111 protein-coding genes (1 of these 111 running past the window's edge) are annotated in these 115343 nt (G+C 34.0%); 95 read left to right on the top strand and 16 right to left on the bottom strand.

Annotation, left to right across the window (positions count from 1 at the left end; all coding sequences use genetic code 11):
• From recG to rpsP, 8 genes are all read left to right on the top strand, one after another.
• On the top strand, positions 1-1961 hold the 3' portion of the coding sequence (gene recG, locus JC2156_RS03715) for an ATP-dependent DNA helicase RecG (RefSeq protein ID WP_006845506.1). It extends 70 nt beyond the left edge of the window; the window shows 1961 of its 2031 coding nt (coding positions 71-2031); its start codon lies beyond the left edge, outside the window; it ends in the stop codon at positions 1959-1961.
• A gap of 56 nt (positions 1962-2017) precedes the next feature.
• Positions 2018-3061: a phosphate acyltransferase PlsX gene (plsX, locus tag JC2156_RS03710; protein ID WP_006845505.1), complete on the top strand. Its 1044-nt coding sequence runs from the start codon at positions 2018-2020 to the stop codon at positions 3059-3061.
• Positions 3062-3077: 16 nt separating this feature from the next.
• Entirely contained in the window at positions 3078-3329 is a 252-nt protein-coding gene (gene acpP / locus JC2156_RS03705) for an acyl carrier protein (RefSeq protein ID WP_006845504.1), read from the top strand.
• Between the two features lie 101 nt (positions 3330-3430).
• Positions 3431-4126 carry a ribonuclease III gene (gene rnc, locus JC2156_RS03700; protein WP_006845503.1) on the top strand — a complete coding sequence of 232 codons (696 nt, stop codon included), beginning with the start codon at positions 3431-3433 and terminating at the stop codon, positions 4124-4126.
• A gap of 24 nt (positions 4127-4150) precedes the next feature.
• The gene (ftsY, locus tag JC2156_RS03695; protein ID WP_006845502.1) at positions 4151-5656 is read left to right on the top strand and encodes a signal recognition particle-docking protein FtsY; all 1506 of its coding nucleotides are present in this window, start codon (positions 4151-4153) and stop codon (positions 5654-5656) included.
• A 1-nt stretch (position 5657) separates the two neighbouring features.
• Positions 5658-5999, top strand: a complete 342-nt coding sequence (locus tag JC2156_RS03690; protein ID WP_006845501.1) for a putative DNA-binding protein — start codon at positions 5658-5660, stop codon at positions 5997-5999.
• A 5-nt stretch (positions 6000-6004) separates the two neighbouring features.
• On the top strand, positions 6005-7480 hold the full coding sequence (ffh, locus tag JC2156_RS03685) for a signal recognition particle protein (RefSeq protein WP_006845500.1): 1476 nt from the start codon (positions 6005-6007) through the stop codon (positions 7478-7480).
• 92 nt (positions 7481-7572) lie between these two features.
• A complete protein-coding gene (gene rpsP, locus JC2156_RS03680; RefSeq protein WP_006845499.1) occupies positions 7573-7845 on the top strand; it encodes a 30S ribosomal protein S16 in 273 nt (90 codons plus the stop codon).
• A gap of 344 nt (positions 7846-8189) precedes the next feature.
• Here rpsP and JC2156_RS03675 read toward each other — a convergent pair whose 3' ends face one another.
• Both JC2156_RS03675 and JC2156_RS03670 read right to left on the bottom strand, forming a co-directional pair.
• Entirely contained in the window at positions 8190-9587 is a 1398-nt protein-coding gene (locus JC2156_RS03675; protein WP_006845497.1) for a DHA2 family efflux MFS transporter permease subunit, read from the bottom strand.
• Complete coding sequence (locus JC2156_RS03670; protein ID WP_006845496.1) at positions 9584-10027, bottom strand: MarR family winged helix-turn-helix transcriptional regulator; 444 nt, start codon at positions 10025-10027, stop codon at positions 9584-9586. The genes JC2156_RS03675 and JC2156_RS03670 overlap by 4 nt, the downstream gene beginning before the upstream one ends.
• Positions 10028-10216: 189 nt before the next feature.
• Here JC2156_RS03670 and JC2156_RS03665 point away from each other — a divergent pair, with 189 nt between their 5' ends.
• From JC2156_RS03665 to trmD, 3 genes are read left to right on the top strand one after another with little or no spacing between them, the layout of a single operon-like run.
• On the top strand, positions 10217-10540 hold the full coding sequence (locus JC2156_RS03665) for a DUF7671 family protein (RefSeq protein ID WP_006845495.1): 324 nt from the start codon (positions 10217-10219) through the stop codon (positions 10538-10540).
• Between the two features lie 50 nt (positions 10541-10590).
• A complete protein-coding gene (gene rimM, locus JC2156_RS03660) occupies positions 10591-11109 on the top strand; it encodes a ribosome maturation factor RimM (protein ID WP_006845494.1) in 519 nt (172 codons plus the stop codon).
• Entirely contained in the window at positions 11099-11839 is a 741-nt protein-coding gene (gene trmD / locus JC2156_RS03655; protein WP_006845493.1) for a tRNA (guanosine(37)-N1)-methyltransferase TrmD, read from the top strand. The genes rimM and trmD overlap by 11 nt, the downstream gene beginning before the upstream one ends.
• 59 nt (positions 11840-11898) lie before the next feature.
• Here the strand turns inward: trmD and JC2156_RS08850 are convergent, their stop codons facing one another.
• Positions 11899-12051: a hypothetical protein gene (locus tag JC2156_RS08850; RefSeq protein ID WP_006845492.1), complete on the bottom strand. Its 153-nt coding sequence runs from the start codon at positions 12049-12051 to the stop codon at positions 11899-11901.
• A 111-nt stretch (positions 12052-12162) separates the two neighbouring features.
• On the opposite strand from JC2156_RS08850, the gene JC2156_RS03650 reads away from it, so the two are divergent.
• The 8 genes from JC2156_RS03650 (at position 12163) to JC2156_RS03615 (ending at position 23763) form a co-directional block, all read left to right on the top strand.
• On the top strand, positions 12163-12819 hold the full coding sequence (locus JC2156_RS03650; RefSeq protein WP_006845491.1) for a histidine phosphatase family protein: 657 nt from the start codon (positions 12163-12165) through the stop codon (positions 12817-12819).
• Between the two features lie 129 nt (positions 12820-12948).
• Positions 12949-14733 carry an excinuclease ABC subunit UvrC gene (uvrC, locus tag JC2156_RS03645; protein WP_006845490.1) on the top strand — a complete coding sequence of 595 codons (1785 nt, stop codon included), beginning with the start codon at positions 12949-12951 and terminating at the stop codon, positions 14731-14733.
• A gap of 162 nt (positions 14734-14895) precedes the next feature.
• Complete coding sequence (gene obgE / locus JC2156_RS03640; protein WP_006845489.1) at positions 14896-16206, top strand: GTPase ObgE; 1311 nt, start codon at positions 14896-14898, stop codon at positions 16204-16206.
• Positions 16207-16227: 21 nt separating this feature from the next.
• Entirely contained in the window at positions 16228-16899 is a 672-nt protein-coding gene (locus tag JC2156_RS03635) for a YigZ family protein (protein WP_006845488.1), read from the top strand.
• 142 nt (positions 16900-17041) lie between these two features.
• A complete protein-coding gene (gene parE / locus JC2156_RS03630; RefSeq protein WP_006845487.1) occupies positions 17042-19153 on the top strand; it encodes a DNA topoisomerase IV subunit B in 2112 nt (703 codons plus the stop codon).
• A 21-nt stretch (positions 19154-19174) separates the two neighbouring features.
• A complete protein-coding gene (parC, locus tag JC2156_RS03625; protein ID WP_006845486.1) occupies positions 19175-21646 on the top strand; it encodes a DNA topoisomerase IV subunit A in 2472 nt (823 codons plus the stop codon).
• 67 nt (positions 21647-21713) lie between these two features.
• The gene (locus JC2156_RS03620; protein ID WP_006845485.1) at positions 21714-22622 is read left to right on the top strand and encodes a manganese-dependent inorganic pyrophosphatase; all 909 of its coding nucleotides are present in this window, start codon (positions 21714-21716) and stop codon (positions 22620-22622) included.
• A gap of 130 nt (positions 22623-22752) precedes the next feature.
• Complete coding sequence (locus JC2156_RS03615) at positions 22753-23763, top strand: diacylglycerol/lipid kinase family protein (protein ID WP_155815915.1); 1011 nt, start codon at positions 22753-22755, stop codon at positions 23761-23763.
• Positions 23764-23894: 131 nt separating this feature from the next.
• On the opposite strand, the gene rnjA is transcribed toward JC2156_RS03615, so the two are convergent.
• From rnjA to JC2156_RS03600, 3 genes are all read right to left on the bottom strand, one after another.
• A complete protein-coding gene (gene rnjA / locus JC2156_RS03610) occupies positions 23895-25574 on the bottom strand; it encodes a ribonuclease J1 (RefSeq protein WP_006845483.1) in 1680 nt (559 codons plus the stop codon).
• Position 25575: 1 nt separating this feature from the next.
• Positions 25576-25794, bottom strand: coding sequence for a DNA-directed RNA polymerase subunit epsilon (locus JC2156_RS03605; protein WP_006845482.1), 219 nt, complete (start codon positions 25792-25794; stop codon positions 25576-25578).
• A 225-nt stretch (positions 25795-26019) separates the two neighbouring features.
• Positions 26020-26769, bottom strand: a complete 750-nt coding sequence (locus JC2156_RS03600; protein ID WP_006845481.1) for a M15 family metallopeptidase — start codon at positions 26767-26769, stop codon at positions 26020-26022.
• Positions 26770-26905: 136 nt separating this feature from the next.
• Here JC2156_RS03600 and JC2156_RS03595 point away from each other — a divergent pair, with 136 nt between their 5' ends.
• The 41 genes from JC2156_RS03595 to JC2156_RS03400 all read left to right on the top strand — a co-directional run bounded on the left by JC2156_RS03595 (position 26906) and on the right by JC2156_RS03400 (position 67327).
• Positions 26906-27400, top strand: coding sequence for a hypothetical protein (locus tag JC2156_RS03595; RefSeq protein ID WP_006845480.1), 495 nt, complete (start codon positions 26906-26908; stop codon positions 27398-27400).
• 65 nt (positions 27401-27465) lie between these two features.
• Entirely contained in the window at positions 27466-28077 is a 612-nt protein-coding gene (locus JC2156_RS03590) for a peptide deformylase (RefSeq protein ID WP_006845479.1), read from the top strand.
• A 6-nt stretch (positions 28078-28083) separates the two neighbouring features.
• Entirely contained in the window at positions 28084-28368 is a 285-nt protein-coding gene (locus tag JC2156_RS03585) for a UPF0223 family protein (protein ID WP_006845478.1), read from the top strand.
• Entirely contained in the window at positions 28369-29166 is a 798-nt protein-coding gene (locus JC2156_RS03580; protein ID WP_006845477.1) for an inositol monophosphatase family protein, read from the top strand. It begins immediately after the preceding gene.
• 89 nt (positions 29167-29255) lie between these two features.
• Positions 29256-31097 carry a translational GTPase TypA gene (gene typA, locus JC2156_RS03575; protein ID WP_006845476.1) on the top strand — a complete coding sequence of 614 codons (1842 nt, stop codon included), beginning with the start codon at positions 29256-29258 and terminating at the stop codon, positions 31095-31097.
• A 273-nt stretch (positions 31098-31370) separates the two neighbouring features.
• Complete coding sequence (locus JC2156_RS03570; RefSeq protein ID WP_238530584.1) at positions 31371-32507, top strand: FtsW/RodA/SpoVE family cell cycle protein; 1137 nt, start codon at positions 31371-31373, stop codon at positions 32505-32507.
• Between the two features lie 2 nt (positions 32508-32509).
• The gene (locus tag JC2156_RS03565; RefSeq protein ID WP_006845474.1) at positions 32510-32821 is read left to right on the top strand and encodes a YlbG family protein; all 312 of its coding nucleotides are present in this window, start codon (positions 32510-32512) and stop codon (positions 32819-32821) included.
• A 12-nt stretch (positions 32822-32833) separates the two neighbouring features.
• Positions 32834-33385 carry a 16S rRNA (guanine(966)-N(2))-methyltransferase RsmD gene (rsmD, locus tag JC2156_RS03560; RefSeq protein ID WP_006845473.1) on the top strand — a complete coding sequence of 184 codons (552 nt, stop codon included), beginning with the start codon at positions 32834-32836 and terminating at the stop codon, positions 33383-33385.
• Positions 33386-33388: 3 nt separating this feature from the next.
• The gene (gene coaD / locus JC2156_RS03555; RefSeq protein ID WP_006845472.1) at positions 33389-33880 is read left to right on the top strand and encodes a pantetheine-phosphate adenylyltransferase; all 492 of its coding nucleotides are present in this window, start codon (positions 33389-33391) and stop codon (positions 33878-33880) included.
• Positions 33881-33888: 8 nt separating this feature from the next.
• The gene (locus JC2156_RS03550) at positions 33889-34959 is read left to right on the top strand and encodes a SepM family pheromone-processing serine protease (RefSeq protein WP_006845471.1); all 1071 of its coding nucleotides are present in this window, start codon (positions 33889-33891) and stop codon (positions 34957-34959) included.
• The gene (locus JC2156_RS03545) at positions 34959-35960 is read left to right on the top strand and encodes a nucleoid-associated protein (protein WP_006845470.1); all 1002 of its coding nucleotides are present in this window, start codon (positions 34959-34961) and stop codon (positions 35958-35960) included. The genes JC2156_RS03550 and JC2156_RS03545 overlap by 1 nt, the downstream gene beginning before the upstream one ends.
• Before the next feature lie 218 nt (positions 35961-36178).
• Positions 36179-36958, top strand: a complete 780-nt coding sequence (locus JC2156_RS03540) for a transporter substrate-binding domain-containing protein (RefSeq protein ID WP_006845469.1) — start codon at positions 36179-36181, stop codon at positions 36956-36958.
• 23 nt (positions 36959-36981) lie between these two features.
• Positions 36982-37680 carry an amino acid ABC transporter permease gene (locus JC2156_RS03535; RefSeq protein WP_006845468.1) on the top strand — a complete coding sequence of 233 codons (699 nt, stop codon included), beginning with the start codon at positions 36982-36984 and terminating at the stop codon, positions 37678-37680.
• A 48-nt stretch (positions 37681-37728) separates the two neighbouring features.
• Positions 37729-39057 carry a dihydrolipoyl dehydrogenase family protein gene (locus JC2156_RS03530; protein WP_006845467.1) on the top strand — a complete coding sequence of 443 codons (1329 nt, stop codon included), beginning with the start codon at positions 37729-37731 and terminating at the stop codon, positions 39055-39057.
• Positions 39058-39281: 224 nt separating this feature from the next.
• Positions 39282-40289, top strand: a complete 1008-nt coding sequence (gene yidC, locus JC2156_RS03525) for a membrane protein insertase YidC (RefSeq protein ID WP_006845466.1) — start codon at positions 39282-39284, stop codon at positions 40287-40289.
• Positions 40290-40504: 215 nt separating this feature from the next.
• Positions 40505-41485: a GMP reductase gene (locus JC2156_RS03520; protein WP_006845465.1), complete on the top strand. Its 981-nt coding sequence runs from the start codon at positions 40505-40507 to the stop codon at positions 41483-41485.
• 516 nt (positions 41486-42001) lie between these two features.
• Positions 42002-44194, top strand: a complete 2193-nt coding sequence (locus JC2156_RS03515) for a type IA DNA topoisomerase (protein WP_006845464.1) — start codon at positions 42002-42004, stop codon at positions 44192-44194.
• 156 nt (positions 44195-44350) lie between these two features.
• On the top strand, positions 44351-45370 hold the full coding sequence (locus tag JC2156_RS03510) for a zinc-binding alcohol dehydrogenase family protein (protein ID WP_006845463.1): 1020 nt from the start codon (positions 44351-44353) through the stop codon (positions 45368-45370).
• Positions 45371-45598: 228 nt separating this feature from the next.
• Positions 45599-47068, top strand: coding sequence for an MATE family efflux transporter (locus JC2156_RS03505; protein WP_006845462.1), 1470 nt, complete (start codon positions 45599-45601; stop codon positions 47066-47068).
• A 27-nt stretch (positions 47069-47095) separates the two neighbouring features.
• On the top strand, positions 47096-47992 hold the full coding sequence (locus tag JC2156_RS03500) for an ABC transporter ATP-binding protein (RefSeq protein WP_006845461.1): 897 nt from the start codon (positions 47096-47098) through the stop codon (positions 47990-47992).
• Complete coding sequence (locus JC2156_RS03495; RefSeq protein WP_006845460.1) at positions 47989-49239, top strand: ABC transporter permease; 1251 nt, start codon at positions 47989-47991, stop codon at positions 49237-49239. The genes JC2156_RS03500 and JC2156_RS03495 overlap by 4 nt, the downstream gene beginning before the upstream one ends.
• 235 nt (positions 49240-49474) lie before the next feature.
• Entirely contained in the window at positions 49475-52159 is a 2685-nt protein-coding gene (gene polA, locus JC2156_RS03490) for a DNA polymerase I (protein ID WP_006845459.1), read from the top strand.
• Positions 52146-52967 (top strand): bifunctional hydroxymethylpyrimidine kinase/phosphomethylpyrimidine kinase, encoded by an 822-nt coding sequence (locus JC2156_RS03485; protein WP_006845458.1) that lies wholly within the window; start codon positions 52146-52148, stop codon positions 52965-52967. Before polA ends, JC2156_RS03485 begins: the two co-directional genes overlap by 14 nt.
• Complete coding sequence (locus JC2156_RS03480; RefSeq protein ID WP_006845457.1) at positions 52960-53493, top strand: ECF transporter S component; 534 nt, start codon at positions 52960-52962, stop codon at positions 53491-53493. The genes JC2156_RS03485 and JC2156_RS03480 overlap by 8 nt, the downstream gene beginning before the upstream one ends.
• A gap of 23 nt (positions 53494-53516) precedes the next feature.
• Entirely contained in the window at positions 53517-54761 is a 1245-nt protein-coding gene (locus JC2156_RS03475) for an MFS transporter (protein ID WP_006845456.1), read from the top strand.
• 25 nt (positions 54762-54786) lie between these two features.
• Positions 54787-54930 (top strand): hypothetical protein, encoded by a 144-nt coding sequence (locus JC2156_RS08985; protein WP_006845455.1) that lies wholly within the window; start codon positions 54787-54789, stop codon positions 54928-54930.
• 37 nt (positions 54931-54967) lie between these two features.
• Positions 54968-56245 carry a tetratricopeptide repeat protein gene (locus JC2156_RS03470; RefSeq protein ID WP_006845454.1) on the top strand — a complete coding sequence of 426 codons (1278 nt, stop codon included), beginning with the start codon at positions 54968-54970 and terminating at the stop codon, positions 56243-56245.
• 61 nt (positions 56246-56306) lie between these two features.
• Complete coding sequence (locus JC2156_RS03465; protein WP_006845453.1) at positions 56307-56999, top strand: hypothetical protein; 693 nt, start codon at positions 56307-56309, stop codon at positions 56997-56999.
• Between the two features lie 122 nt (positions 57000-57121).
• On the top strand, positions 57122-57547 hold the full coding sequence (ndk, locus tag JC2156_RS03460; RefSeq protein ID WP_006845452.1) for a nucleoside-diphosphate kinase: 426 nt from the start codon (positions 57122-57124) through the stop codon (positions 57545-57547).
• A gap of 299 nt (positions 57548-57846) precedes the next feature.
• Positions 57847-58533 (top strand): tRNA (adenine(22)-N(1))-methyltransferase, encoded by a 687-nt coding sequence (locus tag JC2156_RS03455; protein WP_006845451.1) that lies wholly within the window; start codon positions 57847-57849, stop codon positions 58531-58533.
• Position 58534: 1 nt separating this feature from the next.
• Positions 58535-59335, top strand: coding sequence for a Nif3-like dinuclear metal center hexameric protein (locus JC2156_RS03450; RefSeq protein ID WP_006845450.1), 801 nt, complete (start codon positions 58535-58537; stop codon positions 59333-59335).
• Between the two features lie 28 nt (positions 59336-59363).
• The gene (gene pepT, locus JC2156_RS03445; protein ID WP_006845449.1) at positions 59364-60608 is read left to right on the top strand and encodes a peptidase T; all 1245 of its coding nucleotides are present in this window, start codon (positions 59364-59366) and stop codon (positions 60606-60608) included.
• 8 nt (positions 60609-60616) lie between these two features.
• Positions 60617-61255 (top strand): hypothetical protein, encoded by a 639-nt coding sequence (locus tag JC2156_RS03440; RefSeq protein WP_006845448.1) that lies wholly within the window; start codon positions 60617-60619, stop codon positions 61253-61255.
• A gap of 306 nt (positions 61256-61561) precedes the next feature.
• The gene (gene rpmG, locus JC2156_RS03435) at positions 61562-61711 is read left to right on the top strand and encodes a 50S ribosomal protein L33 (RefSeq protein WP_006845447.1); all 150 of its coding nucleotides are present in this window, start codon (positions 61562-61564) and stop codon (positions 61709-61711) included.
• A gap of 2 nt (positions 61712-61713) precedes the next feature.
• A complete protein-coding gene (gene rpsN, locus JC2156_RS03430; RefSeq protein ID WP_006845446.1) occupies positions 61714-61983 on the top strand; it encodes a 30S ribosomal protein S14 in 270 nt (89 codons plus the stop codon).
• Between the two features lie 266 nt (positions 61984-62249).
• A complete protein-coding gene (locus JC2156_RS03425) occupies positions 62250-62861 on the top strand; it encodes a 5' nucleotidase, NT5C type (protein ID WP_006845445.1) in 612 nt (203 codons plus the stop codon).
• Between the two features lie 19 nt (positions 62862-62880).
• Positions 62881-63762 carry a class II fructose-1,6-bisphosphate aldolase gene (gene fba / locus JC2156_RS03420; protein WP_006845444.1) on the top strand — a complete coding sequence of 294 codons (882 nt, stop codon included), beginning with the start codon at positions 62881-62883 and terminating at the stop codon, positions 63760-63762.
• Positions 63763-64014: 252 nt separating this feature from the next.
• Positions 64015-64731, top strand: coding sequence for an ABC transporter ATP-binding protein (locus JC2156_RS03415; RefSeq protein WP_006845443.1), 717 nt, complete (start codon positions 64015-64017; stop codon positions 64729-64731).
• The gene (locus JC2156_RS03410) at positions 64731-65822 is read left to right on the top strand and encodes an ABC transporter permease (protein ID WP_006845442.1); all 1092 of its coding nucleotides are present in this window, start codon (positions 64731-64733) and stop codon (positions 65820-65822) included. Before JC2156_RS03415 ends, JC2156_RS03410 begins: the two co-directional genes overlap by 1 nt.
• A gap of 26 nt (positions 65823-65848) precedes the next feature.
• Complete coding sequence (locus JC2156_RS03405) at positions 65849-66472, top strand: TetR/AcrR family transcriptional regulator (protein WP_006845441.1); 624 nt, start codon at positions 65849-65851, stop codon at positions 66470-66472.
• A gap of 165 nt (positions 66473-66637) precedes the next feature.
• Positions 66638-67327 carry a dihydrofolate reductase family protein gene (locus JC2156_RS03400; protein ID WP_006845440.1) on the top strand — a complete coding sequence of 230 codons (690 nt, stop codon included), beginning with the start codon at positions 66638-66640 and terminating at the stop codon, positions 67325-67327.
• A gap of 61 nt (positions 67328-67388) precedes the next feature.
• On the opposite strand, the gene lepA is transcribed toward JC2156_RS03400, so the two are convergent.
• Positions 67389-69164, bottom strand: coding sequence for a translation elongation factor 4 (gene lepA / locus JC2156_RS03395; RefSeq protein ID WP_006845439.1), 1776 nt, complete (start codon positions 69162-69164; stop codon positions 67389-67391).
• 252 nt (positions 69165-69416) lie between these two features.
• Between lepA and JC2156_RS03390 the strand changes: the two genes are divergently transcribed.
• The 3 genes from JC2156_RS03390 to JC2156_RS03380 all read left to right on the top strand — a co-directional run bounded on the left by JC2156_RS03390 (position 69417) and on the right by JC2156_RS03380 (position 73931).
• The gene (locus JC2156_RS03390) at positions 69417-70772 is read left to right on the top strand and encodes an MFS transporter (RefSeq protein WP_006845438.1); all 1356 of its coding nucleotides are present in this window, start codon (positions 69417-69419) and stop codon (positions 70770-70772) included.
• A gap of 306 nt (positions 70773-71078) precedes the next feature.
• A complete protein-coding gene (locus JC2156_RS03385) occupies positions 71079-72581 on the top strand; it encodes a YfcC family protein (RefSeq protein ID WP_006845437.1) in 1503 nt (500 codons plus the stop codon).
• Between the two features lie 12 nt (positions 72582-72593).
• Positions 72594-73931 carry a M20 family metallopeptidase gene (locus JC2156_RS03380; protein ID WP_006845436.1) on the top strand — a complete coding sequence of 446 codons (1338 nt, stop codon included), beginning with the start codon at positions 72594-72596 and terminating at the stop codon, positions 73929-73931.
• Positions 73932-74319: 388 nt separating this feature from the next.
• Here JC2156_RS03380 and JC2156_RS03375 read toward each other — a convergent pair whose 3' ends face one another.
• Positions 74320-74994, bottom strand: coding sequence for a Crp/Fnr family transcriptional regulator (locus JC2156_RS03375; RefSeq protein WP_006845435.1), 675 nt, complete (start codon positions 74992-74994; stop codon positions 74320-74322).
• 431 nt (positions 74995-75425) lie between these two features.
• Between JC2156_RS03375 and JC2156_RS03370 the strand changes: the two genes are divergently transcribed.
• The 3 genes from JC2156_RS03370 to JC2156_RS03360 are packed head-to-tail and all read left to right on the top strand — an operon-like array spanning position 75426 to position 78197.
• Positions 75426-75857, top strand: coding sequence for a CopY/TcrY family copper transport repressor (locus JC2156_RS03370; protein WP_006845434.1), 432 nt, complete (start codon positions 75426-75428; stop codon positions 75855-75857).
• Between the two features lie 29 nt (positions 75858-75886).
• On the top strand, positions 75887-76258 hold the full coding sequence (locus tag JC2156_RS03365) for a cupredoxin domain-containing protein (RefSeq protein WP_006845433.1): 372 nt from the start codon (positions 75887-75889) through the stop codon (positions 76256-76258).
• Positions 76259-76277: 19 nt separating this feature from the next.
• Complete coding sequence (locus tag JC2156_RS03360; RefSeq protein ID WP_013989082.1) at positions 76278-78197, top strand: copper-translocating P-type ATPase; 1920 nt, start codon at positions 76278-76280, stop codon at positions 78195-78197.
• A gap of 162 nt (positions 78198-78359) precedes the next feature.
• Here the strand turns inward: JC2156_RS03360 and JC2156_RS03355 are convergent, their stop codons facing one another.
• Positions 78360-79622 carry a solute carrier family 23 protein gene (locus tag JC2156_RS03355; protein WP_006845431.1) on the bottom strand — a complete coding sequence of 421 codons (1263 nt, stop codon included), beginning with the start codon at positions 79620-79622 and terminating at the stop codon, positions 78360-78362.
• A gap of 950 nt (positions 79623-80572) precedes the next feature.
• Between JC2156_RS03355 and JC2156_RS03350 the strand changes: the two genes are divergently transcribed.
• The 17 genes from JC2156_RS03350 to spxB all read left to right on the top strand — a co-directional run bounded on the left by JC2156_RS03350 (position 80573) and on the right by spxB (position 100707).
• Entirely contained in the window at positions 80573-82054 is a 1482-nt protein-coding gene (locus JC2156_RS03350) for a glycosyltransferase (protein ID WP_006845430.1), read from the top strand.
• On the top strand, positions 82044-83363 hold the full coding sequence (locus JC2156_RS03345) for a glycosyltransferase family protein (protein WP_006845429.1): 1320 nt from the start codon (positions 82044-82046) through the stop codon (positions 83361-83363). The genes JC2156_RS03350 and JC2156_RS03345 overlap by 11 nt, the downstream gene beginning before the upstream one ends.
• A 28-nt stretch (positions 83364-83391) precedes the next feature.
• The gene (locus JC2156_RS03340) at positions 83392-83592 is read left to right on the top strand and encodes a hypothetical protein (RefSeq protein WP_006845428.1); all 201 of its coding nucleotides are present in this window, start codon (positions 83392-83394) and stop codon (positions 83590-83592) included.
• A gap of 12 nt (positions 83593-83604) precedes the next feature.
• Positions 83605-85968 carry a preprotein translocase subunit SecA gene (gene secA, locus JC2156_RS03335; RefSeq protein ID WP_006845427.1) on the top strand — a complete coding sequence of 788 codons (2364 nt, stop codon included), beginning with the start codon at positions 83605-83607 and terminating at the stop codon, positions 85966-85968.
• Positions 85969-86042: 74 nt separating this feature from the next.
• On the top strand, positions 86043-87221 hold the full coding sequence (locus JC2156_RS03330) for a preprotein translocase subunit SecY (RefSeq protein ID WP_081482759.1): 1179 nt from the start codon (positions 86043-86045) through the stop codon (positions 87219-87221).
• 2 nt (positions 87222-87223) lie between these two features.
• Positions 87224-88450 carry an accessory Sec system glycosyltransferase Asp1 gene (asp1, locus tag JC2156_RS03325; protein ID WP_006845425.1) on the top strand — a complete coding sequence of 409 codons (1227 nt, stop codon included), beginning with the start codon at positions 87224-87226 and terminating at the stop codon, positions 88448-88450.
• Positions 88447-88812: an accessory Sec system glycosyltransferase Asp1 gene (gene asp1, locus JC2156_RS09120; RefSeq protein ID WP_006845424.1), complete on the top strand. Its 366-nt coding sequence runs from the start codon at positions 88447-88449 to the stop codon at positions 88810-88812. Before asp1 (JC2156_RS03325) ends, asp1 (JC2156_RS09120) begins: the two co-directional genes overlap by 4 nt.
• Positions 88805-90391, top strand: coding sequence for an accessory Sec system protein Asp2 (asp2, locus tag JC2156_RS03315; protein ID WP_006845423.1), 1587 nt, complete (start codon positions 88805-88807; stop codon positions 90389-90391). Before asp1 (JC2156_RS09120) ends, asp2 begins: the two co-directional genes overlap by 8 nt.
• The gene (gene asp3, locus JC2156_RS03310; protein WP_006845422.1) at positions 90384-91148 is read left to right on the top strand and encodes an accessory Sec system protein Asp3; all 765 of its coding nucleotides are present in this window, start codon (positions 90384-90386) and stop codon (positions 91146-91148) included. The genes asp2 and asp3 overlap by 8 nt, the downstream gene beginning before the upstream one ends.
• Positions 91149-91166: 18 nt before the next feature.
• Complete coding sequence (locus tag JC2156_RS03305) at positions 91167-92243, top strand: glycosyltransferase (protein WP_006845421.1); 1077 nt, start codon at positions 91167-91169, stop codon at positions 92241-92243.
• Positions 92240-93304 carry a glycosyltransferase gene (locus JC2156_RS03300; protein WP_006845420.1) on the top strand — a complete coding sequence of 355 codons (1065 nt, stop codon included), beginning with the start codon at positions 92240-92242 and terminating at the stop codon, positions 93302-93304. Before JC2156_RS03305 ends, JC2156_RS03300 begins: the two co-directional genes overlap by 4 nt.
• Before the next feature lie 12 nt (positions 93305-93316).
• The gene (locus JC2156_RS03295; protein ID WP_006845419.1) at positions 93317-95944 is read left to right on the top strand and encodes a KxYKxGKxW signal peptide domain-containing protein; all 2628 of its coding nucleotides are present in this window, start codon (positions 93317-93319) and stop codon (positions 95942-95944) included.
• The gene (locus JC2156_RS09130) at positions 95941-96441 is read left to right on the top strand and encodes a hypothetical protein (RefSeq protein WP_006845418.1); all 501 of its coding nucleotides are present in this window, start codon (positions 95941-95943) and stop codon (positions 96439-96441) included. The genes JC2156_RS03295 and JC2156_RS09130 overlap by 4 nt, the downstream gene beginning before the upstream one ends.
• A gap of 219 nt (positions 96442-96660) precedes the next feature.
• Complete coding sequence (locus JC2156_RS03290; RefSeq protein WP_006845417.1) at positions 96661-97359, top strand: Crp/Fnr family transcriptional regulator; 699 nt, start codon at positions 96661-96663, stop codon at positions 97357-97359.
• A 245-nt stretch (positions 97360-97604) separates the two neighbouring features.
• The gene (locus tag JC2156_RS03285; RefSeq protein ID WP_006845416.1) at positions 97605-98141 is read left to right on the top strand and encodes a phenolic acid decarboxylase; all 537 of its coding nucleotides are present in this window, start codon (positions 97605-97607) and stop codon (positions 98139-98141) included.
• A 1-nt stretch (position 98142) separates the two neighbouring features.
• Positions 98143-98691, top strand: a complete 549-nt coding sequence (locus JC2156_RS03280; RefSeq protein ID WP_006845415.1) for a PadR family transcriptional regulator — start codon at positions 98143-98145, stop codon at positions 98689-98691.
• A gap of 216 nt (positions 98692-98907) precedes the next feature.
• Positions 98908-100707: a pyruvate oxidase gene (gene spxB, locus JC2156_RS03275; protein ID WP_006845414.1), complete on the top strand. Its 1800-nt coding sequence runs from the start codon at positions 98908-98910 to the stop codon at positions 100705-100707.
• 103 nt (positions 100708-100810) lie between these two features.
• On the opposite strand, the gene JC2156_RS03270 is transcribed toward spxB, so the two are convergent.
• Positions 100811-101641, bottom strand: coding sequence for an AraC family transcriptional regulator (locus tag JC2156_RS03270; protein WP_006845413.1), 831 nt, complete (start codon positions 101639-101641; stop codon positions 100811-100813).
• A gap of 113 nt (positions 101642-101754) precedes the next feature.
• Here JC2156_RS03270 and JC2156_RS03265 point away from each other — a divergent pair, with 113 nt between their 5' ends.
• The 12 genes from JC2156_RS03265 to JC2156_RS08840 all read left to right on the top strand — a co-directional run bounded on the left by JC2156_RS03265 (position 101755) and on the right by JC2156_RS08840 (position 109862).
• Positions 101755-103053, top strand: a complete 1299-nt coding sequence (locus JC2156_RS03265) for an MFS transporter (RefSeq protein ID WP_006845412.1) — start codon at positions 101755-101757, stop codon at positions 103051-103053.
• A 1-nt stretch (position 103054) separates the two neighbouring features.
• Positions 103055-104152 carry a zinc-dependent alcohol dehydrogenase gene (locus tag JC2156_RS03260; RefSeq protein WP_006845411.1) on the top strand — a complete coding sequence of 366 codons (1098 nt, stop codon included), beginning with the start codon at positions 103055-103057 and terminating at the stop codon, positions 104150-104152.
• A gap of 3 nt (positions 104153-104155) precedes the next feature.
• Positions 104156-104602, top strand: coding sequence for an HIT family protein (locus tag JC2156_RS03255; protein WP_006845410.1), 447 nt, complete (start codon positions 104156-104158; stop codon positions 104600-104602).
• Complete coding sequence (locus JC2156_RS03250; protein WP_006845409.1) at positions 104599-105297, top strand: D-lyxose/D-mannose family sugar isomerase; 699 nt, start codon at positions 104599-104601, stop codon at positions 105295-105297. Before JC2156_RS03255 ends, JC2156_RS03250 begins: the two co-directional genes overlap by 4 nt.
• Positions 105298-106464: 1167 nt before the next feature.
• Positions 106465-106713 (top strand): type II toxin-antitoxin system PemI/MazE family antitoxin, encoded by a 249-nt coding sequence (gene mazE, locus JC2156_RS03245; protein WP_006845408.1) that lies wholly within the window; start codon positions 106465-106467, stop codon positions 106711-106713.
• Positions 106707-107048, top strand: a complete 342-nt coding sequence (locus JC2156_RS03240; RefSeq protein ID WP_006845407.1) for a type II toxin-antitoxin system PemK/MazF family toxin — start codon at positions 106707-106709, stop codon at positions 107046-107048. The genes mazE and JC2156_RS03240 overlap by 7 nt, the downstream gene beginning before the upstream one ends.
• A 129-nt stretch (positions 107049-107177) precedes the next feature.
• The gene (locus JC2156_RS08730) at positions 107178-107348 is read left to right on the top strand and encodes a type II toxin-antitoxin system HicA family toxin (protein ID WP_081482758.1); all 171 of its coding nucleotides are present in this window, start codon (positions 107178-107180) and stop codon (positions 107346-107348) included.
• A 27-nt stretch (positions 107349-107375) separates the two neighbouring features.
• A complete protein-coding gene (locus tag JC2156_RS03235; protein WP_006845406.1) occupies positions 107376-107783 on the top strand; it encodes a type II toxin-antitoxin system HicB family antitoxin in 408 nt (135 codons plus the stop codon).
• A gap of 293 nt (positions 107784-108076) precedes the next feature.
• On the top strand, positions 108077-108241 hold the full coding sequence (locus JC2156_RS08845) for a hypothetical protein (RefSeq protein WP_006845405.1): 165 nt from the start codon (positions 108077-108079) through the stop codon (positions 108239-108241).
• A 176-nt stretch (positions 108242-108417) separates the two neighbouring features.
• Positions 108418-109341 (top strand): hypothetical protein, encoded by a 924-nt coding sequence (locus tag JC2156_RS03230; RefSeq protein ID WP_006845404.1) that lies wholly within the window; start codon positions 108418-108420, stop codon positions 109339-109341.
• 58 nt (positions 109342-109399) lie between these two features.
• A complete protein-coding gene (locus JC2156_RS03225) occupies positions 109400-109747 on the top strand; it encodes a hypothetical protein (RefSeq protein WP_006845403.1) in 348 nt (115 codons plus the stop codon).
• Positions 109713-109862 (top strand): hypothetical protein, encoded by a 150-nt coding sequence (locus JC2156_RS08840; RefSeq protein WP_155815912.1) that lies wholly within the window; start codon positions 109713-109715, stop codon positions 109860-109862. Before JC2156_RS03225 ends, JC2156_RS08840 begins: the two co-directional genes overlap by 35 nt.
• A gap of 115 nt (positions 109863-109977) precedes the next feature.
• Here the strand turns inward: JC2156_RS08840 and JC2156_RS09085 are convergent, their stop codons facing one another.
• From JC2156_RS09085 to JC2156_RS03205, 6 genes are all read right to left on the bottom strand, one after another.
• Entirely contained in the window at positions 109978-111318 is a 1341-nt protein-coding gene (locus tag JC2156_RS09085) for a glycoside hydrolase domain-containing protein (RefSeq protein ID WP_006845401.1), read from the bottom strand.
• Between the two features lie 93 nt (positions 111319-111411).
• A complete protein-coding gene (locus JC2156_RS09080) occupies positions 111412-112092 on the bottom strand; it encodes a hypothetical protein (RefSeq protein WP_006845400.1) in 681 nt (226 codons plus the stop codon).
• A 21-nt stretch (positions 112093-112113) separates the two neighbouring features.
• Positions 112114-112434, bottom strand: coding sequence for a LysM peptidoglycan-binding domain-containing protein (locus JC2156_RS08720; RefSeq protein WP_162097973.1), 321 nt, complete (start codon positions 112432-112434; stop codon positions 112114-112116).
• A gap of 182 nt (positions 112435-112616) precedes the next feature.
• Positions 112617-112856 carry a GH25 family lysozyme gene (locus JC2156_RS08550; RefSeq protein ID WP_006845399.1) on the bottom strand — a complete coding sequence of 80 codons (240 nt, stop codon included), beginning with the start codon at positions 112854-112856 and terminating at the stop codon, positions 112617-112619.
• A gap of 10 nt (positions 112857-112866) precedes the next feature.
• The gene (locus JC2156_RS03210) at positions 112867-113229 is read right to left on the bottom strand and encodes a hypothetical protein (RefSeq protein WP_013989058.1); all 363 of its coding nucleotides are present in this window, start codon (positions 113227-113229) and stop codon (positions 112867-112869) included.
• A 30-nt stretch (positions 113230-113259) separates the two neighbouring features.
• Entirely contained in the window at positions 113260-113862 is a 603-nt protein-coding gene (locus JC2156_RS03205; RefSeq protein WP_006845398.1) for a hypothetical protein, read from the bottom strand.
• Positions 113863-115343: the final 1481 nt, after the last annotated feature.

The following is a 115343-nucleotide window of genomic DNA, read 5'->3' as shown; positions in this document are numbered from 1 at the left end:
TAGGAATTTTTACGATTGAAGACCTTTTAAGCCATTTTCCCTTACGCTATAGTGATCTGGCCACCAAACTACCCTCCGAAGTAGGGAGTGGGGAAAAAGTAACATTCAAAGGTCTTGTTTCTTCTGAACCGGTCTTATCCCGTTATGGATATCGAAAAACACGCATAAATTTCAGACTGCTTGTCGAAAACGAAAATATTGTAGTAACATTCTTTAATCAACCTTGGGTGCAGGAAAAGTTAAAGTTAGGTGAAGAGGTTGCTATATATGGGACCTATGAACAAAGGCGCCAAACCCTGATGGGAATTAAAATTTTAGCCAAAGATAGTATGGATGAACTACAAGCTACTTATCCTGCTTCAAAAGAAGTTACTCAAAAAACATTGAAAGCGCTGATTGAGCAAGCACTTGGTAAATATAAAGAACTCTTTGTAGATTTAATTCCCGAGCCTATTCGATTCCGTTACCGCCTATTACCACGAATGGAAATGCTGTTTGGAATGCATGTACCAAAAAATGCAATTGAGGCTCATGCTGCTCGTCGAACGGCATCTTTTGAAGAGTTTTTTTTATTTCAAATGCGCTTACAATTATTAAAAATGACAGACCAAAGTTATCATGGACGATCTATTGAGTTTAATAATAATAAATTAAAAGCCTTTATTCAGACATTGCCTTTTGAACTAACAGCTGCTCAAAAAAAAGTGGTGAACGAAATTGTGGCTGACCTACGTCGACCTAAGCATATGAATCGTTTGCTGCAAGGAGATGTAGGGTCTGGTAAAACGGTGGTGGCTGCCTTAGCTATGTACGCAGCTGTATCAGCTGGTATGCAGGCAGCATTAATGGCTCCCACTGAAATTTTAGCTCAGCAACATGCCAAAACTTTGAGCCAATTCTTTGATGTAAATGATGTTCGCATCGAAATATTGACTGGATCAATGAAAGCTGGTCCGCGAAGGCAGATATTAGCTGATTTAGCAAATGGGGATATTGATATTTTAATTGGAACGCATGCTTTAATACAAACGGATATTGCTTTTCACAATCTTGGCCTGGCTGTCATTGACGAGCAGCATCGATTCGGAGTAAAGCAGCGTGCAAAATTGCGTGAAATTGGAATGAATCCCGATATTTTAGCGATGACTGCAACTCCTATTCCTCGTACATTAGCTATTACGGCTTATGGGGAAATGGATGTTTCAGTTATTGATCAGTTACCATCTGGACGAAAGCCCATCAAAACACAATGGTTAAGAAATAATGAATTTGAAAAGGCTGTTAGCTTTATTCGAAAACAACTAGATGAAGGTGCACAGGCTTATGTAGTTACTCCGTTAATTGAAGAATCTGAAACTTTAGATGTTCAAAATGCACAAGCCGTTTATGAAGACCTTATGAAATATTTTGCACCACAGTATCAAGTAGGACTGCTACACGGGCGTTTGTCTAATCAAGAAAAAGATACTGTGATGGAATCTTTTAAACGGAATGAATTTCAAGTCTTAGTGGCAACTACGGTGATTGAAGTCGGGGTTGATGTGCCTAATTCTACAGTTATGTTGATTTTAGATGCTGATCGCTTTGGACTAGCTCAATTACATCAGTTACGTGGACGAGTTGGTCGAGGTCAACGTCAATCATATACTTTTTTGATTTCAGATCCGAAAACTCAATTTGGAATCGAACGGATGGAAGCGATGACTAAAACGACCAATGGTTTTGTTTTAGCTCAAAAAGATCTAGAATTAAGAGGGTCAGGGGACGTTTTGGGAAATCGACAATCTGGAATGCCTGAGTTTAAGGTGGGGGATCCAGTTCATGATTTAATTATGATGGAAACCGCTCAACAAGAAGCTCTTGAAATTGTGAATACTCCCGATTGGGCTGATCAACCTGAAAATATTATGCTTAGTAAATTTTTGTCAGAAACGATGGAAAGATATCGAAATTTTGATTAGGTGTGATTTTATCTATATGATATTATGTAATAATACTAGAAAAAGAGGAAAAAAAGATGTATAAAATCGCCGTAGATGCAATGGGTGGGGATGATGCACCAACCACTGTAGTATCCGGGGTAGAGAGTGCTCGAGACAAATTACCAAATGTAGAATTTGTATTATTTGGAAAACTTGATCAAGTTAAGCCTCTAATTAAAGATATGACCCGAATTAGTTTAGTTCAAGCATATGATGCAATTGCAATGGCAGATGAACCTGTTAAATCGGTTCGTACTCGTAAAAATAGTTCATTAGTTATGGCTGCCAATGCGGTCAAACATGGTGAGGCTGATGCTTTATTTTCAGCTGGGAATACTGGAGCTCTTTTAGCGGCAGGTATTTTCTTAGTGGGACGTATTAAAGGGATTAGTCGTCCAGCTTTAATGACTTTATTGCCAGCAATGGGTGGTGAACACGATGCTTTTGTGATGATGGATGTTGGGGCCAACGCAGATAATCGTGCTAATCATCTTTATGAATATGGTGTTTTGGGATCGTTTTACGCACATGAAATCTTACACTATGACCAGCCACGGGTAGGTTTGTTAAACAATGGTGGCGAAGAAGATAAGGGCGATCAAATGCATAAAGACGCTCATCAGTTGCTTAAGGCGGGTCATGCAAAACATTTGGTTAACTTTGTAGGAAATGTTGAAGCTGCAAATATTTTACAAGGACCGGCCGACGTAGTAGTATCGGATGGCTTTACAGGTAATGCAACCTTAAAGGCAATTGAAGGAACTGCTAAAACCGTTATGAAAACATTAAAACATTCACTTTCAAATGGTGGAATTCGTGCTAAAATGGGAGCGGGATTATTACTTCCAACATTAAAAGATATAGCACATCAATGGAATCCTGAGCAGTATGGTGGAGCAGTTGTTTTGGGTGTTAAAGCTCCGGTTGTTAAAGCGCATGGTTCCGCCAGTGCAGAGGCAATTTCTGCCACGATGGTTCAAATCGAATCAATGTTAAGTAGTGATTTAATTAATAAGGTTGAAACTTTTGTGGCTGAACATAAAAATGATTTGGCCGCTAGAATTGACAGTCAAGAGTAATTAAGGGAGAAATAAAATGTTAGAGAAAAAAGTAATTTATGATCGTGTGGCAGCCTTAGTGGCTGACCATTTTGAACTTTCAACAGATCAAATCAGTGGTGATTTGAACTTTTTAAATGATATTGACGTTGATTCTATTGATTTTGTGGAATTGGTTTTGGAAATGGAAGATGAATTTGATGCCGAAATTCCAGATGAAGATGCTGATAAGTTAACAACGATTAATCAAACCGTTGATTACATTTATGAACATCAAGCTAAAAAGTAAGCAATATCATGATAATTTAAAAACCGGAACGTTTGTGGGTCCGGTTTTTTGGTATACTTATACAGAGAATAATCAAAGAAGAATATCGAAGGAGATTTTTAATGTTTGCGCAATTACAAGCAGAAATTGCCGATAAATACGGCTTACAATTTAATGATTTAAAATTACTAGAAGAGGCTTTAACGCAAGCTAATTATATTAATGAACATCCAGGTTATCAAGGTCGCGATTATCAACGTCTCGAATTTTTGGGCGATGCAATTATGCAACAATCATCTGCGGTCTATCTTTTTCAAAATTACCCAGACTGGGATGAAGGTCGATTGACAGAGTTGCGAATCTTAATGGTACAAACCCGTTCATTTGCAGCTTTGTCACGTGAGTTACATCTTGATAAATATGTCCAATTGGGTCATGGAGAAGAGATGTCTGGGGCGAGAAATCGAGATTCGCTTTTAGAAGATTTGTGGGAAGCCTTTATCGGGGCATTATTCCTGGATCAAGGTCAAGATGCAGTAATGCATTTGTTAGATCTTGTTTTCTTTTCTAAAATTAAAACAGGTTTCTATGATCGTTTTGTTGATTATAAATCGAAATTACAAGAATTGTTGCAGAAGCATGGATCAGTGGAAATTAATTATGAAAAAATAGCTGAAGAACAAATTGAAAATAATGAGCAAATTTTCACAGTAGCTGTGAGTGTCAATGATAAAAAGCTGGGTGCAGGTCAAGGTAAATCGACAAAAGAAGCGGAAAAAGCGGCTGCACGAGATGCTTATCAAAGTTTAACAAATTAAAATTACAAATGAGGAATTCAAATTATGGGATTATTTGATGCAATAAAAAAGGCATTTACCGGAGAGCCTTCTGAACCCAAGATAACGAAACAGCCGGTTGAAGTAGTAACGTTATATCCACGAATCACGGCTGATAATCCTTTTCAGCCCAAAGTGAAGCAGGCAATTGTTAAAGTCGAACAATTGATACCTAAGGCAATCGAGATTGATTCTGTAATTGATGAAGCAGAGAAAGTTAACGAATCACTAGAAGCTCATATAGAAGCAGAGAAGGTTAGTGATATATCAAAAGTTAATTCTAATGATACGATTACTTTTTCTGAACCAAGTGAACAAGCAAGTCCAGTTGAGGATAACTTTGATGCCAATGAATCTGAATTAGTATCAAATGATTATGAAATAGAGAAAACCGCTGAATTATTAGATCAAAACAATGAACAAATTCATGCAGTTAAAAATTCGGATATTGAGATAGTTGAAGAAGCGTCTGCTGTTTATGAGCCAAATACTGATGTGGTTGCTTCTTCATCTGATTTAGAACAGACAGAAGTATATGAATCAGAAGTAGAGAAGGACATTGAAGAGCCAAATCAACCAACAGAATCAGACTTGGATCAAGGTTTGAATAAAACTAAAAAGTCTTGGAGCCAACGTTGGAACCAATTTATGGCCAACTTTAGACGCGTCGATGAGGACTTTTTTGATGATCTGGAAGAAACTTTGATCAAGGCTGATGTGGGTGCTGAAACCGCCTTTAAATTAACTGATGAATTACGAGATGAAGTTAAGCTTCAAAATGCTAAGAGCAAAGAAGAAGTTTCAAACGTTATTTTACAGAAATTAGTTGATCATTATACTGAACAAGGCCGTGATGAAGATTCATCAATGCATTTCGCTCAATCTGGGCCAACGGTTATTTTGTTTGTAGGAGTTAATGGTGTCGGAAAGACGACTACGATTGGAAAGTTGGCTGCACGTTATAAGCAAGAAGGAAAGAAGGTCTTGCTCGCAGCTGCAGATACATTTAGAGCAGGGGCAACACAACAGTTACAAGTTTGGGGTGAACGAGATGGTGTTGAAGTCATTGCTGGACCACCGGAATCAGATCCGGCTTCTGTAGTATTTGATGGGGTGAAGGCGGCGATTGACCAGCAAGCTGATATCTTATTTGTTGATACAGCTGGACGTTTACAAAATAATGTTAATCTGATGCAAGAATTAGCTAAAATGAAACGTATTATTGAACGTGAATTACCTGATCAGCCAGCTGAAGTTCTCCTAGTATTGGATTCAACAACGGGTCAAAATGCTTTGCAGCAGGCTAAGTTATTCAAAAGTTCAACGGATGTTACAGGAATAGTCTTAACTAAATTAGACGGAACAGCCAAAGGTGGAATTGTTTTGCCAATTCGAAATGAATTACACTTACCTGTTAAATGGATTGGCCTTGGCGAGCAAGTAGGTGATTTAAAACCGTTTGATGCTAATGATTTTGCCAAAAGCTTATTCGGACCATTATTGGAGTTATAAGATGGAACTAGAAAAAAGTATGCGGCTTAATATTCTGTTTGATTTTTATCGTTCTTTATTGACGAGTAAGCAGGATGATTATTTAGAATTATATTATGCAGATGATTATTCACTAGGTGAAATTGCAGATGAATTTTCTGTTTCAAGACAAGCTGTCTATGATAACTTAAAACGAAGTACGCAGCTTTTAGAAAATTATGAAAATAAATTGCATTTATATGCTGAATATTTAAAAAGGCAGGTAGCTGCTGCTGAAATTGAGACATATATTAAAAAAAATTATCAAAATGATCAGCAATTAATTGATTTAATGGAACAATTAATTACGCTTGAGGAGGATTAAATAAAATGGCTTTTGAGGGATTAACAGAAAGACTACAATCTGCATTGAGCGGATTACGAAAAAAGGGAAAAGTTACAGACGCTGACTTACGGGATACAATGCGAGAAATTCGTATGGCTTTGTTGGAAGCCGACGTGGATTATACGGTTGTAAAAAGTTTCGTTCGCGATGTTCGTGAAAAGGCTGCGGGGCAGAAAGTTCTAGAAGGATTAAATCCGGCTCAACAAATTGTTAAAATTGTGAATGATGAGTTAACAGCAATGATGGGGGAACAAGATGTTCCCTTAAATCGTTCACCAAAAATACCCACTGTTATTATGATGGTAGGGTTACAAGGAGCCGGTAAAACTACCACTGCCGGTAAACTTGCTTTTAAGTTAAAGAAAGAACAAAACGCACGTCCACTTATGATTGCTGCTGACATTTATCGACCAGCTGCCATTGATCAATTGGAAACTTTGGGACAACAAATTGATGTGCCAGTATTCTCAATGGGAACTAATGTAGATCCTCGTGAAATTGTGAAGCAAGGGCTTGCTAAAGCTGAAGAATTGAAGTCTGATTATGTCTTTATTGACGCTGCGGGACGTTTACAAATTGATGAAGCATTAATGCAAGAATTAGCTGATGTTAAGGAAATTGCGCAACCTGATGAAATTTTATTGGTTGTTGATGCAATGACTGGGCAAAACGCTACTGAAACGGCAACTGGTTTTAATGATCGTTTGGGTATTACTGGGGTTGTTTTGACTAAGTTGGATGGTGATACTCGTGGCGGAGCAGCACTTTCAATTCGTGCGATCACTAATAAACCCATTAAATTCGTAGGACAAGGGGAGAAGATGACCGATTTGGATGTCTTCTATCCGGAACGAATGGCTTCACGAATTTTGGGAATGGGTGATTTAATGACCCTGATCGAAAAAGCCCAAAAAGATGTTGATGAGAAAAAGGCCGCTGAACAGGCTGAAAAGATGCGTCAAAACACATTTGATTTCAATGATTTCATTGATCAAATGGACCAAGTTCAAAATATGGGTCCTTTGGAAGATTTGATGAAAATGATTCCAGGAATGGCTAATAATCCTGCTTTGCAAAATATGCAGATGGATCCTAAGCAAATTGATCATATGAAAGCTATTGTGCTATCAATGACACCAGCTGAGCGAGAAGACCCAGATCTAATTAATCCTTCAAGACGTCGTCGTTTGGCTGCTGGAGCAGGTCGTCCGATTGTTGAAGTTAACCGAATGATTAAACAATTTAATCAAATGAAGGGCATGATGAGCAAAGCCATGAATGGTAATACCGCTCAAATGGAACAAATGATGGGTTCATTACAAGGTGGCGGTATGCCTGGTATGCCTAGTGGAATGCCGAACATGCCTGGTATGGGCGGTAATATGGGTAAAAAGATGCAAGATATGGCTATGAAGCGTATGGCGCGTCAAATTAAAAAAAATAAGAAAAAGCGCCGCTAAAATAAAAATAATGTGTAAAGGAAAAACACTTTACACTGTTATATAACTCTGGTATTATAATAAGAGTAGAAAATTACCGGAGGAAATTAAACATGGCAGTTAAAATTCGTTTAAAGCGTATGGGATCAAAGAAGCGCCCATTTTATCGCGTAGTTGTAGCAGATTCACGTTCACCTCGTGACGGACGTTTCATTGAAAACGTTGGAACTTACAACCCATTGGTTGAACCAGCTGAAGTTAAGTTGGAAGAAGAAGTTATCATGGGATGGTTGAACAATGGTGCACAACCTTCTGATACAGTTAAAAACTTGTTATCAGAAGCTGGAATCATGAAGAAGTACCATGAAGCTAAGTTCTCAAAGTAATTTGAGGGTTTTATAAAAAGGTTAGTCCGTAGAAATAGGGACTAACCTTTTTTATAGTGTCTTTTAGATGAAATTTTAATGGTTATTAACGTGATAAGAGGCAAAGACTGATGAAGTATTCATACCATGATGATAAATGCTTAAAATGAGATGCTTACGATGTTTTAGTCGAATATAAAAGCCAAAGTGTTGTAAATACATCATCATGTCAAATTTAAAATGATACATACAAATAAATATCAAAAAGAATGCAGTAAATTATTAAGTGTTTTGTTTTATTGTAATTCATTATATACGTAAAAAAAGACTAGTCTTTTATAGACCAGTCTTTTTTAATTATTTATTTATAGATTAGGCATTAATTTATGACCTAATTTAAATGTGAAGTGGTATAAGAAGAAGTTAATGAAGATTAAGATACCAAAGAACATGAAGACATGTTGTGTACCAGATTGCATTACTTCAGCAGCATTGTTACCAGTTCCAGAAGCTAGGAAGCTAGAGGCGATAACAGTTCCAATTGAACCACCGAATTGTTGAAGGGTGTTGAAAATGGCATTAGCGTCAGCTTCTTTTTCAGGACCGGTAATGGTAAGTGCATAAGTCATTGTATTAGCAAATGACATAGCAACTCCAACGGCAAAGATTAGGTAATAAACTAAGATCATTACTGGTGCTAGTTTAAGACTAAAGACAGCGAAGGCGATGATTGCTAAGAATAAGATCGAATTTCCAATGAAAATTGGCTTTTTAGCACCTAGGGTGTCATACATACGACCCCAGACAGGATTTAATAATCCAGAAATTAAGCTACCAGGAAGTAGGATAAGACCACTAATCATAGCAGTAGCATGATCAGCAATTTGTGCATAATTTGGTAAGACGAAATTAATACCAATATTTGAAAATTGAATTAATACGTAAGCAATTAGAGCCAATGTGAAGACAGGGTTTTTAAAAATAGAAATATTAATCAAAACTCGCTTTGAACGATTAGAAACAGCAATGAAAATCCATACTACAATAGCAGTAATAACTAGGCTAAGACCTAATTCACCATTCAACCAACCATGTTGGCTAACTGTATTAAATCCTAGAGTAAGAGTTGTAAACATAATAGTTAATAAGATTAAACGAATCCAATCAAATTTTTGCTTAACAAGTGGTGTGATTTGTTCAATTGAAAATCCTAAGACAAAACCAATAATCATTAATGGTAGGACAATCCAGAAAATATAACGCCAGCTAACAAAGTTAACGACAACTCCACCAAAGGTAGGGCCAAGGGCAGGTGCCATTGAAACAATTAGACCACCTAATCCCATGAAGACTCCACGTTTTTCCATTGGGGCACGTTCAAGAATAATATTAAATAGAAGTGGTAGAACAATTCCAGTTCCGATTGCTTGGATTAGACGTCCTAGTAATAGAACGGAAAAACCAGGTGCTAGGGCACAGGCAAGATCTCCAATAATTGAAAAGATAACACCTGTCATAAAAATATTACGTTCTTTAAATCTTCCTTTAATATAAGAAGAACAAACGATAATAAGAGATACAACCAATAAATATCCAGTTGTAAGCCATTGCACCATTGATAAATCAACGTTAAATTGACGAATCAAAGTTGGGAATGTAACATTCATTGAAGTTTCAATTAAGACACCAATGAATGCCATGATTGCCGCAGCGGCAATCGAGAGGATGTCTCTAGTAGACATCTTTTGAGCGGTATTATTCATTTCTTAGACCTCGTTTTTTCTAAATGATTGGCTGTTTTTAATAATATACTTTTAATGGTTTCACTTTCTTCAGATGAAATTTCAGAAAAGGTATTATCAAAAATAGTCGTAGTGAGTTCATGTATTTCATATCGAATTTCAGCACCCTTATTTGTTAAAAAGAGACGTGTCGTTCGATGATCTTTTTCATCAAGATGTTTTTCAAGATAGCCTAACTCAACTAGTTTAGCAACAGATCTAGTAATCGTACTATGATCTAAAAACATTGTTCGAGTTAGGTCACCTTGAGAAGACTCTGGATGATCTGCAATATAAGATATAAAAAAATAATTGCTGTCGTTCAATCCGTAAGGCTTAAGGACCCGATTTAGTTCAGTACGAATGACACGGCTGACAATTCCAAAGCTTTGAAGTTGGTCATCACTTACCTCTGGGTTCATATATTTCTCCTTTATGTGCAACTGCACATATTAACCGACCTGATTTATACTAAACTCATTTGTCATCAATGTCAAATCTAAAGTTGGTAATTCTTTTAGAATAGCGGATAATCTAAGTAGTTGGCTATTGCGTCGATAGTTAGATTTATCTATAATTAATTACATTGAATAATTAGGACGGTTAAAGATATGGCTAGTAAATATTCAACAGCAGAGTTAGTAGGTGTAATGCTTAAACAAGATTTAAATGGTCAATATCATGTTGAAAACACCGCCCTCCAATTAGCTGATTTTCATAGTTGGCGTGTTGGTAAGCACACTAAAGGAAAATTACGAGGGCCTGGACAGATATTCTTAACTGAACAAAACATGGCGGTTGCACTAGTTGAGGTAAAATCCTTGAGCTTCAAAAATCGGCATGATTTTACGGTTATGGGTCGTTTTACAAATGAAACATTACCTGATGAACAGTTCAATGCGGCTTTACAGAAGTATTTAAGTTTAGAAGCATAGCATTAAAATTCATGAAATATAGTATATCAAAAAAGAGAGTGAGCAATTGAATGTCTTTATATAAAGTAGGAACTATTGTCAATACCCATGGAATTAAAGGGGAAGTTCGGGTAATTGCAACAACCGATTTTTCAACTGAACGGTTTGTGCCAGGTAACAAAATGGTGATTGGGGCAAAAAATAATGTAGAAGTTGAAATTGCAACTGTACGTAACCACAAACAGTTTATCTTATTGAGTTTTAAAGACTTACAAAATATTAATTTTATTGAAAAATATAAAGGAATGGATTTGATGGTTGATGATACTCAAATACCAGTACTTGATCAAAATGAATATTTTTATCATGATATTGTCGGACTTTCTATTATTAATAATGAGGATCAAAGTGTTATTGGAACCGTCAAAGAAATTCTAGAATTACCAGCAAATGATGTTTGGGTAATACAACGGAAGCAAGGATCAGATTTATTGATACCATTTACAGAACAAGTGGTCAAAGAAATTAACTTAGATGACAAAACTGCTAAAGTTGTTCTATTAGAAGAGTGGGTTGCTGATGAGAATTGATGTATTAAGTTTATTTCCCAATATGTTTGCACCTATGCGAGAATCCATTATTGGAAAGGCCATTGAACGTAAACTGGTTGATTTTAATGTAGTTGATTTTCGTGATTTCACTGAAAATAAACATCATAATGTTGATGATGTCATTTATGGTGGTGGGCAGGGAATGCTTTTAACGCCACAACCTATTTATTCAGCGATGGAGCATGTTGAAGCTGTAGCTGGTAACCGAGGGCGTGTGATTCTCTTAGACCCAGCTGGGCGTACTTTTGATCAAAAGATGGCCGAAGAATTATCACAAGAAGAACATTTAACGTTTATTTCTGGACACTATGAAGGATATGATGAAAGGATACGCGATCTAGTTACGGATGAAATTTCCTTGGGTGACTTTGTTTTAACTGGTGGTGAGTTAGGATCAATGGTTATTATTGATGCAACTGTACGGTTATTAGATGAAGCTTTAGGCGATGATATGTCAGCGGTTGATGATTCATTTTCAACTGGGCTTTTGGAATATCCTCAATATACCCGTCCAGCTGATTTTAAAGGTAAAAAGGTTCCTGATGTCTTAATGAGTGGACATCACGCTAATATTGCAGAATGGCGTAAAAAAGAAGCACTTCGCCGGACCTATTTAAGACGGCCTGATTTACTTGAAAATTATGAATTAGATGCAACTGAAAGAAAGCTATTAGCTGAAGTTAAGCGTGAAGAAAAAGATAATAATTAAAAAAGAGGCTGGGACAAAAATGTCCTGGCCTCTCTGTCGTCTGTATAATAATCGACGATTTATCGTGTTTTTTTATTTTTCTTCAGATAATAAATCTTGTGTTTTTTCTTACCTAAGAAAGCATTTTTTTCGTTATCATCTTTTTTTGGTAATTCGATGAAATTATCAAAAGATGTTTCCATGCTATTTTGACGGTTTGATTGTAATCCCATAGGTGAATTCCTCCTTATTTGTGTTCATTATACTATAATAATAGTAGGTAGACTTTATGAATTGAATTAATTAATATTTTGATTGATTTATTTTGAAATTAGGAGAATGATATGGCTAAATTAACATTGTATTTGGTTCGGCACGGACAAACTTATTTTAATATTTATAACAAATTACAAGGCTGGAGTAATTCGCCTTTGACTAAAAATGGTATCCAAAATGCATTAGACACTGGTCGAAAATTGGCTGAAGTTAAATTTGCTGCTGCTTATTCTTCAGACACAACGCGGGCTGAAGATACAGCTGAATTAATTTTAGCTGAAAATCATCAAAGTAATTTGACCAAAGCTACCAAATCATCCTACTTTAGAGAACAATTTTATGGATCTTTTGAGGGTGATAATATGGATGCGGTTTGGGCTAAAGTTGGTGCACCACAACATTTGACATCATTTGCTGAGATTATTGAATCCTTTTCTATAGCAGAAGCAAAAGATATGATGAAATTAGCTGATCCATTCCATGATGCAGAAGATCAGCATGAGTATTGGGAAAGAATTCAAAAGGGTTTCAAATTAATTTCTGAAAATCATAATTTGCAAGATGGAGATAATGTATTAGTCATTAGCCATGGTAATACATTGCTTAGTCTTATGGAATTATATGGAAAAGGTCAATTCGATTTGAAGATTCGTCCGCAAAACGGAAGCATTACCAAATTAGAATTAGATAATTCCAAAATTAAAGTTTTAAGTTATAACCAATAGATTGATATGGTAATAATATTTTATCTAATTGTTGATAAATTTGAAAAAAACAACAATCAAGAATAAAATTTAATTTTAAATACTTGAAAATGTATAAATAGGGTGAAAATAGTTGTGAAAGAGGGCTCTATGGCATCAGAACATATTGAACAAAAATTAGCCTTATTACCTGATTTACCGGGTTCTTATCAAATGAAAGATCTGAATGGTAAAATTATCTACGTTGGTAAGGCTAAAAACTTAAAAAATAGAGTGCGTTCTTATTTTAAGAGTGAGCATGATGGTAAGACAGCCGAATTAGTTCGTAATGTTGCTGATTTTGATTTTATTGTAACTAGTTCTGAAAAAGAATCGCTCTTACTTGAAATTACGTTGATTCAAAAGTATCAACCATATTATAATATTCGGTTAAAAAGAGGAACGGGTTACCCTTATATTAAAATAACGAATGAAAAGGACCCACAAATTGAGCTAGTTAGTATTGTTAAAAAAGATAATGCACAGTATTTTGGACCTTATCCGAATGTGTATGCTGCTCAAGAAACATTGCATTTTATTCAGAAAAATTATCCACTAAGAAGATGTAGTGGATATCAAGGACGTCCTTGCTTGTACGCAAATATGGGGCAGTGCTTGGGAGCTTGTTGGCATGAAGTTCCAGCTGATGAATATCAAGCGCAAATTAAAAAAATTCAAAGTTTCTTAGCCGGAAATACCCAAGTTGTTACTAAAAAACTACATCAAAAAATGGAAGAAGCGGCAGAAAAGTTAGAATTTGAACGGGCAGCTGATTTACGAGATCAATTACATTTTATTGCTGAAACGGTTGAAAAGCAGAAAATAATTTCTAAAGATGGAACGCCACGTGACCTTTTTAACTTTTATATGGATAAGGGGTGGCTGTCGGTCCAAATTTTCTTCATTCGTCAAGCCCGGTTGTTGAAACGAGAAAAAAGATTATTTGCCATTGTTGATGAACCAAATGAAGAATTAACTAGTTTTATCTTACAATTTTACAATCGTAAAAATACGGTGTTGCCTAAAGAAATCCTAGTACCATCTGGCGTTGATACTAAATTAATTAGTTCTGTTTTGCAAACTATAGTGCGGACGCCGCAACGTGGTGAGAAAAAAGCATTGATGAACTTGGCAGTCGAAAATGCCAAGATTGTTTTAGATGAAAAGTTTCGTTTAATGGAAATGAATGAGAAAAAAACTAACGGAGCCATGCAAGAAATTGCGGATGCTTTAGGAATTGATGAAATTCATCGCATTGAGGCTTTTGATCATTCTCATACACAAGGTGAAGAAATTGTTTCTGCCATGGTGGTCTTTGAAGATGGAATTCCAAATAAACAAAAGTATCGTAAATATAAAATTAAGAGTGTAGATCATGCAGATGAGCGAGCTGAAACCATGGAAGTGATTCGACGTCGTTATTCACGCTTATTAAAAGAACATGCTCAAATGCCGGATCTTGTTTTAATGGATGGTGGGATCATTCAATTAAATGCGGCTAAAGAAGTTTTGGAAGATGAGTTAGGATTAATTGATTTACCAGTAGCGGCGATGGTTAAAAATGAGCATCATAAAACCGCAGATTTGTTGAAGTCGGAAGGCAATGAACATACCGAGCTAGATCCAAAGTCGCAAGGATTCTTTTTATTACAAAGAATCCAAGACGAGGTACACCGATTTGTAATAACATTTCATCGTAATTTACGTTCTAAATCATCACTTGGTTCTAAATTAGATGAAATTGCGGGGGTTGGCCCTAAAACGCGGCAAAAATTGCTCACAAAATATGGATCATTAGGTAAAATTGAAAAAGCACCTGTAGATGAGTTGAAGCAATTGGGACTTTCTGATAAGGTTATTCAATCACTTAAAATATCACTCGGTGCAATTCATTGACGTAGGTATTAGCTTTATCGAGTTAAATACGATACAATAGACAAGTTAATAACGCATCAAATCTTGCTTTTTGGAAGCTGGTAATTTTTTCTAATTGACAGATTTTAAATAAGTTTAACGGCTCTAATCACATGATTAGATAGAGCAGAAGGGGGTACGACGATGGCATTCGTTGACCAAGTAAAAGTTTTTGTTAAAGGTGGAAAAGGTGGCGATGGAGCTGTTTCTTTCCGACATGAAAAGTATATTAATATGGGGGGACCTTTTGGTGGTGACGGCGGAAAAGGTGGCGATGTAATCTTAGTTGTAGATGAAGGTTTACGCACTTTGATGGATTTCCGATACAAGAGTCACTTTAAGGCTACACCTGGTGGTAATGGTGCTACTAAAGGGATGACTGGTGCATCAGCCGATGACATGATTATCCGAGTTCCACAAGGGACGACAGTTACTAATGCTGAAACTGGTGAATTAATCGGGGACCTAGTAGATAAAGATGATCGATTGGTCGTAGCTGCTGGTGGACGTGGTGGACGTGGAAATATTCGTTTTGCTTCACCAAAGAATCCAGCACCTGAAATTGCTGAAAATGGTGAGCCTGGTCGCGAACTTGATATTCGAATGGAATTGAAAGTCTTAGCTGATGTAGGTTTGGTTGGTTTCCCATCAGTTGGAAAATCAACGCTTTTGTCAGTAGTAACGGCTGCTAAGCCTAAAATTGCTGAATATCACTTTACGACCTTAGTTCCTAATTTAGGAATGGTCCGATTAAATGATGGACGTGACTTTGTAATGGCTGACTTGCCTGGATTGATTGAGGGAGCTTCAAATGGAGTTGGATTAGGAATTCAATTCTTGCGTCACGTAGAACGAACTCGTGTCATTCTCCATTTACTTGATATGAGTGGTGTTGATCCTGATTCTGATCCATATGACAATTATAAGCAAATCAATCATGAATTAGCCGAATATGATCCAGCTTTGTTAAAGCGGCCTCAGATTATTGTTCCAACGAAGATGGACATGCCTGATGCAGAAGAAACTTTAGCAACATTTAAAGCTAAATTGGCACAAGATCCTGATTTCGATCAAGATACTGTCATTATGCCAATTTCTTCATTAACACGTGATGGATTGGAACCACTTTTGCAAAAAACGGCCAATGTTTTGGATGAAACAGATGCCTTTATTGCTCAAGAGATGCAATCAGCACCTGAAGAATTGACAATGTATGAGTATAAAGAAAATGAGCAACCATTTGAAATTGTCCGTGAAGATGATCATTATTGGATTTTGACTGGGGATGAGCTGGAAAATCTATTCCAACGAACTAATACTAATTTCACAGAATCATTAATGCGTTTTGCGCGTCAATTACGTACAATGGGAGTAGATGATGCACTTCGGCGAGCCGGAGCAGAGAATGGGGATACTGTTCAAATCATGGACTTCCAATTTGAATTCGAAGATTAAAATGATTGGGGGCTATCAAACGTGGATACAACGTATATCACTATCGAGAAGTCTAGTTTTGTGTATGAACAAATTATAAAAAAATCACGTTTTATTGTTCAGATGCAACGTGTGCAAAATGAAACTGAAGCCCAAGATTTTATCAAACAAATTCAAAAAAATCATAATAAAGCTAATCACAATGTTTGGACATATGTTTTGGGTCCTCATTCTGAAATTCAAAGAGCTTCCGATGATGGTGAACCTAGTGGAACAGCAGGCACACCAATGTTGGAAGTATTAAATAATAATCAGCTTCGGGATGTTGTAGTAGTCCAAACCCGTTATTTTGGGGGAATTAAGTTGGGAGCTGGTGGCTTAATTCGGGCTTATGCAGGGACGTTAGCTGATGCCATTATGGCGGGTGGCTTAGTGCAAAAAATTTTGCAACAAGAACTCGTCATTCAAATTGACTACCCTCAATTTGAAATAATTAAATATTGGTTAGCAGAGCATGCTTTGGATCTTAGTGAAACTGTTTTTACTGAAAAAGTCACTATGGTGGTACCAGTTAATTTAGATGCCTTGAATAGTGTGATGGAACAACTACGTGATTTAACCAAAGGTCAGGCAGAATTATTTAAGCGGGATCAAATTTGGCATGAAGTTCCATTTCAACGGGGTATTAGTGGTCAAACTCAAACGCGTTATTAGGTTTAAATTTAATTAAAAACAATAAAAAACGTTGCAACAGCACTTAAAGTCGTGGTATTTTTGACTGTGAGTGCTTTTTATAGTTACGGTGGTTAATCTTTCATATTAACCTTTTTATAAAATAATGAAGGTAGGCAAACAGATGGTAAAGACAAATACCTACGATGAAAATGATATTACGGTTTTAGAGGGCTTAGATGCCGTTCGTAAGCGTCCAGGTATGTATATCGGTTCAACGGATGGAAAAGGATTACATCATTTAGTGTATGAAATTTTTGACAATGCTGTTGACGAGGCTTTGGCCGGTTTTGGTAATGAAATTAACGTTTCAATTGGCGCAAATAATTCGATTAAAGTTATCGATCATGGACGAGGAATGCCTGTTGGAATGCACGCTTCAGGTAAACCTACACCAGAAGTTATTCTGACAGTTCTACATGCTGGTGGTAAATTTGGTCAGGGTGGATATAAAACTTCCGGTGGTTTACACGGAGTTGGGTCATCTGTTGTTAATGCGTTATCATCTAGCTTAATGGTTACAATTGTCCGAGATGGTTTTAAATATCAAGAACATTTTATTAATGGTGGTCACCCAGATGGAACTTTGAATAACCTAGGTAAAACTAAGGAAGGCAATGGAACAACTGTCGAATTTCAACCAGATCCTAAGATTTTTTCAACCACTAATTATAATTTTGATATTTTAGCTGAACGTTTACGTGAATCAGCGTTCTTATTAAGTGGGGTTAAAATTACTCTTACTGATGAACGCGTTGGACAAGAAAAAAGTGAAGAATATAAATATGATGATGGAATTCGTTCATTCGTGAAATATTTGAATGAAGATAAGACGACGATGGGCGATGTTCTTTACTTTGATGGGACTGAAAAAGGAATTGAAGTTGAAGTAGCAGCTCAATATAACGATGGTTATTCAGAAACTACAATGTCATTCGTTAATAATGTGCGAACATCTGGTGGCGGAACGCACGAGGTTGGATTACGTTCAGCTTGGACTAAAGCATTTAATGAATATGCCAGAAAAGTTAATCTTTTAAAAGAAAAGGATAAAAACTTGGAAGGATCGGATGTTCGAGAAGGATTATCAGCTGTTATCTCGCTTCGAATTCCAGAAGAATTACTTCAATTTGAGGGCCAAACGAAGGAAAAATTAGGAACACCAGAAGCACGCTCAATTGTAGATAGTGTTGTTGCTGAACAATTAGGCTTTTATTTGATGGAGAATGGAAATTTCTCTCAAGAATTAATTCGTAAATCTTTAAGAGCCCGTGAGGCTCGTGAAGCTGCTCGTAAAGCGCGTGAAGATGCCAGAACTGGTAAAAAAAGGGGTAGTAAAGACCGTGTTTTATCAGGTAAATTAACCCCTGCTCAATCAAAAAATGCCAAACATAATGAACTGTTTTTGGTCGAGGGTGATTCTGCCGGTGGTTCGGCTAAGCAAGGACGTGATCGTAAATTCCAAGCAATTTTGCCATTGCGAGGAAAAGTTTTGAATACTGAAAAAGCTAAATTAGCTGATATCATGAAAAATGAAGAAATTGCGACTATGATCTATACGATTGGAGCTGGTGTCGGTTCTGAATTTGATGTCAGTGCATCTAATTATGATAAAGTTATTATTATGACCGATGCCGATGATGATGGGGCACATATTCAAATCTTGCTATTAACATTTTTCTATAAGTATATGCGGCCGTTGGTTGAAGCTGGAAAAGTATATATTGCTTTGCCACCATTGTATATGCTCAGAAAAGGAACTAAGAAGCAGACGATTACTTACGCTTGGACTAACGAGCAGCTGTTAGAAAAACAAAAAGAAATTGGCCGCGGCTATACCTTACAACGATTTAAGGGGCTAGGTGAAATGAATGCTGAACAGTTATGGGATACCACAATGAATCCAGATAGCCGGACATTAGTTAGAATTACGATTGATGACATCATGTTAGCTGACAAGCGTGTAACGACCTTAATGGGTGATAAAGTTGAGCCACGACGTAAGTGGATTGAAAGTAATGTCGCATTCTCTTTGGCTGATGAAGCTTCACTTTTAGATAAACAAAAGGAATTTAATGAGGCTGATGAAACATCAAAGGACGTTGTTGATGAAGCACAGTTAACAAAAGTTTCGGCAGAAATTGATCCAATTGATAAGGATGCTGATGCTAATCAAAATGATGATATTTTACCTGGTTTTTTTGAGCCAGAGATTGAAACTTGGGATAAAGATTAAAGAGGAAAGGAGGTATTCATTATGTTAGAAAACAAGCAAGAAGGAACGATTCAAGAATTGTCATTAGAAGCAGTCATGGGTGATCGTTTCGGTCGTTATTCAAAATATATTATTCAAGAACGAGCTTTACCAGATATTCGTGATGGGTTAAAACCCGTTCAGAGAAGAATTTTGTATGCAATGAGTAAAGATGGAAATACTTATGATAAGCAATTTCGTAAATCAGCCAAGTCGGTTGGAAATATTATGGGTAATTTTCACCCGCATGGTGATTCTTCAATTTATGAAGCGATGGTTCGACTATCACAAGATTGGAAATTACGTGCTCCTTTGATTGAAATGCATGGTAATAATGGTTCAATTGATAATGATCCGGCCGCTGCTATGCGTTATACTGAAGCACGTTTATCAAAACTTTCTGGTGAAATGCTTCGTGATTTAGAAAAAGAAACCGTTGAGATGGTGCTTAACTTTGATGATACAGAGTATGAGCCAACTGTTTTACCTGGTCATTTCCCTAATTTACTAGTTAATGGAGCTACAGGAATTTCAGCTGGATATGCTACAGAAATACCACCACACAATCTAGGTGAAGTGATTGATGCCACTGTCTATCTTTTGAGTCATCCTGATGCAGATATTGATCAATTAATGGAATTTGTCAAAGGTCCTGATTTTCCAACTGGTGCCATTATTCAAGGAGCCAGTGAATTAAAGCGAGCTTATGAGACTGGGAAAGGTAAAATTGTTGTCCGTGCTAAAACACAGATTGAATCAATTAAAGGTGGTAAGCAATTAATCCGAGTTTCGGAAATTCCATACGAAGTTAATAAAGCAGCCCTAGTACATAAAATGGATGAACTCCGTTTGAATAAAGAAGTAGCTGGATTAACTGAAGTTCGTGATGAATCTGATCGAGATGGATTGACGATTGCAATTGAAATTGCGAAAGATGGTAATGCAGAAGGAATCTTACAATATCTATTTAAGAAAACTGACTTACAAATTACTTATAATTTCAATATGGTTGCCATCCATAAGGAACGACCAGTCTTATTTAGTCTTAAAATGGCATTAACAGCCTTTATTGAACATCAACGTGAAATCATTATGAAACGGACTGTCTTTGATTTAAGAAAGGCACAAGAACGTATGCATATTGTTGATGGGCTAATTAGAGCGCTCTCAATTTTAGACCAAGTTATTAAAACAATTCGTGCTGCAAATGACCGGAAAGGTGCCAAGCAAGGCTTAATTGATCAATATCAATTTACGGAAGAACAAGCGGAAGCAATTGTAACGCTACAACTATACCGGTTGAGTAATACTGATGTTACGCAGTTGCAAGCAGAAGCTAAAAATTTGAGTGACTTGGTTGAAAAGTATCAATTGATCTTGAGTGAACCAAAAGAATTAAATAAAGTCTTAAAGCGTGAATTATCGGCTATTAAAAAGGAATATTCAACACCTAGATTAACTGAAATTCAAGCTGAAGTGCAAGAAATCAAAATTGATAAAACTGTTACAATTGCTGATGAAGATGTTGTGATGTTGATTTCTAAATCTGGTTATGTAAAGCGTTCTTCACTTCGTTCATTTAGTGCTTCAGGTAATGATAATGGATTACGTGATGATGATGAGCCAGTATACCTTGAAAAGGTTAACACCCTGCAGCATGTTTTCATTTTTACAAATTATGGAAATGTGATCTATCGGCCAATTAACGAAATTCCAGAATTTAAGTGGAAGGATGCTGGGGAGCATCTTTCTCAAACAGTTAGTGATTTGAGAAATGATGAAACTATCAGTCAAGTTGTAGTGTTAGATGATATTGATAAATTAAATGGTCAATGGTTGGTTGCTTCAAATGAAGGCTATATTAAGCGAGTTGATTTCGCTACTTTGACCCCTCGTAGTAATTACAAGAAGCGATTAATTCCACTAATTAAATTCAAAACAGCGACTGGAAAAGTTGCCTTATTGCAATTTATTGAGCCTAAAGCTCAACTTGATCCAGCTGATGTCATATTGATTACTCAAAAAGCGCAAGGATTATGTTATAGCTTGGATGAAGTACCAGTTCAAGGTAATCGAACAGCTGGCGTAAAAGCAATTAATTTAAATTCTGATGATCAATTAATAGGTGGCGGATTTGTGCAAACTAATATGGCGATTCATTTGATTTCAAATCGAGGAGCTTATAAGTTGATGAAGACTGATGAAATTCCAGTGACATCGCGTGCTAAGAAGGGCGTAGCGGTGATGCGTGAATTGAAGAAGGATTCACATCAAATTGTTACTATGATTTTAACGCCAATAAAAGAAATGCCTCAATTAAGCATTACAACTAATCAAAATCAAATTGTGTTGATTAATCCAAGTGAACACTCATTTGGACAACGTCAAAGTAATGGAAGTTTCGTAATTGAAATATCAAAAGTAGGAATACCAACTAATATGAACATTAATAGTTCAGAATTAATTTTGAATTAAAGATGTAGAATTTGTCTGATTATAGTAAAATATAAATATAATAAAACCTAGAAAGTTGGAGTTAAAAATGACAAAAAAATTAGTCTTTGGACATCAAAACCCTGATACAGATACAATTGCATCTGCAATTGCGGCATCATATTTATTAAATCAAACTATGGGAGAAGAAACTGAGCCAGTCGCATTAGGTGAGCCAAATGCGGAAACTCAATTTGCCTTGGATTATTTTAAGGTAAAGCCACTACGCGTTATTGAAAAAGCTGAAACTGAACAAGTTTATTTGGTTGATCACAATGAAGCAGCACAATCAGCTAAAAATATTGATGAAGTTGAAGTGGTTGGGGTATATGACCATCATAAGATTAATTTTAGTTCTGATGCCCCTCTTTGGTTTATTAATATGCCTCTAGGGTCAGTGGCTACAATTTTGTATTATGAATTTAAGAAAAGTAATATTGAGATTCCAAGTGATGTTGCTGGAATGATGGCTTCAGCTATTATATCTGATACATTACTTTTGAAGAGTCCTACCACAACTTCAATGGATCAACCTGCTTTAGAAGCCTTGGCTGAAATTGCTGGAATTAAAGATTATGAAGCATATGGATTGGAGTTGTTAAAGGCTGGAACTGATCTTTCAAGTCGAACAGCCCAAGAATTGATTGATGGAGATGCTAAGTCATTTGACTTCAATGGACATACTTTCCGTATTGGGCAAGTTAATACTGTTGATATTGACGAAACCTTGGAACGGCAATCTGAACTAGAATCTGCTATGCAAGCTGAAGGATATGATAACTTCTTGTTTGTTATTACGGATATTTTAAATTCAAATTCAAAGGCACTTTATTTGGGAGATGCTTCTAATGAAGTCGCCAAAGCTTTTGATACTGATATTAAGAATAATGTTATTGACTTACCCGGAGTTGTTTCGCGTAAGAAGCAAGTTGTTCCACCTTTGACTGCTGCATTTTAATTTTAATAAAACCAAAGCTTATAACATAAAATAAGCTTTGGTTTTTTGTTAGTTTATATATTAAGAATGTGAAATATATGGTTTATTTGCTATAAAAAACCAAAAGAATAAGGTATAATAAAATAGTTTTGTGTATGAGAATACACAAGCCGAATATTTGAAGTTAGGAACGGTTAGATTCATGGAGAATAAATATCAATTTATCATAAATCCCGTTGCTAAATCCGGAAAATCGGTAGAAAACTGGGAACTTTTAAAAGATGAGTTAATCTCTGAATCAATTGATTTTGATTTCTATATTAGTAAAGATCAGCATGACCTAGAACGTTGGATTAAACGATTTTTAAAGCGTCAAGAAGAACAGTCCATCCAATTAGTGATAATGGGCGGGGATGGAACCTTAAATTTAACGATTAATGCCATTTTAGAGCGAAATAGCGAATATCATCAGCCAATTGCATATATTCCAGATGGATCTGGGAATGACTTTGCCAGGGCTCACGGAATATCGGTTGATCCGATGGCTTCGTTGCAACGAATTTTAAAGAAAACAAAACAAAATATAGAAAAACCTTTAACGATCGATTTAGGGATCTATGAAAATATTAAAGATCATAAACGTAAATATTTTGTAAATAATTTAGGTGTTGGATTTGATGCTATGGTCGTTAGTATGACAAATCATTCACTAGCGAAAGTTTGGTTAAATAAGATGGGTTGGGGAAGCTTGGCCTATCCGTTACTAATTTTAAAAGTTTTAACTGAACAAGATTCTTTCGCGGTTACAGTGAAAGGCGAAGGCCGATTAGCCGATTTTTATGAGAATGCTTATTTAATGACGGTTTCAAATCACCCATATTTTGGGGGTGGAGTAAAGATTATGCCAGATGCTGATCCACATGATGGTAAATTAGATTTAATTATTATTGAAAAGCCTAAGAATAAAATTAGATTACTCAAAATTGTTAAAGCATTATTGAAAAATAAATTATACGATCAACCAGAAGTTCATCGCTATACAAATAAAAAATTAGAATTTCAAACCCATCGTTTAGAATTAGCTCAAGCGGATGGAGAAGAATTAGGTGCACATATTTATAACTATCGGTTTACTTCAAAAACATTAGATTTTTGGTTATAATAATGTGTTCTATTTAAATCAATATTAAATTAAAACAAAAGAGACTCGAACATAATTGTTTGAGTCTCTTTTGTTTTATGGAGTATCAAAAAAGGAATCGAATTTAAATTCGATTCCTTCAAAGCTTGACTTTAAATCATGATAAACATGGGTAAAATAAGGGGGCGACGCTTAGTTTGACTGAATAAGAAACGTTGTAGTTTTGATATAACAGCATTTCTGATTGTATTTTCGTTGGCATTTGGTTCGCGCATTGCGGTTAAAATAGCCTTAAAAATTTCGCGACGTCCTTCATTGATTAATTCTTCTGATTCGCGCATGTAGATAAATCCACGTGAAAGAATGTCAGGCCCAGATGTTATTTCTTGATTTTTTAAATCAATGGTAGCAACGACAACAACAAGTCCATCTTGGGATAACATTTGTCGATCTTTTAGCACTGCAGTACCAACATCACCAATTCCATTACCGTCGACATAAGTGTCGGCAGCAGGGAAATGATCAGCTACTCGGGCTGAATCAGCGGTTAGTGCTAATACGTCTCCGTTATCCATGATAAAGATGTTTTCAGAAGGTACACCAACTGCCTCACCTAATCCCGCGTGGACTTTAAGCATCCGATATTCACCATGGACTGGCATAAAGTATTTAGGTTTCATAAGAGATAACATCAATTTTTGTTCTTCTTGACCACCATGGCCAGAAGTATGAATGTTATTGATCTTACCATAAATTACATTGGCACCGGCTTCTTCTAGCAGATTGATCACGTGATTAACTGATTGAGTATTTCCAGGGATCGGCGAAGAAGAGAAGATTACAGTATCATTTGGATGAATTTTAATTTGCTTATGAGTTCCGTTAGCAATACGAGCGAGGGCAGCCATTGGTTCTCCTTGAGAACCAGTCGATAGGATTAACACTTTTTCAGGTGGTAATTTATTGGCCTCATGGGCGTCAATTAACATATCTTCAGGAATATCTAAATAACCTAAAGCTAATCCGTTTCTGACTGCTGTATCCATTGAACGCCCGAAGACAGCAATTTTACGACCATGCGCTAAAGCAGATTCGGTAGCCATTTGAACTCGAGACATATTTGAAGCAAAGGTAGCAAATATAATTCGACCAGTAATATCATCAAATAATTGATCAATTGTTTTACCTACCCAGCGTTCAGACTTTGAAAACTCAGCACGTTCGGCGTTAGTTGAATCCGACATTAATAAGAGAACACCCTCAGCACCCAAACGTGCCATTTTTTGCAAGTTAGGTGGCTGGTGGGTAGTTGGAGTCAGATCAAATTTAAAATCACCTGTCTCGACAATTACGCCAACTGGTGTATGAACTGCGACTCCAAATGTATCGGGAATCGAGTGGGTAGTTCGGAAAAACTCAACTGATAATTCACCGAATGTTAAAACATCATCTTCGCCAATGATATTTAGTTCAGTACGGTTAGTTAGACCATGTTCTTCTAATTTATTTGTGATCAGAGCAGCTGCTAGGGGACCAGCATAAACTGGTACGTTTACAGCTTCCAAGAAAAAATGAATGGCTCCAATATGATCTTCGTGCCCGTGGGTAATTACCAAACCGCGCACTTTATCAATATTTTCTACAAGATATGAATAATCAGGAATAACATAATCGATTCCTAATAGTTCATCTTCTGGAAACTTAACTCCGGCGTCAATGACGACGATGTCATCACCATATTGTACGGCATAAGTATTTTTCCCGATTTCTCCTAGACCACCTAAAGCATAAACTGCTGCTTCATTAGGTTGTACATCAATATCCATTGCCATATTAGAACTCCGTTAATTTAAACCGTTCACCAAGGCTTTGTTGCTCATAAGTCAACGCAGCCTCAGAAAGCTCTTCGATTTGCTCAACATTGTATTCGGTGTTAGTTTCAACCGCCAAACGAGCAGTTGGTAAATCAGGTGTCTCAATGTAAAGTGACTTAGTGCTTTCCCGCTTGGGGTTTTGAGTCTTAGTTGGTTGGAAATAAACTTTGTAAATCATATTGATTTAGCTCCTTTTAATAAAATAATTTTTTTCTGAGCCCTTTTCATCGTTTTAAAAGACTCGAAATGTGCTAACAGAAATGTTTCCTGACTAATATTGTAACATGAATTAAGGTTTAAGTAATAATAGAACCCTTGGGTTAGGCGTAAAAGTGAAATGAGACCTATTAAAAAATCCCATAAATCAAACTATTTTAGTCTAATTTATGGTATTATATATATTTTATTCATTAACCGCTAGTTGATCTTGACTAGCATCTGGATGGTAATCACCACCCTTTACACCAGTATATTCTTCAAGTGTTGAAATCTTTTTTTTATTCATTGTAGTAGCATTGTTAATGCCAACATAGCGGAGATGCCATTCTTCACCAATATAACCGGTTTGTGTGCTGGAATGTCTAGGGAATCGGATAATAAGTCCATACTTATAAGCGTTATTTTGCAACCATTTGTACATCTTATCATCCGTTGGTAGCTGACCATTTTGACCAGTTAAATCAAAGGCTAAACCACTTTGATGTTCTGAGTAACCTGGACGAGCAGAGAAAGTATCGGCTTCCTTTTGACCATGATTTGCGACATAATTATTGTATAATGTTGTTTGATATTGGTATGATCGATAACCAGAAACTTGGTTTGAAATTGGAAAGCCGGCTGCTTGAAGGGCTGCAATGATTTCATTCTTTGCTTGATTAGCATTTTCGGAAAGACCACCTCCATCAGGGTTATTAGTATCTAAAGCGCCTTTAAATGGATTATAATCTTGAGTTAGAGGATGCTTTTTATTTACTACTAGTAAATTATGATCCGTATGGTAGGTCGGTTTTGTCGCAAGACTGCTTTTTTCTTTTGTTTTAAGAATAGTCTTATTTTGCATAGTGGGTTGATTAATGTGGTGATTCCAAGCCCATATTAAACCGATCAGTAAACAAATGATTAACGAAAAAGTTAATAATCTTTTTTTTAACATCTTACTCTCCTTCAAAATTCGTAGCTAGTATGCAATATTATACTTTAAAACACAATAAATTAGTAATGATATGAACAATAAACATAGGTATGTTAACCTATGCAAAAATATTAAGGTATAGCGGAGGAAAAAATAAATGACAATAGTCTTAATTATCGGGGCCATTATTATCATTGGTATTTTATTAACGATTAGAATTAAGCATCTTGTTGGCCGTCGTAAGACAGAAATTGAAATTATTCATTCTCAGCAGTTGGTGAATGAGGCTATTAATTATTTATTTAAAAATACGACGTTTGAGCATGGATTAAAGTTACCAAAGAATATCAATTCAACATTAACTGCTAATATTTGGGGTCATAATGTTATGGCGTTTGAAATTAAAATTTATTATGAGCAACGGTTGGATCCAAAAGAACTACAACAGCATTTTAATAATGATTTAAAGCAATATTGTGCTGATAAAAATCTACCTAAACTTGATACTGAGATTGCACCAATTGTTATCACTGATTTATGGTATGACCAAATTCATCCCATTTTGCATATTGATGTTGCAAATGTAAGCAACCAGCAAACCGTTGCTTATTTACATGATCTAAAGAAATTAAACCAACCATTTCAAACATAACTTAAATTCACAAATTAGGTTATAATTAAAGTTAATGATAAAAACGTATATGGAGGCGTACATAAATGTATCTAATGAAAGATATCGTCCGAGACCCATCAGAAGTCTTGCGACAGCAGGCTGGGAAAGTCGAATTTCCTTTAAGTGCTGATGATCAGGCTGCTATGCACAATATGATGGAATATCTAGTGATTAGCCAGGACGAAGAATTAAACGAAAAATATGATTTGCGACCAGGAGTTGGGCTAGCAGCCCCTCAAGTTGGCATATCAAAGCAGTTCTCAGCTATTTTAATTCCTGAAGAAGATGAACAAGCTTGGGATGATGAAGCTGAAGATTTTGAAGATAGTGTGGAAGAAGAGGAACCTAAGTATTTCTTCAAAGGAGTGATCTTTAATCCAGTTATTATTCGACAATCTGTTAAGCAATGTGCTTTAACTATTGGGGAAGGTTGTCTTTCAGTTGATGAAGATCGACCTGGTTATGTTCATCGTTCATATCGAATTACAGTTCGCTATCAAGATGAACTAGGTGAAAGTCACGACTTGAAGTTGGAAGGTTATCCAGCAATTGTGTTCCAACATGAAATTGATCATTTAAAGGGAACTCTTTATTATGATCATATTAAAAGTGATGAACCATGGCATCAAATTGATAATGCCAAATATTTGGGGTAATAAAATATGAAAAGTGATTTAAATTTCGACTATCCCCTTTTGAATGGGTGGTCAAAAGATGACATTATTAAAGTCAGCGCACTTTATTCATCAGTGGCAAAAGCTTATGAAGGTGGAGTTGAAGTAGACAAGTTGCTAAATGCGTATCAAGGCTTTAAATCGGTTGTAACTAGCAAAAGTGAAGAAAAACAACTTGGTCGGCAATTTGAAACGACTTCAGAATATAGTATTTATCGGACAATTCAAGCAGCGCGCCAAACTAATAAAAAGGTTTTGATGATGGAGGCCTAGATGGACAAATTGCCGATTAATAATGCGCAATTGGATACCTTAGTTTTGGAATGGATGGATGAAATTCGTCAATTTATTTTGAAAGAAATAAAAAATCCATTAACTATTAAAACTAAAAGTAATGCCCGTGATTTAGTCACTAATTTAGATCGTACTGTTGAACAAATGTATATTGCAAAGATTAAACAATTAAATCCAGCAGCTCGAATTTTAAGTGAAGAGGGATTTGGGGATGAAGTTAATAATCTAGACGGCCCAGTTTGGATTATTGATCCTATTGATGGTACGATGAATTTTGTCAAACAACATGATGAATATGCTTCCATGCTAGCTTATTTTTATGATGGCGAGGCTCAAGGAGCTTGGATTATGGATGTTGTTAAAAATGAAGTCGTTCATGGGGGGCCTACACAAGGTGTCCGATTAAATAAAGCCACAATGGAAGAACCGACTGAGAATAAATTAGATCAAAGTATAATTTCTTTTTCAGGGACTCATTTGTTATATGATCATTATCAATATCAAAACATTGCCCGAATGGCTCTAGGTTATCGGGTTTATGGTTCCGCGGGTATTTCATTTATTCGGCTATTAAAAGGTCAATGTGGAGGATTTACCAGTGTCTTAAAACCTTGGGATTTTGCGGCAGGATTAGTCCTATGCCGGAGTCTAGGGTTACAAGTAGAAACACTTGACGGTCAACCGTTAGACATGTTATCATCAAATGTCATCTTAGCATCTCAAAAACAGGTTATGGCAGACATTAAAATGTTGACAAATACGTCAAGTAACCTTTAAAAGGTCAATTTGGCGTTTTATTTTGTGACATTTGGTGTAGAATAGTAAAAAGAAATTAAAGTGACGAAAACGTCAAGGAGAACAGGAATTTGGCAAAACGCGATAATATTCGTAACATTGCAATCATCGCCCACGTCGATCATGGTAAGACCACGTTGGTGAATGAATTATTGAAGCAATCAGATACATTGGATGCTCGTAATAACATTACTGATCGAGCAATGGATACAAACGATCTTGAAAAAGAACGTGGAATCACAATCTTAGCTAAAAACACAGCCGTTAAGGTTGGAGATAAGCAAATTAACATCGTTGATACTCCCGGCCACGCTGACTTCGGTGGTGAAGTTGAACGTATCATGAAGATGGTTGATGGAGTTTTGTTGGTTGTTGATGCCTTTGAAGGAACAATGCCACAAACTCGTTTCGTTTTGAAAAAGGCTTTTGAACAAAACTTAACTCCAATTGTGGTAGTTAACAAAGTTGACCGTCCAGGGGCTCGTCCTTCTGAAGTAGTCGATGAAGTTTTGGATTTGTTCATTGAGCTTGGAGCTGATGAAGAACAATTGGAATTCCCAGTTATCTTTGCTTCAGCTATGAACGGAACATCTTCATTAGATCCAGAAGTTGATAAGCAAGAACACACAATGAAGCCTGTCTTTGACAAGGTATTCGAAACAATTCCAGCCCCTGAAGATAATTCAGATGAGCCATTGCAATTCCAAGTTGCTTTGCTTGACTATAATGACTTCCTTGGTCGTATTGGTATTGGACGTGTCTTCCGTGGAACTATCAAGCTTGGTGATTCTGTTGAAGTTATGAAATTAGATGGAACAACTCAAACTTTCCGAGTTACTAAGTTGTTTGGATTTATTGGACTTGACCGAGTTGAAATCGAACAAGCCGAAGCTGGTGACTTGATTGCACTTGCTGGAATGGAAGAAATTTCAGTTGGTGAAACAGTTGCTGATCCTGAGCATCCTGAAGCATTGCCTGTTTTGCGTATCGATGAACCAACTTTGCAAATGACTTTCCGTCAAAATGACTCACCGTTCGCTGGTCGCGAAGGTAAGTTTGTAACGGCCCGTCAAATTGAAGATCGTCTTCGTCGAGAATTGCATACTGACGTTTCTTTGCGTGTTGAAGATACTGATGAAGCTGGTGCTTGGTTAGTCTCTGGTCGTGGTGAATTGCACCTTTCTATCTTGATTGAAACAATGCGTCGTGAAGGCTTTGAATTACAAGCTTCTCGTCCACAAGTTATCTATCGTGAGATTGATGGCGTTCAATCAGAACCGTACGAATCTGTTCAAATTGATACACCAGATGAATATGCTTCATCTGTTATCGATTCATTGAACCAACGTAAGGGTGAAATGTTAAACATGGAAGCTATGGGAAACGGACAAACTCGTTTGTCTTACGTAGCTCCTTCACGTGGTTTGATCGGATATTCAACTGAATTCTTATCAGCAACCCGCGGATATGGAATTTACAATCACACTTACGAAGACTACCGTCCAATCGTTCGTAACTGGGAACCAGGTCGTCGTAATGGTGCCTTAGTTTCAATTACACAAGGAACAACGACTAATTACGCCATCATGGGTGTTGAAGATCGTGGACAAATGTTCGTTGGAGCTGGAGTTGAAGTTTATGAAGGAATGATTGTTGGAATGAATTCACGAGATAACGATATCTCTGTGAACGTTACTAAGTTAAAGCCACAATCAAACGTTCGTTCTTCAAACAAGGATCAAACTTCATCAATCAAGACTCCTCGTGAGATGGGATTGGAAGCTTCTTTGGAATTCTTGAACGAAGATGAATATGTTGAAGTAACTCCAGAAAACGTTCGAATTCGTAAGGATATCTTGAATACTTCTGAACGTGAGAAGTATGCTAAGCGTCGTAAGATGTCTCAACAATAATATTTAATAAAAGTTAAAAAGGATAATATTTTAAATTTTAGGTGTTACGTTCATTGCGTAAATTTAAGTTTTAGAAAAATTATATTTTTAACATAAATCGAGAGACCGGGATAGTTTTTGTCCAGGCTCTCTTTTTATTTAAACTAAAATGGTTAAACTTCAATTAGAATCAGTATTTTTGCAGAAAAATTAGTATATAATATTATTATTAACTCTTTGGAGAAATATGAGGGGACCGGTTTGGTAAAATTATTTAAAAAAATACAATATCGGATGCGTTATTTTGACTGGTGGATTGCGATATTAGTCTTAGCGCTAATGTCTTTTGGAAGTGTAATGTCTTTTTCTGCCAGTGCTGGTATGTTAACGGGTACGCCGTCAGGTACATTATTTAAGCAACTATCATTTTATTTGATGGCTTTTATTATGATGCTAGTTGGTTATCATGCATCCAAAAAATGGATTGATTCATTAGGGGCTATTGCCTATATGATGTATTTCATCTCATTATTCTTGCTATTAACGACTTTTTTCTTTCCACCAATTAATGGAGCTAGAGGTTGGATTGTGTTGGGACCAATCTCTATTCAACCCGTGGAACTTTATAAGGTCTGTTTAATTTTATGGGGATCATTTGCCATGACCCGTAATCACGATAATAAATATAATTTTATACATCTTGGATGGATCAGATTTGCCTTTGTCTGTGTAATATTATTTCTTTTCCCAGATACTGGAGGATTCATTATTACCACTGGTATCATGGCCGTGATTATTTTGGCCTCAGGTGTAAAAAAAAGGTTTTCGGTAATCGTAATAACTGGAGTTATATTAATATGGCAAGTTGGATTACGGGCTTTAGAACCAATTTTGTCACTGTCTACACATTATAGCTTGCAGCGTTTTACTGCATATCTAAATCCATGGAAGTATGCGCAGACAACCGGAAATCAAGTTATTAATTCTTATTACGCCATTAGTAATGGTGGTTTATTTGGGCGTGGATTAGGACGTAGTTTACAAAAAAACAGTAATTTGCCAGAACCAAATACCGACTTTATTATGGCAGTAGTTAGTGAAGAAATGGGGGCTATTGGAGTTGCTTTGGTTGTCATAGCACTTGTTATTATTAGTTGGCGGTTGATTTATTTTGCATTCCGTACGCCTTCAATGCGTTATCGTTTACTATTGGTTGGATCAGCTAGTTACTTGTTACTGCAAATTATTGTTAATTTAGGCGGAGTCGTTGGAGCGTTACCAATTACCGGAGTTACTTTTCCTTTAATTTCAGTGGGAGGTTCGTCGATATTATCATTAGGACTAATGTTTGCCATTGATTTAAATGTGATTAAGCAAATTAAGATTGAAAAAGAATTGTATTTAGCTGATAAAAAGAAGGGACAGGCTTAAGAATGGAATTAGAAATTAAACCTCGTCGGAGTGTGATTGTTTATCTAAATAATTTTAAGCAAGCAAAACAATTACGACGCTTTGGAGTGATTGAATATATCTCAAATAAGTTGAAATATGCGGTTATTTATATGGATGAAGCTGATATTGAGAAAAAGCAAATTTTAATTAGTCGTTTAGGGTTTGTAAAATCAGTTGAAATTTCCAATTGGCCTGAAGTTGATTCAACTGTTGGTAGCAATCAAGATAGTGTAGCCTTTGCCGTTGATGAATTTGAATTAGCTGACATGGTTGGGGCTGATGATGAATTATAGGGGAAGGTTAAAATGCGAATTATAAGTGGAGATTATAGAGGCCGTGCGTTAAAGGCGGTCCCAGGTTCGGCAACGCGCCCTACCACAGATAAGATCAAAGAAGCTGTCTTTAATTTAATCGGCCCTTATTTTGATGGGGGTCGCTCATTAGATTTATATGCTGGTTCTGGTGGATTAAGTATTGAAGGGGTTTCACGAGGAATTGAAGAAGCGGTCTTAGTTGACCGACAATTTGCAGCAATTAAAACAATTCAATCTAATGTGGCGGTTACTAAGGAGAGCGAAAAATTTACCGTTATCAAAAGTAGTGCAGATCAAGCGATTCAACGCTTAAATGGACAACAGGCTTTTGATTTGTTCTATTTCGACCCGCCTTATGCTAAACAAACAATTCAAGCAGATGTTGAAAAGTTATCAGCAGCTAATTTAATTGCTGATAATGCTATTTTAATGGCTGAAACTGATCAGGAAGCACAATTACCAGATCAAATTGGGGGCTTCGAATTATGGAAGCAAAGAGAATATGGAATTACAGTAATTACAATTTATCGTTTTAAGGGGTGATTTATGATGCGTAAAGTTATTTTTCCAGGAAGTTTTGATCCGTTTACCCTGGGTCATTTAGATCTAGTGCACCGGTTGAGTGAACTATTTGATGAAGTAATTGTTGCGATTGGAAAAAATCAAGCTAAGTCAGGATTGTTTTCGGTAGAAGAGCGTAAAATTTTAATTGAAAAAGCGTTAAAAGAAGCTCAATTGACAAATGCTTCAGTGATTTCATATGATGGTCTCACAATGGAATTAGTTCATCAATTAGGAGCTAAGTCTATTGCACGTGGTGTTCGCAATGCGACTGATTATCAGTATGAGAAAAACATTGCTGAATTAAATCAAAAATTAGCTGATGCGGAAACTGTTTTTTTGATGGCTCGGCCAGAAAATCAAGCGATTTCTAGTTCTATGGTCAGGGAATTAGCCCATTTTGGCGCTGATATCAAAACCCTGGTGCCTAGTGATGTTGCACAAGCTATTAACCAAAAATACCAAAGAAGTGAGTAAAAAAGACAATGCGTCCTTTAAAAACAAAATATAAATGGCTGATTTGGTCGATTATTGCAATTTTATTAGCTGGTTTTCTCATGATGCCTTTACCGCTTTATAGCGAATCTCCAGGAATTTCAGTTGGGCTGAAAAACTTTATAAAAGTTGATAATAAAAAGCCTAATTTTAAGGGTGATTATAGTTTGACTGCTATTTCACTTAGCCAATTAACGGGGCTAGGCGCATTGATCACCTTAACTAATCCGCACGCTGACTTTATGACTAAAGATCAAGTTATGGCTGGTGCTACAAGCAGTGAAGAACAGAAAATAGATAAAATTGATATGGATACAGCATTTAATAATGCCAAAGCAGTAGCCCTAAAAAAAGCAGGAATTGATTACAAAGAAAATTTTAAAGGGGTTTATGTTCGATCGCTTCAACCCAATTCTAAGTTTAAAAAAGATCTTAAAATTGGCGATATGATTACTAAGATTAATGGAGAAAAGCAGGCAAGTGTTACTGATTTTCAAAGCACCATTCGCAATCATAAATTAGGTGATCCCATTACTATTACTTATTCCCGTAATAATAAGCAATATAATAGTACGCATCCAACGGTTTCCTTAGGCGGAGCTAATGCTAAAATACCGGGAATTGGGATCCTTTTGATTGATCATACAACAATTTCCACTAAACCTAAGATTACCGCTGATATGGGTAAAATTGGGGGACCTTCTGGTGGACTAATGTTTTCATTGGAATTGTATGAAGCTTTAAGTAATAATAATTTGGCACAAGGACGCTTAATTTCGGGAACCGGAACGATTGACCGTGAAGGTAATGTTGGTGAAATTGGTGGGATTGATAAGAAGGTTATTTCTGCAGGCGAGAGCGGTTCTAAGATTTTCTTCGCTCCATATTTAAAGGTGCCAGATAAGTATTTGAAGTATGAAGAAAAGCATCAAACCAATTATCAATTAGCTAAAAAAACTGCTCAAAAATACGAACCACAATTAAAAGTGGTTCCTGTATCTAATTTTCAACAAGCACTCGATTATTTAGAAGCACATCCAGTAAAAGAGGAAAATAAATAATGATTTTAAAACATGCGATTTTGCATATTCTCGATCAAGATGCTCATCAATTAATCTTGTCACAAAATGAAATGAATTTAGATCAAGTTAATTTACATGATTATCTTGAAAAACAAATTTCAAAGTTTAACTCAAGCGATTATCAAACTAGCCAGTTAAATGGAGATGATTATTTAGCTCAGGTTTTAGATGATAATAGTTCAGAGACTTTTGTAGAAAAAACTAGTCAATTAGCTCAAAAGTTATTTTCAATTATTAGCGATATTCCAGAAGTGCCAGGAAGTGATTTGTTAATTTCAGAATATAGTGATGAAGCTCATGATTATTTTGCATTGTTTAAATTAAACTTTACTCCACGTTTTGCACATATGGTGGATTATGAAGATGATATTTTAAGTAATAAGTTGATTGTCAATCAAGCTATTTTACCCAATGCTGGAACTGTACCTGATGAAGGCTTAATTATTGACTTAATGGATGGATCAGTTCGTCTAATTGAAAAGCATTTTCAACATAATGGTCAACGTATGGCCTATTTTGCCGAAAAATTTGCTCAATTGAATCTTAATCCAAGTGTTAAAAATGAGTTGCAGGGCTTAAAACAAGCGGTAAAACACGTGGCTGATAAATTTGATATGCCTTTACATGAGACTTTAGCGAATACTCAAGAAATTATTTATGAAAATGTTTCTGATCAAGGCGTAGTTTCGCCAGAAAAAATTGGAGATGCACTCTTCGATCAAAATTTTAGTGCTAAAGAGGTTTATCAAGAAGCACTAGAAAGCCGATCAATTAATCATGATATTAAAATTGATAATCCATTGAAGTATCAAAAAAAGTATTCAACACAAAAATTTGTTTTAGATTCGGGAATTCAAATTTCGATTCCAATTGAAGCCTATCAAGATAAAAATCAGGTTGAATTGATTAATAATCCTGACGGTAAAATCACATTGATGATTAAAGGTATTGATGATATAAAAAATAAATTTAATGCCTAATTTGACATTAAAATAAATCGTTGTACAATTAAGATTATCAAAGGGGAACTACTATGTTGAAAACAAAAACACAATTTTATATTTGTGGAACTTGGTTGCTTGATGGCAATTGAGAGTTTTTGGCGAGTAATTTGTCTTAATTTCTTGATAGTGAACAAGCACGCACTCATTTTATAATGAGGTCGTGTTTTTTTTATCGAAAAGAGGGGTAATTAGTAATGAAAAAGCATATTTTTAGTACACTTATTGTTTTCAGTTCAATTATTGGGCTCTTAGCTGGAAGCAATTTTACAGAACTACATGCAGATACTATCAAAAAAGGAACGTTAACGGTTGGTTTAGAGGGAACTTATGCACCATTTTCATATCGTGAAAAGGGTAAGTTAACTGGATATGAGGTTGATGTTGCCAAGGCAGTTGCTAAGGAAATCAATATGAAACCAAAATTTGTACAAACTAAATGGGATTCACTGCTAACTGGTTTGGATTCTAATCGTTATGATGTTATTTTTAATAACGTAGGAATCACTAAAGAACGTAAAAACCGATATTTATTTGCCGAACCATATTTATATTCTAAAACGGTATTGATTCAAAAACAAAATGGTAAATTAAAAACCTTAAAAGACATTAAGGGAAAGAAATTAGCACAGTCAACAAGTTCTAATTTTGGTCAAATGGCTAAAAAGAATGGCGCTAAGATTGTTGCTGTTCCGGGAATGGTTGAAGCAATGAATTTGATTGATTCAGGTCGTGCTGATGCTGAACTAAATGATGCTGGAGCCTTTGAATTATGGCATCATAAAAATCCGGATGTAAAAGTTAAGGCTGTTAAAATGGATAGTGAAATTCCAGCAGTTCCAGCAGCCCCAATGTTAAATAAAAATAATCCAAAGTTGCAAAAGCAAATTAATAAGGCAATTAAGGAATTAGCAAAAGATGGAACATTAAGTAAACTTTCAAAACAATACTTCAAAACAGATTTAACTAAAAAATAATTTAATTAAAGGTAGAACCTAGCATGGAATTTATTCAACTGGCTGTGAAATGTTTACCACAATTATTTCAAGCCGCAATTTTATATACTTTACCACTCGCAGCAATTTCGTTTGCGTTGGGACTCATCATTGCAACTGGGACGGCCTTAATACGAGTTATGACAGCGCCTAGGAATCGATTATTGAGAATTATTATGATTCTGGTAAAAGGAATCGCATCTTTTTATATTTGGCTTTTCCGTTCGACACCAATGTTGGTTCAACTGTTTATTGCTTTCTATGGTCTCCCTAGTGCACATATCGATTTCTTTGCCAATGCATGGATTAGTGCCATAACGGTATTTTCACTCAACACGGGGGCGTATGCTGCAGAAACAATTCGTGCGTCAATATTATCAGTCGATAGAGGGCAGTTAGAGGCCGCTCAATCAGTCGGATTATCTAGAATTCAAGCCTATTGGTATGTGGTCTTACCACAGGCGGTACGCATTGCAATCCCACCATTGAGTAACTCATTAATATCACTAGTAAAGGATACGTCCCTGGCTAGTGTAATTACGATTGTAGAGACATTTTATCTCAGCCAGCAAATTGCTGCTGAGAATTATCAAACTTTATCTATGTATATTTTAGTGGCGATTGTTTATGCAGTTATTACGACGATTTTAACTTTTGTTCAACGATGGTTAGAAAAAAGAACTTCCCGCTATTTAGCATCATAATATAAATGAGGTCGGTTCGCTTAAACATAACGAAGGAGATGAATTAATATGAAACAAATTAATTATGATTTAGGTATTATTGGATCAGGCCCAGCCGGCTTAGCTGCAGCGTTTGAAGCAAAACAATTAGGACAAACAGTTGTTATGATTGAAGAATATATGTGGGGTGGAACCTGCCCCAATTATGGCTGCGATCCTAAAAAAATTTTACTGAGTGCGGTTGAAACACTTCATCGTGAGCAAGCTTTACAAAATAAAGGTTTAGTCGGATCATCAATGATTAATTGGCCAGCTTTAATGGCAACTAAACAAGAGTATGTCGACGCCGTTAAACCTCGTAAGATTAAAGGTTTGGAACAAGCAGAGATTGAACATATCTATGGACATGCTCAATTTATTAATCAAGACACTGTAGCTACTAATGAATACCAGATAACAGCTACTAATTGGATCATTGCTACAGGACAACGCCCACGTCAACTTGATTTCCCTGGCGCTGAACTAATGGGCAATAGCGAGGACTTTTTGAATTTGTCAGATATGCCGCAAGATATTACCTTCTTAGGCGGTGGATATATTGGGGTTGAATTTGCTAATATTAGCCACTTTGCGGGAGCTCGAGTTCATTTAATTACCCAAGGATCACATTTGTTGTCAGATTTTGATCAAGTTTTGGTTCGCGAATTTGAAAAAGAAATGCTTAATAATGGTATTGAAATTTTATTTGATAATACAATTGACGTCATTCAAAAACAAGATAATCAATATTTAGTTAAATTATCAAATGGAACGAGTTATTTAACGGATCTAGTCATCAGTGCGGTGGGACGGACTGGAAATGCTGATAAAATTCAAGCCGAAAAAGCCGGTGTTAAAACGTGTGATGGGCATGTGGTGGTAGATCAATATCTTAAGAGTACTAATTCACATGTTTATGCGATTGGAGATGTAGCTGATAATGATGTGCCAAAATTAGTGCCAGTTGGAAATTATGAGGGACGTTATGTCGCTCGACAATTAGCTGGTCAAAATCAAACCCCTTTAGAATATCCAACGATGCCTCAAGTTGTTTTCGGCACACCGAGAATTGCGCAAACTGGGGTTTCCATGGTAGAGGCAAAAAATCAGGGATTTACGATTAAAGATTTAGAGATGGGTAATGTAATTACCTTCTTCCGATATCATGATCAAGCTCGGATTAGGGTAGCTATTGATACTAATGGCCTTATTGTGGGGGCTAGTATTTTCGCTTTTGAAGCTGAAGAATTAATTAACTATTTTGTTACAGCTATTAATATGAAGCGAACTTTTGCAGAAACCCAGGCTAATTTATATGCTTATCCATCATTAGGGAGTGAATTTTCTGAATTTTATTAATTCATTTAAGCAAAACTTGAATTAATATTTAAAGTAATATAGTAAAATAAAGAGCAGATTGCCTAAACTTATGGGTAACCTGTTCTTTATTTTAATTTAATCCTTACAGGAATGTGATAAGTGAAAGAATTTTGAAAACTGATCTGTTTTTATGTTATAATTTTTTATTAGCAAGCTAGAATAAAAAAGATAATTCTTAATAAAATATAGGAAGTTAACAAAAAATGAAAATAAAAGGTTTAACCCCAATTTTAATCGTAATATTGATTATTTTGTTCTTTACTGGACATATCTATATCTTAGCACCATACTTAGCGAACTTTATGCAGATTGTTGAAGGTATGTTCAATGATTCTAATGCCATTGGCTGGTCAATCTTAGTTTTGACCTTCATCGTACGGTTAGTTTTGCTACCCATGCAGCTACACCAATCACGAAATATGACTATTCAACAAGAAAAGATGCGGTTACTACAACCACAATTAACGCGGGTTCAAGAAGCTCAAAAAAATGCTAAAACACCTGATGAACAAGCTCGTGCAACTCAAGCAATGATGCATATTTATCGAGAAAATAATGTTTCAATGCTGGGTGGTATGAACTTTTCTACTTTGGTAATCCAATGGCCAATTTTCTCGGGTTTGTATGCAGCAATTAACCCTAGTATTATTCATGGTTGGAAAGGAATGGACTGGGCGCTTAATCAAGCAGCTGAAATTAAGAGTGCCACTTTCTTTGGAATTCATTTAGCACAACCAAGTATCGGTTTGGCTATTGCAACTGGATTAATTTATCTAATACAATCGTACTTATCAACACTTGGAATTGCGCCTGAACAAAAAAAGCAAATGCGGACAATGATGTTTATGATGCCAATCATGATGTTCATGATGACTTTCTTTACGAATGCCGGAATTGGATTATACTTTATGGGTGGAGCAGTAATTATGGTGCTTCAAACACTTATGATTAATCTTTGGCGTCCACGTTTGCGTCGTCATGTTGGTGCAAATTTTGAAGTTAAAGATGTCGTTGAAGATGCTTTAGCTGGTCGTATTAAAACACCGGAGACTGGAAAAAATTCAAGTTTCATGGATAAAATGGCTGCAGCACAACAGCAAGCAGCACAACAAGGTCAAACTGAGCGTAAAGATGTAACACCTAATAATAAAGAAAAAAACTCACAACGACTTTCTAATCGTGAAAAAAACCAAAGAAATAAACAAAAATAATTATTTTAATAAAAGAAGCCCAATCTCATGTAAGAAGAGATTGGGATTTTTTAATGAATGTAGCTTAATATTTTTGGTAATTTTAAAACATTCGTTTGCTTTATACGTTAATTATAAGTTGATTATCATATATAGTTCGTTATATAATGAAAAAGGAGTCAAATGTTGTGATTCATGACACCAAAAAACGAACTATTAAAAGGGAGATATTTATAATGACTCAAGATATGATTTTTGATTATGAGGATATTCAATTAATTCCCAAAAAAGGTTTATTAAATAGCCGTAAAGATGCTGATACAACGATTCAATTTGGCCCTGAAAAGTTTAATCTGCCAGTTGTTCCTGCAAATATGCAGACCGTTATTGATGAGGATTTAGCTCTCAATTTGGGAGAAAAACATTATTTTTATATCATGCATCGATTTGAACCAGAACGTCGATTAAATTTTATTAAGCGTGCTCACTCTAATCATATTTTTGCTTCAATTTCAGTTGGGGTAAAACCGGCTGAATATCAATTTATTGATCTTTTAAAAGATGAACAATTAATTCCCGAATATATTACAATTGATATTGCGCATGGTTACAGTGATTCAACGATAGCCATGATTAAATATATTAAAAAAGCTTTACCTAAAACATTTGTTATTGCAGGAAATGTTGCTACTCCTGATGCGGTGATTGCACTAGAAGATGCCGGAGCTGATGCAACAAAAGTGGGTATTGGTCCGGGTAAAGCTTGCATTACTAAATTAAAAACTGGATTTGGAACTGGTGGATGGCAATTAGCTGCGATTAATCAATGTGCTCAAGTTGCAACTAAGCCGATTATTGCTGATGGCGGTATTCGATATCATGGTGATATCGCAAAATCGATTCGCTTTGGTGCATCTATGGTCATGATTGGTTCAATGTTAGCGGGCCATCAAGAAGGTCCGGGAGAAGTAATTGATCTAGATGGAGCACCTGTGAAAGCATACTTTGGATCAGCATCCCAATTTCAAAAGGGGACATATCAAAATGTCGAAGGTAAAAAATTATTTGTTCCTTATCGAGGAAGTATTTACAATACGCTGAATGAAATGAAAGAGGATCTACAATCATCCATTTCTTATGCTGGCGGTAAAAAATTATTAGATTTACGTTTGGTTGATTATGTGATCGTTAGAAACTCGATCTTAAATGGTGATTAAATTTATTATTAGAAAGGCTGAGGCATAAGTTGTCTCAGCCTTTTTTAAGCTTGCATATTACAATCAGAGTGGTTTATAATTTTTATGTATTAGGTTAGAATTAATGGCGAAATTAATATGTTTTTGAAATGGTATAAATTTTGCTGAATTAGGTTATTAAATTAATTTATAATTTTTACACGTCAATTTTGATAATGGAAAGTTAATGATGCTCATTTTAAACTTAACAAAATAAAACAGATAAATAAAATAACCTATGTCAAACTAGCCAACAGTAATGGAATGACAAGTTGAAATGGTTGGTTAAATTATATGCGATATCACTAATTTAACTATGGGTTGGCCGTTTATTATATAAATTTACTGAGCTAACAGGCAGATGGAAGAGGCGAAAGTTGTCTTAACTATCTGCTGCTTTTTTATTTATAAAAATTATTAAAATATAAGCTTGAACATGAAATTTATATTTACAACGTATGAGCCTATATATTTAAGTGATGAAGGGAAAAAGGTGTAATGAGAACCATTATATTAGCCGAGAAGCCAACGCAGGCCGTTGCATATTCTAAGGCATTTAAAAGTAGCAAGAAGCGAGAAGGTTATATTGAAGTTTCAAATGAATATTTTGATGGTGAAACTTATATAACTTATGGTTTTGGACATTTGGTAGAACTTTATTTGCCAGAACAATATGATGAAAAGTATAAAAATTGGAGTATTAATAATTTACCAATTATTCCTGATCAATTTAAATTTAAAACGGGTAAAGGGAAGGCAGAGCAATTTAAAATAGTCAAAAATTTACTTTCTGAGGCTGATCAAATTATTATTGCAACCGATGCTGATCGTGAAGGCGAAAATATTGCTTGGTCGATTATTAATCAATCTGGTATTAATCCTCAGGAAAAAATTATGAAACGATTATGGATTAATTCACTAGAATCATCTGCTATTCGTGATGGCCTAACCAATTTGCATGAGGCTAAACAGCATTATTCGGCATATATTGAAGCACAAACAAGAGAATTTAGTGATTGGCTAGTTGGAATGAACGCAAGCCCTTTATATTCTTTATCGTTACGAAAACAAGGAATTAGGGGTGTGTTTTCAATCGGACGTGTCCAAACTCCAACTCTTTATATGATTTATAAACGGCAAGTGGAGATTGATAATTTTAAACCAAAACCATACATTGAATTGCTGGCACATGTAAAAACGGGGAAAAGCGAATTTGAGGCTAAATTAGACCCATTCATCAGGTTTGATAATCAAGATAAGGTTAAAGTTTTCCTATCAGATAACGAATTAGTTTTAGTTAACAAGAGCCAATCAAAAGAAAATAATAATAACTTTGGAATTATTAATAACATTATTAAGGATAAAAAGAAGCAACCTAGTCCAAAATTATTTTCATTGTCAACTTTACAGTCTAGGGCTAATAAGGCCTTTAAAGCATCAGCACAAAATACTTTGGATGCAGTTCAATCGTTATATGAAAAGAAATTTTTAACTTATCCTAGAACGGATACGCAATTTATTTCTGACGAAGAATTTTCATATTTATTGGATAATATTAATCAGTATTGTGAATTTGCGAATGTCACAGCTAATATTGCTCATAAAGAACCTAGAAAACGTTACGTAAATAGTAAGAAAGTTCAAGAACATCATGCTATTATTCCAACACGAACGATTCCTACAAAAAATCAATTTATGAAATTAACTAGTTTAGAAAAATCAATTTATGAATTAGTATTGAGAACAACGATTGCAATGTTTTTGGATGATTTGAATTATGATGAACAGGTTATTATTGTTAAGTCAGGTCAGGCACAGTTTAAGGCAATGGGACGAGTAATAACTACCCCTGGTTGGAAATTATTATTTAAGACAAACAGTAAAAAATCTAGTGCTAATGGGGAGGTTAGCTTGCCTCGAGTTGATATCGGTCAGAAGGTCGATTTTGATTTATTAGATGAACATAAGGTGACAGTTGCACCATCGGCTTATACTGAGGGAACCTTAATTACTGCAATGAAAAATGCTGGAAGAGACTTAGCAGATGCTCAAAAAGAGATTCTTAAAGAAACTGAAGGAATTGGAACTGAAGCGACTCGGGCGGGTATCATCGAACGATTGAAAGCAAAGAGCTATATTGAACTTAAAGATAATAGTTTAGCTGTAACAATGTCGGGTATTATTTTATGTCAAGCAGTTGAGTTACAACCGCTATTAAATTCGCCTGAATTAACAGCACAATGGGAGATGGCCTTACATGAAATTGGTCAAAATAATCGAACTCAAGCATCGTTTTTAAAACAAATCGAAAAATTTATTTTGAAATTAATCAATGAAGTTCCAGATCAAATTGAAACTAATCAAAAATTAACTGATCAGATAAATAGTCAAAAAGATACTAATGCTGATCAATATAAAGAGCATATGGGGATTTGTCCAGTTTGTAAGGCAGGCCATATGATTGATCGAGGTAAATTTTATGGATGTAGTAATTACAACTCAAAAGAAGCATGTAATTTTTCCTTACCAAGCAAATGGGCAGGTAAAATTCTACCAAAAACGGCAATCAAAGATTTAATCAAGAAAGGTCATACTAAAGAGATTAGCGGGTTTAAAAGTAAGGCAGGTAAATCTTTTAGTGCAATTTTAGAATTGGTTGATGGTAAACTGAAATTTGTTTTTGATAAATAATAATTAATGGCTTAAGCGAATAATAATGAAAAAAATTAGTCAAATAACATATAATGATATTAATATAGATAGAAACATAAACTTATGATTTTGAAGTAATATTTTTAGCTAAGTTAATTTGGCAAAGAACTCGAAAATACAGGAGATTTAAACATTATGAAAGCAATAGGTTTTTATAAGGGTAAGTCATTAGAAGCAAGTGATAGCTTTTTGGATGTTGAATTGGGGATGCCCCAGGTATTACCAAATGATGTTTTGGTGCAAATCAAGGCGGTTTCGATCAATCCAATTGATGTTAAGTTGCGTCAGACAACACCAGAACAAACAACACCAAAAATTTTGGGTTATGATGCCGTTGGAATTGTTACGGCCGTCGGTTCACAAGTTACTAATTTCGTGGTCAATGATCGCGTTTATTATGCAGGATCAACTAAACGTAATGGAAGTTATGCAGAATTTCAGGCTGTCGATTCTCGATTGATTGCTCGGGCGCCGCGTAATTTATCAGATGCTCAGGCAGCAGCGTTGCCGCTAACAGCATTAACAGCCTATGAATTATTATTTGAAAAGTTCGGTTTAATTCCACAAGCAAATGCTAATCAATCGCAACGCTTATTAATTATTAATGGTGCTGGTGGGGTAGGTTCTATTATGAGTCAATTAGCTAATTGGAGTGGATTAGAAGTATTAGCAACCAGTAGTCCTGAAAATTTCTATTGGTTAAAAGAGCATGGGGTCACTTATCCCTTAGATTATCATCAAGAATTGCAACCTGCATTAGATTCGTATAAGATCAATCGGGTTGGATTTATCGCTGCTTTATATAATGTAATTCCATATCTTGATCAATTGAAGAACCTAATTGAACCTTTTGGTCATTTGGGAACTATTGTAGGGGTTAATCAAGATTTACCATTGACCGCTTTTAAAGATATGTCAGCTAGCTTTGATTGGGAGTATATGTTTACTAAAAGTGATTATAATTTCAATTTATCTTCACAAGGTAAAATTTTAGAAAAAATTGCACATTTGGCTGAAACTGAATTATTAGTATCGACACTTACGCATGAAATTTCAACGGGAATCAATGCTCATAATATTAAGCAAGCAACCCAATTAGTCGAGCAAGGACATACTCGTGGTAAAGTTGTGGTCTCAGGATCTTTTAATGGATAATAAATACTTAATACTAAGGCATAATTTAATCATTTATTAGGTGACAAATTTTTAAATTGTAAACATTGTATATTGGCAGAATATTACAATCAAGATATATTAAATTTGCTGTATAATGTTAAGTATTAGTCTAATTGTTACCTCTGATTAATTATCAAGAGGCCTCATTAATTAGATATAAACTTATGTATAAATGCTTTAAAAATTAAGGAGTAATAATTATTTAAAATGCGTGGACTTAGAATATATTTAAATCAGGTGAGTTATGAACTTATCAATGTTATTATTCCCCTCATTCCTTTATCCTACTTGTTACACGTTTTAGGTGTCCAAAGTTATGGGGTAGTTGCTTTTACCATAGGTCTAACTGATATTTTTGTTTTAATTTTTTTAGGATCAATGAATTTATTAGCTCAACTTAGTTTGAATAATGCTCTCTATGAAGATCAAAAAGTTCCTAAAATATTTTGGAATGTATTGTTTATGCGATTGATGATGTTGATTCTGGGTGGACTTGCACTATCATTTCTAATTAATTGGGCATCAGGTTGGAATATTAGTTATCTTCAGAATCAATCAACACTTAAGCTGAGTTATTTATTAATGATAGGAAGCTTTTTAGATTTATCTTGGTACTACCTTGGAACTCGTCAAAAAACACGACCACTATTACAGGCAGCATCAATGAAAATTGTATTCTTGATGTTGATTTTAATTACTGTTAAGACATCTAATGATGCTTATCGTTATTTGTTCTTAATGGGAGTGATCCGTATTGTTGGAAATGGATTAATGTGGTTTAGTTTGCCACGTGAATTATTTAATGAAATTTCATTAGGGTCATGGAGATTTTTAAAAACCGGATTAACCTCAGTTACTACTATTTTAGGGGTTGAATTATTTTCGTTAACTGGGCAATTGTTAGTAACCTTGTTAAAACCATACACGCTGGATTGGATCGGATATTATCAAGCTGCATTACAATTAAATCAAGTTTCTATTGTAGTTGTAGTTACTGTCGGATTAAGTACAATGCCACGTTTTTATCAAATATATCGCGAAAATAATTACAATAAATTGATTGAACATATTGATAATGCGGTAGAGTATGTCACTGCTTTTGCAGTACCGGTTATGTTTGGTACTGCTGCCACAGCGGTAACCTTTACTACTTGGTTTTTAGGTGGAACGTTTAAAGATGTTGGACTTTTGATGACCGTTTTATCGCCATTAATTCTCTTATTGGGTTGGAATACAATTTTAGGTGGACAATTTTTACGATTAGCTGGTAAAAATAACATCGTTCACGCGACTCTAGTTCTTGGGTGGTTATTAAACGTTTTGTTAGGGTTACTATTTATTCCTAAATATGGATTATTTGGCGCCATCTATGCTTTGCTAATTTCTGAATTTTTAATTTTTTTGATTCAATTATTTTATGCAAGAGAAGTCATTGCTTTTGGCCGCATCGTAGCAATTACATCAAAATATTTAGTGACTGGACTTTTGATGTATCTCGTGATTATTGTTTCGACTTATAATTGGCCAGCATATCCTAGCACGACGGTTTTCCAATTGATTTTAGGATTTGTAGTTTATTTAATTGGAATTGTTTTATTACGTAGTCCATTAATTACTAAAGCTTGGTTAATTATTCGAGCGTATACTAAAGTCATTCGGCGCCGCTACAATAAATAATTAGTCTTAACGAGATCGAGGAAATTTATGATTGAATTAAAAAATGTTTCAAAGAAATTTGGAGATAAAATAGCTGTTAATAATATTAATTTAATTGTTAAACCAGGTCATATTATGGGACTCATTGGACAGAATGGAGCGGGTAAAACGACCACTTTTCGCATGCTATTAAATTTTATTGAGCCGACGACTGGTTCCATCAATTGGGATGGAAATCCTATTGATGACCTAATGCGGACTAGAATAGGTTTCCTTCCTGAAGAACGAGGACTCTATCAAAAATTGACCATCGAAGAACAAGTTTTATATTTTGCAGAACTACATGGTATGAAACGTAGTGAGGCACGTTTAGAACTTCAAGATTGGATGAAACGTCTTGAAGTAGTGGGAACAATACATGATAAAGTTCAAAAACTTTCAAAGGGAAACGCACAAAAGATTCAGTTGATTTCTACTCTAATTTTTAATCCAGAATTTGTGATTTTAGATGAACCATTCACCGGAATGGATCCAGTTAATACTGAAATTGTTATGCAGGAAATTAAGCAACTTAAACAACGTGGAGCAACGATTATATTTAGTTCCCATAATATGAGCGGTGTTGAACAATTATCGGATGAATTAACGATGTTACGCGCTGGTAGGACTGTGTTACAAGGGAGTGTGGCTAATATTCGCGAATCCTTTGGCCGGACTGAAATATATATTGAATCAGATGTACTAGATGATCAATTAAAATCAATTGATGGGGTTAAGTCAATTGAACGGCGAGGGATAGGGCGACAAATTCATTTATCTGATCCACTTGCGGGACACGCTATTTTCAAATTAGTCAGTGCTGATGGATATGTATCAGCCTTTGCACAACAGGCTCCAACTTTGGATGATATTTTCCGACGTGAAGCAACAGAAGGGAAACAATGATGATGTTTCAAAGACAACTATGGTTGGTTACTAAACAAACTTTTAAAATTAGAATTAAAACCCTTGGGTATTGGTCATTGGTTCTATCACCACTTTTAATTGCATTAGTGGTAGCTGTATTTGCCTTTGTGTTTACAGCAATGTCAAATCATAACGATTCTGTTGTCGGATTAAATGTGGATCAAAGCTTGGTTCAAACCTTAAAAGCAGATAAAAGCATTAAGGCTGAATATAAGATAGTGTCAGATGATAAGAAGGCCGATCAACTATTAAAACATAAAAAGATTGACAGCTATTTAAAACAAAATAATACTGGATATGAATTGAAAAATACAACTCAAGGGAATCCAATTGATGAAAATGAAATTAAACAAGTTTTAAATCAGTATTCGATGCAACGGCAAGCTAAGACGATGAATTTAACTAATGATCAATTGCAGAAGTTAACTACAGCGCCTAAGATGAAAACGCAGCAGGTAAGTTCTAAGGGAACTAGTGTTGGCGGTGAAACAACCAAAACAGCTAATTATATTTTAACGGTTGGACTGGGAATCTTTATTTTTGTATTCTTGACAGCCTATGTTGGAATGATTGCCAATGAGATTGCGAATGAAAAATCTTCACGTATTATGGAAATTCTGTTGGCAGCTACTAGTCCAGCAGTTCAATTTTTTGGTAAACTAGCTGGTATCATTGGGCTGGCCTTAGTGCACTTATTAATTTATATTATTGTTGGTTTGATCAGTTATCAATTTATATCTCATGATAACGCCACCTTTAAAATGATTATGAGTGTCTTGAATGGAGTTGATTTTAGTTTTGCAATAATTACCATTATTATGGTCTTTTTTGGGATTGTCATGTACTTGATTCTGACGGCAATTATCGCAGCATTAGTTAATGATCAAAGCCAAGTTCAGCAGGCGGTTTCACCTATTACATATCTTGCAATGCTTGGATATGTCTTGACTTTTATGGTCTCAAACTCACCAGATAACGTTATTGTTAAAATTTTGTCGTTTGTACCATTCACTTCGCAAACTCTAATGCCCGCTAGACTAGGATTGCAGTTGACGCAACCATATGAATTGTGGATTGCAATTATCTTACAAATTTTAATGATTATTTTCCTTAGTCGCTTTGGGCTAAAAGTATATAAGAAAAATGTTTTGCAGTACAACGAAGGTAATTTGACTAAAGCTGGAATAATGAGTCTTATTGGTCTCTTTAGACGTGAAAATATTTAATATTAGAATAATAAGTGAGAGCAGGGTGATTATGTTTCCTGCTTTTTTTATCTAAATAATTTATATATAAATTTGATCTCCTTATTTTTAATATATTTAGGTTAAATTCGGTTGATTAAATTAGCTTTAACAATAAATTGTTTTAGGCTTATAAATTTTGTTACAATTAAGATTACAACACACTCAAAATAAGTTGATTATTATTGATTAACTTTTGAAATTGAAAGGGGTACTCATGGGGAAACCAAAACTATTATTAATTGATGGGAACTCATTAGCATTTCGTGCATTTTATGCACTCATTAATCAGGTGGACAGATTTGTTAATCATGATGGCTTACATACTAATGCGTTAGTTGGTTTTAACAACCTTCTTGATGGAATTGTAGATCCATTTGAACCGGATAAAGCCTTAGTCGCTTGGGACGCTGGGAAAACAACTTTCCGTACGAATGCCTACGATAATTACAAAGGAAATCGGGATAAAACGCCCCAAGAATTAGTGGAGCAATTTGAACCGCTGCGTGAAATGGTTCGTTTACATGGAATTACAAATTATGAATTAGCTGATTATGAAGCAGACGATATTATTGGAACAATGGCTCACGCAGGCGTAGAATCTGGATATGCAGTTACGATTGTGACTGGTGATCGAGACATGCGTCAATTAGTGGATGACGATATCACAGTTTGGATCACTAAAAAGGGTATCTCTGAAATTGATAAATATACTCCCGCTGAAGTAGCTGATGTTTATGGCGGTTTGACCCCAAAACAAGTGATTGAAGTAAAGGGGTTACAAGGTGATCCATCTGATAATTATCCTGGTGTTCCAGGGATTGGTGAAAAAACGGCCATTAAGTTAATTCAGGAATATCATGATATTCCTGAATTATATGAACAAATTGATATGATGAAGAAGTCTAAACGCAAAGAAAATTTGATTCAATATAAGGATGATGCTTTCTTATCACGGGATTTAGCTCGTATTCGTCTTGATGCACCAGTGACTTTGGATTTAGATGATCTAGCATATCGAGGAATTCAATATCAGGATTTAATTCCGTTTTATCAGCATTTGGATTTTAAACAACAACTAGTAAAATTAGCTAATCAAGGATACACAATTACTGGAACTCAAAATGAAAGTAACCCTACTGTAAAACTTAATGTTGCTCCTTTAACAGCTAATAATTTAGCTCACGTAGAAGCTTTACAAGATGATGTTGACTTTTATGTAGAGTTAGATGGAGAAAATTATCATCGCGCAGCTATTGTTGGTTTTGTTATCGGGAATCAACAACAAGGGTATTTAGCTAGTCGTGACTTAGAGTTATTATCACAAGATACACCTGTGAAAAGAATCTTGGAAAATAATAAAATCAAGAAAAATGTTTTTAATTCAAAAGAAACATTTGTGGCCTTGCACCGCTATAACGTTGATTTAACTGGAGTTGATTTTGATTTGCTACTGGTTTCATATTTATTGAATGTCAATGACAATAGTAATGATTTAGGTACCATTGCACATGAGCATAATTATTTCGATGTTCAAACAGATGATGAAGTTTATGGAAAAGGAGCCAAATTTGCGATCATAGATAATGATACTGATTTTTTTGAACATTTGGGTCGTAAAGCACAAGCAATTGGCGCCTTAAAACAGCCACTCATGCAAAAATTAGATGAGCATGAACAGACTGATTTATATACTGAAATTGAATTGCCTTTAACGTTTGTTTTGGCACATATGGAAATTAATGGGATTACGGTTAATGCTGAACGTTTATTGGGCATGCAGTCAAAATTAACCGAGCGTCTATCAGAATTAGAACAAACGATTCATCAACAAGCGGGCCACGAATTTAATATTCAATCCCCTAAACAACTGGGGGTGATTTTATTTGAAGAAATGGGTCTAAAACCTTTGAAGAAAACTAAAACTGGTTATTCAACATCAGTAGAAGTTTTGGAACAAATGACAGACGTTCCATTAGTTGCATCAATTTTACAATATCGGCAATTAGCTAAGATCTTATCGACATATGTTGATGGATTACTACGAGTTATTCATGGTAGCGATTCAAAAGTACATACCCGATACTTACAGACTTTGACACAAACGGGTCGTTTATCATCTATTGATCCTAATTTGCAAAATATTCCTGTACGTGTCGAGGAAGGCCGACAAATTAGAAAAGCTTTTGAACCACAACAAGCTGGGTGGTCGTTATTAAGCGCTGATTATTCACAAATTGAATTACGAGTATTAGCACATATTACAAATGATGAAAAAATGCGGCAAGCCTTCATTAATGATGAAGACATTCACGCAGCAACTGCGCGTCGTATTTTTGGTCTTGCTGAAGATGCAGTCGTGGATAGTAATTTAAGACGCCAAGCAAAGGCCGTTAATTTTGGAATTGTTTATGGTATTTCTGAGTTTGGCTTGGCTAAAAATATTGGTACGGATCGTAAAACTGCTAAAAGTATAATTGATACTTACTTAAATGAATATAGTGGAGTTAAAAAGTGGACCGAGGAGATTATTTTAGATGCTCGTGAAAAGGGCTACGTTGAGACGATTGCACATCGGCGACGCTATTTACCAGATATCAAGGCAAAAAGCTTTAATGCACGTAGTTTTGCTGAACGAACAGCAATGAATACTCCGGTTCAAGGGTCAGCGGCTGATATTATCAAAATTGCTATGATTAAAATGCAATCTGTAATGGAACAAAAGCAACTTAAGTCCAAAATGCTACTTCAAGTACATGATGAATTGATTTTTGAGGTACCTGAAGACGAATTAACGTTAATGCATAAATTAGTACCTGAAGTTATGGACTCAGCTGTAAAGTTGACTGTGCCTTTGAAGGTTGAAACGCATGAGGGTAAGACTTGGTATGATGCAAAATAAAATTAAAGAACAACCGCCTGTGGTTTTAACCATCGCAGGATCAGATAGTTTATCTGGGGGAGGACTTCAAGCTGATTTAGCAACTTTTAATGAATATAATCTTTTCGGTCTGACTGCAATTACTAGTATTGTGACAGTCCTACCTGAAATTTTTGAAATTCATGCAGAATCAGCAAAGTTATTAGCGGATCAACTGGCTTCAGTTCAAGCTCATTTTACCTTAGCAGGTATAAAGTTAGGTTTGATTCCTAATTTGGAACAAATGATTGTTATTCTGCAATTTTTGAACCAACTAGATCGAAATATTCCATTGGTTGTAGATCCGGTGCTAGTATTTAAAGAAGATCATGCTCCTGAATTAGATGCTATTAAAAAGGTTTATTTAGAAAATATTTTTCCTTTGGCAACTATAATTACACCTAATTTAGTTGAATCTGAGTTGTTAACTAATCAGCCGATTAAAACACTGGATGATTTAATACAAAGTGCCCAAATTCTAAAACAAACCGGTGCTAAAAATGTGATTGTTAAGGGTGGTCGGAGATTAGGAAAACAAGAGGCTGTTGATGTCTTAATTATGGAAAACAACGAGCTTGAAATCCTAAGTAATCCGATTATTCAAAATAATTTTAACAATGGAGCTGGATGTACTTTTTCAGCAGCTATTTTAAGTGGGCTAGTACAAAACGCTACTGTTCTGTCTGCCACACAACAAGCTAAAACATTTGTTCAGCATGGAATCGAAAATGGTATTGCTATTAATCAAAATTTAGGAAATGTTTGGCAAGGAGCAAATCGGGATGTATAGTTTAAAACCAATTTATCAACGGACTATTGTTGCCGTTATTATTGCTTTAAATATTGTAGCCAATTTTTTCTTGAAAATTCCAACACCGACAGGCTTCATTAGTTTGGTAGAGGTTGGCATTTTCTTGATGTCCTGGCTTTTTGGTCGTCGGGCGGGTGGAATTACTGGTGCATTGACTGGCTTTTTAATTGATTTAATATCCGGTTATCCGCAATGGATGCTTTTTTCAATGATCATTCATGGTAGTGAAGGTTGGTTGATAGGGCTTTTAACTCGAAAAAATGCACGATTAATTAATAAATTAATTAGTATCATCGGTGGCGGCTTAATTATGGTAGGGGGGTATTTTATTAGTGGTATTATTTTACAGCTTTGGAATCATGTAACTTTAAATGCTGCTTTAACTATTACCTTCGCTGAAATTTTCGGAAATTGTCTACAAGTTGCAATTGGAGCTGGCATTGCACTAATCTTATTACCAATCCTGGAACGTAATTTCCGGAACCAATCAAATATTTTTAAATAAAATATTACTTAAAGGAAACTTGCATGAACTCAAAAAATAATCACAATCGTAAGAACTCTGCTGGTAAATGGGGATTATTAATTGCCTTAATTTTATTAGGGTTAATGATGCGTAGCCCCATTTCGGCAATTCCTATGATTTTAAAACCGTTAGCTCAACGATTGAATGTTGATCCGGCACAGCTTAGTGTTTTAACAACCATTCCGTTGGTTGTTTTTATGCTATTTTCAAATTTTGCATCTAAAACTGCTAACAAATTAGGGCTAAAAAGAACAGTCACGTTATCGGCAGGATTGATGACACTTGGTAGTCTAGCCCGTTTGTGCCCTAATTTCAATCTAATTGTTTTGGGCACTATTTTGATTGGAATTGGAATTGCGCACCTGAATGTTTTGATGCCCGCTGTTATTATGTCCTTTGTTCCAAATAAAATTGCGCTATATACTACAACCTATTCATTATCAATGATGCTTGGCGTTGCTCTATGTAATTTAACAACCGCCCCATTACTAAACTTAGGTGGAATTAATAGTGTGATGTTAATATTAGTTGGTGCGACTTTACTTGCATTATTAGTTTGGATTTATGTTACTCGTGAATTAGAACCCTTAGGTACTTCAAAGAAGCTAAATAAGGAACAAATTATCGAGGAATTGGATGTGCAACCAGTCCAAATGCTGCACCCATGGAAAACTTGGCAAGCCTGGGCTTTCTTATTAACTTTTGGAGGACAGTCACTATTAAATTATACCTTTGTGGCTTGGATGCCTTCTTTGATGGATTACCATCAAGTTAAAAGTGGTCAAATTGGATTGATTATGTCGTTTAATGCTTTTGTAACCATTATTTTTTCAATTATTGTCCCTAAAATTTTAGTATCTTTGAGCAATCGTGGAATTACTTGGTTAATCATTTTAAATGGTCTACTTGGTGTGACTAGTGCTGTGGGGTTAATTATCAACCAAAATACTGCTAATTTCTGGTTCTGGGCATTTGAATCAATGGTTTATGGTTTAATGATAGGCGGATTTTTCATATCTGTAATGACTCTTTTGGCGCTCAAAACTAGTCGTCCAAATGATACTGCACAATTGTCAGGAATGACACAAACGGGTGGATACTTGATCGCTGCTTTAGGACCAAGTCTATATGGAATTGCCTTCAAAGCAAATCCTACGGGAATGATACAAAACATTATTATGATAGCTATTGTTATTGTTATTACCATTTCAGCAGTAATCATGGTTAATGTTAAAAAATTCGAATAATTTATAAAAAAAGAGGGAATTTAAAATGTCAACAAAAGGTTCAATTAAAAATAATGATTTTTCACGAGGTGCCTCTAAAAAAGGGCAAGTTACTTTAGCTGAAAAGCAACAAGCCAAACAGGCTTTAATTGATGCAGTTAAAGCTCGACAAAATAAAAAACAGAATTAATAATTCAGCACTATAAAATTATACGAGGTATTTTAAAATGCAAAGTTATGCTGAAAAAATGTTGGATGAATTAGATGGTGGGCAACTAGAAGCAGCTAAAAAATCTTTTGCTTTATCTCTTCGTCATGATGATGATGAAACGATTCATTCATTAGCTGAGGAACTTTACGCTCTTGGATTCTCAACTAATGCTAAACGAGCTTATCAAAAATTGCTCGACAAGTATCCAGATGAAGATGTATTACGAACTGAATTAGCCGAAATATCAATTTCAGAAGATCAAAGTGATGAAGCTTTAGCATATCTAATGCCAATTCAATCTGATTCAGAAGCTTATTTAGAAGCTCTATTAGTTTATGCTGATTTATATCAATCAGAAGGTTTGTTGGAAGCTGCAGAAAATAAGTTAACTGAAGCCTATCAATTAGCTCCTGATGAATTGGTAATTCAATTTGCTTTGGCCGAATTTTTATTTGAACTTGGTCGATATTCTGAAGCAATTCCATTTTATCGTAACCTTATTGTTCAAGGGGAGACGCAAATTTCAGGAATTGATTTAGTTTCGCGGATTGGAGTCGCATATGCTATGCTTGGTGATCAAAATAGAGCGTTGGGTTATCTAGAGCAAATAAAGGATGCTAATTTAACTCCAGAGGTGCGTTTCCAATTAGGAATGTTATATGCAAATGATGAAGAAACCAGAGATCAAGGGATTGAGGCTTTTGAAAAATTGATTGAAATAGATCCTTCATATGCTGGAGTTTATGTTCCTTTGGGACAATTATATGAACAAAAACAAATGCCAAAGGACGCTTTGGGTATTTATGAAGCCGGACTGGCTGTCGATCAATTTAATGAAGCTGGGTATCTTAATGCGACACGGGTGGCTATTCAACTTAATGAAAATGACCAGGCTGAACAATTGTATCAAAAGGGCTTAAAGAATTTACCGGATTCTCAAAACCTAATTAGTAATTATTCACAAATGTTGGTTGATACAGAACAATATATGGAACAAATTAACTTCTTGAATCAATATGTTAGTGCTGATGATGAGTTTGAGTTAGATCCTAAAGAATATTGGAATTTAGCCCAATCGTATACGGAACTGGAACGTTATGAAATGGCGGATCAATATTGGCAAGCAGCTGTACCTTTCTTCAATGAGAATTCTATTTTCTTAAAAGAAGCGATCTATTACTTCCGTGAAGCTGGTAATCATGAGATGTTAAGCGACTTATTGAATAAATATGTTCAATTAAACCCTGAAGATTTTGAAATGGCTCAAATGGAATCAGAAATCAATGATCTTTAAAATTCACCAATTTATAATACTTTATCAGGCTTAATCAAATCGATAAGAAAGGAGTGTTAACATGCAAAAAAAGCATCAGCAAAATTGGATCAAACTTGGCAATGTGGCAGATATTGAAACTAATTCAATTAACTTTGTCGAACAATGGATTGCGCATAATACCGATTTACAAATTTTAAAGCGCTATGAAATTGAAAAAAGTGACCTTTTACCACCAAATCATACTGCTAAAACTGCTTTAACATACGTTGTACGTTGGCGCAAAGCACTTCAAAAATATAAAGGGCGTTGGCAGTGGCGTGAAGTTTCTAGCTATGTCTTTGTTGAGGTGGGATCCATAACAGCATCTAAGCCAGCAAAGCCTAAATTAAGCGAAAATAATTTAGCCAAGTCGACTAAAATCGTTTCTCCAAAGGTGCAAGAAGAGGTTCCAAAGAAAGAATCGAAAAAGGTTGATGTTAAAATTGTCGATGAATCAAAGCATGATTCAAAGCGTTTAACAAAACCAAAGCAATCAGTTAATAAAAATAAAATAAGACATAATGAGTCAAAAGTACAAGCCAAATCAAATAAGACTCAGCAATCACAAACCGAGAATGGACATAATCAAAAGCACAATAAAAAGGCAAATGATAAAAAGGAAATTCATGAGATCAAGGCTCGTTTCATTGCAGCTGATCCAATTATTCTTCATGGCTTAGATCAAAAGCAAGCGAAAGTATATTTCCGGCGCCCATTGATTCGAAATAAATAGATGTGATTACCTTCAATTTATTTATTAAACGAAAATAAATTGAATTATATTATCGGAAGCGGTTTCATAAATATTTTTTTTTCGTTATAATAGATTTATTCAAAAGTTGGAGGAACGATAACATGACAGAACGTACATTAGCAATTGTTAAACCAGATGGTGTCATCCAAAAAAAAGTGGGTGAAATTATTCGGCGAATTGAGCGTAAAGGCTATGATATTATCGATATCAAAATGGTACAAGCTGATGAAGCTTTGTTAAGGGCTCATTATGCTGAATTAGCCGATCGGCCCTTTTTCCCTGGATTAATGCATTATATGATGGAGCACCCTGTGGTTGCCATTGTAGTGGAAGGGGATAACGTTATTAAAGGATGGCGTACTTTGATGGGCCTTACTAATCCCACTGAAGCTGCTCCTGGAACGATCCGCGGTGATTTTGGACGTGACTGGCCAGGTGATGAAGTGCGTAACGTTGTTCACGGTTCTGATTCTCCAGAAAGTGCTCAACACGAAATAAAGCTATGGTTCCCCGAATTAAATAATTAATGATATGAAAAAATCAACTAGAAAAGTATTTATTTGCTAAGTGTAGTTGGCTTTTTAGTAAAATAATGATCTATTTAATATAATCAACATAAAGAATCTTTTGATCTAGTAAAAAGTTACAATTTATCTGCTTTAAATAATGATGTTTGGATTTTGTATCAATATTTAGAGGTGAATTTTAAAAGTAAATAAGTCAGGGATAAAATATTTAAATTAGTGGGGCTGGAACAGTTTTTTTCCAGCCTCTTTTCTGTTTATGCTAAAATAATAGTATTATATTTTTTTCAGGAGAATTTAAAATGGATGCCATTAATTTATCAAATCGGTTGGCACGTGTTGCTGACTTTGTTCCAATGGGTGCGCGCTTAGTCGATATTGGGTCCGACCATGCCTACTTACCAGCGCATCTTTTATTAAATCAAAAAATAACTTTTGCGATTGCTGGTGAAGTTGCCCAAGGACCATTGCAAAATGCACAAAATGAAATTGAAAAAGCAGAATTAACAGGGCGTTTAGAACCGCGTTTGGGGGATGGATTTGCGGTGGTAGAACCTGTTGATCAAATTGACACTGCTGTTATTGCCGGAATGGGTGGCCAGTTAATTCAAAAAATATTAGAACAAGGGCATCATGATCATATTCAATATGATAATCTAATTTTACAACCTAATACTGACGTTTCAACCGTCCGAACTTGGTTACAAGTACATCATTATGCTTTGATAAACGAAACGATGCTTTTTGATGATGGTCATTACTATGAAATATTAGTAGCTAAACCTGGAGAAACTAATTTCACGCAACAACAACTTACATTTGGTCCATTTAATTTACAAAATAAGGATGCCGTTTGGATCGCAAAATGGCAAGCAGAATTGGATCGGCTTCAGCAATTACTCGATACTTTAACTAAAGCAGATCAAAGCGATTCAATTGCTTATCAAAATTATCAAAAGCAAGCACAAACCATTCAAGAGGTGATATAAAATGAAAGCTCAAAAGCTAATCACAGCTATTGAAGAACTAGCTCCATTAAATTTAGCATGGGAGAGAGATGTCGTTGGAATTCAAGTGGGAAGTTCTCAACAAGATATCCATCGTGTCATGACAACCTTAGATGTTCGCCCCGAGGTAGTTGCTGAAGCAATTGAGAAACATGTTGATTTTATCTTTTCACATCATCCCCTTATGTTTCATGCAGCTAAAAATTTAGATTTAGAAGATCCTCAAAACCAAATGTATGCTGATTTATTGAAAAATAATATTACTGTTTATAGCGCACACACTAATTTAGATGCAGCTAAAGATGGAATGAATGATTGGCTTGCTGAAGCTTTAGGCATAAAAAATACTAAGCCTTTATTACCAGACAAGGGAGATCCAAATAGTGGTTTAGGACGAATTGGAGAGTTAGATCATCCAATCAGTGTTCAAAAATATGCTCAATCTATTCGTGAATTATTTAATGTCAAGGCAGTCCGAGTCATCGCAAATGATTTGAAGCGATCTATTCAAAAAATTGCTGTTATTGGTGGTGATGGTGGTTCAGAATACTTAGTTGCTCAACAAAGTGGGGCTGATGCATTAATTACCGCTGATCTTTACTACCATACGGGACATGATGTCTTGTCTCATGACTTTATTGTTATTGATCCTGATCATCATATGGAGTCAATCGTCAAGGATCAAATGGTCAAACAGATTAAACGCTGGCAGCAAACTAAGAAATGGGATCTAGTTGATGTTTTTAGTTCACAGGTTAATACGGATCCATATACTTATATTTAAAAACAAAGATTGTTGGGGGAGAATTAAAATGACTGATAAGCAATATCCAGAATTATTAGAAAGATTTTTACGTTATGTTAAGATTGATACCCGTTCAAATGAGTATTCAAAAACAATTCCGTCTGATCCAAAAGAAATTTATTTCTTAAAAAAATTAGCTCAAGAATTAATTGATTTAGGAGCATCTAATGTTCAAACTATGGATGATGGATATGTGTTTGCTGAACTTCCTAGTAATTTAAACTATGATGCACCAGTCATTGGTTTAATCTCACATGTTGACACAGCTGATTTTGAATCTAAAAAGATTCAGCCTAAAATTGTTGAAAATTATGATGGCCATTCTGTGATTACTTTGAATCAAGATTATCAATTAGATCCGGAACAATTTCCTAATTTAAATAACTATCAAGGGCATACCCTCATTACGACAGATGGAACAACACTGTTAGGCGCTGATGATAAGGCTGGTGTGGCTGAAATTATGACTACTGCACAATATCTAATTCAACATCCAGAAGTTCCACACGGTAAAATTATGCTTGCCTTTGGACCAGATGAAGAAATTGGAACAGGCGCTGATCATTTTGATGTGAAGCAATTTAAAGCTGATTTTGCTTATACTGTTGATGGAGGACCGTTGGGTGAAATTGAGTGGGAAACTTTTTCGGCAGCTGCAGCAACTATTACGATTCAAGGGCTAAACGTTCATCCTGGTTCAGCTAAAAATACTATGATCAATGCTTTACAAGTAGCTATGGACTATCATGCTCAATTACCATCTCATGATCGGCCGGAGCATACTGCCGGTCGTGAAGGATTCTGGCACTTGATCAAATTAACAGGAACCCCTGAATCTGCTCAAATGCAGTACTTGGTGCGTGATCACGAGCGAGAAAGCTTTGAGTTGCGTAAACAAAGGCTAAAGGCCATTGCTAACGAAATGAATCAAGCTTTTGGAGTAGAACGAATTCAAATCGAGCTCAAAGATGAATATTACAACATGGGAGAAATTCTAAAAAATAATATGTATCCTGTTGATTTAGCCGCTGATGCTTTAAAAGCTTTAGATATTGAGCCTAAGATTGAACCAATTAGAGGTGGAACGGATGGCTCAAAGATAACTTTTCTTGGACTACCAACTCCTAATTTGTTCGCTGGAGGTGAAAATATGCATGGTCGCTATGAATATGTATCGCTACAGGTTATGCAAAAAGCTGTTGATACATTATTAAAAATATCTGAATTGAATATTTTAAAGACAGAGAAGTAGGAGTTTAAATGAATCAGAAGTGGTGGCAAAGTAAACATATTTGGGCACTAGGCCTTTTCGGTGGATTATTGAACATAATTCAACCGATCATCGGTGTTTTATCCTGGCCGTTCTATCAACCAACGGCCCATGTCCTAGCCGTCCTGGTAGCTAAAGATCAGCCTAAACATCTGATTTTTAATAGCATAAATATTGTTGTAACAATTTCCTTATTAATTTTCAGTTGGGCTTTGGTTCAATATTATATGAATCAACATGAAAAAATCATCCAACAAAAGTTAAAACAATTTATGTTTGCATTTGTATTAATTCAGTTTATACGGTGGGAGTTACCTGTTCTGAAATTAGTAGATGTTAGTCAGACTACTGGATTATACTTTGGATATCTATTTGTTATGTTGATTATTATGTTGGGGATGGGGTATCTATATTGGAAGATCGGACAAGCCTTACAAGTGGTTGGTCAAACTTCATTTGCTAATATGTGGCAATTATCAGGAGCTTTAATGGTTGTATTCGAAATTGTGATAGTATTGACACAATTTATTGGTTGGCCTTTAGCTGGATTGTTTGATCAATTAGTGAATTTTTTGCTTGTTTATCCATTAATGTTTAATAGTTGGCATTTTGTGAAGGCGACAAATTAATTATTTGCAAGAATTAACTAAGCAAATATATAAGGAAATAATTTTATTATTTTTTATATATTATTACTTAAAAACTAGGGATTAAATGGGCTAAAATTCATTAAATAAGATGTAAAGTAAAAATACTTTACACAATTCTGGCAAAACCCTTGCAATTTGTAAAAAATGCGTGTAATATTAGTTTTTGTAATTTACTAGCTATTGTGCACGACGCAAGCTTGGGGTTTAGCCCAATGCAGCTAGACCTGTCGTTTACACTAGTGGGTGGTGGCAACCCCCAAATACATTAATTCAAGGAGTATGTTAATGCGCATTAACATTTTGTTAGAAGCCGCCGAAACAGGTGAGCGTATCTATCTAACTTCTAAGAATCGTCGTAACACGCCCGACCGTTTGGAGTTAAAGAAGTATTCTCCAAAGTTGCGCAAAGTTACCACATTCAAGGAGGTTAAGTAACCATGGCTAAGAAGTCTAAGATCGCTAAGGCTAAGAAAATTGAAGCAACAGTTGCAAAGTACGCTGCAAAGCGCGCTGAATTGAAAGCTGCTGGAGACTACGTTGGGCTTTCAAAGTTGCCACGTAATGCATCCCCTGTTCGGATGCACAATCGTGATCAACTTGATGGACGTCCTCATGCATATATGCGTGAGTTCGGAATGTCACGTTTGAACTTCCGTCAACTTGCACACAAGGGATTGATTCCTGGTGTACAAAAAGCTTCTTGGTAAGTTTTACTTATCAAAGGCAAATGAAATAACCGTAACTCATTGAGTTACGGTTATTTTTATTTATTATTAAATATTTGTCCATACCAATTTATAGTGCTAGAAACGTTTTTGTTAAAAATATTCACAAATAAATATGATAAATGAAAAATAAAAACATAGTTTAAATATCGATTTATATTCCAGAATATATTTTTGTTTTTCACAAACTTGCGGTATAATACAAGTTATTATCTACCTATACCAATTTTTAAAAAGAGGATTATATAATGCTTAAAAAGCCTAAATTGTTTTTAGATATGGACAATACGTTGGTGGATACTTTACCCATTTTAACAGCTTCAACTGAACAAGCAGCTAAAATGGGCTTAGAGAAACCTGATCAAATTCCAGATATATTTCGCCATTTAAAACCATTACCTGGTGCTTTGGATAGTGTCAAAATTTTATCTAAGTATTATGATTTATATATTTTATCAACAGCTCCTTGGTTTAATGCAAGTTCATGGTCAAATAAAATTGAATGGTTGAATGAATATTTTGGTACTGATGAAGAAAGCCCGTTCTATAAACGAGTGATCATGACCCATGATAAAGGCCTTGCTAGGGCTGAAGGTGGAATCTTAATTGACGATCGTCCATATCATGGTGCTGCGAAGTGGGATGACGAGGTGAGTGGAACTGCATGGGTTCAATTCGATTATAATGAAAAAATGAATTGGATGGCAGAAAATGGGTTAATGCATCTCTTGATTCAAACAGCTCAAATTTTTAAAGCACAAAACGTTTCTGAGCGCGAGGCCTTAATACAAGCGAGTCACGCAATGGATTTGTCATTTCATGGTTCACTAGAACATTTTGAAAAAGCAAATTGGGAATAAAGTAAAAGAGGAAAATATTATGACGATTATGAATGCAAAACAAATGATTCAAAATGCTCGTGAACAGCAATATGCTATTAGTGCATTTAATACTAATAATTTAGAATGGACACAAGCAATCCTTCGCGTCGCTAAAGAACGTCAAGCTCCAACTTTAATGGCCATTTCAATGGGTGCAGTTAAGTATATGGGTGGTTTTAAAGTAGTTGCCAACTTGGTTCGGAATCTAGATGAAGCAATGGAGATTGATGTTCCCATTGCTATTCATCTGGATCATGGAACATTTGAGGGTGCTAAAGAAGCGATTGATGCCGGATTCACTTCAGTTATGTTTGACGGATCAAACTTACCACTTGCCGAAAATTTGGCTAAAACTGCTGAAATTGTTGAACTAGCTAAGAAATCAAATGTGTCAGTTGAAGCCGAAGTTGGTTCAATTGGTGGTGAAGAAGATGGGGTCGTTGGTGATGGTGAAATTGCTCCGATTGATGATGCTATTCAGATGGCCCAGACCGGGATTGATTTCTTAGCTGCTGGAATTGGTAACATTCATGGCCAGTATCCTGAAAACTGGAATGGTTTGCACTTGGATCATTTATCTGAGCTCTCAACAGCTGTTTCAAATGCGGTTAATCATCCCATGCCAATTGTATTACATGGCGGTTCTGGGATTCCGGATGATCAAATCAAACAAGCTATTCAATTAGGGGTGGCTAAAGTCAACGTTAATACTGAAGCACAATTGGCTTTCCATCAAGGTATTCGTGATTATGTTCTTTCAAATAAAGATTTAGAAGGCAAAAACTATGATCCTCGTAAGTTCTTGAAGCCTGGGTTTTCAGCTATTGAACAAGCATTAAATGAGCGGATTGATGTTTTTGGTAATGCAAATAAGGCTTAAGTTATCCGAATAAAGTATAAATTCAAAAATATGATATTTTAGTTAATATTTTTAAAAACTAATTATTCGTAATAATCAAATAAATATAGAGCAATAAAGCTGGGACACAATAACTGTCCTGGCTTTTTTATTTGTTCATCTTTAACTCAATGCGAAGCAAAAACTTAAATTTATTTGACAAACGGATAAAGCTGAGTAGAATATGTAAATGTAAGTAAGTAATCACTCACTTAAATATAAAAGGAGATTTATATGACTATAGCAATTATTGAACTAACCGATGTCAGTAAAAAATATGGGACTCAAGTTGTTTTGGATGATGTTTCTTTTGCGGTGAATCCAGGAGAAATCGTAGGGCTAATTGGCCCTTCTGGAGCTGGTAAATCAACTATCATCAAAATTGCCTTAGGTATGGAAGTAGTTGATGCTGGTAATGCAACGGTTTTTAATAAGAAAATGCCGGAACGTCAAATTTTAGGTGAGCTCGGATATATGGCTCAATCTGATGCTCTATATGAACAGTTAAGCGGTCGTGAGAATTTGGAGTTTTTTGCTGAAATGCGTGGTGTTAAAAATATTGATTCTGAAATTGAGCGAGTTGCTGAAATTGTTGATTTAACACCTCATCTGGATAAGTATGCTTCAGGTTATTCAGGAGGTATGAAGCGTCGGCTGTCATTAGCAATTGCCTTTTTAGGTAATCCTAAACTATTAATACTAGATGAGCCAACTGTTGGAATTGATCCATCATTACGACGACAAATTTGGCATGAATTACAAACGATGCGTAATAATGGGCATACCATACTCGTGACAACTCACGTGATGGATGAAGCAGAATTAGTCGATCGGGTTGCCTTATTACTTGGTGGTAAGCTGATTGCTAATGACAGTCCATCAAAATTGGAAGATGCATATCATGTTGATACGATTGAAGAAGTATTTTTGATGGCAGAGGAGGAAAAATAATGCGGATTTTATCAATTGCTCGTCGTGTCCGGAAAGAATTATTTCGGGATAAGAGAACACTAATGTTAATGTTTGTGGCCCCTTTGTTAGTTTTGAGTCTAATGAAGGTTGTCTTTAATAACAATTCAGATATAACAGTTAATCTTGCTACTATCAATATGGAGCAGCCATTAAAAGAAACCCTTGCTGATACTGATCATATTAATTTGAAAACCTATAGTAAAGTTTCAAATGCCAAGGAAGATTTGAAAGATCAAAAAATTGACGGAATTATTAAATATGATGGAACTGATTTTACGGTGACCTATGCTAATTTAGATGCAACTAAAACGACTTTAACTAAATCAGCATTAGCTTCTGCACAAGTCAAAAATCAAATTTCTGGAATGGCAACGGCCCTTGCTAAATTACAACAAGCCGCAGGGGTTAATCCAACACAAAATGAGCAACCTCAGATTCATAATGTCTACAATTATGGTAATAAAGATACATCTTACTTTGATAAAATTTTACCAATTCTAATGGGATTTTTTGTTTTCTTCTTTGTTTTCTTGATTTCTGGAATGGCGCTCTTACGCGAACGTTCTTCTGGAACATTAGATCGTTTACTAGCAACCCCAGTCAAGCGTTCTGATATTGTCTTTGGGTATATTTTAAGTTATGGACTTTTGGCAATTTTACAAACTTTGATTATTGTCAGTTATACTATTTGGGTTCTAAATGTTGAAGTAATTGGTTCAATTTGGTGGGTTGTTGTAGTTAACATCTTATTAGCGATGGTAGCTTTGACGTTTGGTATCTTGATGTCAACTTTTGCCAAATCTGAATTCCAGATGATGCAGTTTATCCCCTTAGTCGTTGTACCACAAATATTTTTCTCGGGATTAGTTTCATTAGATTCAATGGCGGGGTGGTTAAAAGTTATTGCCGATATCATGCCAATGAAGTATGCTGGAGAGGCCTTAACTAACGTCGTAATGAGCGGTGCTGGCTTTTCACAAATTTGGTTTGATCTATTGATCCTGTTAGTCTTCTTGGTATTACTCACGATTGGAAATATTTTAGGCTTAAAACGTTATCGTAAGGTATAAAATATAAATATATAGTGGGGAATAATATGACTGATAGAATAATTGATGATTTTAATGATCTCATTGCCACAATTGAAATGCCAACGGGGAAACGCAAAGTGATTATTGCAGCCGTCAAACTTTTCTCTGATCAAGGCTTTAATGGGACTTCAACCGCCCAAATTTCAGAATTATCAGGGATGAGTGAAGCTACCATTTTTAAGTATTTTAAAACAAAACGTGGTTTATTAGAAGCTATTATCAATCCATTAATGGACGATTTAATCCCTAGTTATGGACAAGAATTCATTCAAAAACGAGTTCCTCAAAATCAAGATTTTGAACAAACTATTCAATTTATTGTTAATGATCGTTTAACTTTCATTTATGATAATCGGCTTATTTTACAAATTTTGATGAGTGAAGCCTTAGTTAATGATGATTTACTCAATCGGTTGAGACAAAAATTTACTCCTATAATTAAGCAGTTAAGTTCTGCTTTGGAAAGCTTAATTCCTAATTCGGAAATTTCAATCGTTGATTTGTTTCGCCTTTTAGTTGGACAAATATTCTTTGAGTTTATGCGAATTACTAAATTTGGTAATGTAAAAAATTATGATATTCAGATAGTTGCGGATAAGATCACTAAAAGTATTGTGGCAATGGTTTAATGCTACTTTGGAGAAAGATGAGATAACGTATCTCATCTTTCTTTATTTAAATTTAAAATTGAGCCTTGCCTTAAAGTACACTCCAAGGAATATACTAGCTTTATAGATTTTTTAAGTAGGAATAATAAAAATCAAAAACAATTAAGTTATAAGTGGAGGAACAATATGGATCGTAGTAAAGTAATCATTCACATGTATGTTTCAATTGATGGTAAAATTGACGGGCCTCATGGTAGCGCAGTATCAAGTGCTTATTATTCGGATGAACTCTTCCGAATGAGTAATGCTGATGCAAACGGAAGAGAAACAATTCAAATGTATGCTGCTTCAGGTCATCCTGATCTAGGTCAGTATGATCCTGAAGGGATTGAATATGAGGATTGGCTACCGGAGATTAAATCAGAAACTTGGTCTATTTCTTTTGATCGAAAGGGGCAATGTGGTTGGGAACAAAATTATTTTGAATATAATGAGCATAAAATGCATGCTGTTGAAATTGTGACCAAACAAGCCAGTAAAAACTATTTAGCCTTTCTACGCTCAATGAATATTCCTTATATTATTAGCGGGGAGGAAGACTTTAATTTCGAAGAAGTATTGGTTAAATTAAAACAACACTTTACCATTGATACCTTGGCTGTTTGTGGTGGTGCTGTCATTGATGGTGCCTTTTTGAAAGCGCATGTCGTAGACGAAATTTCATTAGTGGTGGCACCTCATGTGGATGGTAACGCTATGCAAAAGGCAGCTTTTGATACCTTAGGAACCCAAGTTAATGATAAATTTAGCTTTGTTAGTGCTAAACCATTATCTGATGGTGGGGTTCATTTGTTATTTAAAAAAGATGTTGAATAAATTAATATATTTAATTAAAAAAATCCGTCGGTTAGCGTAATGCTAGCTGACGGATTTTTAATTATCCTAGGTCCAATAGAGCGTCAAAGACGGCCTGTGGTAACTCGATATTTGATTTAGATTGACCAGTTCGACGAAGTTGTTGTTGTTTCTTAGAAACCGAAGATCCTTTTGCAGCAACTTTCCGTAGCGGTGGGATATTTTCACGTGCGATTACTTTTCCTTCGACGATTGCCTGTACTGGCATAACTTGTAACTTGCGCGGTACTAAATCACGTAATTTATTAACCATGTTTTGGGCCATTCTCTCAGCTTTCAACCGATGTGTAATCATAGTTAACGCATCGATATTAACATAATCAATCGCAATTTCTAATTTAACTAAATCTGAATAGTCATAGTCCGCAACTTCAGTTGATAGAGTAGCAAAACCGTGTGAAACAGATTTCAATTCATTGAAAAAGTCATATGCAATTTCAGAAATTGGCATTAAATAGGTGGCAACAACCATTGATCCTAATGTATCCAGATCTTCTAGTATTCCACGGCGTCCTTCGGCTAAGCGCATAATGTCATTCAACATTTCATTTGGCAAAGTCATTTTAGCATGAACATATGGTTCCTCAACCTTGGCAATTTTTGACCAGTCAGGGAATTGAATTGGGTTTTCAACATATAATGGCTCGTCTTGATTTTTCAATGTTAATTTAAATGTTGAATTTGGCATTGTTGTTAAAACTTCTAAACCAAATTCAGCTAGTAAACGTTCTCGAATAATTTGAAGATGAAAAATACCTAAGAAACCACCACGGAATCCCATTCCCAAGGCTTCAGATTGTTCGGGTTCATAATGAAAGGCAGCATCATTCAATGCCAATTTTTCAATTGCAATTTTTAATTCTTTATAATCGGTATTTTTAGGATACAAGCCAGCATAAACCATCGGCTCGACTGCCTGATAACCAGGTAGAGCTTTGGTTGCTGGATTATCTGTGTTCGTAATCGTATCTCCAATTTTAATTGCATTGGAGTCTTTCACCCCGGTTACAACATAACCGACATCTCCAGCGGATAATTTATTCATAGTTAACATTTCAGGAGCAAAAATCCCAATTTCTTTGTTAGTCGCGCTTAGTTGACTAGCAAAGAAAAGTTGACTTGTTTGGCTGGTTAACTGACCTTCAAAAATTCTAACCTGAGCTACAACCCCTTTGTAAGGGTCAAATTTAGAATCAAAAACTAATGCCTTTAATGGCGCATTATCGTCTCCAACTGGAGCTGGGATACGATCATGGATGGCTTCTAAAACCTTATCAACGCCTAAACCACTTTTAGCTGAAATTTTCAAAATTTCTTGATCAGCAAAATCGACGTCAAGATCTAAAATTTGATCGATAGTTCCTTCAACATCTGCCATATTATTGTCAATTTTATTTACAATAGGAATAATAGTTAAATTGGCTTCCTTAGCTAAGCGGAAATTGGCGACCGTTTGAGCCTGAACACCCTTAGTTGCATCTACAACTAGTAGCACACCATCAGTGGCTGATAATGAACGAGAAACTTCATAATTAAAATCAACGTGACCAGGGGTATCAATCAAATTATATTGATATTCATCACCATTTTCATCAACATAATAGTTTCGGACCGCCTTAGACTTAACGGTTACTCCATGAGCTTTTTCGACTGCTAAATCATCTAATTGTTGGGCAGATGATTCACGATCACTAACTGTACTTGTCATTTCCATAATTCGATCGGCCAAAGTAGACTTACCATGATCGATGTGTGCAATAATTGCAAAATTACGAATAAATTGTTGCCTGTTTGCCATTATTAATAAAACCTATCCTTTTTTAATCATTCCTTCTAGAATAACATTCCTAAGGTGTTAGTGCATTATATTTTGTGAAAAATTCTAGTCATAGCTAGGCAAGCCCGATTAGATATGCTAAAATTATATTATTATTTCGTACAGATAGTATATTTAACTTCAAATATACCGATAATAGAGGCGAGCGTAATCTCAATTGATTATGCCGTCTTTTTTATGTCTTAGAAATTATAAAATGAAGAGGAGAAACATATGAAAACAAAAGAATGGCACGTTTTTGCCGCAATTGTCGCCGCCGGAATTATGTGTTTTAGTGGGGTTTTAATTGAGACTTCAATGAACGTAACCTTTCCAACTTTAATGCAAGAATTTAATGTGAATGCAAATGGAGTCCAATGGGTAACTACGGGATATCTATTAGCCATTGCGGTGGTAGTTCCACTATCAGCATACTTTATTCGCAATTATTCAGCTTATCGCTTATTTATCATTTCTAATTTAATGTTTTTAGTAGGAGTTTTAACGGATGGATTTGCACCAACCTTGCCTATATTATTATTAGGACGTGTTTTTCAAGGAATTGGAACTGGAATTGCTTTACCGTTGATGTTTCATATCATTTTGACTAAATCGCCATTAGAAAAGCGTGGTTCTATGATGGGGATTGGAACGATGACGACCGCTTTAGCACCTGCTATTGGGCCTACTTATGGTGGAGTAGTGATGGCTGCTTTGGGTTGGCGAGCTATTTTTTGGTTTTTGTTACCATTAATTATTATCTCGTTTATTTTAGGCCTAAGATCAATTCCAACTGAAAAGGTAATGCGTAATGAAAAGTTCAATTTTATGGCTTTTATTATGTTATCGATTGGATTAGCTAGTCTTTTATTAGCTATTGAGCAATTATCAGTTAAATGGCTCTTGTTAAGCTTAATTGCATTAGGAATCTTTTATTACTTTAATAGTAAGACTACATTACTTAATTTACGAGTATTTAAACATCATGTCTTTAATCGATTATTAGTTGGTGTTTTAGTTTACCAAGCTATGTTCTTGGCTCTTTCATTTATTTTGCCAAGTTTCATTCAAATTGGGTTACACCAGTCTTCAACTGTTGCTGGATTATTTATGTTCCCGGGTGCCTTAATTGGAGCTGTCTTAGGACCAATCTCTGGTCGTATTTTAGATCAAATTGGACCAGTTAAGCCGATTTCAATTGGGTTAATAATTTCAACCCTAGCAATGATTGGGATGGCATTAACTTTCAAATATGAAATTATTTGGTTCTTATTGGGATTCCATATTATGACTCAGTTCGGTTCTGGATTAGCGGTTAATAATTTGATGACAGCAACCTTGAGTCAATTAGATCAAAATTTATCAGCGGATGGTAATAGTGTTCTTAATACCTTGCAACAATTTACTGGGGCCGCTGCTACAGCATTAGCAGCTCGTCTATTTGCTTCAGGTCAACAACAAGATCTTCAGCATGGAGCAATGCTTGGTAGTCGTACAGGAGTTTGGGTATTATTCGGTCTGTTTATTTTAACTTTGATTTTATTTAGTATTTCAATTCCTAGTCTAAAAAAACAGTGGCCTAATAATTAAACGGATATCATAATATAAATAGAAAGGGATAATCGTTAGTAATAACGATTATCCCTTTTAATTTATAACCACCTAAATAAAAAAATGAATGTTTCGAATTTATCTTTTATGTAGTTATAGATAATAACTTAGGGATCATTTATAAAAAATAATGATAATATGCATCTATATATGCATAAATGTTTGCATATCTATAGCAAGCTTTAATTTAGGTTAAAAACTTATGATTTATAACTTTAAAACCGCTTACAAATGAGATATTATGTAGTTAAGTTAAATGCTTAACTAATCAAAGGAGATGATATTATGAAAGAAAAAAAGAAAAAATTTCAGATGCCGTCGTCATTTACAATTTTGTTCTTTTTGATTATTGCCGTAGCTGTTTTAACCTGGATTATTCCAGCTGGACAATATGCAACAAATAAAGCAGGCGAAATTATTGCGGGAACTTATCATAGTCGCGCAGCTAATCCGCAGGGAATCTGGGATGTTTTCATGGCTCCGATTAAAGGAATGGTAGGAACTGAGGATGGTGACGGTACTGTCGCCATATCATTATTTATTCTGGTTATCGGTGGATTTTTGGGAGTCGTTAATAAAACCAAAGCCTTAGATGATGGAATTTCGACAATGTTATCAAAATATGCTGGAAAAGAAAAAATTTTGATTCCTATTTTAATGATATTATTTGCAATAGGTGGATCAACTTATGGAATGGGTGAAGAGACCATTGCATTTTATCCTATTTTAATTGCAGTGATGATCAGCGTGGGATTTGATTCATTAGTTGCAATTGCGATTGCCTTAATTGGTTCGCAGGTGGGGGTGCTGGCTTCAACGGTTAACCCATTTGCAACAGGAGTCGCTTCACAAAGTTTAAATATTTCTCCTGGGGATGGCTTATTTCCACGTTTAATTTTATTAGTGATTACAACTGCCATTAGTATTATTTATGTTATGCGTTATGCTAATAAGGTGAAACAAGATCCAACTAAATCATTAGTATTTAATCAACGTGAATCGGATCTTAATGAGTTTTCAATTTCAACTAATGATACTGATAATGAAATGACTAAACGTCAAAAAGCAGTTTTGTGGCTTTTTGGTCTAACCTTTTTAGTTATGGTAATCGGTTTGGTACCATGGAATAGTATTAATGAAAAATGGACTTTCTTTGACTCTACAACCAAATGGTTAACAGGAATTCCATTCCTTGGAAATTTCTTAGGACATGATATGGCTCCATTTGGAACTTGGTACTTTAGTGAAATGACAATGTTATTCCTCTTCATGTCTGTAGTGGTAATGTTTGTTTTTAAGATGAAGGAAAGTGATTTTATCGATTCATTCTTAAATGGAATGAATGAATTTCTAAGCGTTGCAATCGTGATTGCCGTGGCTCGTGGAATTCAAGTTGTGATGAATGATGGAAATATAACAGCTACTGTCTTACATGCTGGTGAACAAGGACTTCAACATCTTCCTGGTGGAATTTTCATCGTCTTAACCTTTATTTTCTATATTCCGATGTCATTCTTAATTCCATCAACATCTGGTTTAGCAGCTGCTACGATGGGAATTATGGGACCACTAGGGAAGTTTTCAGGTGTTACACCTGACCTAATTATCACAGCATATCAAGCCGCTGTTGGATGGGTAAATATTATCACGCCAACGTCTGGAATTGTGATGGGGGCCTTGGCAATTGCACATGTTAATATTACTACTTGGCTAAAGTTTACTGCTAAGCTAATGGGAATCCTACTAGTTGTTACGATTGCCTTCTTGGTAATCTGCACCTTATTTTAAGGAGAAAAATTCATGACAAATTATATTACAGATGAAATACAAAATAATGCGATTAAAGCTCTAGGACGAATGATTGCTCAACCTTCATATAATACTGAAGCAGCCCCTAATGCACCTTTTGGAACTGGTATTCGTTTAGCTTTAGATGAAGTGTTAAAAATTGCGGATGAATTAGGATATCAAACTTATGTTGATCCCGAAGGTTATTATGGTTATGCAGAAATTGGAGAAGGGGACGAAATTTTTGGCCTAATTTGTCATGTTGACGTTGTCCCAGCTGGAGATAAAGCAGCTTGGAAGACGAATCCTTTTGAACTAACTCAAAAAGATGGTTCGCTCTATGGACGTGGAACCCAAGATGATAAAGGGCCAACCATTGCGACACTCTTTACCATTAAAGCCTTGCTAGATCAAGGAATGACCTTTAATAAAAAAGTACGCTTCATTTTCGGAACGGATGAGGAAATCCTTTGGCGGGGGATGGCTAAATATAATGAAAAAGAAGCTGGAATTGATATGGGAATTGCACCCGATGCTGAATTTCCACTTGTGTATGCCGAAAAGGGACTTCAACAATCATATTTGGTTGGACCTGGCTCAACGGAATTAGAGCTTAATCTAGTTAATGCTTTTAATGCTGTACCAGGATCAGCGACTTACAATGGTGCTAGGCAGTCTGAAGTGGAAACAGCCTTAGAAAAACATGGCTTCAATTATCAGAAGACAGATGCTGGACTCATTATTCAAGGCAACTCAGTCCACGCCATGAATGCACCTGAGGGGGAAAATGCGCTCTTACGTTTAGGAATTGCTCTAGCCGATGTCTTTCCTAGCGTCGCTGCCTTGGAGTTTATTAAAAATTTTGGTGAAGATGCAACTGGTGCTAATTTATTAGGAGTTATTAAAGATGAGGTCTCTGGTCAATTAACTTTCAATATATCTAGTTTGCAAATTAATGCTAAAGAATCCAGAATGCAAATTGATATGCGAATTCCGGTCCAAACAGAACATGATGCTTTGATTAAATTAATTGAAGAAAAAGTAGCTCCATTTAATTTCAAATATGAAAATTTTGATTATCTAGAACCACTATATGTACCAAAAGATGGAACACTTGTGAAAACTTTGATGCAATCATATATTAAAGTTACAGGTGAACAAATGGCAGAGCCTGGTATATCAGGTGGTGCTACATTTGCACGTACCATGAAGAATAGTGTCGCATTTGGTGCAATGCTAACAACAACGCCTGACTTTATGCACCAAGCCAATGAAAATTGGCCCGTAAGAGATATGCGGATAGCTATGGAGATATATGCTGAAGCATTTAAAAACTTGTTAGTAGATTAGATTTTTTTAAAATAAAAAACACTATCTATAAGCAGATAATGTTTATTTAAACCTCATTAATTGGCTTAAAGCTAAATTGTGAGGTTTTTAATTTTTTATAATAAATTCAGTAGTTAGTTTAACAAAAATAATTTTTATTTTAAGTATGTTTTATAAGCCAGAATAGCTTTAATAAATCATTAAAAAGCGATGAATAGGTTATATTTAAGTTAATATAGTTAAGCTAAAAAATTAAAATGTTGATTTTAAGCAAAAAATATAATAGTCAAAAACAAAAGTAGTATGGTATTATAAAAATATAGTTATAATTTTGAATCTAATATTAAAGATTTTTTCATCAAAAAAAGAAGTGTAATTAACAGAGTGGATTCAAACGAACCTATTAAAATTACATTGCCACATTATCTAACAAATGTTCCATATCTTTAATGATAATATGATGATTTTTGATATCGATAATTTTTTGTTGCCTTAATGTCGTTAAAATACGGTTAACAGAGGATTGTGAATTTATGCCACAAAAACTTGCAATATCCTCGTTGGTTACTATAAAGTCAATATAAACATCTTTTTGATCGGATAAATGTTTTCCAAAAAGTTTGGTTAATTCATATATGAAAGCGCATACTGCTTCTGATTTTCCATTCATAGAAATCATTTGGAGATGAGTAATATTTTGAGAAAGCTTATTCTTATAATATTCACTGACATAAGTTCTTAATTTTTCATCATTATTAACCATATTCCAAAAATCTATGCGATCCATCTTATAAAACTCTGCAACATCAGATTCAATTCGGATGTTGAATGGTTGATCATTATCTTTGGATATTTCATCATCCCGTAATAGGTTTACCACATTGGGCTTTGTCATGTATGAAATGTTAAATTCTCGACCGTCTTGTAAAATGATTGAATTTTTAATGACTCCCTTCTTTAAAATATAGGTGATGTTTTCTTCAAATCCGTGATAAGTCAAATATGTATGACGTTTTTTTGTAATTATTGGAACCCCTTTATGTTTAAGGGAATTCAATAAATATTCAATATTATTTATATCCATTGTAAACCTCCAGTAAAGTAATATAATAAAAAAATTCATATTTTTAAGAATACGCTTTCAAACAAATTAAAACATTATTAAATGTTTATAACAAATCATATTAAGTTTAATAATATTCAATGCGTTTTTTATTAAGTGCTGAAGACAAAATATAATTTAAAAGATTCATGGTAGTAATGGATCTTTAAAAAAACTGCATCATAATATAAAATATTAATAATGGTCAAAGATATGTCACTTCTTAATAAGAATTCGTATTTAAAAAAAAGTTAATTAAATAAAAAACCAACTAAATCATTGGTTGGTTTTTTATTTAACAAAGATTAAAAAACTAGGTATAGAGGTGAAATCAACATGATAATTGACATTTGTAAACGATTGATTTATACTTTGTTTACAAATGTAAACCCAAAACGAAAAGGAGGTTTTATATGGAGCAAGCAACTATACCTATGTCATCTGCTGAATTATCTGTTATGCATGTAATCTGGGCGCAAGGTGAAATTCGTAGTCGAGAATTAATTGATATATTACAGCAATCTCAAACTTGGTCGGAATCAACCATTAAGACATTATTAGGGCGTCTTGTTAAAAAAAACATTTTAAATACTATTCGTAATGGGAAGCAATTAATCTATACACCCACAGTTACTGAGCATGAAATTACGGACCAATATACTCAAGATATGTTTGACCAATTTTGTGATCATCATAAAGGAGCTGCTATTACCAAATTAGTCGAAACTGTACCATTAAGTCAAAATGATATTAAAAATATGATGAAGGTTTTAATGAAACGGTTACCAGATGCTCCTGAGGAAGTGGAGTGCCATTGTTTACCGCAACAATGCGAACATAATTAATTTCTAAAATTAGATAAAAGGAGCGTTTTATGACCCAAATGATTATTTTAAGCATTGGTATTGTTTTAATTGCATTAATTACTTGGTGGTTCTTTGGTAAACATCAAGTCGAAACAGAGGAGGCTACGATGGAACAAGAAAAGCAAATTGTTAATATTAAAGTTGATGGTGGTTATTCACCCGAACAAGTGATCGTTAAGAAAGGTATGCCGACTGAGCTACGTTTTACAAAAATTGATGGATCAAGTTGTTTGGATCATGTCGTTTTCCCTGATTTTGGTATTAATCAGGCTTTACCACAAGATGAAACCACTTCAGTAACTGTTAATACGGATCAAGCCGGTGAATATGCATGGGCTTGCGGTATGAATATGTTTCATGGAAAATTAATTGTTAAGTAATTAATAGAAAGGTTTTATCATGCGTCTAAGTATCACTAAACGGTTTATCATCTCTTTGGTTTTGACTATACCGTTATTAATAGAAATGATCTTAATGCCTCTTGGTTGGGTATTACCTGGTCATACCTTGATGGCCTTTCTGTTAACTACTCTTGTTATGTTTTTGTCCGCGCAACCTTTTTGGAAGAGTGCTTGGGCATCATTTAAGAAGCATCATGCCAATATGGACACTTTAGTTGCCGTTGGGACAGCAACTGCTTATTTTTATAGTATCTATGCGATGGTCGTTAACCAGCCGGTTTATTTTGAAAGTGCAGCTGTTGTGACAACTTTTGTTTTGTTAGGACAAGTCTTTGAAGAACGCATGCGACATCAAGCTGCCAATGCAACGGAAAAATTATTAAATCTTCAAGCCAATGACGCAGAAGTTTGGCGTAATGAACAATATGTTCGGTTACCTTTAGCTGAAATTAAGCTAAATGATCAAGTATTAATTCGTCCTGGTGAAAAGATTCCAATTGATGGAGTCGTTATTGATGGGCATTCAAGCGTTGATGAAGCTGCTATTACTGGAGAAAGTTTACCAGTGGAAAAAAATATTAGTGACCAGGTTATTGGTGCTACGATCAATACTAATGGAAATTTAGTCATTAAAGTAACAAAAACTGAAAATGAAACTATGCTTCAGCAAATAGTTGATGTGGTTAAAAAGGCTCAAGTTAGTCGTGCTCCAATACAAAAATTAACTGATAAAATATCTGATATTTTTGTACCTATTGTTTTAATTATTGCTATTATTACCTTTTTAATTTGGTATATTTTTCTACAACTACCAGTAGGTCAAGCTTTAAGTTATGCCGTTGCGGTGATCGTGATTGCCTGTCCTTGTGCTTTAGGCCTAGCTACACCAACTGCATTAATGGTTGGAACGGGGCGAAGTGCTAAAATGGGAATCTTAATTAAAAATGGTGACGTTCTTGAAATCGCCGAACAGCTTAAGACGGTTGTCTTTGATAAAACTGGAACTATTACTCAAGGTCATCCTTTAGTGACAGATGTAATCGGATCAGATCGAAAGAATATTTTACGATTGGCTGCTAGCTTGGAAAATTTATCTGAACACCCGCTTGCTAAAGCTGTTTTAGATGCTAGCCAAGAAGAAGATGTGTTACCACTAGATGTAACTAATTTCAAAGCACTTGAAGGAAAAGGTGCTATTGGAGAGGTTCAAGGTCAGTTTGTTTTATTGGGAAATTATAAAATTATAACTGATGATACCAAAATTACTGAAAATCAAAAAACACAAGCCATGAAACTAGAAGATGCTGCTAAAACGGTGGTTTATTTGATAGTAAATAAAATGGTTATTGGATTAATAGCAATTCAAGATATCCCCAAAACTACTTCCCAAAATGCTATTGAAATGTTAAAAAGTCAAGGTATTCAGCCTGTTATGTTAACAGGTGACAACCAGGGTGTAGCTGATTCGATAGGAAAATCTGTGGGAATAGAGCAAGTCATTGCAAATGTTTTGCCGACTGAGAAAGCGGAACAAATTAAACGATTGAAACAAAATGGAACTGTGGCTTTTGTTGGTGATGGGATCAATGATGCACCTGCTTTAACAACAGCTGATTTAGGAATTGCGATGGGATCTGGTTCTGATATTGCAATTGATTCAGGAGATATTGTCTTAGTTAAAAATGATCTAAGGGATGTAACTCGGGCAATAGATATTAGTAAAAAGACTTTTCATAAGATTAAAGCTAACTTATTTTGGGCTTTTATCTATAATATTATTGGAATTCCCATTGCTGCTGGTTTGTTTAGTATTTATGGTTTAACCTTAAGTCCTGAATTAGCTGGATTGGCTATGGCCTTTAGTTCCATTTCGGTTGTCTTTAATTCATTGCTATTGAATCGGGTTAAAATAAAGTGAATTTAGATTATTTAATCCAAAAAGGTATAAGATTAATTTACTGAAAAAGTAAAAACCAGTTAATAGACAATATGTTGTAATTCAGCATATTTTTCCTATTAACTGGTTTTATTTTATATTTAATTATTTCAAACTTAATATATTTAGGTAAATTTTTTTAATTTAAAGTTCACTTGCAGCTTTTTGTGGCAGTACCAAATTTAAACCAATTCCAACGATTGTAGCAACCGCAACTCCAGAAAACTGAAAATCACCAATTTGCAAGAAGGCATTCCCGATTCCAATAACTAAAATTGAGGACGTAATCATTAAATTTCTATTTCGATTAAGATCAATTTGATTATCAATTAAGATGCGTAAGCCACTTGAAGCAATTACTCCAAACAATAAGAAACTAATACCACCAATAACTGGTAAGGGAATACTTTGAATCACAGCACTTAACTTACCAACAAAGCCAAACAGCATTGCCAAAATTGCAGCACCAATTACGACGTAGATACTATAAATTTTATTTAAAGCCATTACACCGATGTTTTCACCATATGAAGTAATCGCTGGACCACCAATTAATCCGGCAACCATGGAGGCTACCCCATCTCCGGCCAAAGTACGATGAAGACCAGGATCTTTTAAAAATTGTTCACCCGTTAATTCATTTAGTACGACGATATGGCCCATATGTTCAGTCATGGTTACAAAAGCTATAGGAGCCATTCCTAAAATGGCATCCCAATAAATATGCGGTTGATATGCAATAAATGGAATTTCAAAAGCGGGGGCTTGGAGCCACGGGGTTCGAATTATACTAGAAAAATCAACCAAACCTAAGGTAATCGATAGCAGATAACCGGTAACAACCCCAATTAAAATTGAAATTTGACTTGCAAAGCCCCGCAGCAACATATTACATGCAATTGTTACAAAGAGGGTGACAAAAGCGATGATAAAGAAACGAAGATCATAATGGCCGTGATTCATGGTCGCATTTTGTCCGGCTGTTCCGGCTAAGGATAAGCCAATAACCATAATAATTGGGCCTACAACTACTGGAGGTAAGGCTTTATCAATCCAATTAGTCCCAATTTGACTAACTAATAATGCAGTGATTAAGTAAACAATACCAACGGCAATTGTTCCTTGCGCAACTGCGGGATAACCTGTAGATTGCATCAAAGCTACCATAGGGGTAATGAATGCAAAACTCGAACTCATATATGAGGGAATTTTACCTTTAGTTACTAGAATATGCATTAAAGTTCCAACACCGGAACTGAATAATGCAATTCCAGGATTTAAACCAACTAAAATGGGGACTAAGACTGTTGATCCAAACATCGCAAAGAGATGTTGAAAAGATAAGCCTAACCAACGCAAGGGAGTTGGTCGATCATGAATTCCAAGAACAATATTTGTGTTATGCATACGTAACATCTCCTAAAAAAGGCCCTCTAATCCTCAAGGAAAAGAAGGCCTCATGAAATTGGCTAGTGATAAGTCGCTTTTATGGATTCCTTTCAAGCCTCTCGGACTAGATTAAAGGTATAAGTTAATTAAATTTTACTTAGTATAATAAGTTATAAGTGAATTGTCAAATTATTTATTTCACATTATTTTAAATAAATGTATTCAATATTTTCAGCGATCTTAATTATAATATATTTTATTGCTTTTTAATGATAAAAAACATATGCTTATTTTTATAAATATAGATATTTAAAACGTATTACTTGAATAAATATTTATTTTTTTAATTTATGCTAATAATTAAAAAATTAGATGATGTATCTTCAAATTAATATATAACAGTATTTTAAATAGTTAATAGATGGTTTTTACATAAAAATAACTAAATAATACTGGTTTTTTAACTGTATTTATAAACGAAATGATGAATAATTAATGCGGTATTATAAGGTTTGTATTCATAGTTTTTTATTTTAAAACATTACAATTACAATAATCTAAAAACAAATAAAGCGCACAAAAATATTTTTTTGTGCGCTTTATTTGTTTTTAAATTACCACATTTTTTATCTTGATGTGAAGTAAGTAACATTAGTTACGTTATAAAATTGACTATTTGTTAATATTTAAAAGACGTTAAGGAAGTGAATGTGTAGAGTTAATCTGAATTTTTTAAATAAATGGAGGAGGTGTTTATGGTACGGGTAATTAGTATTAAATAAAAGATTAACATGGAGTTAGAAAGCTAATACACAACGTTAATTTATATACAGATAAGAGTATTTAATACAGAAGTGTCGTAGAAAATAATTCTAGGAATATAAGATTTATAACCATGAATATATATTAATTAACGAAAAAACATAATCATAAAAAAGAATTATTTATGATTGTTTGGAGAATAAGTAATGAGAATTTTTAGTGTGAATAAAGGAATTGGTTTTGCATCAAGCGGCGTAGAGTATGCCCAAAAATATCGGCGTGAACTTTTAGAAGAACTTAAGGCAGATGACTATTACATATATTTGAATTATATATCTAAAAATATTGTTATATATACAGATTTGATGGAATTTCCTAAAAACAAAATATTATCTATCTACAACTATTTAAGTGAACGTAGAAATAATGAATCAACATACCGAGTTGAAGACTTTTTGGCCACCATTCTTGATGAATATGAAATTATTCATAAAAATAATGAATCAATTCGAATTAACTTAAAAAATAAAAATACAGAATATAAAATTTGGTTATTGAAATCAGGCATGATTGATCGAATTGATTATGTGGAGAACAGCGTTTTAATTCGAGTCTATCACTATGATGATTCTTTAAATAATTTTGAAGAATATCAAAAAGGTGTTTTAGTTCGAAGAGTTTTTTTCAAAAATGATGGTAAGCAAGCATTTGAACAATATTATGAAAAGGGCCAAATATCAACGACATTTATTGATGGGAAAATTCTTTATGGAAAGTATGAATTCTACCAAGAGCTCTTCGATAAGCTTCAATTAAAAACAGATGATGTTATTTTAATTGATCGCGGATTAGATGTTGTTGAAGGCCTATTGCCTAAACTAGCTAATAAAGCACGATTAATGTCAGTAGTACATGCTGAACATTATAATGAGCCTTTATCAGATAGCCACCATATTCTATGGAACAATAATTATCAATATGTTTTCGATCATGCAGAATATTTTGACAGTATTATTGTATCAACGGAGAGGCAAAACCAAGTTTTACGAAGTCAATTAAAACACAAAACAAATGTCGTAACTATTCCTGTTGGATATGTTGACAATATTATAAATAATCGAAAATATGATCCGCATCGAATGGTCACAGCAAGTCGTTTAGCTAGAGAAAAGCATATTGATGTAATTGTGAAAGCAGTTGTGAAAGCAAAATCAATATTACCAGATTTAAGTTTAGATATTTATGGAGAAGGTGGTGAACGAAACTTAATCCAGAATATCATTGATGATTTAGATGCTAATAACTATGTTCATTTGTTAGGACATAAAAAAATGAATGGTATTTATGGTCAATATGGTGCATATATTTCAGCATCAACATCGGAGGGATTTGGTTTGTCACTGCTAGAAGCGATTTCAGAATCTTTGCCAATTATTGGTGTTGATGTTGATTATGGTAATCGAGAATTTATTATGAATGGTCAAAATGGAGTGCTCTATCCTAGGACTGAAATTGAAGAATTAGATATTAATTTGGAGCAAGCCATTTTAGATTTCTATAGTAATAAGCTGGAAATATCTGGTAGAAGTGTTGCTCGCAAAAAGGCAAAACAATATTTAAAAAACAATGTATCTGAGCAGTGGGGTGCATTACTAGGATTAAAACGTGAGGTTGGCGATGAAAATTAATATTTTTGATTACTATGATGGAAAGACACAACGACTATTAAATTCTTTAAGGACTGCAGGTATATCTAGAAATAATTTATTTGTACATTACGCTGGAGACTTACCAGAAAATGCTATAAGTCCATTTTCGTTTTTTATGGAAATAGATCATCAAAAACGAGAAGGACTTTTCTTTGATCAAGTAGAGGTTCCGGAATTTTATGATATACGACATGTTAGTGGTAGTAATGCCAACATTGAGAATATGGGACATGTTGTCGGTAGCGTTAATTATAGTAAAAAAGGTTACCGATTAGTTGATACGGTTGATTGGTATTTAAATGGAGATCCTAAAAAAATAATTAAAAAAGATTTTTATAATATTTCAGGAAAGCTTTATGCCACTAGCTTTTTTTCAGAAGGTAAACCCTATTTGACTGAATACTATAAGGATGGCGAGGCTGTTGTCATCGAAAATTTAGTTACACATAAAATACAACTAATTATTAAAGAAAGAAAAATTATATTTAACAATCTAACAGAGTTCTTTATCTTCTTTTTAGAAAAAGCAGAAATTAATCCAGATGATATTTTTATTAACTCGTTAAATTATCCGCTATTTATTGCAAAAATAGTTGCTGTTAAACCTAATACAACATTATTTTGGCAAGAAGCATTAGGAGAAAAAATACCTGGAAATATGGAATCAGAGTTAAACAGTCCGAAGGCGTTAAAACAAATTATATTTAATAATGAAGACCATTTGAAACAAGTTGAATCACAATATGTATCAACAAAAGTTAATTTAAATTATTTGTCAGATATTGGTGAATTTACAAGGAAAAACACCTTCATAAAGAAGGCATTCATATTAACAAATAGTGACCGACTTTATGGACTAGAAGATATTCTAAATACATTTAATGAACTTGACATTACCGTTGCAGCTTATACAAATATGAGTACTAAACTAGAGCATTTGGGTGATAAATACAATAATCTACATTTAATTCCATCGTTAGCACCTAAAAAATTAGCTGCAGAAATGAATAAAGCTGATATTTATTTGGATATTAACGATGGTATGAAAGTTGATAATGTCTTAAAAAAGGCGTATCGACAAAATATGATAATTCTTTCTATGGACCAAGTTAAATCATCAAATTATAAAAGCTTGAATTTCTATGATGTTAGATCTCTATGCAACGATTTAGCAAGCATAATGTCTAGTGAAAATACATGGAGAAGTAGTCTCAATAAAATGATTCAACAAAACGGACCTTCGTCTAAGGTATCTGATTATAAACAGGTTTTAAGCATTAAAAATTAATTATTTATAAATAGAATGGAGGATTTAGATGAAAAAAGATGAATTGAGTAATGTTATTGATACAAAATTCAATGATGAACAAAAGCGTCATCAGTATGGTAAAAAACAAAAAATTCCAAAACTCCAATATATTCGACCACTTTTTTTCACTGTCATAATGTCTGTAACACTAATTGCATTAGTTTCAAAAATTTATGAGGTGGTTCGGTTTTTATTAGTTAGTAAATAAGGTGAATTTTAAATGTTTAAGTTAAAAAAATATGAAAAAATTGTGCAAAAGGTTTATCAAGTTTTACCTAAATATAAAAGAATGGTTGACATTGAACTTCAGTCACAGACTAACGTTTTTAGATCATTATTAGCAAACGGTCAAAACCTAGAAAAAATTTTGCCCGATATTTTTGCCGTTATTATGGAAGCTGATCGCCGAGTACTTGGACTGGAACCATTTAAAGTTCAGGTTTTAGGTGGACTGGCTTTATTCTTTGGGAATATCGCAGAAATGAAAACAGGTGAAGGTAAAACTTTAGTTGCAACTTTGCCACTTTACGCTCGTGCGTTGCAAGGTAACAAGGGTAATTTCTTGATCACATCAAACGAATATTTGGCTGAACGTGACGGAGAATCAATGGGAAAAGTTTTCAAATGGTTAGGCTTGACGGTAGGAATAGGAGTAAACGTAGATGATGATAAAAAAATAGAACTTTATGATTCAGATATTATTTATACGACTCACTCTAGCTTAGGATTTGATTATTTGTTTGACAATTTGGGGAGTGACTTAGATCAACAAGCGGTTAAAAGATTTAATTTTGCCATTATTGATGAAATTGACGCTGTTTTACTGGATGGTGCTCAGACGTCTCTTATTATTTCTGGGGCGCCAAAAGTGCAATCGAGTTTATTCGAGATTAGTAACTGGTTTGTTAATAGCCTTGATGAGGAAGATTATGAGTTAAGTGAAGACAGAAAAAAAGTTTGGTTTTCTCCACTAGGAATTAAAAAATTCCAAGAATATTTTAATACCCCTGAAACCGTATTTTCAGCCCGTAATTTTGATATATATCGCCATATTGTCTTAGCATTACAAGCAAATATGTTAAAGAAGCGTGATCAAGACTATGTAGTAGATGATGGAAAAGTTGTTTTATTAGATGAAGTAAATGGGCGAAAAATGAATGGTGTAAAGCTGAATGGAGGTATTCATCAGGCTATTGAAGCTAAAGAGTCTTTAAAAATAACGCCAGAATCTAAGACATTGGGGATGGTGAGTTATCAAAGCTTGTTTAAGAAATTTAAAAGTCTATCTGGAATGACAGGGACAGCCAAAACAGATGAAAAAGAATTTATTGATACTTATCACCTAGAAGTAATAGAGATACCAACAAATCTTCCATTGATAAGAATAGATAAAAAAGATCAAATTTATTTAACTAATCAAGCAAAAATTGAAAAATCTCTTGAGTTGGTTAAAAAAGGAATTAATGAAAAAAGACCAATTTTAATTGAGACCGGATCGGTTAGCATGTCTCAACTATATTCTTTAATTTTATTACAAAATAGAATTCCACATAATTTGTTGAACGCGTCAACGGCTCCACAAGAAAAGCAAATTATCAGTGAAGCAGGCGGAGTTAATTCAATAACTTTAGCAACATCGATGGCAGGACGTGGGACTGACATTAAGCTGACTCCAGAAGCAAAAGAAAATGGAGGGCTTTTAGTCATTGGGACTGAACGAATGACTAGCAAGCGAATTGATAATCAATTACGTGGGCGAGCAGGTCGTCAAGGGGAACCAGGCGAAAGTCAATTTTTAGTTTCATTAGAAGATAAGATTGTCGTTGAAAACACAAGTAATCGAGTTCGTAAATATCATGATATAAATGTTGAAAAAGGTGAGATAGGTGAATTTGACCTTTATCAGCCAATAGATAAAAGAATCGTTAAACATGCAATTGACTCAGCCCAAAGAAAAGTAGGAAACCTTGAGGCACAAGGTCGAGAGCGGACTATGGCGTTTGACACTATTTTAAGTAATCAACGAGAAAAAATATATCGAACAAGAAATGAAGTTTTAACTGATGATCCTGATTTTATCGATGAATTGATAAATAGCTGTTTAAATGAGGTGATTACAAATTTTGTAGATAATTACCGTAGTATTGAGCTGCATGATGTTGCTGATTTTATTTTTAACAATGTAGAAAGTGCATATGAATTGGCAGATATTGAAGACCAATTGGCTGGGAATATGAAAAAGAAAAATATTCATTTATTTCTATTCAATGTTGCTAGCGAAGCTTTAGACAAATCATTAGATCGATTTAAGAATGGTCTTCAATTAGCATACTTTAAAAAAATAACTGTTTTAAAAGCAATTGATAATGGTTGGATAGATCAACTTGATTATTTACAACAACTTAAAAGTATTGTTGATGGTCGAAGTTCTGCTCAACATAAACCAATCAATGAATTTGCCTTAGAGGCACGTCGTAGTTTCTTTAACATGGAAAAAGAAATGTGGTTGAACATGTTCCGTAACCTATTATTAACAGAGATTGAAAAAAATATAGACGGTTCTATTGAATTGAGTTTTCCATAAAAAGGATGTGACTATCTTGATAAACAAAATAAAAAATATGGCGATTTAATAAAAAAAGCCTTTTTACAATATTAATGCTGAGTATATATCTTGTAGGACAAAGTATTCCAATACCGTTACATGGGATAAGCTTTCAAATTGGAAGTGAATTTTCAATGCAAAATCTTCTGTCTCTAACAACTGGTGGAGTATTTAGCAGTGCGACTTTGTTTTCATTGGGTATGGGACCTTATATGACTGTTTCAATTTTGATTTCAATTATATTATTTGCCAATCGTGATCGGGCCTCTCAATTTTCACATGAACAACGTGGAATGATTCAAGTTCGTGGAATATTTGTTTTATCTTTTCTGCAATCTATACCATTAGCATATAATTTGCAAACAACTGTCACATCTCAGGCGATTAAAATGAACTACTTTCTAGTATTTAGTATGACTATTATATGTTTAGTCGCGGGTGGATTATTAATTTCTTGGATTGCTAGTATTAATTCTAAATATGGTTTGGGTGGACCTTTTATTATGATTTTACCTGGAATTATTACAGGGGTAACTCGAAGTATTTCAGCAAATTATACGTCAGTCATTATGATAGCTAGTAGATTAGTTATTTTGATTATTGTGACTATAATTTTTGTATTTATAACTACGGGTCTATATACAACAGAGTATCACGTTGATATTCAGCGAATAGGAATTGATCGAAGGTCTAAAGATGCTTATTATGCATTTAGAATTTTAATCGCTGGGACAATGCCTTTGATGTTTGCAACTTCATTTATGTATTTGCCTTCCTATATTATGCAACTATTAGATTGGAAAAATGACTTTATTTTATCTTTCTTTCAATTAACTAGTTTACGAGGAATTATAGTTTATGGAATTATTATTTATATTTTGGGAATAATATTTTCATTTGTAAATATTATGCCAGAACAAATTGCTCAGGATCTAAAAGAATCAAGCGATTATATTGTTGGTGTAAATCCTGGTCATGATTCTCAAAGATATATAACTAGAAGAGTTTTTGTATTTGTAATTTTGGGAAGCCTTTATTTAGCAACAGTTGTAATTACTCCGTTATTAATTGGTTATTGGACGGGCAATGAAATATATACAAATTTTTCTAATTATTTTGCGATGCTCTTTGTGCTAATTTCCATTTTGGATACAGTGCGTCAAGATATTGATTTTCTATACTATAAAGACAATTATAGTTTATTCAATATTAAATTAAAGGGAGGGCGATAGTTATGATGTATTTTATTGCTGATTTACCTGAAGATGTGAAAAGCTTTGAGAAAATACCTTTACTTAATATGATTAAAAATATCAGAAATAATGGTTTGGAATATAAAGTTTTATTACCAACTTTAGTTCCGTTTTTAAGATATTTGAATTCAGAATATAAGTTATTTGATATAGAACAGTCTGAATTGATATTTCATCATATTCAAAATATACAACTTAATTCTGGTACGCCATTAACAATGAATGATTTAGATCTTCCAAATGATGTGGAGAAAATATATACCCGAAATGATGTTTTACTTTATAAAAACAATGAAAAATTCGGAAATGTTAAATTTAATCGTTTTGGATTTATTGACCAGGTAAAATATTTTTGGAAAAACGGATCACGGATCGATATTTATTCTGATTATGGATTTATCATTTCATCAAAACTATATGATGAATCAGGGAATTTAGAACGTCGAATTTTCTATGATGAACAAGAAAATAGCATTTTTGAAATTAAAGATGAACAAGTCAATATAGTGGATACGATATCTGAAAATTTTAATAAACGCACATATAGCAATATTGAAGAAATTATAAATGAGTTCTTGCGAAAGGCCTTAAAAGATTTCAATTTAAAAACTGACTATCTTGTAATAGATATTTCAAATGATTATTTAATTACATTGAGTAAAAATTTTCCGTTTCCAGAAAAAATTATTTTTGTTTTTTACGGTAATTTCACAACAAGGATATTGAATAAAATTAAGCAAATTAGTGAATTAACACAAGCAAAAGCCTTGATTACTGATTCTACTCTACTCAAAAGAACTTTGGATCAAGAACATATTAATGGTCTAAATATTAATACGCATTTAATTCCTACATTTTCAACGCAGTTGTCTTTAGGGCAAAGTAATACTCTTAGAGAACGAGTAATTTATTGGCAAATTGATAATGTAGATAAAGATTTCAAAAAAACATTTCATAAGATGTTGAGGTATCGATTGAAGTTTGATGATTTACGTTTGATTTTAAATGTTATAAATCAAAATGATATTGAAATTTTAAAAAAAGAAGTAGTGGAATTTGTTAATAATGAGTTGGAAATTAATACTACATCTGATGAATTCAAAATGATAGAAACTTATTTTGCTGCTGAATTAGAAGGACAGATGTCTATCGATTTAAAAGAAGCTTTTGAAACAGCTAAAAAAACATTTACGGTTTTGAAAATATGATTACTGCATATTCATTTATTCATCATGTTGACTATAGATTTAAATCGTTAACAAAAATTAATCAACAAGATCTATCTATTAGTCGAATTTATGTTAATTTTCGAAAAACTAATGATGCCTTTAAAGAATCAATTGTATTAAGCAATGGGATTCCATTCATTAGTTTTCAATCATCAATATACTTCAAAGATGGTAAAAATGGAAACATCATTAAATCTAACAATGAGTTATTTGATGTTCTTTCAACATATCTAGACAGTAATGAGATATGGAATAAAGCTTTGGTTGAAAGTGTGGAGATGATCAATAAAAATTCGTCTGATCAAATTATGAGCGATTGGGGGGATGTGATAGATGGCTAAAGCGAAACTATTAATACAAATTGGTGGAGAAAAGATTAAAGGAATTTCAAATTTAGATCAACAATTTGAATTTCATTATGTTGATGTTTCTTTGTACAAATTAGAAGAAAGTTTTGAAAAATTATCAGCAATACCATTGGAAAATCCAAATAATTCTGGAAATATATTTTTGTTTGGATCAAATGAGATCGAAAAATTATCTTTGGAAATATTACGTTACCTACCAAGTTATCAGATTTTTTATGAAGACATAGGCAATACTTCAGTTAAAAATCGTAAAGTTTTAGCCTTAAAAGGCGCCATGCAGGTTAATTTATTAGATCAAGGTTACAATTTCGTTGAATATCTAAATGTTAACTACGCAGTTAAACCTTGGGGAACCAGTATTGATAACAGCATGGTTGAATTATCAAAAAACTTCTTCGGTGAGATTCAAAAAAAAGGTTCCGGAAAATTTATCTTTGATGGTGACTTTGGGGATGATTTCTCAGAAATTATTCTATGGAAAAACAAATGGGGGCCAACTGGTAGAACACAGCTTCATGCTGAAATTAAGGTGCACGGTGAAAACATAAAATACTTTTACCGCGCATATTATGAAAAAGATGGCGAGATCATTTTATGGGATTTTGATGGTGAAAATTTGAATTTGGGGGAAGTTTATCGAAATATTGGGTTTCCTAATTTTCCTCTAAATATTGCCTTATTTGCTAAAGGTCGGGGCAAATTAGAGATAGGTGATATTCACTTACGTTATCACCTATCTTCTGATAATTTTTTGGCTATAGGAGGAAAACGTTTAGTTGATCCCAATCGGGGAAATGAAGAATTAGGTTATTACTTTAATGTTGGAGATTTAAAGCCACCATTGAATATATATTTTTCTGGTTTTAGACCATCAGAAGGATACGAAGGACGTTGGATGATGGGAAGTCTTGGATCACCTTTCATGTTAGTATACGACCCAAGAATTGTTGGTGGAGCTTTTTATCGAGGTGGAAATTTAGAAAAACAGTTAGTTGAAATCATTCAAGAAAAATTAGATTATTTAGGTTTTACTAATAATCAATTAAATTTATCAGGACTATCGATGGGAACATATGCATCATTCTACTATGGGGCAATGCTAGAACCTCATGGTATTTTGGTAGGAAAACCCTTAGCAGGAATTGGTAATTTAGCATTAAATTCTAGATTGTATTCTCCTTATGAATGGGATTTAGCAATGGATACAATCATTCATACTCAAGGAGAATTAAATAAAGATAGTGCATTGGAAATGGATAAAGACTTCTGGAATTTATTTTTATCTGCAGATTTTTCTAAAACAACTTTTGCTATTGCCTATATGTTACAAGATACAGATCGTCCTTTTAATAAAATTTTCAAGCATTTAAAAGAAAATTACCCGACTGCAAAAGTGCTACATAAAGGATTAGAGGGACGACATAATGATGATACAAATGGAATAAATACTTGGTTTTTTAAACAATATCAAGATTTGTTGGCTGCTGATTTCAAGCGTAACTTTCATAAAAACGAATTGGAAACAGAAATAAAAGAGGTTAGTGATGAATAATATTTATTTTACTCGTTGGCCAGATAACTTAAGTGATGTTGCTGTAACAGGTACTGATATACGATATCTAGAAGATGGTAAAGTTTATTTTTCTAACGAAACGTTTTCTCCAGGAAAAGTATTGTGTACATGGCGTTCAAAAACAAATTATATCGAACAGGGAATTAAACCAACGCTACCTTTACTGGAATCAGGTCAAAAATATAAATTAACGGCACAGCTGGAGTCTGATAATGGACTGTCGGTACAATTACAAATTATTTTTTATGATATCAATCAAGAAAAAATTGATGGAATTATATTAAAAGGGCTAAGCGATAAATTCACTTATCCTGATGATGCAGTTTCATATGAAATAAGCTTACTAAATTTAAATAATAAATGGCTTAAATTTGATTATCTAGAAATTAACAATGTTAAGGATAAACGTATTGTCACAGCCCACTTAGGGAAACATGGTAGTTTTATTTTTACGACACCTGCCATAAATGGAGCGGTTGGGAAAAGGTTAGGGATAACTTTTTCACGTGGGCCATCAACAATAACAGAAGTCCCAGAATTGATTGATAAATCAGTTTTGGGAGGCATCATTCATGTATATACTGACGGCAATAATTTAAAAGAGTTGTTAAATGAAATTAAAAACAAATTTGAATTTAAAAATTTATCAGTGTTAGAACATCAAAAAAATTGTTTTTATCATTTAACAGATTCTGAAATAAAACAGATTAAATATTTTTTGAGTAAAAATAACTAGAAGGGAAAACAATAAAGAATGACCTATTGGATAACACAAGTTGACGATAATGAATACGTATCTAACCGGGCTTCTGGAATTATCGCTAATCAAATGGCAGCTGATTCTATTAGTCAGATTGGATTTAGACGATTACATTATCCAAGAATGTATGCAAGTGAATTACAGGAGATGGGAGAGGCAGCTCGAAAAGACCGTTTAGAGGCGCTTTTAAGTTTGGTACTACCTGGGGATGTTGTAATTGTTCAATATCCGATGTGGACTAATTATACTCAATTTGAACTTGAGTATATTGACTATCTAAAGAATACTCGAAAAGCCAAAATTGTTGCTCTTGTTTGGGATATTGTTTCTTGGATTCATGATAATAGGAAACGTGATTATACTGTAGACGCCTCACTATGGATGTTGAATCGTTATGACTTAGTAATTTCTGCTAATGAAAAAATGGCTAAACGATTAGCAACAGAGGGCGGAGTTAAAACACCAATGATCGCCATGTATCTGTCTGACTTTGTTTACCAAGGACCATTGCAAGAAAAAAAGCGAATTGATCAAATTTACTATGTTGCAACTGGAATTGATTCAGCCATGATTGAAGAATATCAATCTGAAATTCCAATTAAATTTATTGGACCAAACTGGAATAAAGAAAAATTACCAAATTATATTCAATTACTTGGTGCAATGAATAGTAATGATATTCCTAGTCAACTGGAAGGTGGATTTGGATTACTCTATTATCCTAAAACTGGTGGATTAAAGGGGATGAATCATTATGGTGAATATAATAATCCTATGAAACTGTCATTATATTTGGCATCAGGGCTTCCTGTTATTACAATGCCAAATACTGCTCATGCTCAGTGGGTTAAAGATCAAGGTCTTGGATTTGTGGTTGATTCTATTTCAGACATTGATGATCTTATTCATAACCTAAGCGATGATGATTATCAAAAAATGGTTGAAAATATAAAACCGTGGCAACGTGCAGTGACTAGTGGTTTCTTTGCAAAAGAAGCGGCTATTGAAGCTATTCGTTACTTAGAACTTGGTTTTACTGATCGTCAAGTTGATGTGGAGGTGAAGAAATGACTAATTGGATTACCCGTTTTAATGTGTCAAATCACAGTCAAAAACATGATGCTATTCAAATTGTCAGCAAAAATGTTTCACACTCAGCTCAAGAACTTGGCTTTCAGGAAATAAATTTTGGTAATTACTATCAATTGGATGATCGTAATAGACGTAAAAATATTATCGATACTGTTTTAGGACCTGTGCAACCAGGTGATTTGATAGTAATTCAATTTCCGCTATGGACTTATCTTAATTTCCAATCGGAATTTATTGATCAAGCTAAGTCCATAGATCGGGTTCGTGTAGTAGCTCTTGTTCATGACATTCCAACATGGATGTTTGATGACGGAACAGCTCAGTACGATCGTGAAAATGATTTCTGGCTCAAACAATTACGTAAATTCGACTTATTATTAGTGGCCAATGAGAAGGGAGCTAAGCGTCTACGTGAGGATGGCGTAATGGTACCCATGATTGCAATGCATATTTGGGACTACTATTATGATGGTCCTCTTAAGGATAAGAAATTCAAAAAACAGTTATTCTATGTAGGTGGTCGAGATGTCAATGGAATAGATTATCACGCATCGACGCCATTAATGATTTATAACCGTCATGTTGAAGAAAAAGTTTTATGGAATCCAAGCGTAGATTGGTTAGGGCGATTACCGAGTGATGATATTGTCGCTAGTGTTGATGGTGGCTTTGGACTAGTTGTTTCGGATAATATTAAAGAGAAATCTAATATGAATTTTGTTGATTATACGCAATATAATAATCCAACTAAATTATCATTATATTTAGCAGCTGGTTTACCAGTAATTATTTCGAGTAAAACAGCTCATGCTAAATGGATTGAGGAACGTGGAATCGGTTTAGTTGTGGATAATCTAAATGAAATCGATAACGTATTATCAAGTGTGACAGACGTAGATTATCAATTGATGTTAAAGAAAATTGAGCCATGGCAAAAAGCTGTTTCTGAAGGCTTTTTTATAAAAAGAACCCTTATAGCAATGCTTAGATACATGGAACTAGGATTTGAAGACATTTTAATAGATAATAATAATTATTAAGGAAGTTTAGAGATGTCTAAGAAAAATAATTTAAAATTACTAAAAAAATCTGATAAAAAGCAGAGATATAAAGCATATAAAGCTAATAAGTCATGGGCTTATGCCACTATTACCAGTGTGGCAGGAATTTTAAGTGGGGGGGCAGCATTACCATTAGCTGTTCATGCGCAAACAAATGAAGGTAAGACTACAGAAGCGAGTAGCAGTAGCACTAGTAAATTATTAGCGAATCAAAAATCAACAACAATACCAGCTTCTGATGATATTAAGTCAGATAGTAAAAACAATAAAGTAGTGACATCAGATAAAGACTATACCATAATTCACTCAAGTAATCGTGATGAAAGAACGGCATATTATTTGAACCATGGCTATAGGGATATGATGAATGTTGCTCCTGGACCATATACTGCTGGTTGGTCTTCGCACACTGGATCTTTAGATGGTAAAGTTTTAGTTAATAATCTTAATGAAAACAGATATACTTCTTCATCAACTGTTGTAGTTATAGCTTCAAAAATTGGAGATAGAACGGATGGATGGATTCAACCACATATTGGTTCTGAAGACACTTCTGCGGTTTCTGGGTACTATGCTGGTCAGAAAATGGATCTATCTGCCTTAAATAAAGGTGATGTTGCCGAATGGAAATTAAATGCAAATCTACTTGTAGGATCTAATGTTTTTGGTTCTCATGCTATGATGCAAATAAATACTAACTATGGTGCAAAGACAGATATTAACTTATGGACGCCATTATCATCTGATTCTGAATCTGGTTCAAATTCAAATTCATTAAGTGATTCAACGTCAGATTCGAACAGTGAAAATCCAGGTACCGATTCCGAAAGTACCTCAGGAAGTGAATCTGATTCATTATCTGACAATGGTTCAGAGAGTGATTCAACGTCTGATTCATTATCTGACAATGGTTCAGAGAGTAATTCAACGTCTGATTCATTATCTGACAATAGTTCAGAGAGTAATTCAACGTCGGATTCATTATCTGATAATGGTTCAGAAAGTGATTCAACATCTGATTCGTTGTCTGATAGTAATTCATTAAGTGATTCAGATAATATTTCCGAAAGTAACTCACACTCAAATTCTCAAAGTGATTCAACGTCAGATTCATTGTCCGACAGTAATTCATTAAGTGATTCAGATAATATTTCAGATAGCGAATCAACAAGCGATTCAACGTCGGATTCATTGTCTGACAGTAATTCATTAAGTGATTCAGATAATATTTCAGATAGCGAATCAACAAGCGATTCAACGTCAGATTCATTGTCCGACAGTAATTCATTAAGTGATTCAGATAATATTTCAGATAGCGAATCAACAAGTGATTCAACGTCGGATTCATTGTCCGACAGTAATTCATTAAGTGATTCAGATAATATTTCAGATAGCGAATCAACAAGCGATTCAACGTCGGATTCATTATCTGACAGTAATTCATTAAGTGATTCAGATAATATTTCAGATAGCGAATCAACAAGCGATTCAACGTCGGATTCATTATCTGACAGTAATTCATTAAGTGATTCAGATAATATTTCAGATAGCGAATCAACAAGTGATTCAACGTCGGATTCAGTATCAGATAGTAATTCATTAAGTGATTCAACGTCAGATTCAGTATCAGACAATGCTTCAGATAGTGAATCAACATCAGATTCAGTATCAGATAATGCTTCAGATAGTGAATCAACGTCGGATTCAGTATCAGGCAATGCTTCAGATAGTGAATCAACATCAGATTCAGTATCAGACAATATTTCAGATAGCGAATCAACATCAGACTCATTATCAGACAATGCTTCAGAAAGTGATTCAACATCGGATTCAGTATCAGATAGTAATTCATTAAGTGATTCAGACAATGGTTCAGAGAGTGAATCAACGTCGGATTCATTATCAGACAATGCTTCAGAAAGTGAATCAACGTCGGATTCAGTATCAGATAGTAATTCATTAAGTGATTCAACGTCAGATTCAGTATCAGACAATGCTTCAGATAGTGAATCAACATCAGATTCATTATCAGACAATGTTTCAGATAGTGAATCAACATCGGATTCAGTATCAGATAGTAATTCATTAAGTGATTCAACGTCAGATTCAGTATCAGACAATGCTTCAGATAGTGAATCAACATCAGATTCAGTATCAGACAATGCTTCAGAAAGTGAATCAACATCAGATTCAGTATCAGATAATGCTTCAGATAGTGAATCAACATCGGATTCAGTATCAGATAGTAATTCATTAAGTGATTCAACGTCAGATTCATTATCAGACAATGCTTCAGAAAGTGGATCAACGTCAGATTCAGTATCAGACAATGCTTCAGAAAGTGAATCAACATCGGATTCATTATCAGACAATGCTTCAGAAAGTGAATCAACATCAGATTCAGTATCAGACAATGCTTCAGAAAGTGATTCAACGTCGGATTCATTATCAGACAATGCTTCAGAAAGTGATTCAACGTCGGATTCAGTATCAGATAGTAATTCATTAAGTGATTCAACGTCATATTCAGTATCAGACAATGAGACTCAGAATCAACATCAGATTCAACGAGCGACTCACATTCCGACTCACAAAGTGATTCAACATCAGAATCAATGAGTGACTCGACAAGTGAATCAACATCGGATTCAGTATCAGATAGTAATTCGTTGTCAGACTCAGAATCAACATCAGATTCAACGAGCGACTCACATTCCGACTCACAAAGTGATTCAACATCAGAATCAATGAGTGACTCGACAAGTGATTCAACATCGGATTCAGTATCAGATAGTAATTCATTAAGTGATTCAGTATCAGATAGTGATTCGTTGTCAGACTCAGAATCAACATCAGATTCAACGAGCGACTCACATTCCGACTCACAAAGTGATTCAACATCAGAATCAATGAGTGACTCGACAAGTGATTCAACATCGGATTCAGTATCAGATAGTAATTCAACGAGCGGCTCACATTCAGACAATAATGCAGATCCTTCATTGCCATCTACGGATGCTGCATATCAGGAAAATAAATTTATTGAAGAAGAATTATTAGCTGGTGTACTGGCATTAGGAACATTGTTAAGTAAAAAACGCCGTAATAAAAAATAATAAAAAAGACACCTATCAAACGAAACAGTTTTTATAAATAAATAAAGAAGGTAATATATATTTAAGCTACTAATATATATTACTTTTTTTATAATATATATTACTTTTATAAAAATAAGAAAACGGTAATAAATTTTATAATAAAATACATTTAATTATAAATTATATATGGAAAGGTAGTATGTTTAGTGGGAATATTATTATTAAGGTGCAAATAATATGTTGAAATATTTAGATGAAAATTCATATATTGAATATTTAATGGATAAATTATCACAAAATAGATATGCTAATTTAATTTTAAAACATAATGGATATCAATTGGATGATTCTGATGGAATTTCAGAAAATATTTACATACTAAAATCAGGCATTGTTAAACATTCAATCTTAAATGAGGACGGTAATGAAATAAATATAAATTTCCAAAATAATCCTGGAATTGTAAATTTATTTATTAATGATAGAAATGAACTAGCAAATAGTTCACATCTAGTTACTGTTAAATCTTATCAAGCCTGGTTTTATAAAATAAATATAAAAAATTTCAGTAAAATAGTTAATGACAATTATAAACTTAAAAAATATATAGATATACATCATGAAAATGAGCTAAGAACATTTATTAACATGTTGGAATATGGTATGACATATAGCAAATTAGGATCCGTCTGTGCTTTCTTTAGCCAATGTTCTGAGCAATCAGGTCTAGAAATGATTTTGCGCGATGGTACTAAAGTAATATTAATAAACTTAGAGCTTTTGCATGATGATATTGGTAAATTTTGTGGAATTAATAATAGAAGCTCAGTCAGTAGAATTATCGCTAAACTTAAAAAAATGAATATTTTAGATTCATTTCACCATTACTATATAATTAAGGATTTAGATAAATTAAATATGCTGAAATTAAAATGAATTTCATATACATTATAATGAATAAGTTATGTTTAAGCATTTAAAATATTTTTTTGATAATAGTATAGTGAACGTTAAATAAAATAAAAATCCTATTAACTTAAATGTTAGTAGGATTTTTATTTTATTTCATAAGGGGAAAAATTAAATAGTAAGGTGATAGAATTAATGTTCAACAAAAACTTGACTTTATGTCGATAACGACATAAGATAAAGACATACTTAATTTGAAGGGAAGAAATATCATGACAAAAAAATTTAAAACACTTGATGACTTTTTAGGAACACACTTTATCTATACTTACGATAATGGTTGGGAATACGAATGGTACGCTAAGAATGACCATACTGTTGATTACCGTATTCACGGTGGAATGGTTGCTGGTCGTTGGGTAACTGATCAAGAAGCAATCATTGTGATGCTTACTGAAGGGATTTACAAGATTTCTTGGACTGAGCCTACTGGAACTGACGTTGCACTTGATTTTGTTCCTAATGAGAAAAAATTAAATGGAACGATTTTCTTCCCAAAGTGGGTAGAAGAACACCCAGAAATTACAGTTACGTACCAAAACGAGCATATTGATTTGATGGAAGAGTCTCGTGAAAAGTACGAAACTTACCCAAAGTTGGTTGTTCCTGAATTTGCTAATATTACTTATATGGGTGATGCCGGTCAAAATAACGAAGATGTTATTAGTGAAGCACCTTATGCTGATATGCCAGATGATATCCGCAACGGAAAATATTTTGATGAAAATTATCATCGTTTAAACAAGTAATATGCCTAGGCCAAGAATTTTACCTAATATTGTTTTAGGTATGTTGAGCAATCAACAACTAATGACCGGTAAAGATATGTTACAAGAATTTGATTATGAGATTGGTGAGTTTTGGAAGTCTTCTCATAGTCAGTTATATCCAGAATTACAAAAAATGGTTCAAGAAGGTACAATTAAAATCTTGCCAAATGATGATGGAGAAGATGCTAAAATTATTAAATATACGGCGACAAAACTTGGACAAGCTACTTTAGATGCTTGGTTAAGGGAGCCTATTAATGAAAAAAATCAGCATTTAACATCTTTAAAACTATATTTTATTAAAGATAGTCAACAGGCTTTACTTATTGAAATTTTAGAACAAGATATTACTATTCATCAACAGAAGTTAATTCACTTGAAAGAACGATTAACAGTTTTGTTTGGATCAGAATTACAAGTCAATCAACGATATGGTCACTATTTGATTCTTACACGAGCGATCGAGCGAGAAACAAATTATATCAAGTGGTCTACTAAAGTTATTGAGACTCATGCAAAACATTTATAATATAAAAAAGCCAGTAGTGCGAGATACTTTTTCCCACTACTGGTTTTTTAATGTGTAATTTTAAATTTGTGTCTGGACGTCATAGTATTGATATTACTTAATTTATGGACCATGAGTCAATTGAAGAAAGCGATTTCATAAAATAGGTTTACTTACACTTAGTAAGTGTTATAATATAATTGTACAATGTTTTATAAATAAATGGAGGATGCTACTATGTCAAAAGAAACGAATACTATTAATGCTGGTACTGCTATGATTAAGGTTCTTGAGTCTTGGGGAGTTGATCATTTGTATGGAATTCCTGGCGGATCAATTAATTCAACAATGGATGCATTGTTGAAAGAAAAAGATAATATTAAATATATTCAAGTTCGACATGAAGAAGTAGGAGCTATGGCCGCTGCTGCTGATGCCAAATTAACTGGGAAAATTGGTGTAGCCTTTGGTTCAGCTGGGCCTGGCGGAACCCATTTATTGAATGGATTGTACGATGCACGTGAGGACCACGTCCCAGTTTTGGCACTTGTAGGTCAATTTGGAACCAGTGGTATGAATATGGATACATTCCAAGAAATGAATGAGAATCCTATTTATGCTGATGTAGCTGTCTACAATGTCACGGTAGTAACGGCAGAATCTCTGCCTCATATTATTGACGAAGCTATTAGACGGGCTTATGCTAACAAAGGGGTAGCAGTAGTACAAATTCCTGTTGATTTACCTTGGAAGGATATTCCTTCAGAAAGTTGGTATTCATCAGCTAACAGTCACCAAGACTTTGTTTACGAACATGTGGATGTACAACAAGCTCAATCAATAGCTGACATTTTGTCAGCGGCAAAACGCCCATTAATTTATTACGGAATTGGTACAAGAGGAGCCGGTCAGGAATTAGAAGAATTATCTAATAAATTAAAAATACCTTTGATGAGCACATATCCCGCAAAAGGTATCCTGCCTGACCGTCATCCTCATTATTTAGGTTCTGCAAACAGGGTTGCACATAAGCCAGCAAATGATGCTTTAGCTCAAGCGGATGTAATCCTCTTTGTAGGTAGTAATTATCCTTTCGCTGAGGTTTCAAATGCATTTAAAAATGTTGAAAAATTCTTACAAATTGACCTCGATCCTAGCAAATTAGGAAAAAGGCACCATACTGATGTAGCGATGTTAGCTGATGCTAAATTAGCATTAAAGAAGATAACAGAATTATCTTCTGAAAAAGAGGAAACTCCTTGGTGGCAGGCTAACTTAGAGAATATTAAAAACTGGAATTCATACTTGGATAAGATTGAACATAAAACAGATGGTGATCTTCAAGCTTATCAAGTTTATAATGCAATTAATTCAATTACTAATGAGAAAACAATTTTTTCTTTAGACGTGGGAGATGTTAATCAATTAGCTAATAGACATTTGTTATTAAAAGAAAGCAACATTCACTTTACATCTAATTTATTTGCATCAATGGGAGTTGGAATTCCTGGATCAATTGCGGCTAAATTAAATTACCCAGATCGACAAGTCTTTTCACTTTCGGGTGATGGCGGAGCTGCCATGGTTATGCAAGATTTAGTGACACAAGTTCAGTACAATTTGCCAATCATTAATGTTGTCTTTTCTAATAATCAATTTGGATTTATTAAAGATGAGCAAGAGGATACCAATAATGGCTACTTAGGAACTACTTTTAATGATATTGATTTTTCTAAGGTAGCAGATAGTATGGGTATGGCTGGCTTCCGTGTAGATAAGATTAGTGATTTGGATCTTGTTTTTAAAAAGGCTCAGGAAATTGCAAAGAATGAACCAGTCTTAATCGATGTTCTTATCTCAGGTGATCGTCCAATCCCTGTCGAAAATATGAAATTAGATCCAGCTAAGTTTAGCGACGAACAAATTTCTTCATTCAAGAAGAGATATGATGCTGATGAATTAATTCCATTTTCAACTTATTTGAAAAAATTTGGAGTTGAAACTTTAAATGATGAAATTAATGAAGGTGGGTTCTAATTTATTATCTGGTAATCATGATTAATAAAAAATATAAACTGTGAAACCCCGTGAGTTATTATAAAGATAACTTAGGGGGTTTTATTGTGTGTAAAAAATGCAATTATTTAATCATAATTTTTGGTTCAACGGAAATATCAAATTCACTATTAAAAACTATTTGGCTATTATTGTTTTTATAATTTTTTTGATATTGCTTAGGCGATAGTCCATATGTGTATTTAAAAATTCTTGAAAAATGCTGTAGAGACATGTCAATTTCATTGGATATATAAGTTATAGATTTATCTGTGGTTAACTTTTCTCTAGCGTATTCTAAACGAATATTTAAAAGTAATTTTTTTGGAGAAACCCCAACTTCAGTCATAAATAATTTATCCATCTCATGAATAGATAAGTTAAAATAATTTGCAATATCAATGATTTTAGGATTGTTTAAAAAATTAAGTTCAAAATAATGGATAACATTCGTTAGCATATCGTTATCGGTTAATACGTTAACCGATAAAATAGGAACATCATTATTTTTTTCTCTTAATAATGTTAATACTAAATCTAATGCTTTAATTAATATTACCTCTTGATTTTTGTTATATAGATTATTCAACATATTTACGTATAGTTGATCTAAAATCATTAAATCGAAACTATTTTCTAGTGCTTCAATAAAAATTTTATTGAAATCTATGTCGTCCTGATTATTTATGTTTATTTTAAAGTCTAAGATACTACCTTGTTCTATGCACCTATAAGAATGTCTAAAATTACTAGGTATCCCTATTAAAGTAGTTTTATTTATTATAAAGGTTTCTTCGTTAATTAAAAATTCATATACCCCATTTTTAATAAACAAAATTTGATGAAATTTATGACTATGCTCAGGAATAGTCATTTTATTTTTATATTTTTTTATTGTAGCCCAATATATATTCATGTAAATTCTCCAGAAACGCTAAAAAATAGTCTAAATACGATAAATGTAAACGCTATCATTTATCTATAATAATAACTTGTAGACAGGTATATTTCAAGACTTTGGAGGTTTATATGGATACATTAGATCCAGGCGTTGAACGAAAGGTTAAATTTAGATTATTACCTTTTTTGTTCATTATATATTTTGTTGCATTTTTGGATAGAAGCAGTATTACGTATGCTTCGTTAGGAGGTATGGACGCAGAATTAGGTTTAACTAGTACTTTTTATGGATTTATAGCTGGTATTTTCTTTATAGGATATTTTCTATTTGGAGTTCCAGGAAATATGCTGTTAGAAAAAATTGGTGCCCGTAAGTGGATTGGAATTATTCTACTATTATGGGGGACTGTAACTGTAGCAACTGGCTTCGTACATTCTGCAATTGCCTTAGTTATTTTAAGATTTTTATTAGGAGTGTTTGAAGCAGCTCTTTTTCCCGGTATGACTTTGATTACTACTTATTGGTTTGTTAGTGCCCACCGGGCTGCTGCTGTGGCTATGTTTATGGTGGCACCACCATTGGCTAATGCTATTGGTGCACCTGTAGCAATGACTATTATTGATTATGTTCATAATTTTATCGGTTTATCTGGATGGCGTTGGTTGTTTATTATTGTGGGATTACCAGCAGTAATTTTAGGATTAATTACTTTTAAATATCTAGATGATAATCCTACTAAGGCTAAGTGGTTAACTTCTGAGGAACGAATAAATTTAGTGAATGCTTTAGATGCGGATAAGTTAAAAACTAGTTCTAATCATGGGGTTGTAGAATCCTCATTCAAATCAGCATTCAAAAATCGTAAGGTTTGGATTGTTACATTGATGAATGTTTTTTACGTAGTTGGATTATATGGAATAACCTTTTTCTTACCTAAAATTATTTCTTCTTTAATAACGAGTGCATCATACATTCAAGTTGGTATGTTAACTGCTATTCCCTATCTATTAGGTGCTGTATCTTTGGTTGTTACAGCAAAGTTGTCTGATAAATTGCAAAAACGTAAAATATTTTTAATTAGTGCTACTCTACTAGCAGGAGTTTCCTTAATTGCTGTTAGTGTTTTCCAATCTATTCCAATTGTTGCATTTTTATTTATCATTTTAGGAACTATTGGGGTATATGCTTGGTCTGGTCCTTATTGGGCTATTTCTACACAATTAGATCCTAGAATTGCGGCAGTTGGATTGGGAATTATAAATGCATTAGGTAATTTGGGCGGTTTTGTAGGACCGTATGTTGTTGGATCATTAAAAGATATTACTGGTACTCAAATGGCTGGTGTTGTCTTTTTAGCAGTTTCACTTATTTTAGCTGGTTTAATTACGATGTTTCTAAAAGAACAAGATACTAATGGAGGATTATAAAATGGTACGTAAAATGGTTGTCCCAGATATGAAGTGGGTTGATGAAAAATCAGAAAATACTCAACAAGTTGCTGTGATGGAAAATATTGGTAAAATTGATATTAAATATGCTGAAATTCCTCATGCGGATGATTATCAAGTTCGTGTAGATGTTAAATGGGTTGGTATTTGTGGAAGTGATCTAGAAGTTTATCGTGGCGTTCGTTCTCCTGAATTTTTAACATACCCGACTCGTTTAGGACATGAAGTAGCGGGTATTATTGATGAGGTTGGAGAGCACGTTGTTGGATTGAAGGTTGGAGACAAAGTTGCTCTTCGATATGTTTGGGGGGCTTTTGCTGAATATGTAACAGTAGATCCATTTTCAGCAGTTAAATTACCGGATGAATTTGATTTAATGCATGGATCATTAGTAGAAATTACGCCGACTATCTTAACGGGAATGGAACGTGGCGAAATTAGTCAGTCTAAAAATGTTTTAATTACAGGTCAAGGAGTTAGTGGATTACAATTAACGCAATTTGCCAAATTATATAGCCCTAAAAATTTAGTGGTAACAGACTTATTTGATGAAAAGTTAGAGATAGCAAAAGAATTTGGAGCGACGCATACATACAAAATACCGACAAAAGATACACCTACAATGGATATTGTCGGTAAAGATTTCCCAGATGGTTTTGATGTAGTCATTCCAGCATTGCTTGAAGGAGATGCAGTAATTGATGCATTAGATGCTACTGCACAAAATGGGCGTATTGTGATGTATGGAGGGATTGGTAAAACGACTAAACCAATGGATTTCTTTAAAATGCATCGTCGTCGGGTTGATATTTATACAACTGAGCCTAAGCGTGATGTAGATAATCATCGTTTGTTCCGTGAAGGACGAGATATGGTGGTTAATGGTTTAATTAACACTGAGCGAACTGTAACAAATATTTTCCCGTTATCGCAAATTGATAAGGCGTTCGCACTCAGAAATCAAACTCGAGGTGATGTTATTCATATCATGATTGATTCTGATAGTAGTCATGATGATGGACGATATGATGAGGCTAATAAGCACGCTCTTGAAACCATGTCTCAATACGAGGACTAGGTCATGAGTAATATTCATTTTGAGGAAAATTGTTTCTATTGTGAACACAATGAAATTCAAAAAGACAAGATGTCAGAAGTAAGAAAGTTAGATATATCCACATTATATTTGAATCATGATCAAACTCATCGTGGGCGGGCTATTGTCGCTCTAAATGGGCATGTTAATGAAATATTCGAACTGACAGAAACGGAAAGAAAACGTTTCTTTGATGATGTAAGTATTGTTGCTAGCATTTTGAAAAACACTTTTCTAGCTGATAAAGTTAATTACGGTATTTATGGCGATATGGTTTCTCACTTGCATGTACATCTTGTTCCAAAATATAAAGATGACATAGATTTTGGTGATGCTTTTATTAATAATCCCAAAGATTTAATTCCTATAAATGAAATGCAAAGATCAAAGTTGATAGAGAATTTTAATGATGCATTGGAGAAAATTAAATGAAAAGATCAGACATTTCAACAGTAATTACTAATGCAAAGAAATTTGCAGATGAATTGAGGCTACCGCTTCCACCTTTTGCAGATTGGGATAAGCTAACAATGGAGAAACTACATGAATCTGGAGTTATTGATGAAATTATAGATAATAAGCTCGGATGGGACGTTACAGATTTTGATTTAGGGAATTTTGAAGAGTATGGATTGACTGCATTAACTATCCGAAATGGTAATTATAATAATCAGGATAAATATCCAAAACCTTATGCAGAAAAAATGCTATTAGTTGAAGATAATCAAATATTACCATTACATTTCCATTGGTATAAAACAGAAGATATTATCAATAGAGGTGGTGGTGTACTTAAGATGACAATGTATAATTCGACAAGTTCTGAAGATATTGATCGAACTTCAGATGTAGAAGTTGTTATGGATGGTGTAAAAAAAACATTTAAAGCTGGAACAACCATTGAAATAAATCCAGGTCAAAGTATTACGCTTACACCAAGGATTTATCATATGTGGCAAGCTAAAAAGGGTCTGGGTAAGATTATGTTATTTGAAGTGTCCTCAACAAATGATGATTCTACCGATAATAGATTTTACGAAAATATTCCTCGTATGAGTCAAGTAGAGGAAGATATTGATAGTGATGTTCTTCTTGTTTCAGATTACGAAAATTATTTAAATAAATAATTTAAAAGTGAGGGTATTTTATATCCTCGCTTTTTATAATTAGATGAATCGGAGCTATTTAACAGTAATTCAGATAGTATTAATGATAGTGAAAACATTTTAAAATCAACATCAGAGTTGAAGAATAACGATTCTAACTCAGTAAAAAAACATTAAAATGTTGATTACCTGCGCAAGCTTCAAAAAAAGCTGAAAAATACAGTTGTTATGGATCAAAGCGAAAAGCCAGATGAAATTTTAGAAGGCTATTCTGATGAGTATATTTAAAGATATTTATTTTATAAATTATATGGTACTACCGTAACTATAGTCTTCTGATCACCTAACATGAGGACAAATAATGTCGCAGAAAAGATCCGGAAAAAATTAGCTATTCATTATCTAACTTTAGTCGTAAAGGGTTTAATAGTTTAAGCAATGCATTGCTTTTAGTTTATCTTCCAGAAAATAGAAAAAATATTGAAGGTGGAATGTATAGACCACATTTTAATATTATTATCGAAAACAGAAAGAATGGATATGCGACATTAGTTGATTGGAAGGTCTTTTTCAATATCGTCACATGTATATTGATAGGGCTATTAAACGAAAAGAATAATTTTCTGGAACATTGGTTAAAAAGCTATGAATACTAATAGGGACGACAAGCGCAAACATTTGGATTATATTCAATAAGCAATTAATAGAATGGCTTCAAATTAATGCGTCACTAGGGGGATGGTCAGTAACTGTTTTGGCATGTTTATTAACGATAGTAATTATTATCAACATTTGTTTCAATATTATTTTGGGGAATAGATAGTTATTATTTATCGTTATAAAGAGCTTTTCGTTATTTGTATAGTCAGACGATTAAATTAGATCCTTCTAAGATAACTTACAGCATGGCTATAAAAAGTCCTACATTTGGTGGATGGATCAAAGTTATGTTTACCCGCCCTATTATGTTTGGATTTTATGGTTCAATCACGTTTATACAGTTGTTGATTGTAGTATTATTCAATTTAAAGGGGATAACGTTTACATAGTAATATTAAATACAGTTAAAGTTAGATATGAAATTGGATTGATTATATAAAATGAAAAGAATTCGACATAAAAGTAATTACTTTGTAATTACTTTTATGTGTTATAATAGATACTATAAACAGGATAGGAGGAGATTATATGGCAGTAAAAGCTAGAATTCAAGGTAATGCAGTCACGATTACGTTACCTAAGAAATTAAATGTCGAGGCTGGTCAAAAGTTTGACGTAGATATGGACGAAAAAGGTATTATACGTCTAACCCCAGAAAAAAAATCTCAAATAAGTATGGAAGAATTATTTTCTGATTGGGATGTAAGTAATGAGTATCCAGGTGAAAATTTGTGGGGAAATGATGCAGATAGTAAGGTGGGTCAAGAAATATGGTAGACAAGCCAAAAACGGGTTCAATCATATACATTGATTTTGATCCTAGCAAGGGAAAAGAAATCCAGAAGAAACGACCAGCTGTAGTAGTAAGTAATCATATTTTAGCTATGACGTCCCCATTTATCTGGGCAGTTCCCATATCGCACGGTAGTTTTAATGGTAAGCAATATCCAATGCACATAAAGTTAGATGAAAGAACAGAAACTGATGGAACCGTGTATGCGGAACAATTAAGAATGTTTGACTATACTAGCCGAAGTTGGAAGACTGTAGAGATGTTGCCAACCGACAAGTTTAATGAGATACAAATGATTTTACAAGCAACATTGAGATGATTATTTTTAGATTTAAAAAGTTAAAAAAAGAGGCACAAATTGTAGCCTCTTTTTTTGTACAATCTTATAATTTAATATAATAACAAAACATACGTATAATATAGTTATAGTAAAAAAAGGAGAAGTGCGATGCCAATAACGGCAAAACAGATGGTGAAATTCTTAAAAAAGAATGGGTTTAAAGAATCAAGGCAGGCTTGTAGTCACTTGATAATGATTAAACTTGGAATGCCACATATTCCAGTACCTATTCACCTTTGGAATTTAAAACCTGGTACAGCGCGGAGTATCTTAAAATAATCCCTGTTTGTCGCACAATAAACTTATATGAAGCAAGAAGGAAAGACACTTATTTATCCTGTGGTATATGCGAAAGAAGAGGTTGGTGGTTATTCTGTTAGAGTACCTGACGTTGGTGCTATATCGCAAGGGGATAGTTTTACTGAAGCGACCAAAATGATTCAAGAAGCAGTTGGCTTGATGCTTGAAGATAAATTTAAATTTCCTGATGCATCTAGTATTGAAGATGTCGAATTAGAAGAGTGGGAATCACCAGATACAACAGTAATTGCAATGGTTGTTTTTAATATTGATGATTTAAGAAAAGGAATGTCCAAAACAGTTAAAAAGACTATTACAATTCCAGATTATTTAAATCAATTGGCGAAAAAAGAAAAAATTAATGTTTCAAAGGTAACAACAGAAGCATTGGAAAGTATTCTATTAGAAGATTAAGGATGAATAAATTATAGTTAAACTACTCTGATTTATAGGAGCGATTATTATTGTTTTTGGTACGGCTGCATTAGTTAACGTTATTTCTTTCATGTCATTTGGAGGAGTGCAAATTATGTCTAGACTAAGCAAGGAAAGTACAAACATTTCTCTCTCTATGTATGTAGGAGCATTGTTTGGATGGTTTATTGTGGGTATTCTATGTCTAATTTTTAAATAGAATATAAAAATAATATGTTATTAATAAAAGTGTGAATCCATCAAGCATTTAGAAAAAATAGGAGAAAACAAAAATGGCCATTAAAAAATTAAGAAGTGTTAATATGATAAGACAAGATTTTTCGTTTGAATATTTTGAAGTAGGTAAGTCATTTGAAAAATACCAACGTGGAATGTTGTTAGAAGGTCAAGAACAAGACGTTAAGATTGAATCAATCGATTATGTTGAGGAAGAATAATCATTTGATATTCAAATGGAAGATGGAGTGAGTCTATCTGTTCCAGACAAATATTATATTACGATTTCTGATAGTTAAGACTGGAATTGAAGCATAAGGGAGACCCAATCCTGGAAAAGTCAGCAAAGAGTATTGGACTTTCAATATTTGATTATTAAGTAAAGGATGTAAAAATTATGGATCATGCAATATTTACTGGTGCAACACCGAATTATCAAGTATCAGCAACTGCTGTTTGGCAACAACATCAAGAGAATAAGGCAGTATTTGCTGATAATGCACAATATGAATGTCCACATTGTCATGTAAAACTCAAACTCACTAACTTAAATAAAGAGACTCCAAAACGAGTTTACTTTTATATTGCACAGACCAAAGTGCCCCATAAAAGCTACTGTGAGGCTCAGGATCTTTCTTTGGATGTATACAATGAAAAGTATGGTGCTGGACTTGAAGAAGGCGGAATTATTAAAGATACAAAATCATTGATATTCAAGCAACGTGAACAAAAAGAAAAAATTGTAAATGGTGAATCAACCGAAGAAGATCATATAGACATAGCAAAATATACTAGTTCAGTTGTGTTATCAGTAGATGATTATCATAAGAGACGTGCCATCGGTTATAGTCTTCAAAAATTTTATTTAGAAATAAAAGAAACTAATGCTTGGGAAAATGTGTATGCAGAAATGCAGTGGCCACACTTAAAGAAAGATTTTTCTGAAGATCATAATGTCCAGGCATTGAAATATAATAGTGCAAAATTGGGTGATATAGTAATCCCAACTAAGAACAATAAGAAATTTGAGTTAATGAGAGATTATATATTTTTTGGGGATGCCAAAATATCCATAGAGGATACATATTATGGTAAGCAATTTTATATTCGATTTGTGGATTCTGATTTGGAGGCTCATTGGGGCATCAAAACGCTTAAAGGTCTAACCAATATACGTAAGTTAAGAGAGGCTTCAGAGACGGGTGAGGTCATTGAAATTGTATTATGTGGATGTTTCTATAAGAATAAGGAAAATGAACTTATATTCTATCGACGGACGCCAAATTTAGGAGATTTCATTACCATTCCTACCATTGATTAAGAGTCACATAAATAGATCAATTATTTAAGTATTTATAAAAAAGAAAAGAGAATAAATTATGAGAACAATAGCTGTTTCAGGTGTCAGTGGTTCCGGAAAAAATACAACTTTAAATAAATTGTTTGATGCATTAACAGATAATATACAATCGAAAATTATAAAAAATAAGGTCACACATAACAATACATCCAGTAAAGATTTTTGGAGTGTCTTTGAATATCAAATACAAGATGTTAATAAAAAAATAGGTATTTATACGGCAGGTGATGCACTAGATATTGTTCAAACAGCAATGGAAATAATGAATCAAAATAACGTCGATATAGCAATTATTGCATGTAGAACTAAAGGTGATGCCATTGAATTTATAAATGACCAAAATAAGATTGGGAATACAGTTGAATGATAATTTATTAAATGTTGGATCTGGACAAGCTTTTTTTGACAAAGAAAATAAAGATTTGATTGAACATATTAATGATCGAAATGCTGCACTACTAAAATACATTATTGAACATTAACACTACTAAAATACATTATTGAACATTAAATCTGGTATTTTGTTGATGGTATTGCCTATGTTGTTTCCCATGATATAAAAAAAGAGACTAAACTAGAATTAGTCTCTTTTTTTATTTATTTATTAAACGCGGTTTGAACAATTAGTCTTATCGAAAGAGTTATTGCTTCTAGTATACCAGCAGCGGGGGTAATTACAGCATCTAGTGGAAATGCAGCCACTGCAATTACTGCAAGTGATACTAATACAACAACGCTTGCTATTGCTTCAGCTGCCTCCTTAAGTGCTCCTAAAGCATCTAGAAAATTTGACCAGTGTAATGTAATTTCCAGACCAATAGTTAATGTGTCATCAAGATAACCTTCTTCAATTTCATTTACTTGATAATCTATTTCAATGGTGTAGTCACCATTGGAAACTTTATATTTCATTTCTAGAGATCCACTTTTAACTGTTTTAGTTAAAGCAGCTTTTTCAATACTAGTGACAGCTATATCGAGACCTGTATCATTATTTAACCCAAATTTTTTAAATGCAGAACTTAAATCCGCGTTACTAATCTTACCATTTTTAATATCTACAACTGCCGTTGAATCATAATCACCTCCAAAACCAGCTGAATTGGTGGCTTTAGTTACTAATTTCATCCAACCAATATCATAAATAGTATGTTTACCCTCAAGACTTAATGAAAACCAAGGTACAAGTTTCTTAATGGCTTCATTTACTGCAATTTGATTCTTATCAATAGAATTGAAACCAGCATCTCGACCTGAATATGCAACTTTATCAACACCTACTCCTGTTTCAGTCTCCTCAAAGAATTGATCGAATGTCCAACTTTCAGGCATTTTGAAACCTAAGTTTCCACTCCAGCCCGAAGACATGTCACATAAGAAGAAGTCCTTCATTCCAGTGGCTTGAGCTGCTTGTAAACATGCATTTCTAGTGCCATACAATCCTGCAGTGTAACCAAAGCTAGCAAGGTAGCTTTTTGCATTTCGGATATAGGGAATTAAATTAGAAACAATTTCAGTATCTAATAAGTCAACATCAGCAGCGAAGTAGATAGTGGTTCCTTGAGGTAATCCTAGTTGCTTTGCTACTCTTGCAGCTAGAACGGCATCCTCAATACCTTGTGCGTCATTGAAATATTTTACAGTGTATCCGCCATCTTCATAAATAGGGAAAATTGAAAATTCTTTCTTTTGTAGATGAGAAATTTCAGTATTTGTTAAATTTTTATCTCGTTCATTCTCACCGGTACCTACGGAACCAGTGAGATATCGTCCAGCATATCGATATCCCAAATTCCAAAGACTATCAATTTGACTTGATGATAGTTGTGTTGCTGTATCAAAAGCTAAAGCGGAGCGATCGGTGTCTCCGTTACTTGTTAATAACCCCTTAAATACAGTTAAATCAGCTGTAGATGAATTAGTATTAGGTAATACCATTAATTTTCGAAAGGCAATAATTTCAGAGGAAACGTTATTATCAAATACTCCACTAAATGAGGCGGAGCTATTGAAACCGTTAACGTAAAGCCCCTATTGGATGATCTTTACAAATGCACCAGTAGCTCCTTGACTAATCGAGGGTGTATTAGCGATTGTTCCAGGACCATAAAATCCATTAGCTTGATCAGTTCCCATACCTTCACTTGCTTGTAATGCATAGATTAAGGCAGTATTGGTATCTCGTTGATAAATTCCATCTGTAGGTAAAATTCCAGTATACGATTGATAATCATGATTTAATTCTTGTTGCATTTTACGAATGACTTTATCTCCACCTGCAACTAATACATATTGATTCATTGTAAGTAGGGCGCCCATAAATGCTGAATCAACAACGTATGATGTGTCTGCAATTCCAGCATCACTTTTCATTGAATAAATTGCTTCTTGAGTTCGCGTTGAAAAATTACCAGTGAAATCTTGAGGGTTGATCCCTTTACACCAGAAAGCACCTTGTAAAATTTTGACGACGTTACCTTTATAACCAACTTTCATCTTATCTTTGAATTGGGTGTCCCAATATGCGGCACTTGTTGGCCCCCAATTGTTAACCAGTCCAGTAATACCTAACTCAACCTGAGTTGCTCTAATAAGTCCATAAATTGTATCCCAACCGGTTTTACCATTCTCAGGAACTGATCCAAACCCAGAGACATTGCCATAAGTTTTGTTTAACCATTTTTGTGTTTCTAAAACCATTTCGTCTGCCATAATTGGCCTCCATTCTTATTGTTAATACTTGAGTGTTTGCCCAACTGTAATCATGTCTGGATTGTCGATATTATTTAGTTCAATTAATATGTGCCAATCAGGAATGCTTAATTTTTCCGCGATGTTAATTAATGTGTCTCCATTTTGTACGATATAAACGTTATTATCTTCATTTATTGAATTATCATTTTTAGGATTAGCTAGACTATGCCAATTGTTATCTGATAAATTGAAAATAGATCGATCTAATAGACCATTAGAAGTAGAGTATTGCCAACCTGTAAAATATGGCCACGGATCAGTAGAGTAGATGAACGATGGTGTTAACCAGGAGTCCCTCAAATCTGGATAACCAGCTATCCAAAGCCCACATTTTTCTGATAAATTTTTAACTTGTTCAATTGCGGAAGCTTGAATATAAATTAGTGGCCAAATTCCCGTTCTATCGTGAATATGTGTAACAAATTTCTCTGGCCAGTTTGAATCACCCCAAGCTTAATTACTTCCGCTTTCCCAATCTAAGACTAAAATAAATAGTTTTTGATATTATTCAAAAACCAATCAGCTTCTTCTATGGGATCAAGGCCTTGAGCATAATGGTAGAGACCAAGGAGCTTATTCAAGTCATTATATGCCGTGAATTGTGGGTTACAGGCAGGTGAAACATAATCTATTCCTTCTGTAGCTTTAATAATAGCGCCATCTTCACCTACATTTTGGAAGTTGGGTGATTGATGACTTGAAATATCAACTATTTTTAACATAATTAACTCCTTACTTTGTTAGTGATTGTTTCAGTAAATCAATTGATTTTTGGATTAATTTACTGCTTACTGTTGTTTTTGAATCAGCAAGTATCGAAGATATTTCATCAACGATAATTAAAAGTGTTGTTAACGCTGCAAAATTAAATGCTATGTTAATGTCGTAAATAATTACTGCTTGATCCAGTATTCCACACGTTAGAATTAAACATAAATTATATACTTCTGATTTAAAAAATTTAATTAAAACAGAACGGTAGGGTGGGCTACGTTCAATGAGTGTGACGATTAACCTAATTGGTAATAAATACATGAATAGATAAAGTAGTTCTTTGGACTGACCGGTTAAAAATAATGGGATAAGTGTATTCATAATAGACACCTTTCAAAAATAGAAACAAAATCATTTTGATACATAAAATGTCTCAAAGTTATGTCTAGTTCTATTAATTCTTTTTCTATATTTGTCTGAGTAATGAGAACATTTGAAGAGATTTTTGGAAATTAATTTTGGTGAATATCCGTGATAAAGCATTTTAATTATTAGACCGTCTTCCGGATATTTTTCTGAAAATTCTTCTATTAATATTTTTAAATTTGAAAAATTATATAGATCCATTTCATATTTGATATCTAACTCCATAGAATCAAGAGATAAATTGCGTGTAGATATATATGTTATGCGATTCTTATCTTTATTAGATCCTGTATGTTGGTTTCTACGCCATACAGTTAATTCTGCGATTTTCAACCTGTGTGTCATAACGTGGCTCAAAATGAGATTTCGATCTGATATGAACGCATTTAATCCATTCCAAATGGCTTCAAGAAAGTAACTGTAAAAATCTTCGTATGAAATATGAACACCAACGTTATTAGCACGATAAGAAGCATTTTTAGCTTTTATCTTTATATTTTTATCAATCTTTGTGAATATTTCGTCATAAGTTAAATCATTTAATTGATAGTCATTCTGCATTAAAATATTTTCAAAATTCGTCCACATAGCCCCAATCTCCATATATATTTAATAAGTCATTAATATTCGTATATAAGTAATTGTTGCTAGTAATATCATTTTGTGACAAAAATATTTATTGGTATGATGTAATGACTAAATTAGTGTGGTTAAAATAAATATGAAATAAATTTATTTAATTAAAAAAGCACATTAATGTGCTTTCTGTTATTTTTATATGGAGTAAATACTTATGAATTTGTGTATGAGAGTTGAGAGCGGTGATTTACGTGAAGATATAATTTATATACCATTTAATAATTAAATATGTTTAAATAAATTTATTAGATATAAGGAAATAAACAAACCCACTGAACCCACTGATAGAATGATATTAATGTTGAAGAAATTTTATACCAAAAAAATTATGGATAAAATAATCTAATAAATAACTAAAACAGTCAGATGTAAAGTAATCGCATATTTATTAAGATCTATGAAAATGGAAAATACATACAATAAGAGTTTAAGGGCTGAAATTCGGGCCGTTTAGTTTTAGTTGAATCTGGGGTGTTGGAAATATAACTTACCGTACATTCCTAATTCTTACTCCAATTTTTTGACTAATATAGTATTTCATTTTAGTTTTCCATATAGTGATATTTTTATAAAATTGTTATTATTAAAATTAAGCTATTATTAATCCATAATAAACTGCGACATACCTTTAGATCAAACGGCTCATAACCGTTCGGCCGTAAGTTCTAGTGGCAGGAGCTATATAAAATAAAAAGCTGCTACTGGATTAACGCCAATGACAGCTTTTTATATAGTTGGTTAATAAAGCAGAACTTGAATTATCATATGAATACCACGCTTTGTTCGGAAATTATAAAAGGCACAGGTATTTACAGGTTAAACAAGATTATATAAAGATATTAGTGGTTTTAAGTAAAGACAGAGGTGCAGTAGTGGTATTTTGTCGTACATTATTGCTGTTGCCTAATACATTGTATTAAAATTTAGCACCTTATAATATAATTAAGTTAAATATTTAGATTAGTTGGTGAATACTGTGCTTATTTTATTATTGTTTCTACAGTTTATATTGATAATAACGATGTTTATTATTTTCCTCAGAGAAAGACAATTTGCTAGAATTTTTGGAGATGAAAAAATACATATAAAAGGACTGTCAAAATAATTATTAGACCGACAAAATAATTATTTTAAATCAAAAATTAGTCATTGGTATATTATATTAAATAAGTGGTTTTTATATATGGGTATGGGATTTTTATTTGTTGGCATTACGTTTCTTATGTCGTGTATTAATCTTGCAATATCAAATTTTCTATTAGGAATTGCCTTGTTATTATTAACTTTTGATATGTTAACGTTAAAAAAAATCGATTAACAAAAAATGACATAAGAAGGTCTTATATTAACAAACATTTAGATAATAATCTGGAATTTTCATACTTTTCCATGATAGACTTGAATAATTATAAAACTTATGTAAATCATTT

It is taken from the genome of Weissella koreensis KCTC 3621, assembly GCF_000277645.1.
This window is presented reverse-complemented; position numbering and strand designations above follow the sequence as displayed.

Bases quoted from the DNA above. Each gene is read 5' to 3' on its own strand.
- yidC (WP_006845466.1), top strand. From the start codon at position 39,282: ATGAAAATAAAAGGTTTAACCCCAATTTTAATCGTAATATTGATTATT.
- JC2156_RS08845 (WP_006845405.1), top strand. From the start codon at position 108,077: ATGGCCATTAAAAAATTAAGAAGTGTTAATATGATAAGACAAGATTTT.
- ndk (WP_006845452.1), top strand. From the start codon at position 57,122: ATGACAGAACGTACATTAGCAATTGTTAAACCAGATGGTGTCATCCAA.
- JC2156_RS03255 (WP_006845410.1), top strand. From the start codon at position 104,156: ATGAGTAATATTCATTTTGAGGAAAATTGTTTCTATTGTGAACACAAT.
- JC2156_RS09080 (WP_006845400.1), bottom strand. From the start codon at position 112,092: ATGGCAGACGAAATGGTTTTAGAAACACAAAAATGGTTAAACAAAACT.
- JC2156_RS03270 (WP_006845413.1), bottom strand. From the start codon at position 101,641: ATGAATATATATTGGGCTACAATAAAAAAATATAAAAATAAAATGACT.
- JC2156_RS03520 (WP_006845465.1), top strand. From the start codon at position 40,505: ATGACTCAAGATATGATTTTTGATTATGAGGATATTCAATTAATTCCC.
- JC2156_RS03475 (WP_006845456.1), top strand. From the start codon at position 53,517: ATGAACTCAAAAAATAATCACAATCGTAAGAACTCTGCTGGTAAATGG.
- JC2156_RS03250 (WP_006845409.1), top strand. From the start codon at position 104,599: ATGAAAAGATCAGACATTTCAACAGTAATTACTAATGCAAAGAAATTT.
- rsmD (WP_006845473.1), top strand. From the start codon at position 32,834: ATGCGAATTATAAGTGGAGATTATAGAGGCCGTGCGTTAAAGGCGGTC.
- trmD (WP_006845493.1), top strand. From the start codon at position 11,099: ATGAGAATTGATGTATTAAGTTTATTTCCCAATATGTTTGCACCTATG.
- JC2156_RS08985 (WP_006845455.1), top strand. From the start codon at position 54,787: ATGTCAACAAAAGGTTCAATTAAAAATAATGATTTTTCACGAGGTGCC.
- JC2156_RS03285 (WP_006845416.1), top strand. From the start codon at position 97,605: ATGACAAAAAAATTTAAAACACTTGATGACTTTTTAGGAACACACTTT.
- JC2156_RS08840 (WP_155815912.1), top strand. From the start codon at position 109,713: ATGACCAAAATAAGATTGGGAATACAGTTGAATGATAATTTATTAAAT.
- parC (WP_006845486.1), top strand. From the start codon at position 19,175: ATGTTAGAAAACAAGCAAGAAGGAACGATTCAAGAATTGTCATTAGAA.
- JC2156_RS03565 (WP_006845474.1), top strand. From the start codon at position 32,510: ATGGAATTAGAAATTAAACCTCGTCGGAGTGTGATTGTTTATCTAAAT.
- rpsN (WP_006845446.1), top strand. From the start codon at position 61,714: ATGGCTAAGAAGTCTAAGATCGCTAAGGCTAAGAAAATTGAAGCAACA.
- JC2156_RS03415 (WP_006845443.1), top strand. From the start codon at position 64,015: ATGACTATAGCAATTATTGAACTAACCGATGTCAGTAAAAAATATGGG.
- JC2156_RS03365 (WP_006845433.1), top strand. From the start codon at position 75,887: ATGACCCAAATGATTATTTTAAGCATTGGTATTGTTTTAATTGCATTA.
- JC2156_RS03375 (WP_006845435.1), bottom strand. From the start codon at position 74,994: ATGGATATAAATAATATTGAATATTTATTGAATTCCCTTAAACATAAA.
- rnc (WP_006845503.1), top strand. From the start codon at position 3,431: ATGTTTGCGCAATTACAAGCAGAAATTGCCGATAAATACGGCTTACAA.
- JC2156_RS03570 (WP_238530584.1), top strand. From the start codon at position 31,371: ATGCGTTATTTTGACTGGTGGATTGCGATATTAGTCTTAGCGCTAATG.
- JC2156_RS03410 (WP_006845442.1), top strand. From the start codon at position 64,731: ATGCGGATTTTATCAATTGCTCGTCGTGTCCGGAAAGAATTATTTCGG.
- JC2156_RS08850 (WP_006845492.1), bottom strand. From the start codon at position 12,051: ATGGGATTACAATCAAACCGTCAAAATAGCATGGAAACATCTTTTGAT.
- parE (WP_006845487.1), top strand. From the start codon at position 17,042: ATGGTAAAGACAAATACCTACGATGAAAATGATATTACGGTTTTAGAG.
- JC2156_RS03670 (WP_006845496.1), bottom strand. From the start codon at position 10,027: ATGAACCCAGAGGTAAGTGATGACCAACTTCAAAGCTTTGGAATTGTC.
- rimM (WP_006845494.1), top strand. From the start codon at position 10,591: ATGTCTTTATATAAAGTAGGAACTATTGTCAATACCCATGGAATTAAA.
- JC2156_RS03505 (WP_006845462.1), top strand. From the start codon at position 45,599: ATGCGTGGACTTAGAATATATTTAAATCAGGTGAGTTATGAACTTATC.
- JC2156_RS03340 (WP_006845428.1), top strand. From the start codon at position 83,392: ATGAAAAAAGATGAATTGAGTAATGTTATTGATACAAAATTCAATGAT.
- rpmG (WP_006845447.1), top strand. From the start codon at position 61,562: ATGCGCATTAACATTTTGTTAGAAGCCGCCGAAACAGGTGAGCGTATC.
- uvrC (WP_006845490.1), top strand. From the start codon at position 12,949: ATGGCATCAGAACATATTGAACAAAAATTAGCCTTATTACCTGATTTA.
- JC2156_RS03240 (WP_006845407.1), top strand. From the start codon at position 106,707: ATGGTAGACAAGCCAAAAACGGGTTCAATCATATACATTGATTTTGAT.
- JC2156_RS03205 (WP_006845398.1), bottom strand. From the start codon at position 113,862: ATGTGGACGAATTTTGAAAATATTTTAATGCAGAATGACTATCAATTA.
- JC2156_RS08730 (WP_081482758.1), top strand. From the start codon at position 107,178: ATGCCAATAACGGCAAAACAGATGGTGAAATTCTTAAAAAAGAATGGG.
- JC2156_RS03380 (WP_006845436.1), top strand. From the start codon at position 72,594: ATGACAAATTATATTACAGATGAAATACAAAATAATGCGATTAAAGCT.
- JC2156_RS03455 (WP_006845451.1), top strand. From the start codon at position 57,847: ATGGATGCCATTAATTTATCAAATCGGTTGGCACGTGTTGCTGACTTT.
- secA (WP_006845427.1), top strand. From the start codon at position 83,605: ATGTTTAAGTTAAAAAAATATGAAAAAATTGTGCAAAAGGTTTATCAA.
- JC2156_RS03280 (WP_006845415.1), top strand. From the start codon at position 98,143: ATGCCTAGGCCAAGAATTTTACCTAATATTGTTTTAGGTATGTTGAGC.
- JC2156_RS03510 (WP_006845463.1), top strand. From the start codon at position 44,351: ATGAAAGCAATAGGTTTTTATAAGGGTAAGTCATTAGAAGCAAGTGAT.
- coaD (WP_006845472.1), top strand. From the start codon at position 33,389: ATGATGCGTAAAGTTATTTTTCCAGGAAGTTTTGATCCGTTTACCCTG.
- JC2156_RS03225 (WP_006845403.1), top strand. From the start codon at position 109,400: ATGAGAACAATAGCTGTTTCAGGTGTCAGTGGTTCCGGAAAAAATACA.
- JC2156_RS03425 (WP_006845445.1), top strand. From the start codon at position 62,250: ATGCTTAAAAAGCCTAAATTGTTTTTAGATATGGACAATACGTTGGTG.
- JC2156_RS03665 (WP_006845495.1), top strand. From the start codon at position 10,217: ATGGCTAGTAAATATTCAACAGCAGAGTTAGTAGGTGTAATGCTTAAA.
- JC2156_RS08550 (WP_006845399.1), bottom strand. From the start codon at position 112,856: ATGTTAAAAATAGTTGATATTTCAAGTCATCAATCACCCAACTTCCAA.
- spxB (WP_006845414.1), top strand. From the start codon at position 98,908: ATGTCAAAAGAAACGAATACTATTAATGCTGGTACTGCTATGATTAAG.
- JC2156_RS03345 (WP_006845429.1), top strand. From the start codon at position 82,044: ATGAAAATTAATATTTTTGATTACTATGATGGAAAGACACAACGACTA.
- JC2156_RS03550 (WP_006845471.1), top strand. From the start codon at position 33,889: ATGCGTCCTTTAAAAACAAAATATAAATGGCTGATTTGGTCGATTATT.
- JC2156_RS03465 (WP_006845453.1), top strand. From the start codon at position 56,307: ATGCAAAAAAAGCATCAGCAAAATTGGATCAAACTTGGCAATGTGGCA.
- JC2156_RS03595 (WP_006845480.1), top strand. From the start codon at position 26,906: ATGACAATAGTCTTAATTATCGGGGCCATTATTATCATTGGTATTTTA.
- JC2156_RS03210 (WP_013989058.1), bottom strand. From the start codon at position 113,229: ATGAATACACTTATCCCATTATTTTTAACCGGTCAGTCCAAAGAACTA.
- JC2156_RS03295 (WP_006845419.1), top strand. From the start codon at position 93,317: ATGTCTAAGAAAAATAATTTAAAATTACTAAAAAAATCTGATAAAAAG.
- pepT (WP_006845449.1), top strand. From the start codon at position 59,364: ATGACTGATAAGCAATATCCAGAATTATTAGAAAGATTTTTACGTTAT.
- JC2156_RS03650 (WP_006845491.1), top strand. From the start codon at position 12,163: ATGGCTAAATTAACATTGTATTTGGTTCGGCACGGACAAACTTATTTT.
- obgE (WP_006845489.1), top strand. From the start codon at position 14,896: ATGGCATTCGTTGACCAAGTAAAAGTTTTTGTTAAAGGTGGAAAAGGT.
- JC2156_RS09130 (WP_006845418.1), top strand. From the start codon at position 95,941: ATGAGTGACTCGACAAGTGAATCAACATCGGATTCAGTATCAGATAGT.
- JC2156_RS03580 (WP_006845477.1), top strand. From the start codon at position 28,369: ATGGACAAATTGCCGATTAATAATGCGCAATTGGATACCTTAGTTTTG.
- rpsP (WP_006845499.1), top strand. From the start codon at position 7,573: ATGGCAGTTAAAATTCGTTTAAAGCGTATGGGATCAAAGAAGCGCCCA.
- JC2156_RS03545 (WP_006845470.1), top strand. From the start codon at position 34,959: ATGATTTTAAAACATGCGATTTTGCATATTCTCGATCAAGATGCTCAT.
- asp2 (WP_006845423.1), top strand. From the start codon at position 88,805: ATGGCTAAAGCGAAACTATTAATACAAATTGGTGGAGAAAAGATTAAA.
- JC2156_RS03235 (WP_006845406.1), top strand. From the start codon at position 107,376: ATGAAGCAAGAAGGAAAGACACTTATTTATCCTGTGGTATATGCGAAA.
- JC2156_RS03370 (WP_006845434.1), top strand. From the start codon at position 75,426: ATGGAGCAAGCAACTATACCTATGTCATCTGCTGAATTATCTGTTATG.
- asp1 (WP_006845425.1), top strand. From the start codon at position 87,224: ATGATGTATTTTATTGCTGATTTACCTGAAGATGTGAAAAGCTTTGAG.
- ffh (WP_006845500.1), top strand. From the start codon at position 6,005: ATGGCTTTTGAGGGATTAACAGAAAGACTACAATCTGCATTGAGCGGA.
- JC2156_RS03305 (WP_006845421.1), top strand. From the start codon at position 91,167: ATGACCTATTGGATAACACAAGTTGACGATAATGAATACGTATCTAAC.
- JC2156_RS03385 (WP_006845437.1), top strand. From the start codon at position 71,079: ATGAAAGAAAAAAAGAAAAAATTTCAGATGCCGTCGTCATTTACAATT.
- JC2156_RS03530 (WP_006845467.1), top strand. From the start codon at position 37,729: ATGAAACAAATTAATTATGATTTAGGTATTATTGGATCAGGCCCAGCC.
- JC2156_RS03515 (WP_006845464.1), top strand. From the start codon at position 42,002: ATGAGAACCATTATATTAGCCGAGAAGCCAACGCAGGCCGTTGCATAT.
- asp1 (WP_006845424.1), top strand. From the start codon at position 88,447: ATGATTACTGCATATTCATTTATTCATCATGTTGACTATAGATTTAAA.
- JC2156_RS03495 (WP_006845460.1), top strand. From the start codon at position 47,989: ATGATGATGTTTCAAAGACAACTATGGTTGGTTACTAAACAAACTTTT.
- JC2156_RS03300 (WP_006845420.1), top strand. From the start codon at position 92,240: ATGACTAATTGGATTACCCGTTTTAATGTGTCAAATCACAGTCAAAAA.
- JC2156_RS03470 (WP_006845454.1), top strand. From the start codon at position 54,968: ATGCAAAGTTATGCTGAAAAAATGTTGGATGAATTAGATGGTGGGCAA.
- JC2156_RS03585 (WP_006845478.1), top strand. From the start codon at position 28,084: ATGAAAAGTGATTTAAATTTCGACTATCCCCTTTTGAATGGGTGGTCA.
- JC2156_RS03260 (WP_006845411.1), top strand. From the start codon at position 103,055: ATGGTACGTAAAATGGTTGTCCCAGATATGAAGTGGGTTGATGAAAAA.
- JC2156_RS03480 (WP_006845457.1), top strand. From the start codon at position 52,960: ATGTATAGTTTAAAACCAATTTATCAACGGACTATTGTTGCCGTTATT.
- JC2156_RS03690 (WP_006845501.1), top strand. From the start codon at position 5,658: ATGGAACTAGAAAAAAGTATGCGGCTTAATATTCTGTTTGATTTTTAT.
- JC2156_RS03590 (WP_006845479.1), top strand. From the start codon at position 27,466: ATGTATCTAATGAAAGATATCGTCCGAGACCCATCAGAAGTCTTGCGA.
- JC2156_RS03405 (WP_006845441.1), top strand. From the start codon at position 65,849: ATGACTGATAGAATAATTGATGATTTTAATGATCTCATTGCCACAATT.
- JC2156_RS03290 (WP_006845417.1), top strand. From the start codon at position 96,661: ATGTTGAAATATTTAGATGAAAATTCATATATTGAATATTTAATGGAT.
- JC2156_RS03360 (WP_013989082.1), top strand. From the start codon at position 76,278: ATGCGTCTAAGTATCACTAAACGGTTTATCATCTCTTTGGTTTTGACT.
- JC2156_RS03620 (WP_006845485.1), top strand. From the start codon at position 21,714: ATGACAAAAAAATTAGTCTTTGGACATCAAAACCCTGATACAGATACA.
- JC2156_RS03535 (WP_006845468.1), top strand. From the start codon at position 36,982: ATGGAATTTATTCAACTGGCTGTGAAATGTTTACCACAATTATTTCAA.
- rnjA (WP_006845483.1), bottom strand. From the start codon at position 25,574: ATGGCAATGGATATTGATGTACAACCTAATGAAGCAGCAGTTTATGCT.
- lepA (WP_006845439.1), bottom strand. From the start codon at position 69,164: ATGGCAAACAGGCAACAATTTATTCGTAATTTTGCAATTATTGCACAC.
- JC2156_RS03540 (WP_006845469.1), top strand. From the start codon at position 36,179: ATGAAAAAGCATATTTTTAGTACACTTATTGTTTTCAGTTCAATTATT.
- mazE (WP_006845408.1), top strand. From the start codon at position 106,465: ATGGCAGTAAAAGCTAGAATTCAAGGTAATGCAGTCACGATTACGTTA.
- asp3 (WP_006845422.1), top strand. From the start codon at position 90,384: ATGAATAATATTTATTTTACTCGTTGGCCAGATAACTTAAGTGATGTT.
- JC2156_RS03440 (WP_006845448.1), top strand. From the start codon at position 60,617: ATGAATCAGAAGTGGTGGCAAAGTAAACATATTTGGGCACTAGGCCTT.
- JC2156_RS03500 (WP_006845461.1), top strand. From the start codon at position 47,096: ATGATTGAATTAAAAAATGTTTCAAAGAAATTTGGAGATAAAATAGCT.
- JC2156_RS03330 (WP_081482759.1), top strand. From the start codon at position 86,043: ATGCTGAGTATATATCTTGTAGGACAAAGTATTCCAATACCGTTACAT.
- JC2156_RS03605 (WP_006845482.1), bottom strand. From the start codon at position 25,794: ATGATTTACAAAGTTTATTTCCAACCAACTAAGACTCAAAACCCCAAG.
- JC2156_RS03485 (WP_006845458.1), top strand. From the start codon at position 52,146: ATGATGCAAAATAAAATTAAAGAACAACCGCCTGTGGTTTTAACCATC.
- ftsY (WP_006845502.1), top strand. From the start codon at position 4,151: ATGGGATTATTTGATGCAATAAAAAAGGCATTTACCGGAGAGCCTTCT.
- fba (WP_006845444.1), top strand. From the start codon at position 62,881: ATGACGATTATGAATGCAAAACAAATGATTCAAAATGCTCGTGAACAG.
- JC2156_RS03390 (WP_006845438.1), top strand. From the start codon at position 69,417: ATGAAAACAAAAGAATGGCACGTTTTTGCCGCAATTGTCGCCGCCGGA.
- JC2156_RS03600 (WP_006845481.1), bottom strand. From the start codon at position 26,769: ATGTTAAAAAAAAGATTATTAACTTTTTCGTTAATCATTTGTTTACTG.
- JC2156_RS03355 (WP_006845431.1), bottom strand. From the start codon at position 79,622: ATGCATAACACAAATATTGTTCTTGGAATTCATGATCGACCAACTCCC.
- JC2156_RS03350 (WP_006845430.1), top strand. From the start codon at position 80,573: ATGAGAATTTTTAGTGTGAATAAAGGAATTGGTTTTGCATCAAGCGGC.
- plsX (WP_006845505.1), top strand. From the start codon at position 2,018: ATGTATAAAATCGCCGTAGATGCAATGGGTGGGGATGATGCACCAACC.
- JC2156_RS03675 (WP_006845497.1), bottom strand. From the start codon at position 9,587: ATGAATAATACCGCTCAAAAGATGTCTACTAGAGACATCCTCTCGATT.
- JC2156_RS03265 (WP_006845412.1), top strand. From the start codon at position 101,755: ATGGATACATTAGATCCAGGCGTTGAACGAAAGGTTAAATTTAGATTA.
- acpP (WP_006845504.1), top strand. From the start codon at position 3,078: ATGTTAGAGAAAAAAGTAATTTATGATCGTGTGGCAGCCTTAGTGGCT.
- JC2156_RS09085 (WP_006845401.1), bottom strand. From the start codon at position 111,318: ATGGTATTACCTAATACTAATTCATCTACAGCTGATTTAACTGTATTT.
- JC2156_RS03450 (WP_006845450.1), top strand. From the start codon at position 58,535: ATGAAAGCTCAAAAGCTAATCACAGCTATTGAAGAACTAGCTCCATTA.
- polA (WP_006845459.1), top strand. From the start codon at position 49,475: ATGGGGAAACCAAAACTATTATTAATTGATGGGAACTCATTAGCATTT.
- JC2156_RS03400 (WP_006845440.1), top strand. From the start codon at position 66,638: ATGGATCGTAGTAAAGTAATCATTCACATGTATGTTTCAATTGATGGT.
- JC2156_RS03230 (WP_006845404.1), top strand. From the start codon at position 108,418: ATGGATCATGCAATATTTACTGGTGCAACACCGAATTATCAAGTATCA.